Source organism: Rhodopseudomonas palustris HaA2 (genome assembly GCF_000013365.1).
Classification (GTDB): Bacteria; Pseudomonadota; Alphaproteobacteria; order Rhizobiales; family Xanthobacteraceae; genus Rhodopseudomonas; species Rhodopseudomonas palustris_J.
The window spans coordinates 4,678,020-4,789,875 of sequence record NC_007778.1 but is presented as its reverse complement, the minus strand read 5'-3'; the positions used below and the strand labels follow the sequence as shown (position 1 = coordinate 4,789,875).

General features: G+C 65.8%; 110 protein-coding genes and 1 tRNA gene (1 of these 111 running past the window's edge). 66 read left to right on the top strand and 45 right to left on the bottom strand.

What is annotated here, in order from left to right:
- The 6 genes from RPB_RS21225 to RPB_RS21200 all read left to right on the top strand — a co-directional run.
- Positions 1-1,064, top strand: the 3' portion of a protein-coding gene (locus RPB_RS21225; RefSeq protein WP_011443091.1) for an ABC transporter ATP-binding protein. It extends 16 nt beyond the left edge of the window; 1,064 of the gene's 1,080 nt are visible here — the last part of the coding sequence; its start codon lies off the left edge, out of view; it ends in the stop codon at positions 1,062-1,064.
- Positions 1,065-1,076: 12 nt separating this feature from the next.
- Positions 1,077-2,180, top strand: coding sequence for an ABC transporter ATP-binding protein (locus RPB_RS21220; RefSeq protein ID WP_011443090.1), 1,104 nt, complete (start codon positions 1,077-1,079; stop codon positions 2,178-2,180).
- Complete coding sequence (locus RPB_RS21215; protein ID WP_011443089.1) at positions 2,180-3,082, top strand: carbohydrate ABC transporter permease; 903 nt, start codon at positions 2,180-2,182, stop codon at positions 3,080-3,082. Before RPB_RS21220 ends, RPB_RS21215 begins: the two co-directional genes overlap by 1 nt.
- Positions 3,082-3,888: a carbohydrate ABC transporter permease gene (locus RPB_RS21210; protein WP_011443088.1), complete on the top strand. Its 807-nt coding sequence runs from the start codon at positions 3,082-3,084 to the stop codon at positions 3,886-3,888. The genes RPB_RS21215 and RPB_RS21210 overlap by 1 nt, the downstream gene beginning before the upstream one ends.
- 125 nt (positions 3,889-4,013) lie before the next feature.
- Entirely contained in the window at positions 4,014-4,340 is a 327-nt protein-coding gene (locus RPB_RS21205; RefSeq protein WP_011443087.1) for a DUF2160 domain-containing protein, read from the top strand.
- A 122-nt stretch (positions 4,341-4,462) separates the two neighbouring features.
- On the top strand, positions 4,463-6,208 hold the full coding sequence (locus RPB_RS21200; RefSeq protein ID WP_041798946.1) for an ABC transporter substrate-binding protein: 1,746 nt from the start codon (positions 4,463-4,465) through the stop codon (positions 6,206-6,208).
- A 307-nt stretch (positions 6,209-6,515) separates the two neighbouring features.
- Here RPB_RS21200 and RPB_RS21195 read toward each other — a convergent pair whose 3' ends face one another.
- From RPB_RS21195 to RPB_RS21150, 11 genes are all read right to left on the bottom strand, one after another.
- Complete coding sequence (locus tag RPB_RS21195) at positions 6,516-7,616, bottom strand: alkene reductase (RefSeq protein ID WP_041798945.1); 1,101 nt, start codon at positions 7,614-7,616, stop codon at positions 6,516-6,518.
- Positions 7,617-7,842: 226 nt separating this feature from the next.
- Positions 7,843-8,148: a hypothetical protein gene (locus tag RPB_RS21190; RefSeq protein ID WP_011443084.1), complete on the bottom strand. Its 306-nt coding sequence runs from the start codon at positions 8,146-8,148 to the stop codon at positions 7,843-7,845.
- 327 nt (positions 8,149-8,475) lie between these two features.
- On the bottom strand, positions 8,476-9,543 hold the full coding sequence (locus RPB_RS21185) for a branched-chain amino acid ABC transporter permease (RefSeq protein WP_011443083.1): 1,068 nt from the start codon (positions 9,541-9,543) through the stop codon (positions 8,476-8,478).
- A gap of 10 nt (positions 9,544-9,553) precedes the next feature.
- The gene (locus RPB_RS21180) at positions 9,554-10,573 is read right to left on the bottom strand and encodes a branched-chain amino acid ABC transporter permease (RefSeq protein WP_011443082.1); all 1,020 of its coding nucleotides are present in this window, start codon (positions 10,571-10,573) and stop codon (positions 9,554-9,556) included.
- A 121-nt stretch (positions 10,574-10,694) separates the two neighbouring features.
- Positions 10,695-11,417: an ABC transporter ATP-binding protein gene (locus RPB_RS21175; RefSeq protein WP_011443081.1), complete on the bottom strand. Its 723-nt coding sequence runs from the start codon at positions 11,415-11,417 to the stop codon at positions 10,695-10,697.
- Between the two features lie 181 nt (positions 11,418-11,598).
- Positions 11,599-12,363 carry an ABC transporter ATP-binding protein gene (locus RPB_RS21170; RefSeq protein ID WP_011443080.1) on the bottom strand — a complete coding sequence of 255 codons (765 nt, stop codon included), beginning with the start codon at positions 12,361-12,363 and terminating at the stop codon, positions 11,599-11,601.
- A gap of 143 nt (positions 12,364-12,506) precedes the next feature.
- On the bottom strand, positions 12,507-13,694 hold the full coding sequence (locus RPB_RS21165; protein ID WP_041798943.1) for an ABC transporter substrate-binding protein: 1,188 nt from the start codon (positions 13,692-13,694) through the stop codon (positions 12,507-12,509).
- Between the two features lie 94 nt (positions 13,695-13,788).
- Positions 13,789-15,135, bottom strand: coding sequence for a lytic murein transglycosylase (locus tag RPB_RS21160; protein WP_049824764.1), 1,347 nt, complete (start codon positions 15,133-15,135; stop codon positions 13,789-13,791).
- A gap of 128 nt (positions 15,136-15,263) precedes the next feature.
- Positions 15,264-15,449 carry a type II toxin-antitoxin system YafQ family toxin gene (locus tag RPB_RS25120; protein ID WP_433993741.1) on the bottom strand — a complete coding sequence of 62 codons (186 nt, stop codon included), beginning with the start codon at positions 15,447-15,449 and terminating at the stop codon, positions 15,264-15,266.
- Positions 15,450-15,545: 96 nt separating this feature from the next.
- Positions 15,546-15,926 (bottom strand): type II toxin-antitoxin system RelB/DinJ family antitoxin, encoded by a 381-nt coding sequence (locus tag RPB_RS21155; RefSeq protein WP_245258274.1) that lies wholly within the window; start codon positions 15,924-15,926, stop codon positions 15,546-15,548.
- Positions 15,927-15,948: 22 nt separating this feature from the next.
- The gene (locus tag RPB_RS21150) at positions 15,949-17,394 is read right to left on the bottom strand and encodes a helix-turn-helix domain-containing protein (RefSeq protein WP_011443076.1); all 1,446 of its coding nucleotides are present in this window, start codon (positions 17,392-17,394) and stop codon (positions 15,949-15,951) included.
- A 202-nt stretch (positions 17,395-17,596) separates the two neighbouring features.
- Here RPB_RS21150 and RPB_RS21145 point away from each other — a divergent pair, with 202 nt between their 5' ends.
- The 3 genes from RPB_RS21145 to RPB_RS21135 all read left to right on the top strand — a co-directional run bounded on the left by RPB_RS21145 (position 17,597) and on the right by RPB_RS21135 (position 20,296).
- The gene (locus RPB_RS21145; RefSeq protein ID WP_011443075.1) at positions 17,597-19,234 is read left to right on the top strand and encodes an isocitrate lyase; all 1,638 of its coding nucleotides are present in this window, start codon (positions 17,597-17,599) and stop codon (positions 19,232-19,234) included.
- A 23-nt stretch (positions 19,235-19,257) separates the two neighbouring features.
- Complete coding sequence (locus RPB_RS21140) at positions 19,258-19,467, top strand: DUF4170 domain-containing protein (protein ID WP_011443074.1); 210 nt, start codon at positions 19,258-19,260, stop codon at positions 19,465-19,467.
- Positions 19,468-19,729: 262 nt separating this feature from the next.
- A complete protein-coding gene (locus tag RPB_RS21135) occupies positions 19,730-20,296 on the top strand; it encodes a hypothetical protein (RefSeq protein ID WP_041798393.1) in 567 nt (188 codons plus the stop codon).
- A 137-nt stretch (positions 20,297-20,433) separates the two neighbouring features.
- On the opposite strand, the gene RPB_RS21130 is transcribed toward RPB_RS21135, so the two are convergent.
- Positions 20,434-21,315 carry a metallophosphoesterase family protein gene (locus RPB_RS21130; RefSeq protein WP_085978169.1) on the bottom strand — a complete coding sequence of 294 codons (882 nt, stop codon included), beginning with the start codon at positions 21,313-21,315 and terminating at the stop codon, positions 20,434-20,436.
- Positions 21,316-21,444: 129 nt separating this feature from the next.
- Between RPB_RS21130 and RPB_RS21125 the strand changes: the two genes are divergently transcribed.
- From RPB_RS21125 to RPB_RS21115, 3 genes are all read left to right on the top strand, one after another.
- Positions 21,445-21,933: an NUDIX domain-containing protein gene (locus RPB_RS21125; protein WP_011443071.1), complete on the top strand. Its 489-nt coding sequence runs from the start codon at positions 21,445-21,447 to the stop codon at positions 21,931-21,933.
- 118 nt (positions 21,934-22,051) lie between these two features.
- Entirely contained in the window at positions 22,052-23,740 is a 1,689-nt protein-coding gene (locus RPB_RS21120; RefSeq protein WP_011443070.1) for a mechanosensitive ion channel family protein, read from the top strand.
- A gap of 65 nt (positions 23,741-23,805) precedes the next feature.
- Entirely contained in the window at positions 23,806-24,324 is a 519-nt protein-coding gene (locus tag RPB_RS21115; protein ID WP_011443069.1) for a GNAT family N-acetyltransferase, read from the top strand.
- Between the two features lie 135 nt (positions 24,325-24,459).
- Here RPB_RS21115 and RPB_RS21110 read toward each other — a convergent pair whose 3' ends face one another.
- The 4 genes from RPB_RS21110 to RPB_RS21095 all read right to left on the bottom strand — a co-directional run bounded on the left by RPB_RS21110 (position 24,460) and on the right by RPB_RS21095 (position 28,332).
- Positions 24,460-26,814 (bottom strand): TonB-dependent receptor domain-containing protein, encoded by a 2,355-nt coding sequence (locus tag RPB_RS21110; RefSeq protein ID WP_011443068.1) that lies wholly within the window; start codon positions 26,812-26,814, stop codon positions 24,460-24,462.
- 127 nt (positions 26,815-26,941) lie between these two features.
- On the bottom strand, positions 26,942-27,322 hold the full coding sequence (locus RPB_RS21105; RefSeq protein ID WP_011443067.1) for a hypothetical protein: 381 nt from the start codon (positions 27,320-27,322) through the stop codon (positions 26,942-26,944).
- Between the two features lie 167 nt (positions 27,323-27,489).
- Positions 27,490-28,029 (bottom strand): DUF3617 domain-containing protein, encoded by a 540-nt coding sequence (locus tag RPB_RS21100; RefSeq protein WP_011443066.1) that lies wholly within the window; start codon positions 28,027-28,029, stop codon positions 27,490-27,492.
- 12 nt (positions 28,030-28,041) lie between these two features.
- Complete coding sequence (locus RPB_RS21095) at positions 28,042-28,332, bottom strand: hypothetical protein (RefSeq protein ID WP_011443065.1); 291 nt, start codon at positions 28,330-28,332, stop codon at positions 28,042-28,044.
- A 165-nt stretch (positions 28,333-28,497) separates the two neighbouring features.
- Here RPB_RS21095 and RPB_RS21090 point away from each other — a divergent pair, with 165 nt between their 5' ends.
- From RPB_RS21090 to RPB_RS21075, 4 genes are all read left to right on the top strand, one after another.
- Positions 28,498-28,989, top strand: a complete 492-nt coding sequence (locus tag RPB_RS21090; RefSeq protein WP_011443064.1) for a hypothetical protein — start codon at positions 28,498-28,500, stop codon at positions 28,987-28,989.
- A 116-nt stretch (positions 28,990-29,105) separates the two neighbouring features.
- Positions 29,106-29,801, top strand: coding sequence for a ribonuclease T2 family protein (locus tag RPB_RS21085; protein ID WP_011443063.1), 696 nt, complete (start codon positions 29,106-29,108; stop codon positions 29,799-29,801).
- 144 nt (positions 29,802-29,945) lie between these two features.
- Positions 29,946-30,914: a bifunctional riboflavin kinase/FAD synthetase gene (locus RPB_RS21080; RefSeq protein ID WP_011443062.1), complete on the top strand. Its 969-nt coding sequence runs from the start codon at positions 29,946-29,948 to the stop codon at positions 30,912-30,914.
- Positions 30,911-31,471, top strand: coding sequence for a sugar O-acetyltransferase (locus RPB_RS21075; protein WP_011443061.1), 561 nt, complete (start codon positions 30,911-30,913; stop codon positions 31,469-31,471). Before RPB_RS21080 ends, RPB_RS21075 begins: the two co-directional genes overlap by 4 nt.
- Positions 31,472-31,482: 11 nt before the next feature.
- Here the strand turns inward: RPB_RS21075 and RPB_RS21070 are convergent, their stop codons facing one another.
- Entirely contained in the window at positions 31,483-31,929 is a 447-nt protein-coding gene (locus RPB_RS21070; protein WP_011443060.1) for an RES family NAD+ phosphorylase, read from the bottom strand.
- A gap of 9 nt (positions 31,930-31,938) precedes the next feature.
- A complete protein-coding gene (locus RPB_RS21065; RefSeq protein WP_011443059.1) occupies positions 31,939-32,268 on the bottom strand; it encodes an MbcA/ParS/Xre antitoxin family protein in 330 nt (109 codons plus the stop codon).
- Between the two features lie 157 nt (positions 32,269-32,425).
- On the opposite strand from RPB_RS21065, the gene ileS reads away from it, so the two are divergent.
- The 7 genes from ileS to mutL all read left to right on the top strand — a co-directional run bounded on the left by ileS (position 32,426) and on the right by mutL (position 42,535).
- Positions 32,426-35,590 (top strand): isoleucine--tRNA ligase, encoded by a 3,165-nt coding sequence (ileS, locus tag RPB_RS21060; protein WP_011443058.1) that lies wholly within the window; start codon positions 32,426-32,428, stop codon positions 35,588-35,590.
- 136 nt (positions 35,591-35,726) lie between these two features.
- Positions 35,727-36,224 (top strand): signal peptidase II, encoded by a 498-nt coding sequence (gene lspA, locus RPB_RS21055; protein WP_011443057.1) that lies wholly within the window; start codon positions 35,727-35,729, stop codon positions 36,222-36,224.
- 90 nt (positions 36,225-36,314) lie between these two features.
- On the top strand, positions 36,315-37,040 hold the full coding sequence (locus RPB_RS21050) for a hypothetical protein (protein WP_011443056.1): 726 nt from the start codon (positions 36,315-36,317) through the stop codon (positions 37,038-37,040).
- Between the two features lie 131 nt (positions 37,041-37,171).
- Positions 37,172-38,557 (top strand): M16 family metallopeptidase, encoded by a 1,386-nt coding sequence (locus RPB_RS21045; RefSeq protein ID WP_041798392.1) that lies wholly within the window; start codon positions 37,172-37,174, stop codon positions 38,555-38,557.
- Between the two features lie 2 nt (positions 38,558-38,559).
- Entirely contained in the window at positions 38,560-39,942 is a 1,383-nt protein-coding gene (locus tag RPB_RS21040; RefSeq protein ID WP_041798391.1) for a M16 family metallopeptidase, read from the top strand.
- Between the two features lie 137 nt (positions 39,943-40,079).
- Entirely contained in the window at positions 40,080-40,499 is a 420-nt protein-coding gene (gene arfB, locus RPB_RS21035) for an alternative ribosome rescue aminoacyl-tRNA hydrolase ArfB (protein WP_011443053.1), read from the top strand.
- A 242-nt stretch (positions 40,500-40,741) separates the two neighbouring features.
- Positions 40,742-42,535: a DNA mismatch repair endonuclease MutL gene (gene mutL / locus RPB_RS21030; protein ID WP_011443052.1), complete on the top strand. Its 1,794-nt coding sequence runs from the start codon at positions 40,742-40,744 to the stop codon at positions 42,533-42,535.
- Between the two features lie 181 nt (positions 42,536-42,716).
- Here mutL and RPB_RS21025 read toward each other — a convergent pair whose 3' ends face one another.
- The gene (locus tag RPB_RS21025; RefSeq protein WP_011443051.1) at positions 42,717-43,832 is read right to left on the bottom strand and encodes a branched-chain amino acid aminotransferase; all 1,116 of its coding nucleotides are present in this window, start codon (positions 43,830-43,832) and stop codon (positions 42,717-42,719) included.
- Positions 43,833-44,112: 280 nt separating this feature from the next.
- Here RPB_RS21025 and RPB_RS21020 point away from each other — a divergent pair, with 280 nt between their 5' ends.
- From RPB_RS21020 to RPB_RS21010, 3 genes are read left to right on the top strand one after another with little or no spacing between them, the layout of a single operon-like run.
- Complete coding sequence (locus RPB_RS21020) at positions 44,113-44,673, top strand: MarR family winged helix-turn-helix transcriptional regulator (RefSeq protein WP_011443050.1); 561 nt, start codon at positions 44,113-44,115, stop codon at positions 44,671-44,673.
- Complete coding sequence (locus RPB_RS21015; RefSeq protein ID WP_011443049.1) at positions 44,670-45,395, top strand: response regulator; 726 nt, start codon at positions 44,670-44,672, stop codon at positions 45,393-45,395. The genes RPB_RS21020 and RPB_RS21015 overlap by 4 nt, the downstream gene beginning before the upstream one ends.
- Positions 45,396-45,401: 6 nt before the next feature.
- Positions 45,402-46,790, top strand: coding sequence for an ATP-binding protein (locus RPB_RS21010; protein ID WP_011443048.1), 1,389 nt, complete (start codon positions 45,402-45,404; stop codon positions 46,788-46,790).
- A 151-nt stretch (positions 46,791-46,941) separates the two neighbouring features.
- Here the strand turns inward: RPB_RS21010 and proC are convergent, their stop codons facing one another.
- Together proC and RPB_RS21000 are read right to left on the bottom strand one after the other, a co-directional pair.
- A complete protein-coding gene (gene proC / locus RPB_RS21005; protein ID WP_011443047.1) occupies positions 46,942-47,787 on the bottom strand; it encodes a pyrroline-5-carboxylate reductase in 846 nt (281 codons plus the stop codon).
- A gap of 210 nt (positions 47,788-47,997) precedes the next feature.
- Positions 47,998-48,498 (bottom strand): YbjN domain-containing protein, encoded by a 501-nt coding sequence (locus tag RPB_RS21000; RefSeq protein ID WP_011443046.1) that lies wholly within the window; start codon positions 48,496-48,498, stop codon positions 47,998-48,000.
- Between the two features lie 353 nt (positions 48,499-48,851).
- On the opposite strand from RPB_RS21000, the gene RPB_RS20995 reads away from it, so the two are divergent.
- A complete protein-coding gene (locus tag RPB_RS20995) occupies positions 48,852-49,385 on the top strand; it encodes a 6,7-dimethyl-8-ribityllumazine synthase (RefSeq protein WP_011443045.1) in 534 nt (177 codons plus the stop codon).
- Between the two features lie 180 nt (positions 49,386-49,565).
- Here RPB_RS20995 and RPB_RS20990 read toward each other — a convergent pair whose 3' ends face one another.
- The 6 genes from RPB_RS20990 to RPB_RS20965 form a co-directional block, all read right to left on the bottom strand.
- Positions 49,566-50,519 (bottom strand): ribose-phosphate pyrophosphokinase, encoded by a 954-nt coding sequence (locus RPB_RS20990; RefSeq protein WP_011443044.1) that lies wholly within the window; start codon positions 50,517-50,519, stop codon positions 49,566-49,568.
- Positions 50,520-50,675: 156 nt separating this feature from the next.
- The gene (locus RPB_RS20985) at positions 50,676-51,272 is read right to left on the bottom strand and encodes a hypothetical protein (protein WP_011443043.1); all 597 of its coding nucleotides are present in this window, start codon (positions 51,270-51,272) and stop codon (positions 50,676-50,678) included.
- Positions 51,273-51,482: 210 nt separating this feature from the next.
- Positions 51,483-52,286 carry a peptidoglycan editing factor PgeF gene (pgeF, locus tag RPB_RS20980; protein ID WP_011443042.1) on the bottom strand — a complete coding sequence of 268 codons (804 nt, stop codon included), beginning with the start codon at positions 52,284-52,286 and terminating at the stop codon, positions 51,483-51,485.
- On the bottom strand, positions 52,283-53,353 hold the full coding sequence (locus RPB_RS20975) for a class I SAM-dependent methyltransferase (RefSeq protein ID WP_085978207.1): 1,071 nt from the start codon (positions 53,351-53,353) through the stop codon (positions 52,283-52,285). The genes pgeF and RPB_RS20975 overlap by 4 nt, the downstream gene beginning before the upstream one ends.
- Positions 53,354-53,409: 56 nt before the next feature.
- Positions 53,410-54,273, bottom strand: a complete 864-nt coding sequence (gene lgt / locus RPB_RS20970; RefSeq protein ID WP_011443040.1) for a prolipoprotein diacylglyceryl transferase — start codon at positions 54,271-54,273, stop codon at positions 53,410-53,412.
- Positions 54,274-54,284: 11 nt separating this feature from the next.
- Entirely contained in the window at positions 54,285-55,025 is a 741-nt protein-coding gene (locus RPB_RS20965) for a dienelactone hydrolase family protein (RefSeq protein ID WP_011443039.1), read from the bottom strand.
- Positions 55,026-55,227: 202 nt separating this feature from the next.
- Here RPB_RS20965 and RPB_RS20960 point away from each other — a divergent pair, with 202 nt between their 5' ends.
- The 4 genes from RPB_RS20960 to ychF all read left to right on the top strand — a co-directional run bounded on the left by RPB_RS20960 (position 55,228) and on the right by ychF (position 58,410).
- The gene (locus RPB_RS20960) at positions 55,228-55,506 is read left to right on the top strand and encodes an accessory factor UbiK family protein (RefSeq protein WP_011443038.1); all 279 of its coding nucleotides are present in this window, start codon (positions 55,228-55,230) and stop codon (positions 55,504-55,506) included.
- A gap of 332 nt (positions 55,507-55,838) precedes the next feature.
- The gene (locus tag RPB_RS20955) at positions 55,839-56,561 is read left to right on the top strand and encodes a 50S ribosomal protein L25/general stress protein Ctc (RefSeq protein WP_011443037.1); all 723 of its coding nucleotides are present in this window, start codon (positions 55,839-55,841) and stop codon (positions 56,559-56,561) included.
- An 18-nt stretch (positions 56,562-56,579) separates the two neighbouring features.
- Positions 56,580-57,203 (top strand): aminoacyl-tRNA hydrolase, encoded by a 624-nt coding sequence (gene pth, locus RPB_RS20950; protein WP_011443036.1) that lies wholly within the window; start codon positions 56,580-56,582, stop codon positions 57,201-57,203.
- A gap of 109 nt (positions 57,204-57,312) precedes the next feature.
- On the top strand, positions 57,313-58,410 hold the full coding sequence (ychF, locus tag RPB_RS20945) for a redox-regulated ATPase YchF (RefSeq protein WP_011443035.1): 1,098 nt from the start codon (positions 57,313-57,315) through the stop codon (positions 58,408-58,410).
- Between the two features lie 169 nt (positions 58,411-58,579).
- Here ychF and RPB_RS20940 read toward each other — a convergent pair whose 3' ends face one another.
- Positions 58,580-58,873 (bottom strand): DUF4282 domain-containing protein, encoded by a 294-nt coding sequence (locus tag RPB_RS20940; protein WP_011443034.1) that lies wholly within the window; start codon positions 58,871-58,873, stop codon positions 58,580-58,582.
- A gap of 82 nt (positions 58,874-58,955) precedes the next feature.
- Between RPB_RS20940 and RPB_RS20935 the strand changes: the two genes are divergently transcribed.
- From RPB_RS20935 to RPB_RS24965, 3 genes are all read left to right on the top strand, one after another.
- On the top strand, positions 58,956-59,426 hold the full coding sequence (locus RPB_RS20935; RefSeq protein WP_011443033.1) for a MaoC family dehydratase: 471 nt from the start codon (positions 58,956-58,958) through the stop codon (positions 59,424-59,426).
- 22 nt (positions 59,427-59,448) lie between these two features.
- Positions 59,449-59,931: a MaoC family dehydratase gene (locus RPB_RS20930; protein WP_011443032.1), complete on the top strand. Its 483-nt coding sequence runs from the start codon at positions 59,449-59,451 to the stop codon at positions 59,929-59,931.
- Between the two features lie 145 nt (positions 59,932-60,076).
- Entirely contained in the window at positions 60,077-60,226 is a 150-nt protein-coding gene (locus RPB_RS24965) for a hypothetical protein (protein WP_011443031.1), read from the top strand.
- Positions 60,227-60,366: 140 nt separating this feature from the next.
- Here the strand turns inward: RPB_RS24965 and RPB_RS20920 are convergent, their stop codons facing one another.
- The 3 genes from RPB_RS20920 to RPB_RS20910 all read right to left on the bottom strand — a co-directional run bounded on the left by RPB_RS20920 (position 60,367) and on the right by RPB_RS20910 (position 62,253).
- Positions 60,367-60,810 (bottom strand): hypothetical protein, encoded by a 444-nt coding sequence (locus tag RPB_RS20920; RefSeq protein ID WP_011443030.1) that lies wholly within the window; start codon positions 60,808-60,810, stop codon positions 60,367-60,369.
- A 180-nt stretch (positions 60,811-60,990) separates the two neighbouring features.
- A complete protein-coding gene (locus RPB_RS20915) occupies positions 60,991-61,422 on the bottom strand; it encodes a nuclear transport factor 2 family protein (protein WP_011443029.1) in 432 nt (143 codons plus the stop codon).
- A gap of 435 nt (positions 61,423-61,857) precedes the next feature.
- Positions 61,858-62,253 carry a hypothetical protein gene (locus RPB_RS20910; protein WP_011443028.1) on the bottom strand — a complete coding sequence of 132 codons (396 nt, stop codon included), beginning with the start codon at positions 62,251-62,253 and terminating at the stop codon, positions 61,858-61,860.
- Positions 62,254-62,413: 160 nt separating this feature from the next.
- Here RPB_RS20910 and RPB_RS20905 point away from each other — a divergent pair, with 160 nt between their 5' ends.
- Both RPB_RS20905 and RPB_RS20900 read left to right on the top strand, forming a co-directional pair.
- Complete coding sequence (locus RPB_RS20905) at positions 62,414-63,667, top strand: acetyl-CoA C-acetyltransferase (RefSeq protein ID WP_011443027.1); 1,254 nt, start codon at positions 62,414-62,416, stop codon at positions 63,665-63,667.
- Positions 63,668-63,954: 287 nt separating this feature from the next.
- Positions 63,955-64,275 (top strand): (2Fe-2S) ferredoxin domain-containing protein, encoded by a 321-nt coding sequence (locus RPB_RS20900; RefSeq protein WP_041798390.1) that lies wholly within the window; start codon positions 63,955-63,957, stop codon positions 64,273-64,275.
- A 14-nt stretch (positions 64,276-64,289) separates the two neighbouring features.
- Here the strand turns inward: RPB_RS20900 and RPB_RS20895 are convergent, their stop codons facing one another.
- From RPB_RS20895 to uvrB, 4 genes are all read right to left on the bottom strand, one after another.
- Complete coding sequence (locus RPB_RS20895; RefSeq protein ID WP_245258272.1) at positions 64,290-64,511, bottom strand: transcriptional regulator; 222 nt, start codon at positions 64,509-64,511, stop codon at positions 64,290-64,292.
- 67 nt (positions 64,512-64,578) lie between these two features.
- Positions 64,579-64,944, bottom strand: a complete 366-nt coding sequence (locus tag RPB_RS20890) for a HigA family addiction module antitoxin (RefSeq protein ID WP_245258271.1) — start codon at positions 64,942-64,944, stop codon at positions 64,579-64,581.
- Entirely contained in the window at positions 64,896-65,174 is a 279-nt protein-coding gene (locus RPB_RS20885) for a type II toxin-antitoxin system RelE/ParE family toxin (RefSeq protein ID WP_011443023.1), read from the bottom strand. Before RPB_RS20885 ends, RPB_RS20890 begins: the two co-directional genes overlap by 49 nt.
- Before the next feature lie 57 nt (positions 65,175-65,231).
- Positions 65,232-68,222 carry an excinuclease ABC subunit UvrB gene (gene uvrB / locus RPB_RS20880; protein WP_080507813.1) on the bottom strand — a complete coding sequence of 997 codons (2,991 nt, stop codon included), beginning with the start codon at positions 68,220-68,222 and terminating at the stop codon, positions 65,232-65,234.
- Between the two features lie 200 nt (positions 68,223-68,422).
- On the opposite strand from uvrB, the gene RPB_RS20875 reads away from it, so the two are divergent.
- The 3 genes from RPB_RS20875 to RPB_RS20865 all read left to right on the top strand — a co-directional run bounded on the left by RPB_RS20875 (position 68,423) and on the right by RPB_RS20865 (position 71,948).
- Positions 68,423-70,414 (top strand): alkyl/aryl-sulfatase, encoded by a 1,992-nt coding sequence (locus RPB_RS20875; RefSeq protein ID WP_011443021.1) that lies wholly within the window; start codon positions 68,423-68,425, stop codon positions 70,412-70,414.
- 129 nt (positions 70,415-70,543) lie between these two features.
- Positions 70,544-71,251: a glutathione binding-like protein gene (locus RPB_RS20870; protein WP_011443020.1), complete on the top strand. Its 708-nt coding sequence runs from the start codon at positions 70,544-70,546 to the stop codon at positions 71,249-71,251.
- A gap of 1 nt (position 71,252) precedes the next feature.
- The gene (locus RPB_RS20865; RefSeq protein ID WP_011443019.1) at positions 71,253-71,948 is read left to right on the top strand and encodes a glutathione S-transferase family protein; all 696 of its coding nucleotides are present in this window, start codon (positions 71,253-71,255) and stop codon (positions 71,946-71,948) included.
- A gap of 219 nt (positions 71,949-72,167) precedes the next feature.
- Here the strand turns inward: RPB_RS20865 and carA are convergent, their stop codons facing one another.
- Complete coding sequence (gene carA / locus RPB_RS20860; protein ID WP_011443018.1) at positions 72,168-73,361, bottom strand: glutamine-hydrolyzing carbamoyl-phosphate synthase small subunit; 1,194 nt, start codon at positions 73,359-73,361, stop codon at positions 72,168-72,170.
- 149 nt (positions 73,362-73,510) lie between these two features.
- Here carA and RPB_RS20855 point away from each other — a divergent pair, with 149 nt between their 5' ends.
- Both RPB_RS20855 and RPB_RS20850 read left to right on the top strand, forming a co-directional pair.
- Entirely contained in the window at positions 73,511-74,212 is a 702-nt protein-coding gene (locus RPB_RS20855) for an alpha/beta fold hydrolase (RefSeq protein ID WP_011443017.1), read from the top strand.
- A gap of 173 nt (positions 74,213-74,385) precedes the next feature.
- A complete protein-coding gene (locus RPB_RS20850; protein WP_011443016.1) occupies positions 74,386-74,841 on the top strand; it encodes a GatB/YqeY domain-containing protein in 456 nt (151 codons plus the stop codon).
- On the opposite strand, the gene RPB_RS20845 is transcribed toward RPB_RS20850, so the two are convergent.
- Positions 74,838-76,298: a hypothetical protein gene (locus RPB_RS20845; RefSeq protein ID WP_041798389.1), complete on the bottom strand. Its 1,461-nt coding sequence runs from the start codon at positions 76,296-76,298 to the stop codon at positions 74,838-74,840. The two genes, RPB_RS20850 and RPB_RS20845, sit on opposite strands and share 4 nt — an antisense overlap.
- A gap of 51 nt (positions 76,299-76,349) precedes the next feature.
- Positions 76,350-76,511 (bottom strand): hypothetical protein, encoded by a 162-nt coding sequence (locus RPB_RS24740; protein WP_157038877.1) that lies wholly within the window; start codon positions 76,509-76,511, stop codon positions 76,350-76,352.
- Positions 76,512-76,821: 310 nt separating this feature from the next.
- On the opposite strand from RPB_RS24740, the gene RPB_RS20840 reads away from it, so the two are divergent.
- A complete protein-coding gene (locus RPB_RS20840) occupies positions 76,822-77,670 on the top strand; it encodes a DUF2189 domain-containing protein (RefSeq protein ID WP_011443014.1) in 849 nt (282 codons plus the stop codon).
- 112 nt (positions 77,671-77,782) lie between these two features.
- Positions 77,783-78,400, top strand: a complete 618-nt coding sequence (locus RPB_RS20835) for a LysE family translocator (RefSeq protein ID WP_011443013.1) — start codon at positions 77,783-77,785, stop codon at positions 78,398-78,400.
- Between the two features lie 159 nt (positions 78,401-78,559).
- Here the strand turns inward: RPB_RS20835 and RPB_RS20830 are convergent, their stop codons facing one another.
- Positions 78,560-79,360 (bottom strand): N-formylglutamate amidohydrolase, encoded by an 801-nt coding sequence (locus tag RPB_RS20830; RefSeq protein WP_041798388.1) that lies wholly within the window; start codon positions 79,358-79,360, stop codon positions 78,560-78,562.
- Positions 79,361-79,448: 88 nt separating this feature from the next.
- On the opposite strand from RPB_RS20830, the gene RPB_RS20825 reads away from it, so the two are divergent.
- Positions 79,449-80,363, top strand: coding sequence for a transglutaminase family protein (locus tag RPB_RS20825; RefSeq protein ID WP_011443011.1), 915 nt, complete (start codon positions 79,449-79,451; stop codon positions 80,361-80,363).
- Positions 80,364-80,373: 10 nt separating this feature from the next.
- On the top strand, positions 80,374-80,772 hold the full coding sequence (locus RPB_RS20820; RefSeq protein ID WP_011443010.1) for a gamma-glutamylcyclotransferase family protein: 399 nt from the start codon (positions 80,374-80,376) through the stop codon (positions 80,770-80,772).
- 192 nt (positions 80,773-80,964) lie between these two features.
- Here RPB_RS20820 and RPB_RS20815 read toward each other — a convergent pair whose 3' ends face one another.
- Complete coding sequence (locus RPB_RS20815) at positions 80,965-81,177, bottom strand: hypothetical protein (RefSeq protein ID WP_245258269.1); 213 nt, start codon at positions 81,175-81,177, stop codon at positions 80,965-80,967.
- 656 nt (positions 81,178-81,833) lie between these two features.
- Between RPB_RS20815 and dnaG the strand changes: the two genes are divergently transcribed.
- From dnaG to RPB_RS20780, 9 genes are all read left to right on the top strand, one after another.
- Complete coding sequence (gene dnaG, locus RPB_RS20810; RefSeq protein ID WP_011443008.1) at positions 81,834-83,885, top strand: DNA primase; 2,052 nt, start codon at positions 81,834-81,836, stop codon at positions 83,883-83,885.
- Positions 83,886-84,153: 268 nt separating this feature from the next.
- Complete coding sequence (gene rpoD / locus RPB_RS20805) at positions 84,154-86,298, top strand: RNA polymerase sigma factor RpoD (RefSeq protein ID WP_011443007.1); 2,145 nt, start codon at positions 84,154-84,156, stop codon at positions 86,296-86,298.
- Between the two features lie 112 nt (positions 86,299-86,410).
- Positions 86,411-86,644, top strand: coding sequence for a DUF1902 domain-containing protein (locus tag RPB_RS20800; protein WP_245258268.1), 234 nt, complete (start codon positions 86,411-86,413; stop codon positions 86,642-86,644).
- Positions 86,644-86,841 carry a type II toxin-antitoxin system HicA family toxin gene (locus tag RPB_RS20795; protein ID WP_011443005.1) on the top strand — a complete coding sequence of 66 codons (198 nt, stop codon included), beginning with the start codon at positions 86,644-86,646 and terminating at the stop codon, positions 86,839-86,841. Before RPB_RS20800 ends, RPB_RS20795 begins: the two co-directional genes overlap by 1 nt.
- Before the next feature lie 1,440 nt (positions 86,842-88,281).
- Positions 88,282-89,349 (top strand): adenylate/guanylate cyclase domain-containing protein, encoded by a 1,068-nt coding sequence (locus RPB_RS24305; protein ID WP_011443004.1) that lies wholly within the window; start codon positions 88,282-88,284, stop codon positions 89,347-89,349.
- 76 nt (positions 89,350-89,425) lie between these two features.
- Positions 89,426-89,878 carry an NUDIX hydrolase gene (locus RPB_RS24300; protein ID WP_198135134.1) on the top strand — a complete coding sequence of 151 codons (453 nt, stop codon included), beginning with the start codon at positions 89,426-89,428 and terminating at the stop codon, positions 89,876-89,878.
- Positions 89,879-90,768: 890 nt separating this feature from the next.
- Positions 90,769-91,773 (top strand): sensor histidine kinase, encoded by a 1,005-nt coding sequence (locus RPB_RS20790; protein ID WP_245258267.1) that lies wholly within the window; start codon positions 90,769-90,771, stop codon positions 91,771-91,773.
- A gap of 175 nt (positions 91,774-91,948) precedes the next feature.
- Positions 91,949-93,712 carry a sensor domain-containing diguanylate cyclase gene (locus RPB_RS20785; RefSeq protein WP_041798387.1) on the top strand — a complete coding sequence of 588 codons (1,764 nt, stop codon included), beginning with the start codon at positions 91,949-91,951 and terminating at the stop codon, positions 93,710-93,712.
- A 163-nt stretch (positions 93,713-93,875) separates the two neighbouring features.
- Positions 93,876-94,244, top strand: coding sequence for a hypothetical protein (locus RPB_RS20780; RefSeq protein WP_011443000.1), 369 nt, complete (start codon positions 93,876-93,878; stop codon positions 94,242-94,244).
- 36 nt (positions 94,245-94,280) lie between these two features.
- On the opposite strand, the gene RPB_RS20775 is transcribed toward RPB_RS20780, so the two are convergent.
- Positions 94,281-95,408, bottom strand: a complete 1,128-nt coding sequence (locus RPB_RS20775; protein ID WP_011442999.1) for a beta-ketoacyl-ACP synthase III — start codon at positions 95,406-95,408, stop codon at positions 94,281-94,283.
- Positions 95,409-95,738: 330 nt separating this feature from the next.
- On the opposite strand from RPB_RS20775, the gene RPB_RS20770 reads away from it, so the two are divergent.
- Both RPB_RS20770 and RPB_RS20765 read left to right on the top strand, forming a co-directional pair.
- Positions 95,739-96,104 carry a cupin domain-containing protein gene (locus RPB_RS20770; protein ID WP_011442998.1) on the top strand — a complete coding sequence of 122 codons (366 nt, stop codon included), beginning with the start codon at positions 95,739-95,741 and terminating at the stop codon, positions 96,102-96,104.
- 783 nt (positions 96,105-96,887) lie between these two features.
- Positions 96,888-97,451, top strand: a complete 564-nt coding sequence (locus RPB_RS20765) for a type 1 glutamine amidotransferase domain-containing protein (RefSeq protein ID WP_011442997.1) — start codon at positions 96,888-96,890, stop codon at positions 97,449-97,451.
- Positions 97,452-97,549: 98 nt separating this feature from the next.
- Here the strand turns inward: RPB_RS20765 and RPB_RS20760 are convergent, their stop codons facing one another.
- On the bottom strand, positions 97,550-97,915 hold the full coding sequence (locus RPB_RS20760; RefSeq protein ID WP_011442996.1) for a hypothetical protein: 366 nt from the start codon (positions 97,913-97,915) through the stop codon (positions 97,550-97,552).
- Between the two features lie 207 nt (positions 97,916-98,122).
- On the opposite strand from RPB_RS20760, the gene RPB_RS20755 reads away from it, so the two are divergent.
- Positions 98,123-98,941, top strand: a complete 819-nt coding sequence (locus RPB_RS20755) for a lytic murein transglycosylase (RefSeq protein ID WP_011442995.1) — start codon at positions 98,123-98,125, stop codon at positions 98,939-98,941.
- 51 nt (positions 98,942-98,992) lie between these two features.
- Here RPB_RS20755 and RPB_RS20750 read toward each other — a convergent pair whose 3' ends face one another.
- Both RPB_RS20750 and RPB_RS20745 read right to left on the bottom strand, forming a co-directional pair.
- A complete protein-coding gene (locus RPB_RS20750; protein ID WP_011442994.1) occupies positions 98,993-99,694 on the bottom strand; it encodes a flagellar hook assembly protein FlgD in 702 nt (233 codons plus the stop codon).
- A gap of 12 nt (positions 99,695-99,706) precedes the next feature.
- Positions 99,707-101,284: a flagellar hook-length control protein FliK gene (locus RPB_RS20745; RefSeq protein ID WP_011442993.1), complete on the bottom strand. Its 1,578-nt coding sequence runs from the start codon at positions 101,282-101,284 to the stop codon at positions 99,707-99,709.
- A gap of 327 nt (positions 101,285-101,611) precedes the next feature.
- Here RPB_RS20745 and mnmA point away from each other — a divergent pair, with 327 nt between their 5' ends.
- From mnmA to RPB_RS20725, 4 genes are all read left to right on the top strand, one after another.
- Positions 101,612-102,808: a tRNA 2-thiouridine(34) synthase MnmA gene (gene mnmA, locus RPB_RS20740; RefSeq protein ID WP_080507886.1), complete on the top strand. Its 1,197-nt coding sequence runs from the start codon at positions 101,612-101,614 to the stop codon at positions 102,806-102,808.
- Positions 102,809-102,825: 17 nt separating this feature from the next.
- Positions 102,826-103,464, top strand: coding sequence for a class I SAM-dependent methyltransferase (locus tag RPB_RS20735; protein ID WP_011442991.1), 639 nt, complete (start codon positions 102,826-102,828; stop codon positions 103,462-103,464).
- Positions 103,465-103,504: 40 nt separating this feature from the next.
- Positions 103,505-103,849 (top strand): hypothetical protein, encoded by a 345-nt coding sequence (locus RPB_RS20730; RefSeq protein ID WP_011442990.1) that lies wholly within the window; start codon positions 103,505-103,507, stop codon positions 103,847-103,849.
- 114 nt (positions 103,850-103,963) lie between these two features.
- Positions 103,964-104,040: transfer RNA gene (locus RPB_RS20725), tRNA-Met, on the top strand.
- Positions 104,041-104,541: 501 nt separating this feature from the next.
- Here RPB_RS20725 and RPB_RS23895 read toward each other — a convergent pair.
- Entirely contained in the window at positions 104,542-104,802 is a 261-nt protein-coding gene (locus RPB_RS23895; RefSeq protein WP_049824712.1) for a hypothetical protein, read from the bottom strand.
- Between the two features lie 176 nt (positions 104,803-104,978).
- Here RPB_RS23895 and RPB_RS20715 point away from each other — a divergent pair, with 176 nt between their 5' ends.
- The 5 genes from RPB_RS20715 (at position 104,979) to RPB_RS23890 (ending at position 111,856) form a co-directional block, all read left to right on the top strand.
- Complete coding sequence (locus RPB_RS20715) at positions 104,979-105,362, top strand: Hpt domain-containing protein (protein WP_011442989.1); 384 nt, start codon at positions 104,979-104,981, stop codon at positions 105,360-105,362.
- Between the two features lie 5 nt (positions 105,363-105,367).
- The gene (locus RPB_RS20710; RefSeq protein ID WP_011442988.1) at positions 105,368-107,479 is read left to right on the top strand and encodes a cellulose biosynthesis cyclic di-GMP-binding regulatory protein BcsB; all 2,112 of its coding nucleotides are present in this window, start codon (positions 105,368-105,370) and stop codon (positions 107,477-107,479) included.
- A 7-nt stretch (positions 107,480-107,486) separates the two neighbouring features.
- Positions 107,487-109,367 carry a glycosyltransferase family 2 protein gene (locus RPB_RS20705; RefSeq protein ID WP_011442987.1) on the top strand — a complete coding sequence of 627 codons (1,881 nt, stop codon included), beginning with the start codon at positions 107,487-107,489 and terminating at the stop codon, positions 109,365-109,367.
- Between the two features lie 47 nt (positions 109,368-109,414).
- A complete protein-coding gene (locus RPB_RS20700; protein WP_157038874.1) occupies positions 109,415-110,830 on the top strand; it encodes a hypothetical protein in 1,416 nt (471 codons plus the stop codon).
- A 63-nt stretch (positions 110,831-110,893) separates the two neighbouring features.
- Complete coding sequence (locus tag RPB_RS23890) at positions 110,894-111,856, top strand: response regulator (protein WP_011442985.1); 963 nt, start codon at positions 110,894-110,896, stop codon at positions 111,854-111,856.

The window sequence follows — 111,856 nt, the reverse complement described above, 5'->3', positions numbered from 1 at the left end:
ACAACGTCACCCGGACGATCGACGGGCTGCCGGCGATCTGCGACGTGTCGCTGACGCTGGAGCGCGGCACGCTGAGCGTGCTGCTCGGACCGACGCTGTCCGGCAAGACCTCGATCATGCGGCTGCTCGCCGGCCTCGACAAGCCGAATTCCGGTCGCGTCCTGGTCGACGGCCGGGACGTCACCGGGGCCGACGTACGCAAGCGCTCGGTGGCGATGGTCTATCAGCAGTTCATCAACTACCCGTCGCTGACGGTGTACGAGAACATCGCCTCGCCGCTGCGGGTGCAGCGCAAACCGCGCGCCGAGATCGAGCAGCGCGTGCAGGAGGCGGCGCAGCTGCTCAAGCTCGAGCCGTATCTGAAGCGCACGCCCTTGCAGCTCTCCGGTGGTCAGCAGCAGCGCACCGCGATCGCCCGGGCGCTGGTCAAGGGCGCGGATCTGGTGCTGCTCGACGAACCGCTGGCCAATCTCGACTACAAGCTGCGCGAGGAACTGCGCACCGAACTCCCGCGGATCTTCGAAGCCTCCGGCGCGATCTTCGTCTATGCCACCACCGAGCCGTCCGAGGCGCTGCTGCTCGGCGGCCGCACCATCTGCATGTGGGAGGGCCGGGTGCTGCAGACCGGGCCGACACCGCAGGTCTATCGTCGGCCCGACACGCTACGCGTCGCGCAGGTGTTTTCCGATCCGCCGCTCAACATCGTCGGCGCCGAGAAGAAGAGCGGCACCGTGCATTATGCGGGAGGCGTCACCGCGCCCGCGACCGGCGTCTTCGAAGGCCTCGGCGATGGCGTCTATCGGGTCGGTTTCCGCGCTCACCAGATCGCGGTGGCGCGCGGCGACGCCGACCGCCACGGCTTTCAGACGACGGTCGCGGTGACGGAAATCACCGGCTCGGAGAGCTTCGTGCATCTGCGGCGCGGCGACGACAATTGGGTCGCGGTGCTGCACGGCGTCCACGAATTCGAGCCCGGCCAGACGCTCGACGCGGTGCTCGATCCTGCCAATCTGTTCGTGTTCGACGCGGCCGACCGCCTCGTCGCCGCGCCGAAGCCGATGTGACGGAGAGGGCCGATGGCGCGCATTGACCTCGTGGACCTGGCTCACTCCTACCTCGTCGGCGACGATCTGCCGCCGGCTGCCTATGCGCTGAAGCCGGTATCGATGACCTGGCGGCAGGGCGGCGCCTATGCACTCCTCGGCCCCTCCGGCTGCGGCAAGACCACGCTGCTCAATCTGATTTCCGGCATCGTGACGCCGTCGCGCGGCAAGATCCTGTTCGACGGCACCGACGTCACGCGGCTGTCGACCCGCGAGCGCAACATCGCGCAGGTGTTCCAGTTTCCGGTGATCTACGACACCATGACGGTGCGGGAGAATTTGGCGTTTCCGCTGAAGAATCGCGGCGTGCCGAAGCCTGAGATCGACAGGCGCGTCGCCGAGATCGCCGATCTGCTCGACCTCACGCCGAATCTGGGGCGCAAGGCGACGCGGCTGACCGCCGACGCCAAGCAGAAGATCTCACTCGGCCGCGGCCTGGTCCGCTCCGACGTCGCCGCGATCCTGTTCGACGAACCGCTCACGGTGATCGATCCGCATCTGAAGTGGGAGTTGCGCTCCAAGCTGAAGGCGCTGCATCGCGCGCTGGATCTCACGATGATCTACGTCACCCACGACCAGACCGAAGCGCTGACCTTCGCCGACACCGTCGTCGTCATGCATGACGGCCGTGTGGTGCAAAGCGGCACGCCGGAGGAACTGTTCGAGAAGCCGGCGCACACCTTCGTCGGTTACTTCATCGGCTCGCCCGGCATGAACATCGTGCCGGCGCAGATCCGCGGCCGCGAGGCGCTGATCGACGGCCATGCGATCACACTCGCCCGCGGCTACGACAATCTGCCATCCGGGGCCAAGATCGAGATCGGGGTGCGGCCGGAATTCGTGCACCTCACCGCGAAGGCGCCGGGGTTTTTGTCCGGCCGCATCGAGCGGATCGACGACCTCGGCCGCATCCGTTTCGCCTGGGTGCGGGTCGGCGGCGTCCGCTTCGCCGCGCGGGTCCCGGACGGATTCTCCGCCGACGGCGACGAGGTCGGTCTGATGATCGAACCGTCGCGCGTCCACGTCTATGCCGACAGCGAGATCGTCGAAGGAAGCGCGCTGGAGCAGGTCGCCTGATGGAGAAGATCGTCAACCAGAAGGCCTGGTTCCTGGTGCTGCCGGTGTTCGCCATCGTCGCGTTCTCGGCGATCCTGCCGCTGATGACGGTGGTGAACTATTCGGTGCAGGACACCTTCGGCAACAACCAGTTCTTCTGGAACGGCGTCGGCTGGTTCAAGGAACTGCTCGATCCCTCGACCGATCTCGGCGGCCGGTTCTTCGCCTCGCTGGGGCGCAATCTGGCGTTCTCGGCGATCATCCTCGCCATCGAAGTCCCGCTCGGAATCGTGGTCGCGCTGGCGATGCCGCGCCACGGCTGGTCGGTCGCGTTCTGCCTGGTGATCATGGCGTTGCCGCTGTTGATCCCGTGGAACGTGGTCGGCACCATCTGGCAAATCTTCGGCCGGCCCGACATCGGCCTGATGGGCTACACGCTGAACAGCCTCGGCATCAATTACAACTACGTCTCCAACGAATTCGACGCCTGGGCCACGGTGGTGGTGATGGACGTCTGGCACTGGACCAGCCTGGTGGCGCTGCTTTGCTATGCCGGCCTGAAGTCGATCCCGGACGCCTATTATCAGGCGGCGCAGATCGACGGCGCGTCGCGCTGGGCGGTGTTCAAGGCGATCCAGCTGCCGAAGATGCACCGGGTGCTGCTGATCGCCGTGCTGCTGCGGTTCATGGACAGCTTCATGATCTACACCGAACCCTTCGTCGTCACCGGCGGCGGGCCGGGCAATTCCACGACCTTCATCTCGATCGAGCTGGTCAAGATCGCGCTCGGCCAGTTCGACCTCGGCAAAGCCGCGGCGCTGTCGATCGTCTACAATCTGATCATCATCATCGTGTGCTGGGTGTTCTACACCGTGATGACCAACGCCGGCGCCGAGCGCCGGCAGACCCCCGGGAGCGCCTGATGCACTCGATCCCCGGTCGCCGCATCGTGATGGCGTGCTATCTGATCTTCCTGATGCTGCCGATCTACTGGCTCGTCAACATGAGCTTCAAGACCAACGGCGAGATCGTCTCGACGATGACGCTGTGGCCGCACCAGCCGACGCTGGAGAACTACCGGACGATCTTCACCGATCCGAGCTGGTATTCGGGCTATATCAACTCGCTGCAATACGTCGTCATCAACACCGTGCTGTCGATCTCGTTCGCGCTGCCGGCGGCCTACGCGTTCTCGCGCTACCGCTTCCTCGGCGACAAGCATTTGTTCTTCTGGCTACTGTCCAACCGGATGGCGCCGGCCGCGGTCTACGCGCTGCCGTTCTTCAACCTGTATTCGGCGATCAATCTGTTCGATACGCCATGGGCGGTGGCGCTGGCGCATTGCCTGTTCAACGTGCCGCTGGCGGTGTGGATCCTCGAGGGCTTCGTCTCCGGCGTGCCGCGCGAGATCGACGAGACCGCGTTCCTCGACGGCTATTCGTTCCCGCGCTTCTTCGTCAAGATACTGATGCCGCTGATCGCCAGCGGCATCGGCGTCGCGGCGTTCTTCTGCTTCATGTTCTCGTGGGTCGAACTGCTGCTGGCGCGGACGCTGACTTCGGTCAACGCCAAGCCGATTTCCGCGGTGATGACCCGCACCGTCTCGGCCGCCGGCATGGACTGGGGCCTGCTCGCCGCCGCCGGCGTCCTGACCATCATCCCGGGCGCGCTGGTGATCTGGTTCGTCCGCAACTACATCGCGCGCGGCTTCGCGCTCGGTCGGGTGTGAGGATTTGAAATGATAGACCGACGCCGTCATTGCGAGGAGCGAAGCGACGACGCAATCCAGCTCCGTGCACTGCGCCCTGGATTGCTTCGCTTCGCTCGCAATGACGAAGTTTGCGGGGGCTGACCATGGATCACTTCGCATGGATGGCGTGGACCTGGCCGACCGCGATCTTCTTCGTCGCGCTCGCCGGCACGCTCGGCACCATGACCTGGCTGGCGCTCGCCTATCCCGAGGTCGAGCGGGTCGGCGTGCTGAGGATTCCGACGACGCGTGGCGACCGGCTGTTCGTGTCGCTGATCCTCGCCGCCGTGATCCATCTGGTCTGGATCGCGGTGGTCGGGAGCGACCCGCTGCTGACGCTGCCGCTCGGAGAGGGAATCGAAGTGTCGAGCCTGTGGCTCGGCACGTTGTTGTCGCTGCTCGTCGCCGTCGCGGTGTTCCGCACGGTGTGAGCGGTGCAACGAGAAGCAGATCCGGGATCAACCCGGAGCTCGAGAAACGTCGTTCAACGGAGGAAGCAAGGATGCATAGTTTCGGAAATCGGACTCTCTCCAGCCGCTTGCGGCTGATGACGATGGCGAGCGCCGCGGCATTGGTCGCCGCGTCGATGACGCTGGCGGCGCCGGCATGGGCCGCCGACGATGCGGTGCTGAAGAAGTGGATCGACGAGGAGTTTCAGCCCTCGACGCTGTCGAAGGACGACCAGCTCAAGGAACTGCAATGGTTCGCCAAGGCGGCCGAGCCGTTCAAGGGCATGGACATCAACGTCGTCTCCGAGACCATCACCACCCACGAATACGAGGCGAAGACGCTCGCGAAGGCGTTCTCGGAGATCACCGGCATCAAGCTCAAGCATGATCTGATCCAGGAAGGCGACGTGGTCGAGAAGCTGCAGACCCAGATGCAGTCCGGCAAGAACGTCTATGACGGCTGGATCAACGACAGCGACCTGATCGGCACGCATTTCCGCTACGGCCAGACCATCGCGCTGTCCGACTACATGACCGGCGAGGGCAAGGACGTCACCGATCCGATGCTCGATATCGATGACTTCATCGGCAAGTCGTTCACCACCGCGCCCGACAAGAAGATGTACCAGTTGCCCGACCAGCAGTTCGCCAATCTGTACTGGTTCCGCTACGACTGGTTCACCAATCCGGACTACAAGGCGAAGTTCAAGGCGAAATACGGCTACGAGCTCGGCGTCCCGGTCAACTGGTCGGCCTACGAGGATATCGCCGAGTTCTTCACCAACGACATCAAGGAGATCAACGGCGTCAAGGTCTATGGTCACATGGACTACGGCAAGAAGGATCCCTCGCTCGGCTGGCGCTTCACCGACGCCTGGCTGTCGATGGCCGGCAACGGCGACAAGGGCTTGCCGAACGGTCTGCCGGTCGACGAATGGGGCATCCGCATGGAAGGCTGCCGTCCGGTCGGCTCCTCGATGGAGCGCGGCGGCGACACCAACGGTCCCGCGGCGGTGTACTCCATCGTGAAGTATCTCGACTGGATGAAGAAGTATGCGCCGCCGCAGGCGCAGGGCATGACCTTCTCGGAGTCGGGGCCGGTGCCGGCGCAGGGCAACGTCGCCCAGCAGATGTTCTGGTACACCGCCTTCACCGCCGACATGGTGAAGCCCGGCCTGCCGGTGGTGAACGCCGACGGCACGCCGAAATGGCGGATGGCCCCCTCGCCGAAGGGCGCCTATTGGAAAGACGGCATGAAGCTCGGCTATCAGGACGTCGGCTCCGGCACGCTCTTGAAGTCGACGCCGCCGGATCGCCGCAAGGCGGCCTGGCTGTATCTGCAGTTCATCACCTCGAAGACGGTGAGCCTGAAGAAGAGCCATGTCGGTCTCACCTTCATCCGCGAGAGCGATATCTGGGACAAATCGTTCACCGAGCGCGCGCCCAAGCTCGGTGGCCTGATCGAGTTCTATCGCTCGCCGGCCCGCGTGCAGTGGTCGCCGACCGGCAACAACATCCCGGACTATCCGAAGCTGGCGCAATTGTGGTGGCAGAACATCGGCGATGCATCGTCCGGTGCGAAGACGCCGCAGGCCGCCATGGATTCGCTGGCGGCCGCGCAGGACTCGGTGCTCGAGCGGCTCGAGCGGTCGAAGGTGCAGGGTGATTGCGGTCCGAAGCTGAACAAGAAAGAGACCGCCGAGTACTGGTACGAGAAGTCCGCCAAGGACGGCAACATCGCTCCGCAGCGCAAGCTGGCGAACGAGAAGCCGAAGGGTGAGACCGTCGATTACGACACCCTGATCAAGTCCTGGCCCGCCTCGCCGCCGAAGCGCGCGGAGGCGAAGTAAGCGCTCGCTTCGGTTTGGCGTTCGCTCTCCCCAACGTCATGCCCGGCCTTGGGCCGGGCATCCACGAGCTGCAGAGCTCGACGCACCAAGAACGTGGATGGCCGGGACGATCCCGGCCATGACGGGGAAATGAGCGAGAACAAACAAAAGGCCGGGAGCGATCCCGGCCTTTCTTTATCAGTAAGGCCTCTCCGCGAGTCACTCCGGGACGCTCGCGAAGCGAGCGAACCCGGAATCTCTCCGCACCAATTTCTGGATTCCGGGTTCGCGAACTGCGCTCGCGCCCCGGAATGACGGTGGGGGTGGCTTACTGCGCCGCTTGCGCCGATTCCAGCGTCGGGTAGTCGGTGTAGCCCTTGGCGCCGCCGCCGTAGAACGTCGACTTGTCCGGCTCGTTGAGCGGCGCGCCGCTCTTCAGGCGTTCGACGAGGTCGGGGTTGGAGATGAACGGCTTGCCGAAGGCGATCAGGTCGGCCGCATTGGCGTCGAGCTGCTTGTCGGCGAGCGTAAGATCATAGGCATTGTTGCCGATGTAGGCGCCGCTGAAGCGCTTGCGCAGGGACGCGTAGTCGAACGGCGCGACGTCGCGCGGGCCGCCGGTCGCGCCCTCGATGACGTGGATATAGACCAGCTTCAGCTTGTCGAGTTCGTCGACGATGTAGTCGAACAATGCCTGCGGATTGGAGTCCGACACATCATTGGCCGGCGTCACCGGCGAAATCCGGATGCCGGTGCGCTCCGGCCCGATCTCCTTGGCGACGGCCGCCGCTACTTCGAGCATCAGCCTGGCGCGGTTCTCGATCGATCCGCCATAAGAATCGGTGCGCTTGTTGCTGCTGTCGCGGGCGAACTGGTCGAGCAGATAGCCGTTGGCGCCGTGGATCTCGACGCCGTCGAAGCCGGCCTTGATCGCATTGGCCGCGCCCTGGCGGAAGTCGTCGATGATGCCGGGAATTTCGCCGAGCTCGAGCGCGCGCGGCTCGGAGACATCGGCGAATTTGCCACCGACGAAGGTTTTGGTGGCGGCCTTGATGGCTGACGGCGCCACCGGGGCGCCGTGGTTCGGCTGCAGATCGACATGCGAGATGCGGCCGACGTGCCAGAGTTGAATGAAGATCTTGCCGCCGCGCTTGTGCACCTCGTCGGTGACCTTCTTCCAGGCTGTGACCTGCGCGTCGGAATAGATGCCGGGTGTGTCCTGATAGCCCTGGCCCTGCTGCGAGACCTGACTCGCTTCGGTGATCAACAGCCCGGCGCTGGCGCGCTGGCCGTAATATTCCGCCGCCAGCGGACTGGGGACGAGCCCATCGGGAATCGCGCGATTGCGGGTGAGCGGCGCCATCGCGATGCGGTTGGACAGCGTGATCGGGCCGAGCTGATAGGGTTCGAACAGTTTGGAATTTGTCATCTTGCCGTTCCGGAACATTGCGGATGCAAAGAACGTGGGGCGTTCCGGGGCAAACACAATGGCACCGCACAAAATAGATGCGGCTGCATGAAATTTGCAGGGCAATTCCGAAACTGGGCGTTTGAATCAGAAAGAATCTGCTGAAAATTGCCCAGCGGGAGGCGGTTTTGACCCCCCGCGGGGCGTCCGTTCAAAGAGCGGACGCGGTCGCCGCGCGAGCGCGGTCCTAAGCGGTCAGCGCCGGCCGCTGGCGACGGAAAAACCAGAACGCCAGCGGCGCCACGAACAACGTGCCGAAGGCGGGCAGCGCCGCGGCGCGCAGGATCTCGCTCGCCCCGAGGGCTTCGCCGCCGATGCCGAATTTGGCGAGTACAATGGCGAGGACCAGCGTGATGATCGGTGCGACCACCATGGTGGCGGCGCCTGCGGCCTGCGACACCAGTCTGCCGGCCGGAGCGGCGGTTGCGAGCACGCGTGCCACCACAATGGCGGCGGCGAAAGCCAGTGCTGTGAGCACGATGAGCAGTGTCATTTCCAACTTCCTGTTTGGTCGGGTGTCCTCCCCAAGGGGACAGAGGCCCGAGGTCGATTGAAGGAGGCCCTTCGAACGGCAACAGGATACTATTTTGCACTGCACAGACGTTGATCTAGCGCATATCAAAATGGGGCAGTTCGCCGCGGCGGGCGTCTCTTTAGAGGTATCATGGGACGAAATCGGCATTTTGACACCAGATGGTGGTGTCAGGATCTGGGCGCGCGCGTGATCTTCCCCCTGCGCAGGCGCATAGCGCTGGACGGCGCGGGTCGAGAACCATCCAAACCATCGTGCAGGCGCGGCGGCCTCCGACTTCCGTCGAATTCAGTCGGCCGGCTTCGGTGCGCCGCGCAGTCGGCCGACAACGCCGGTCGGGAAGAAATACACACTGGCGACGAACAGCAGCCCCAGCCACAGCAGCCAGCGATCCGGGTGCAGCAGACCCGGCAGCAGCGGCAGGCCGGCGTCGGCGGCGGCGGTCGAGGCGGCGCCCATCAGCGCCTGCAGATAGTTCTGTGCCAGGATGAAGATCGTGGCGCCGATGATGGCGCCGTAGATCGTGCCCATGCCGCCGATCACCACCATCAGCAGAATGTCGAGCATGATCGAAAAGCTGAGCGAGGTGTCCGGCCCGGCGTAGCGCAGCCACATCGCGTTGAGGATGCCGGCGCAGGCGGCGACGAGCGCGGCCAGCACATTGGCGTAAGTGAGGTGGAAGACGGTGCGATAGCCCAGCGCTTCGGCGCGGAAGCGGTTCTCGCGGACCGCCTGCAGCACCCGGCCGAACGGCGAATTCACCACCCGCAGCAGCCCCAGGATCATCGCCGCGCAGCCGACGAGGATGATGTAATAGGTCAGGATCCGGCCGTTGATCCGGACGCCGAACAGATCCTGGATGAACACCGTGCCCGGCCGCAGCAATTCGGGCAGGCTGAAGCTGCGGCCGTCCTCGCCGCCGGTCAGCCACGACAATTGCGAGGCCAGCACCAGAAAGGCGGAGGCGACCGCGAGCGTGATCATCGCAAAGAAGATCGCCTCGACCCGTAGCGAGAACAGCCCGATGCCGAGCGCGAGCAGCGCCGCCAGCGGCAGGCCGATCACGATGCCGGTCGCGACCGCCCCCCAGTTCGGGCCCATCGTGTACAGCGCGATCGCCATCGCATAGCTGCCGATGCCGTAGAACATCGTGTGCGCGAACGACACCGTGCCGGTATAGCCGAGCAGCAGATCATAGGACGCCACCAAGGCTGCGAAGATGCAGATCTTGGCGGCGACGTTGAGCGGCTTGGCGCCGGGAAACACGAACGGGGTGATCGCCAGCATCGCGATGATCGCGATCAGGATCAGCGCCAGCACCCGGCTGCGCGGCGGATCGCCGGAGAGAAGCATCATCGCCTAACCCTCATCGGCTCGTCACCGCATAGAGCCCGCGCGGCCGCCACATCAGGATCGCGACCATCAGCAGGATGTTGGAGACCAGCGCCAGCTTCGGCACCAGGAAGCCGCCGTAATTGGCGACCATCGCCACCAGCAGCGCGCCGATGAAACAACCGCCGACCGAGCCGAGCCCGCCGATGATCACGACGATGAAAATCAGCACGGTGAGGTCGTTGCCCATCGAGGCGTGGACCTGCTCGCGATACAGCGCCCACATGATGCCGCCGAATCCGGCGAGCGCCGAGCCGACCATGAACACGCCGAGGAACAGCCGCTTGATGTGATAGCCGAGCGCCTCGACCATCTCGCGATTCTCGACGCCGGCGCGGATCAGCAGCCCGATCTTGGTACGGTTGAGCACGAGCTGGATCGCGACGAACACCGCGATCCCGACCAGCAGCACCAGCAGGCGATATTTGGCGATCGCGATGTCGCCGATGATGAACGAGCCGCGCAGTGCCGTCGGCAGCGGCAGCGGGATGATCTGCGGCCCCCACAGCGCATACAGCGCCTGCTCCGCGACGATGAGCCCGCCGGTGGTCATCAGGATCTGCTTCAGGTGCTGGCCGTAGACCGGCAGGATCAGCACGCGCTCGACGACCAGGCCGAGCGCGCCCGACACCGCCATTGCGGCCAGCGCCGCCGGCGCCAGCACCGCCAGATTCACCAGCAGCGAATCCGCCTGTGACATCCCGGCGAGCGGCAGCAGCACCAGCGTCGCCACATAGGCGCCGACCGCAATGAAGGCACCGTGGCCGAAATTCAGCACGTCCATCAGCCCGAACACCAGCGTCAGGCCGGACGCCATGATGAAGATCATCATCCCCATCGCGAGCGACGCGACCGTCAGCGTCACCCAGGATGAGAACGAGCCGACCAGCGGCAGCATCAGCAGCGCCAGGATCAGCGGCAGTAGCACCGGTACGAGATCGCGCTTGGGCTTGGGCAGGGCGTCGGAGGGGGCGGGGATGGGGACATCGGTCATGTCAGTCACGATTCGTCATTGCGAGGAGGCGAAGCCGACGAAGCAATCCAGGGGCCCCGTGCACTGCGCTGGATTGCTTCGCCTTCGGCTCGCAATGACGGGGAGAGGGCCGTTGTGTGACTCACTGATGCGCCTCCAGGCTGAGGCCGAGCAGGCGCTCCTGCAGCGGAATGTCGGCGGCGAGATCGGCCATCGCGCCGCGATGCACGATGGTGCCGTTGTCCATCACCAGCACCGTGTCGCCGATCTGCTGCGCGACGTGAAAATTCTGTTCGACGAGAAGAATGGTGGCGCCGGAGCGCTTGATCTCTGCGAAGCATTCGATCAGCGATCCGATGATCGCCGGCGCCAGACCCTTGGTCGGCTCGTCGATCAACAAGAGTTTGCGCGGCTCGACGATGGCGCGGGCGATCGACAGCATCTGCTTCTGTCCGCCCGACAGCGAGCCGGCGCGCGACAGCCAGAATTTCCGCAGTGCCGGGAAGAAGCCGAAGATCCAGTCGAGCCGCTTGTCGTCGAGCTCGCCGTCGCGCGCGGCAAGGATCAGGTTCTCCTTCACCGAGAGATCGGAGAACACCGCCATAGATTCGGGCACGTAGCCGAGGCCGAGCCGGGCGATGTCCGGCGTCGCCATCGCTTCGATGCGCCTGCCCGCGAAGGCGATCTCGCCTTTCGAGGCCGGCCACAGCGCCATGATGGTGCGCAGCGTCGTCGTCTTGCCGGCGCCGTTGCGCCCGAGCAGCATCGTGGTCTTGCCCTCGGGCACCGTGAAGTCGACGCCCTGCAGAATGTGATAGCGCCCGATATTGGTGTGCACGCCTTCGAGCGTGAGCAGGTCGGTCATTCTCCCCTCTCCCGCTTGCGGGAGAGGGGCTGGGGGTGAGGGAGCCCCAGGCACAGTGCTCGCGTCGCCCTCACCCCAACCCTCTCCCGCAAGCGGGAGAGGGGGCGCGCTGGCGCAAGAGGAGAGGGTGCTACCAACATGGGGGCGATCGGCATCTGCATCATTCCATCCTACACTCCGCTCATGCGGCGCTCTTTCCCGGGGCGATGCCGAGATAGGCTTCCTGCACGATCGGCGAGGCGATCACCTCGGCGGGCTTGCCGTCGGCGACGAGGCGGCCGTTGTGCAGCACGATGATGCGGTCGGCGAGCGAGCGCACCACGTCCATCTTGTGCTCAACCAGCAGGATGAGCTTGCTCGTATCGGTCTTCAGCCGCGCAATCAGATCGAGCACCACCGGCACCTCGTCGACGCTCATGCCGGCGGTCGGCTCGTCGAACATGTAGACCTTCGGCTCCAGCGCCATCATCAGCGCGACTTCGAGCTTGCGCTGGTCGCCGTGCGACAGCGCGGTGGCGGCGACGCTGCGGCGGCTGCCCAGCGCGACGCTGTCGAGGATGGCGTCGGCGCGGTCGATCAGGTCGCGCCGCGTCCGCCACGGCCGCAACATGTCGTAATGCGTGCCGCTGCGGGCCTGCACTGCGAGGCGCACGTTCTCCTCGACGCTGAGATTGGGAAACAGGTTGGTGAGCTGGAACGCGCGGCCGAGCCCGGCGCGGGTGCGCAGCGGCGCGGTCATCCGCGTGATGTCCGCGCCGTCGAACAGGATGCGGCCCTCGCTCGGCCGCAACTGTCCGGAGATCAGGTTGAAATAGGTGGTCTTGCCGGCGCCGTTCGGCCCGACAATGGCGGTCAGCTCCCCCGGCCGAAACGCACAGCTCACCGCATCGACGGCGACATGGCCGCCGAAGCGAATGGTGAGGGACTGGGTTTCGAGGGTGGTCATGGGTGAGCGGCTTGATCCGGCACAACGTCAGAGTTCGTCATTCCGGGGCGCGAGCGGAGCTCGCGAACCCGGAATCTCGACGTGACAATCTCGGGATTCCGGGTTCGCGCTTCGCGCGCCCCGGAATGACTCCCTTGTGGCTATCACCGCTTGTTCTTGATCGGGATATTCATGTCCTCGATCTTCAGTTCGCGCACCGGCTCGAGCACGGCCCAGGCGACGTTCGGGTCGACCTTGACCTTGAAGTGATACATGCTCTGCAGCGCCTGGTGATCTTCCTTGCGGAACATCATCTTGCCCTTCGGCGTGTCGAACTCCATGCCTTCCATCGCCGCGATCAGCTTCTCGGTGTCGGTCGACTTCGCCTTCTGCACGGCGGTGACCACCGCCATCGCGGCCGAGAAGCCGCCCGCGGTGAAGAAGTCCGGCGGTGCGTTGAAGCGCTTCTGATGCTCGGTCACCAGCCAGTCGTTGATCGGGTTCTTGGGGATGTCGTAATAGTAATAGGTCGCGCCTTCCATGCCGGGCAGGCGCTTGTAGGCGGCGAGCGCCGGCAGGATGTTGCCGCCGGTCGACAGCTCGATGCCGTAGCGCTTCGGGTCCATGTCCTGCAGCTTGGTCAGCGGATCGCCGCCGCCGGCCCAGATCACCCAGATGATCTTCTTGCCGGGCTTGTCCTTCAGCGTGTCGAACAGTCGTTGGCCGACCGCGGTGAAGTCGGTGGTGGTGGTCGGGACGTATTCCTCGGCGGCGAGCGTCGCGCCGGTCTTGGCCAGCGCCTCCTTGAAGGCGGCGACGCCGTCGCGGCCGAACGCGTAGTCCTGTGCCAGCGTGGCGATGGTGACGCCCGGCTTGCCGATCGCGACCGCGTTGGAGATCGCATCTTGCGACGAGTTGCGGCCGGTGCGGAAGATGTAGCGATTCCACTTCTCGCCGGTAATCTGATCGGCTACCGCCGGCTCGACGATCAGGATCTTCTTGTTTTCCTCGGCGACCGGCAGGTCGGCGAGTGCTGCGGCCGACGACGAGGTGCCGATCGCGATGTCGACGCCGTCGTCCTGGTACGCTTCCGCAAGTGCCGCCTTGGAGAGGTCGGGCTTGCTCTGGTCGTCCTTGGTGATCACCTTGATCTTGCGGCCGTCGAGCGTCATCGTGCCCTTGGTCGCGTATTCGAGCCCCATCATCAGGCCGGTTTCGGTCTGCTTGGCGTAGGCCTCCAGCGGACCGGTCTTGCCGTAGATCAGCGCGATCTTGAGATCGTCGGCGCGAGCGGCGACCGATGCGGTCAGCGCCGGGACGGCGGCAGCGACGAATGCTGCAGCTGCAACAATGGAAAGATGACGCACGTTCTTCCTCCGGGTTTTGTTGCGCCGGACCCTAGAGCAAGTCGGGGGAAGTTGGAACGTCGCCGCAGATGAAATTTCGCTACGGCTGCCGCGCCGGTGGATTGCGGGGGCGCCGTTCGGCCGGCGCTGCGTCGGGTCTCGCGACCGGCCGGAACGGCGGTTCGGTGGAAGCGGACGGCGCGGGGGTAACCGTTCCGCCCATCTTCGTCAGCAGTTCGGCGGTCGGCCAGGAATCCGCCGGCAGGCCGTATTTGATCTGCATCGCCTTCACCGCGCTGCGGCTCTGCTGGCCGAGGATGCCGTCGATCTTGCCGACGTCGAAGCCGGCGCGCGTCAGCAACTGTTGCAATTGCTTCATCTCGTTGAACGACAATTGCGCGATCTGCACGGTCGGCTTGCGCATCGGCGGCGCGCCGGCGATCCGTGTGGCCAGATAGCCGGCGGTGGTCGAATAGATCAGCGAATTATTCCATTCGGTATAGGCGGCGAAATTCGCGTAGGCCAGAAACGCCGGGCCGTGGCGGCCCATCGGCAGCAGTAGCGACGCCTGTAGCGTGTCGCCCGGCAGCGGCCGTCCGTCGGCGAAAGTCACGCCCCATTGCGCCCATTGCGCGCGCGGATGCTTGATGAGCAGGTCGGCCTGATCCCAGGGAAGGTTGGCCGGCACCTGCACTTCCTGCAGCCAGGGCTCGCCGCGCCGCCATTTCAGCCCGGCCGCGATGTAATGCGCGGTCGAGCCGATGACGTCGGCGGGGCTGCGCAGCATGTCGCGGTGGCCGTCGCCGTCATAGTCGACTGCGTAGTCGTAATAGTGCCGCGGCAAAAACTGCGTCTGGCCGAGCTCGCCGGCCCAGGAGCCGATCATTTCGGCGGGCGCCAGATCGCCGCGGTCGACGATCTTCAGCGCCGCGATGGTCTCCTGCTGAAACTTTTCGGAGCGGCGGCAATCATAGGCCAGCGACACCAGCGAGCGCAGCGTCGAGAGGTTGCCCTGGACCGCGCCGAAATCGCTCTCCAGCGCCCAGAATGCGGCGATCACCGCCGGCGGCACGCCGTATTCCTTCTCGGCGCGCGCGAAGGCCTGCGCGTGCTGCTTGATCATCTGCTGGCCCTTGACGCGCCGGCCCTCCGACGCCATCCGCCCGGCGAACACCGTGAAGATCTGCCCGAACACCCGCTGCCCGCGGTCGCGATTGACGATGCCCTGGTCGTAGACGAGATACGGCGAAGCCTGCGCGATCGCCCGCTGCGACACCCCGGCCGCGACCGCCTGCTGTTTCAGCCCGGCGAGAAACTGATCGAAGCTCTGCCCGCCATGGCAGGACGCGCCGCGCTGGGCGAGAGCGGGGGAGGCGGACAGGGCAGTTGCCAGTGCTGCCAACACGGCGCCGCGCCAGTTGCTCGCCAGTCGTTGCACCAAGTTCATCCGCCGCATGGCCACCCCATCAAACGTCATCGCCGGGCTCGACCCGGCGATCCATCAAATCAGACGACGAGTCTTGTTGGGATGGGTTGCCGGGTCAAGCCCGGCATGGCGATCGGGCAACGCCGCGATCATTCATCGAACAGATCGGAGTGGGTGCCGGTCCTCGCGAGCAGCACCTCTTCCGGTGTCAGTCGATAGATCAAAAGCCAATCCGGTCCGATGTGGCATTCAAGGTAGCCGGTCCAAGGGCCTTTCAGCGCGTGCGGACGGCATACTGGCGGAAGCGGCGCTCCCGACGACAGGGCGTCGACAATTCTATCGAGCCTTGCGGTGACTTAGCCTCGTCGATTGATCCGTTTCAGGTCCCGCTTGAACGCTGTGGAGAGCCGAAGGGATCGCACGGCGCCGGCTCATGATTTCCGAGGCTTGGGCCCGAGAATGTCGGCGAACAGCGAGGCGGCATCGCCATCGTGCCGGGTCCCGCCACCACGGTCCAACTCGCGCATCGCACGGATGGTTTCCTTGTTCGGTACCTTCACCGGAAACGGCATGCCTTTGTGAGCGACGACTTGCTTAAGGAATATCGTCACCGCATAGGTGGTCGAGAGTCCGAGCTTGTCGAGGACCGCTTCGGCGCTCTTCTTGAGCTTCGGCTCGACCCGGGCGTTGATATAGCTGCTCTTGACGGCCTTGCGTGCAGCCGTCTTCGCGGTCAGCCGGGCCGGCTGCCCGGTCGTTGCTCGAGACGGAGATTTGGCACGGGGTTTTGTAGGCATCAGGCTTTGTAACACATTTGGGTTACATCTGCCACCCTCACAACTCCCTTGCATTGCTGAACGCAAAGCTCGACGCCCGCCGCGTGTTCTCGTCCAGGATCAGCGTCCGGGTGATCGGCGGCTCGGCGCGCTGGCTGCAGTTTTCGCGTTCGCAGAGGCGGCAGTTGACGCCGATCGGCGTGCCTTCGGCTTTCTCCAGGTCCATGCCGGCGGCGTAGGTCAGCTTCGACGCGTGGCGGATTTCGCAGCCGAGCCCGATGGCGAAGCGCGGCTGCGGCTGCGGGTGCGGCGCCACCGGCCGGCGCACCATCTGGGCGATCGAGAAATAGCGGCTGCCGTCGGGCAGTTCGATCACCTGTTTCAGCAGCCGGTCTGGCGTATCGAAGGTCGAGTGCACGTTCCACAACGGGCAGGTTCCGCCGAATTTCGAGAACGGGAAGGTGCCGGAGGAGAACCGCTTGGAGACGTTGCCGGCGTTGTCGACCCGCAGCAGGAAGAACGGCACGCCGCGCGCGGTCGGCCGTTGCAGCGTGGTGAGGCGATGGCAGACCTGCTCGAAGCCGGCGTTGAAGCGCTGCGCCAGCACGTTGACATCGTAGCTGAGCTGTTCGGCGGCGGCATGGAAAGCGGCGTAGGGCATCATCAGCGCGGCGGCGAAGTAATTGCCGAGCGTGATCCGGTAGAGTCGCCGCGCCGGCTCGTCGAGGGCGCCGGCGCGGTTGACGATGCCGTCGATCACGCTGCCATATTCGGTGAGGCCGGTCTGGAACGCGGCCTGGAAGGCGCGGCCCTGCGAGTCGACCAGTTCGGAGATCAGCAATTGCCGGCGGTGGCGGTCGAACCGGCGCAGCGTCTCGCGCATCACGTCGACCGGCATGATCCGGGTGGTGATCGAATGCCGCTCGCGCAGCCGGTCGGCGAGCGCGCCATAGACCTCCTGCGAGCCGACATTCAGTTCGTCGCGCACCGCCTCGGCGGCCTGCTCGAGCTCCGGGAAATAGTTGCGGTTGGCCTCGATCAGGTCGCGGACGCGCTCGATCGGGTTGGCCTCGAACCTGGTGCCCTCGTCGCGATCGGCCATCTGCGCCGCGACCAGCGTCTCGCCGCGCCGCGCTTCGGTGTAGGCGGCGTACAATCGCTGCAGCGAGTGGGTGACGCCGGGGCACAGCTCGGCGAGGTCGCGCAGTTCCTGCTTCGGCAGGTCGATCTGGCGGAACAGCGGGTCGGAGAAGATCTCGTTGAGTTCGGCGAAAAAACGGTCCTCGTCGGCGGTCGCGAGGTCACGCAGATCGAGATCGTAGGTCTCCGCCAGCCTGAGCAGAATCTGGGCGGTCACGGGGCGCTGGTTCCGTTCGATCAGATTGATATAGCTCGGCGAAATCCCGAGCCCTTCGGCAATCTGGGTCTGCGACAGGCCGAGTTGCTGCCGGATTCGCCGGAACCGGGGGCCGACGAACAGTTTTTTCCCGGATTCACCCGCCATGTTCGCTCCCGGCGTCTTGTGACAAAATTGACAAAATTACATTTGTGACATGTAGGAAAGTTACATGACATCACCATTCGGTCGCAAGAGGTCTAGCCGTTTTTCCTCGACTAGCGTTTAGCTCTCAGCACGTTTCGCAACGCACTGTCACGAATGTCGATGGTGTCGTTGCGGCATAATTCGTACCGAAGGGATCAACAGCATGAATTTCCAGCCGCGTGGGATCAGCGATCTGGCCGCCCAGAAGCCCGCCTCCTATCAGAGCCAAATCGAGGCGGCCGAAGCGCTCCTCAAGGACCAGCCCACCTGGAACGGCGTCAAGGCCGAAGCTGTGGCCCGGATGCGCCTGCAGAACCGTTTCAAGACCGGCCTCGACGTCGCGCGCTACACCGCCGCGCTGATGCGCGCCGACATGGCAGCCTATGACGCCGACAGCACCAAATATACCCAGTCGCTCGGCTGCTGGCACGGCTTCATCGCGCAGCAGAAGCTGATTTCGGTGAAGAAGCATTTCAACACCACCGATCGCACCTACCTGTATCTGTCCGGCTGGATGATCGCGGCGCTGCGCTCCGAATTCGGCCCGCTGCCCGACCAGTCGATGCACGAGAAGACCTCGGTGCCGGCGCTGATCGAAGAGCTCTACACCTTCCTGCGTCAGGCCGACGCCCGTGAGCTCAACACGATTTTCCGCGACCTCGACGCCGCCCGCAAGGCCGGCGACAAGGCCAAGGAAACCGCGCTGATCGAAAAGATCGACAATTTCCAGACCCACGTCGTGCCGGTGATCGCCGACATCGACGCCGGCTTCGGCAATGCCGAGGCGACCTATCTGCTCGCCAAGAAGATGATCGAGGCCGGCGCCTGCGCGCTGCAGATCGAGAACCAGGTGTCCGACGAAAAGCAGTGCGGCCATCAGGACGGCAAGGTGACGGTGCCGCACGAGGTCTTCCTGGCGAAGATCCGCGCCTGCCGCCACGCCTTCCTCGAACTCGGCGTCGAAGATGGCATCATCGTCACCCGCACCGATTCGCTCGGCGCAGGCCTGACCCAGCAGATCGCCGTCAGCCATGCGCCCGGCGACATCGGCGACCAGTACAACAGCTTCCTGGATTGCGAAGAGGTCGACGTGACGTCGGTCGGTAATGGCGACGTCATCATCAGCCGCGAGGGCAAGCTGCTGCGCCCGAAGCGTCTGCCCAGCAACCTGTACCAGTTCCGCGAAGGCACCGGTGCGGATCGCTGCGTGCTCGACTGCATCACCTCGCTGCAGAACGGCGCCGACCTGCTGTGGATCGAGACCGAGAAGCCGAACATCGCGCAGATCGCCTCGATGGTCGATCGGATCCGCGAAGTGATCCCGAACGCCAAGCTGGCCTACAACAACTCGCCGTCGTTCAACTGGACCCTCAACTTCCGTTGGCAGGTCTACGACGAGATGAAGGCGGCCGGTAAGGACGTCAGCCAGTACAATCGGGCCGAGCTGATGAAGGCGGAATACGACGAGACGCCGCTGGCGAAGGAAGCCGACGAGAAGATCCGGACCTTCCAGGCCGATTCGGCCAAGCGCGCCGGCATCTTCCATCATCTGATCACATTGCCGACCTATCACACGGCAGCGTTGTCGACCGACAATCTCGCCAAGGAATATTTTGGCGAACAGGGCATGCTGGGGTATGTCAAGAACGTGCAGCGCCAGGAAATCCGTCAGGGGATCGCCTGCGTCAAGCACCAGGACATGGCCGGCTCGAACATCGGCGACGACCACAAGGAATACTTCGCCGGCGAGGCCGCTTTGAAGGCCGGCGGCGCCCACAACACGATGAACCAGTTCGGCTAACGACAACAACAGGAGCGACGACGATGTCGAACGGCAGCAATTTCTGGGTGATTGGCGGCGAGTTCGGTTCGATGAACTTCCACAAGCTCGTTGAAGGTTCGGCCCAGGTTCAGGGTCCGTTCAAGACGCGCAAGGAGGCCGAAGAGGCCTGGAAGGTCGTCTCCGAGGAAAACCGGCATCGCGCAGGCGTGCGGTTCTCCATCGTCGAAGAGCCGAACCGCGCGACGGCCTGATCACGATCAGGGCCTGACCACAATCAGAAGACGTCCAAGGACTTTGGCGGTCTCACCGGGGCAACCCGGCGGGGCCGCCATCGTCGTTTTGGGCGGCGTCTTGTTGCGGGGACCGTCCAGGTCATCGGCGATTGCCGCCAATCCGCACGCGCGAGCTCCGCGCCGCGATGGAACCATCGATGCAAATCCTTGAGGGAGCGTGCCCTTTCCGCTGCCGAGGGTTACTGATAGGTTAATTTCGGGCAGTTGGGCCGGATGGCAGATGGCGGACGCGCAGAACAGAAATGCCGGGGCGGAACAGGTGCGGCCGATGCGGCTGCGCGACGCTCTGCGCCAGGCGCGGATCGAGGCCGCCGATCGCACCGGCGTGGTGGTCGATCTGCGCGACGCCGAGATCGCCCGGCTGGAAATCCTCAACGAGGCGCTCGACCCGCTGTTCGCGGAAATCCCCGACGGCGTCGATCTGTTCGATCGCGGCCTCAGCCAGGGCGACACGCCGCGGCTGTGGATCGACGTCGTCGCCCATGTGATGATGGGGCGTGACAAGCGGATCTACCGCTTCGTCCAGGACACCCGGTTCGGCCGCATCGTACTGGCGGAATCGCACGAGGCCGCGAAGATCGTCGACGCGATCACCGACTACGTCGCTCGCCGGCTGATCGAGCGTGAACACGCGCTGACGGCCGCGACGCCGCTGCCCGCACCCCCGGCGCCGGTATCTGTCGACAAGCCGCGCCGTAGCGGCTTCGGGATCTTCGTGCTCGGCTTCGTCGCCGGCGCGCTGGCGCTGTTCGCGCTGGCCCTGTTCGCGGCGCTGCGGAATATGTGAAAGGCGCACCTCTAAGAATGCCAACCTCTCCCCGTCATTGCGAGGAGCGAAGCGACGAAGCAATCCAGGAGCGCTTCTCCCGGCGCTGCTGGATTGCTTCGCTTCGCTCGCAATGACGGCGAAGGGCTTGTGCGGAGCTACAACAGTCGCGCGTCCTGCAGGTCGGTGATCGTCTCGGTGTCGCCGAACCCGCGAATCCGATGTTCGCAACGCCAGCCGTCATTGGCCTCGCTGATCGCGAATAGATTATACGCGGCCGACGGGCGGTGGTGATCGTTGAAGGCCGACGCCGACGGCACCCCGACCACCGGGATCGGCCCCCTCGGCGTGTCGATCCGGATGGTGGCGTGGACGTGGTCGTGGCCGTGCAGCACCAGATCGACCGGATGCCGCTGCAGCAGCGCGATCAGTTCGGCCGAATCCGTCAGGCGCTTGTGGCGCGAGCGTGATCGCAGCGGGTGATGAATCAGCAGCACGCGAAACGCTCGCTCGGAGTCCAGCCGCTGCAGCAGGGTCTCGAGTCGCGCGCGCTGCGCGTCGCCGAGCCAGCCGGTCGCCATGAACGGCGCGGTCGGCACTGCGGTCGAGACGCCGATGATGGCGACAGCGTCGCGGCGGCGCAGATAGGGAAAGCCCGCCGCGCCGTCATCGCCGCGGATGTAGTCCGCGAACGTCTCGGCGATCAGCGGCGCGGTGGCGGCCACATAGGCGTCGTGATTGCCGGGCACCAGGCTGACGCGATCCGGCGGGCCGACGCTGTCCAGCCATTGCCGTGCCGGCGGGAATTCCTCGGCGAGTGCGATGTTGACCAGATCGCCGGTCACCGCGATGTGGTCGGGCCGCTGCGCCTGCAGGTCGGCGACCAGGGCGTCGAGGATGTCGCGGCGGTGGATGTTGTGGCGGTTGCGGGTCCAGTTCAGATAGCCGAGCAGCCGCTTGCTCGCGAGGTCGGCCAGCCGCGGCTTCGGCAGCGGCGGCAGATGCGGATCGGACAGATGCGCCAGAGTGAAAGTCATCACGCGGTCCTCCGCGGTCCGGCCGTCCGCGAACCCGTCGCGAAATCCCGCCTGTCAAAATCCGCCCGGTTTTGGCAAGCTCGCCGCACCGGCGCAAGCCTCTGCTGCGTCCGATTCGAGGATGACCCGCCGTTGCCGGCCCTGCAGACTTTGCGCGTGACTCTCGAGCCGGTGCTGCGGCGGGTGTTTCATCTGTACTGGCGGTTCGCCCGCGGCATGACGCTCGGCGCCCGCGGCGTCGTGCTCGACGAGCAGGGGCGCGTCTTTCTGATTCAGCACTCTTACGTCGGCGGCTGGCATCTGCCGGGCGGCGGCGTCGAGGTCGGCGAAACCTTCCTCGACGCGCTCCGCCGCGAACTGATGGAGGAAGGCCGGATTGAACTGACCGGCGATCCGGAGTTGCACGGGATTTTTCTCAACAGCCATGTCTCGCCGCGCGATCACGTCGCCGTCTATGTGGTGCGGCAGTTCCGACAGGACAGGCCGCCCGAGCCCAATCGCGAGATCGTCGCCTCCGGCTTCTTCGACGTTGCCGAACTGCCGCCGGATACCACCCGCGGCACACGGTTGCGTATTGCCGAGGTGCTGGACCGCGAACCGCGGCGCCCGACCTGGCGATAAAGGCCGTTTCGCCCCCGTAAACGCCGCGCCATCACATCAATGGCTCATTTCTCTGGTCAAACTACGGCCTCACCGACACGATTTGGAAGGACTGGTTTTGGCGGCACGTGCGATGGCGATGTTTCGATCGCTGCTTCTTGTTTGGGCAATATTGGGAACGAGCGTCGCGTTTGCGCAGATCCCGGCACCGAACGGGAACGGCAACGGCAGTCCTCCCGCCAAGGCGGAGGAGAAGCCCGCCGATCCGCTCGGCCGCGATACGCCGGCCGGTATGGTCACCGGCTTTATCGATGCCGCCGCCGAGCAGAATTATGACAAGGCCGCGCAATATCTCGATCTCAGCCAGGAGAAGGGCGCCTGGGGGCCGAGCGTCGCGCAGCAGCTGCAGCGCATTCTCGACCAGGGCGGCTACGTGTTTTCGCGGTTGCGGCTGAGTGCGGATGCCGCCGGTGACCAGGACGACGGACTTGCGCCGGATCAGGACAAGTTCGGTGCCGTGCGCACCGATCACGGCAGCGTCGATCTGATCGCGCAGCGGGTCGACGGCAAGGACGGCGTCAAGATTTGGCTGGTGTCGGCGCGGACGGTCGGTGAGCTGCCGGCGCTGTCGCGCACGGTGACGTCGAGCCTGGTCGACAGGATCCTGCCCTATGCGCTCCGCGACGAATACCGGCTCGCCGGCGTTCCGGCGGGCCACTGGCTGGCCGTCATCGTGCTCGCGGTGCTGACATTTTCGATCGTGTGGGCGATCACCGCCGCGATCCTCTGGGTGGTCTTCCGCTTTCGCGGCCCGGAGTCCCGCATCAGTCGCGTGCTGAGCGCCTCGGCGCTGCCGATCCGGCTGTTCTTCACCGCGATGTTGCTGCGCATCGCGCTGGTGCTGACCGGCGTGGCGATCGTCGCGCGCCAGCACATGTCCGGCGCCACCGAACTGCTCGGCTGGATCGCGCTGTCCTGGATCGTCTGGCGGGTGGTCGACGCGCTGGCCGAATTCGCCATCGCCCGGATGACGCTGCGCGGCCGGCTGTCGATGCTGTCGGCGGTGACCTTCATCCGGCGCAGCGTCAAGTTCGCGCTGATCGCTTTCGCGGCGATCGCCGGGCTCAACGCGCTGGGCTACAATGTCACCGCGGGTCTCGCCGCTCTGGGCATCGGCGGTATCGCGATCGCGCTCGGCGCGCAGAAGACCATCGAACATCTGGTCGGCAGCCTGACTCTGGTGACCGATCAGCCGATGCGGGTGGGCGATTTCTGCAAATTCGGCGAGACGATGGGCACGATCGAGGACATCGGCATGCGCTCGACCCGGATTCGGACCCTCGACCGCACCCTGGTCACCGTGCCGAACGGCGCGCTGGCCGCGGTGCAGATCGAGAACTTCAGCCGCCGGGACAAGTTCTGGTACCACCCGATTCTGGACCTGCGCTACGAGACCACGCCGGACCAGATGCGCGGCCTGATCGCGGCGATCCGCGAGATGCTGCTGGAGCATCCGAAGGTCGACAACGACCCGGCGCGGGTGCGGCTGCTCGGCTTCGGGTCGAATTCGCTGCGGGTCGAAATCTTCGCCTACATCCACGCCGTGAGCATGGATGAGTTCCTGGAAGTGCAGGAAGATCTGACTCTGAGGCTGATGGAATTGGTCGAGGCGGCGGGGACCGGCTTCGCCTTCGCGTCGCAGACCGTCTATTTCGCGCGGGACAAAGCTCCGTCGTCGGGCCGCTCGCCGGCTCTCGCGCCGGCGGACCACCCGGACGGCGATAGCGCCGCGTCGCAGCATCGCGCGGGCGCCGCTGCTCGCACCTGAGGCGCCTGGCGGTTGCAGCCGGGCGGTGGACCGCGCCCGGCTGCGATGCTATTGCGGCGTCCGCCATGACCGATCTGTCCCTGACCATCCTTCCCGAAAGCCCGAACCACGCCCAGCTGATCGAGCGGCTGCACGAGCGCACCTTCGGGCCGGGCCGCTTTGTTCTCAGCGCCTACCGGCTCCGCGAGCACATCGACCATATCAATGCGCTGTCGTTCACCGCCTGGATCGGGACGCTGCTGGTCGGGTCGGTGCGGCAATTGCCGATCCTGGTCGGCGATACCCCGGCGCTGCTGCTCGGCCCGCTGACGGTGGAGCCGCCGTTCCGCGCGCGCGGCGTCGGCCGTGCGCTGCTCGACCGCGCGCTGGCGGACGCCCGGGAACAGGGCCACAAGCTGATTCTGCTGGTCGGTGACGAGCCGTATTACAGCCGGGTCGGGTTCAAGAAGATTCCGAAGGGGCGGGTGACGATGCCCGGCCCGGTCGACGCCCACCGGCTGCTGGTGATGGAACTGGCCGACGGCGCGTTCGACGGCGTCAGCGGTCCGATCCGCCCGGACTGGAGCAAGGCGCGGACCGCTTAGCGACCTATCGCGAGTCATTCCGGGGCGTCGCGTAGCGACGAACCCGGAATCTCGATTTGATGATGGGGTTGTTCAACAATCTCTGGATTCCGGGTTCGCGAGCTTTCGTTCGCGCCCCGGAATGACTGCAGCGAATCAGAACTTCAGATTCGCGAACGCGCGCACGCCGATACCGGGCATCAGCACGTTGTCCTTGCTGTAGGACACCGAGTTGCGGATGTCCTCGTTGAGCAGATTGTTGCCGACCAGGCCGACCAGCATTTCCTGTGCGCCCCAGACGTTGGGGTTGAGCTTGGTGCGGTAGCTGATCTCGGCCTTCAGCAGATTGTAGCCGGGCGTCGTCGTCTCGGCGATGTCGGCGACGTTGTTCTGCGCGAAGGCGTGCAGCAGGTTGACCCGCATCAGCCAGTTGGCGTCGCGCCAGAACAGGCCGCCGCCGAGGCGCACCGGGGGAATCCGCGGCACGTTGGTGCCGTCGGCGAAGGTGGCGCGTACCACGTCGACCTGGTTCTCGATGCCCCAGGTGCCGCCGTAGAACTGCGCGACGTCGAGCTGGCTCTGGAATTCACCGCCCTTGAAGGTGGCGTCGCGCTGCGAATAGATCGCCTGGTTCAGTTCGAGGCCAGTGCCGACGATACACGCGCCGTCCTCGCACGTGTTGCCGGTCAGCCGGCGATAGATGAAGCCGCTGAACTGGGTGTAGTAGCCGGTGATCTCGAACCGGAACGGGCCGTCCGCCCGGCGCAGGCCGACTTCGACCGACTTCGCCGTCTCCATCTTCAGATTGGGATTGCCGATGTCGAAGGTCGCGGTGGCGTCGTGGCCGCCGCGCGAGAACAATTCGGCGGGCTTCGGGGCGCGCTCGACATATTGCCCGGTGATGCTGGCCGACAGGCCCCATGGCAGCGCCTGGATCAGGCCGAGGCTGAAGCTCTTCGGCGTGAAGGACAGGTTGCGCGAGGTGGCGGCGCCGATCGCATTGGGATCGGTGTTGAGGTCGAAGATCTCCGGCACCGAGGAGGGTGATGATCCCGACAGTTCGACGTGCTCGATCCGGCCGGCGACCTGCGCCTTGGTGGTATTGGTGAACTGCAGTTCGTTGAAGACGTAGCCGGCGACCTTGGTGTTCTTGTTGGGATCGAACAGTCCGTTCAGCGGGCTGGTCGGATCGTCGGGGCTGGGCGCAGTCAGTTCCTGATGGCTGGCCTGGACGCCGACCGCCGTGGTCACCGCCGCGAAGCCGGCGTTGAACGGCGTCAGCTGAACTTCGAGCCGGCCTTCCTGCTCGCGGTTGGTGAAGGTCTGACGCACACCGCCGCTGGTCGGGTCGGCGGCATCGGCGAGGCCGATCTCGTTGTGCTTGTAGTCGGTGGCGCCGACCCAGAACCGGATCGCGTCGATCGCGGCGGCGTCGGGACGATACTCGCCCTTGGCGTTGAACTTGGTCTGCTTGGCGTCGATCTTTGTGCCCAGTTCCACTCCCTCGGGGCCGGGGATGTGGTAGATCGAGTTGTTCTGCGTGACCGACGCACCGATGAAGCCGCCGTGGAACAGATACGAGCCGCCGATCGACGCCCCGCTCGCCTGCGAGGCCGAGTTGGTCTGGCGCCCGTTGAACGGAATGCCGGCATCGGCATACGGGTAGCTCGGTACGTTGTAGTCGCGGGTGTTGCGGCCGTAGACGTCGGCATGGACCGCGACATTGTTGCCGGCGGCGTCCAGCAGCACGGCGCCTTCGACGCCGCGATCGACCGAACTCACGGCGCTGCGGACCTCGGCGTTCATGCAGCCGGCCGAGCCGCCGAGCGCCGCGGGCGCGTTCACCGGCAGGCCGTAGCTCTGGAACGGTTGCGCGCAGGGCGGCAACGCGTCGGGAATCCGGTTGTTGGTGGCGCTGACCACGCCGCCGATCGCGGTCGAGCCGTAGCGCAGCGTCGCCGGGCCGCGGATCACCTCGACCTGGTTGGTCGCGAGCGGGTCGATCGGCACGAAATGGTCTTCGCCGAGATCGGAGGCGCCGTTGCTGCCGATGCCGTTCTCGATGATGTTGACGCGATTGACGTCGAGACCGCGGATGATCGGCCGGCTGGCGCCGCCCGGTGCGTAGCTCGAGCCGGTGATGCCCGGCTTGTTGTTCAGCAGATCGCCGAGCGTGCCGCCGCCATTGCGCCGGATCTCCTCGTTCGGCACCACGGTGACGGTGGCGAACTGGTCGGTGACGATCGGCAGCGTACCGGGCAGCGCCGGAGCCGGCTGGGCGACGACGGGCTGCGTTTCGGCCGGAGCGGCTCCGCGCTGCCGCGCGGGCGCGGCCACGCGGGTCGCGGGGCGGGCCGGCGGGGTGGTGTGGCGGCGCACGATCGGGCTCGGCGCGGTGACGGTCACCTCGGGCAGGGTGGTTTGCGCGAAGGCCTGTGGGGCAGGCAGACTTTCGAAGGCGACGACGGCAGCGCTTCCGAGCAGGAGCGCGCGTTTGAACGGGAGTGACATGGTCTGATCCTGACTGACCGGCTCGGCGCTTCAGCACCGGAACCCGGACTCTGCGCTTGGCAGATCGAAACGAATTGGTCTGCGGGCCCTGTCGAAACGGGGCTGCGCATGGCTCGATCGGATTCAGTCAGGCAGCAGGAGGCGCGCGCGGCTGGAAGCCGCCGGGCTGCGGGCTCGGATCGGCGGCGGCTACGGCGGCAATGCGGTAGTGGAGCGGTGCGGCACGCCGCGGCGGCAAGGCGGGCGGCGCCGCGTCGAGCGCGGTCTGTGCCATCGAGACGACGGCGCAGATCGCGCAGAGATCGGCTGCGGCGTTGTGATGGTGATCGGTGTCGGGTGCGTCCGGGCCAATGGCCGACGCGGCCCTTTCGATCGCTTGCGCGGGGACGTCGAGGGCGTGGACGTGGCCGAACGACAGGGCAAATTGCAGAGCCAGCGCGATCAGCGCCAGCCGTGCTCCCCACCCGATCTTCGCCCGTACCCAGCCCATGCCACCCAGCCCCGACATCGAGGGGCATGCCCCTGCCACCCGACGTTACAATGTAACATCGCGACAAGAGCGACGGCTGTCAACGGAGGCTGGGACAATCGTCGCCAAGTGTTGCATTTGCGCAAGCGTCGCACGGATCGAGCCGTTCGACCGGACCCATGCCCGGCCGATGCACAGGCCGGCCGCTACTTCGGCGGTTTCGGCATCAGCGCCTTGAGCTTCTCGATGTCGGCGATGTTCATCTTGATGCCGCCGGGCATCACGATGTCGCCGGGCCTCTGGCCGCTCTTGCAGGGGCCGAGCCATTTCGCATCCAGCGTCATGGTGGCGTCCTTGGGCACGCCGGGCAGCGGCTTGTCGTTGTGCGAGGTCACCTTGACCGTATAGGCCGAGTTGAAATCGCCGGTGATCTCGGACCGCGACGTGGTGGTCATGCCGGCGATGCTGCACACCGCGTCGGTGACGTAGCCGGTGGCGGTCTTCTGGGTGTCCTGCTTGGAGCAGACCTCGTTGGACAACGGCTGGAACGACGAGACCATCTTCTTGTCGGTGGTCTCGTCGGTGCAGTGCTGCATGGCGACGTCGTCGCCCGCTGCGCCTGCCCGGCCCATCTTCAGCTCCCACAATCCCGCCTTGCGGATCGGCAGCTCGATGGCAAGCGCGGCTGTCGCCGAGGCAAGCAGCAACGGCAACGCGCAGAGCCCGAATGCAACCGACCGCTTCATCGGGATCGCCGCTCAGTAGGCGACGCGCAGCGGCCGCTGGTCGGCGCCATACGGCACCCAGCGGCACGCAAACGAGATGTAGCCGCCATAATTGGCCTGCACCCCGAGCAGCTTCACCACCTTGCCGTAGCGCGCGCAATGGTCGATCGCGATGGCGCGGACGTCGGCGTGGCCGACCAGATTGTAGGAGATGATCCCGCCGGTATCATTGCCCTTGACGATCGGCACGGTGTCGGCGCGGGCGGCGGTGCCGGACAGAACGGCACAGAGAGCGGCAAGGCCCGCGGCCTTCAGCATTCGCATCGGAATCTCCTTCGTGGCTCTTGTGATTCTAGAGCGTTGCGACCGCGATGGAAAGAACGCACGGACATTCGCGCGCCGGGATGTGCGCAGGTGTGGCTGCGCTGCACTTGACCTCCGCATGGCTTCGCGGCACCGTCCGCACCAGAAAAATCCGGTGGATCGTCCATGCGCCTTGTTTCGACATCGAAGTTTCCGGCCCTGAGATTGACGGCCCTCCGTTTCCCAGTGGCGGCGGCGCTGGCGCTGCTCGGCATGCTGGCGCTCGCGCCGGCGGCGCAGGCCGCCAATCCGCTGGAGATGAACTTCTGGCTGTCCGGCCCACGTTACGACGGCAATCTGCCGGCCTGCGAGGCGGGGCTGACCTCGGTGACCTATCAGTTCGGCGAGAAGGAAGGCACCTTCTGGAATTCGGCGCTGCGGATCACCGGCTATACGCAGCTGCGCGAAGTCGCGTTCCGTCCCTGGCAGAGCGACAACATTCCGCGGCGCTATTGCGCGGCCGAAGCGCATCTGAACGACGGCAAGGTCCGCCCGGTGTATTTCTCGATCATCGAGGACGGCGGTCTCGCGGGCTTCACCGACGGTGTCGAATTCTGCGTCGTCGGGCTCGATCGCAACTGGGCGTTCAATCCGGCATGCAAGGCGGCCAAGCCCTGATCCCGCGGGGCGGCGGCGCCCCTGTTTTGGCGCCAGCGCCTTCCACCATTTGCGTTCTTGAAACGTTCCCGATCGCTCGCTAGGCTTTGCTATTCACGGCAGCGGGGCCCTTGATCATGCGCAATCCTATCGTTCGCCGGCGGGCATGGCTCGCCGCTTTGGCCGCTTGCGCTGTCGCATGTCTCGGCACCGCAGCGCCTGCCCAGGATCGGCGCCAGAACGCCCCCGGCGAGTTCGATTTTTACGTGCTGGCGCTGTCGTGGTCGCCGTCTTATTGCGAGCAGGCGTCCGAGCGCGGCAATGCCGGGCGCTCGCAGCAGATCCAGTGCGGCGGCCGGCCGTTCTCCTTCGTGGTGCACGGGCTGTGGCCGCAATACGAGCGCGGCTTTCCGGAATATTGCCAGCGCCCGTCGCCGCGGCTCGACCGGCGGATCATGAATTCCATGCTCGACCTGATGCCGGCGCCGGGGCTGATCTACAACGAATGGGACAAGCACGGCACCTGCGCCGGCACACCGGCGCGCGATTACTTCGAGAACATCCGCCGGGCGCGCGCGGCGGTGCGGATTCCGCCGGATTTCATCGACGCCAAGGAACCCCGGACAGTGACCCCCGCCGAGGTCGAGGAGGCCTTCATCAAGGTCAATCCCGGCTTGAGCGAGTCGGCGATCGCCGTGATCTGCGACCGCACCCGGTTGACCGAGGTCCGGATCTGCATGAGCAAGGATCTGCAGTTCCGCGCCTGCGCGGAGGTCGACCGCCGCGCCTGCCGTCGCGACCGTCTCGAGGTGCCGCCGGTGCGCGGCGGCTGAGGCGCCGCGCATGGCGAAGCCCGGGCGGGGCCGGCACCGGTCGGCCCTCGCAGCCGGCGCCAGCCTGGCGCGCGCTGTCTTGACTTCACGCGCAGCTCCGCGTCACGGTCATGCTCCCACCTTGAAGAAACGAACGAATCCGACATGACTGGCTTTGCCGTGATCCGCGACGACACCCCTGCGTCCGCCATCCCCAGGGGGGCGGTGGTGGCGATGGGCAATTTCGACGGCGTGCATCTCGGCCATCGGGCCGTGATCGGCGCCTGCCTCGACATGGCGCGGGTCCGCCGCGCCCCGGCGCTGGCGGTGACGTTCGAGCCGCATCCGCGCAAATTCTTCAGCCCCGATACGCCGCAATTCCGGCTCACCGACGAACCCGCCAAGCTGCGGCTCTTGGCCGGCGCCGGGCTCGACGGCGCCGTGGTGCTGCGCTTCGACGCCGCCCGCGCCGCCACCACGGCACACGACTTCATCCACCATGAGCTGATCGGCCGGCTCGGCGTCCAGGGCATCGCGGTCGGCTACGATTTCCATTTCGGCAAGGGCCGCGGCGGCTCACCGGCGATGCTGGTCGGCGAGGCGCCGGCGCTCGGCATCGAGGTCGACGTCCAGCCGCATATCGATTTCGGCGATCATCCGGTGTCGTCCAGCGCGATCCGCAAGGCGCTGGAAGACAGCCACATCGCCGCCGCCACGCAGATGCTGGGCGCGCCGTGGTTCGTCACCGGCGAGGTGATCCATGGCGAGAAGCGCGGTCGCGATCTCGGCTATCCCACCGCCAATATCCGGCTCGATCCGCAATGCGGCCTCAAGCACGGCATCTATGCGGTGCGGGTCGGCCGCGGCGGCAAACACTATGACGCGGTGGCGAATTTCGGCCGCCGCCCGACCTTCGACAACGGCGCGCCGCTGTTGGAGATCTTCCTGTTCGATTTCAACGAGCAGCTCTATGGCGAGACGCTCGACGTCGCCTTCATCGCCTTCATCCGCGACGAGGAGAAGTTCGAGAGCATCGAGGCGCTGGTCCGGCAGATGGACGACGACAGCGCCCGCGCCCGCGCCGCGCTCGCCGCCGACCATGGCGCATTTCCGAAACTCGGGACGATCGGGTGACCCGGACCGAGAAGGAGAAGATGCTGGCGGGCGAGCTGTACCGCCCCGGCAGCCCCGAGCTCGCCGCCGACGAGGCCGTCAACAAGGCCTGGATCGTGCGCTACAACGCCGCCGGCGCGCTGCCGGCGGTCGAGCGGCATGCGCTTCTGTCGGAGCATTTCGGCCATGTCGGCAAGGGCGCCGTCGTCCGCCCGCCGTTCTTCTGCGACTGCGGCTACAACATCCGGCTCGGCGACGGCGTGTTTCTGAATTTCAACTGCGTCATCCTCGACATCATGCCGGTGTCGATCGGCGACCGCACCCAGATCGGCCCGGCGGTGCAGATCTACGCCGCCGACCACCCCCGCGACGCTGCCACCCGCCGCGACGGCCTCGAATTCGGTCGGCCGGTGACGATCGGCGCCGACGTCTGGATCGGCGGCGGTTCGATCATCCTGCCGGGCATAACGATCGGCGACGGCGCCGTGATCGGCGCCGGCAGCGTCGTCACCCGCGACGTCGCCCCGGGGGCGACAGTGGGTGGCAACCCGGCCAGGCCGCTCGGGCGGCGGGACTGAGAAGGCTGGGGTCAGGTCGCCAACAGGCGGGGATCGAACGGCGCCTTGATGATCTCCGCCACGGTGACGGCAGATGCGTCGTGATGCGCAGGGTTGAGCAGATAGTTTCGCGCATGGGGGACGATGACCGACGGCACGCGCAGCAAGGCGCTGGTGTCGCGATCGAGCCATCGGTCTCCGATCTGGCGGGTCAGGCCGATCCGTGTCCGCCACGCCGAAGGTAGAGTACCCTCGTCGACGGTCTCGACGGCGATCGCGTCGGGGACGGCTATTCGCAACAATTGAAAGCTGGACGGTAGCAGGTCGCGGTCCAAATGGACCAGCATTTCCAGAAGGGCGGCAGCCGGGTGATCCGCCAGATAGACGATCCGGCGGCCCTGCGAGTGCCAACGTCCGTTCGCTCGGAGGCCGCCGATGCCTGAAAGATCAGCGTAATTGGAAATTCGCCAGAGCTCCATCGGCGGCGCTCAAGCGAAGATCCCATGGTCGATCTGTTCGAGTGTCTCGCGAACGACCGCGGCTCCGAGGTCATCGTGCAGAAGGTCGGCGGGGCGTTGCCCGCTCAGTGATGTGTTAGGCCTGTTGAGCCAGCCTTCTGCTCTTGCGGGATCGCCGAAAACCCGCTCGGCCAGGGCGCGAATATCGAGTTGTCGAACGAAACCGGCGGGCGATTCAGGCAGGCCGGGGATTCCCATGCCCATCGCCTTTCGGACGAGGGCGTCGAGTCCCGCGCTATCGCCTTCACGACGAAGCTGTTTCAGCTCTTCGTACATCTCGGCCAGCGGCTTGGTGGTCATGAAATCCCTCCACGCCTCAATAGATTAGTCTTTTGGCGTGGTTCTGCAACCGGCGCCTTGCGCGGCGACCCTCGATCGGCCCAAGCCGGTGAAGATTTAGCCCTCCGCCGGTTCGATCGGGTTTCCCCGGCCGGCCAAAACCGCTATTCACGCCGCCATGACCGAAAAGCCCGCGAAATCCGACGCCGCCCAGAGCGGTACCGACTATTCCAAGACCCTGTACCTGCCGCAGACGGAGTTTCCGATGCGCGCCGGGCTGCCGGCCCGCGAGCCGGAATTGCTCAAGCGCTGGGAGGAGATCGACCTCTACGGCAAGTTGCGCGAGAGCGCGCGCGGCCGTGCCAAATTCGTGCTACACGACGGCCCGCCTTACGCCAACGGCAACATCCATATCGGCCATGCGCTGAACAAGATCCTCAAGGACGTCGTCACCAAGAGCCAGCAGATGCTCGGGTTCGACTCCAACTACGTGCCGGGCTGGGACTGCCACGGCCTGCCGATCGAATGGAAGATCGAGGAGGAGAATTACCGCTCCAAGGGCAAGCCGAAGCCGAACTTCAAGGATTCGACCGCGATGGTCGCGTTCCGCAAGGAATGCCGCGCCTACGCGCAGAAGTGGCTCGACGTGCAGCGCGCGGAATTCAAGCGCCTCGGCATCGTCGGCGACTGGGATCATCCCTACGCCACGATGGACTACTTCGCCGAGGCCCAGATCGCCCGCGAACTGATGAAATTCGCCGCCAACGGCACACTGTATCGCGGCTCCAAGCCGGTGATGTGGAGCGTGGTGGAGAAGACCGCGCTGGCCGAGGCTGAGGTCGAGTACGAGGACCACACCAGCGATACGGTGTGGGTGAAGTTTTCGGTAGTCGCGACAGGTAGGCCAGCTGAACGTTACTCTCGGCTTTCTCCCAATATGACTAGCGACGGAGAGGGGGGGCTCACTGCTAAGCGCGGAGGTCAAGAGGCTGAATCGATCAAGAAGTCCATCGGCGAGAGCCTCGGTGCTTGGGATAACCTTACTGAGCGCCTTGAGACTGGTGAAGGCTTCTCGGTTGTCATCTGGACAACCACGCCGTGGACGCTGCCGGGCAACCGCGCAATCAGCTTCTCGTCCAAAATCGGCTATGGCCTGTACAAGGTCACCGATGCGCCGGCTGACAACTGGGCTAAGACGGGCGACCTGCTTGTCCTCGCCGATGCCTTAGCCGAAAGCGTCTTCAAGCAGTCGCGCGTGGTCGCTTTCGAGAAGGTAGCGGCCGTGCCTGCCGACGTTCTTGAGGCGATGCAATGTGCACATCCGCTACGCGGCCTCGCCGGCGGCTATGAGTTCACTGTCCCGCTGCTCGACGGCGACCACGTCACCGACGACACTGGCACCGGCTTCGTTCACACCGCGCCGGGCCATGGCCGCGAGGATTTCGATATCTGGATGCACAATGCCCGGGCACTCGAAGCGCGCGGCATCGCCTCGACGATTCCCTACACCGTCGACGAGAACGGCGCGCTGACCGATCACGCGCCCGGCTTCACCGGCAAGCGGGTGATCAACGACAAGGGCGAGAAGGGCGACGCCAACGAGGCGGTGATCCAGGCCCTGATCGCGCGCGGCATGCTGCTGGCGCGCGGCAAGCTCAAGCATCAATATCCGCATTCGTGGCGCTCGAAGAAGCCGGTGATCTTCCGCAACACGCCGCAATGGTTCATCGCGATGGACAAGGACATCGCGGATAGCGGCGACGCGAAGCAAGGCGATACGCTGCGCGCCCGCGCGCTGCAGGCGATCTCGGTCACGCAGTGGGTGCCGCCCGCCGGGCAGAACCGCATCACCGGCATGATTTCAGGCCGGCCCGACTGGGTGATCTCGCGGCAGCGCGCCTGGGGCGTGCCGATTGCGGTGTTCGTGCGCGAGACCGGCGACGGCTCTGCCGAGATCCTGGTCGACGACGCCGTCAATGCCCGCATCGCCGAGGCGTTCGAGGCCGAAGGCGCCGACGCCTGGTACGAGGAGGGCGCCCGCGAGCGCTTTCTGGGCTCCCGCGCCAACGAGGAGTGGCAGAAGGTCGACGACATCTGCGACGTCTGGTTCGACTCCGGCTCCACCCACGCCTTCGTGCTGGAAGATCCGGTGCACTTCCCCGGCCTCGCCGGCATCCGCCGCAAGGTCGACGGCGGCGCCGACACCGTGATGTATCTCGAAGGCTCCGACCAGCATCGTGGCTGGTTTCATTCGTCGCTGCTGGAGAGTTGCGGCACCCGCGGCCGCGCGCCCTACGATGTCGTGCTGACGCACGGCTTCACGCTCGACGAGCAGGGCCGCAAGATGTCGAAATCGCTCGGCAACACCACCGATCCGGCCAAGGTGATCGCGTCGTCGGGCGCCGACATCCTGCGGCTGTGGGTGTGCGCCACCGACTATGCCGACGACCAGCGCATCGGCCCCGAGATCCTCAAGAACGTGGTCGAGACCTATCGCAAGCTGCGCAATTCGATCCGCTGGATGCTCGGCACGCTGCATCACTACAAGCGCGACGAGGCGGTGGCGTTCGCCGACATGCCGGAGCTGGAGCGGCTGATGCTGCATCAGCTCGCCGAGCAGAGCGCCATCGTGCGCGCCGCCTATGCGGAGTTCGACTACAAGACCGTGGTCGCCTCGCTCGCCGCCTTCATGAACACCGAATTGTCGGCATTCTATTTCGACATCCGCAAGGACACGCTGTATTGCGATCCGCCGTCGTCGCTGGCCCGCAAGGCGGCGCTGACGGCGATCGACATCATCTGCGACGCGATCCTGAAATGGCTGGCGCCGGTCTTGTCCTTCACCACCGACGAAGCCTGGAGCCTTTATCGGCCGGGCGCTGAGCCGAGCGTGCATCTGACGCTGTTCCCGCTCGACCTCGGCACCTATCGCAACGACGAACTGGCGAAGAAGTGGGAGACCATCCGCAGCGTCCGCCGCGTCGTCACCGGCGCGCTGGAGCTGGAGCGCGCCGCCAAGCGGATCGGCTCGTCGCTGGAAGCCTCGCCGGTGATCTACCTCGCCGACCGGCCGCTGCTGGCGACGGTGTTCGACACCGACCTCGCCGAGATCTGCATCACCTCGAACTACGAGATCCGCGAAGGCGACGCGCCGGAGGGTGCGTTCCGGTTGGACAACGTCACCGGCGTCGCGGTGGTGGTCGAGCGCGCGCAGGGCACCAAATGCGCCCGCTCCTGGAAGATCCTGTCCTCCGTCGGCAGCGACCCCGACTATCCCGACGTCTCCCCCCGCGACGCCAAGGCGCTGCGCGAGTGGAAGGCGTTGGGCGTGGCGGCGTCTTGAGCGCGATGCGGTCCACCTCACGTCCGTCATGGCCGGGCTCGTCCCCGCCATCCACGGCCGCGGGCACGGTGCTCGTTTCGTGGATGCCCGGGTCAAGCCCGGGCATGACGGTGGTGTGCGTGGAGAGCGTGTGCTCATGACCTCGCCCGTCCGCCTCGGTATCCTCGCCGCGATCATCGCGCTGGTGCTCGATCAGGCCTCGAAGCTGTGGCTGCTCTACGTGTTCGATCTCGGCCGCAAGGGCCTGGTCAGCGTGACGCCGTTCTTCGATCTGGTGCTCGCCTGGAACACCGGCATCTCCTACGGCTGGTTTTCGGACCAGGGGCCGGTCGGGCAGGCGATCATGCTGGCCTTCAAGGCGGTGGCGATCGTGGCGCTGGCGATCTGGATGGCGCGCTCGACCACGAAGGTTGCGACCATCGGTCTCGGCCTGATCATCGGCGGCGCGATCGGCAACGCGATCGATCGGCTGGCCTATGGCGCGGTGGTCGATTTCGCCCTGTTCCACGCCGCAATCGCCGGAAAAACCTATAGCTGGTATGTGTTTAACCTTGCCGATACGGCGATCGTTGTCGGGGTGGCGTTGTTGCTGTATGACTCCTTCTTCGGGGCACCCGCCGCAAAAGCGCCCTGATCCCGGCCGATACGGGCAGCGCGGCGAGGGCCGGCCGGGGTTCGTTTGCGGCCGGCGGCCAATCCACAGGACGTGAACAGGATCAACGCCATGCGCCAGATCGCCACCACCTTCTGGATGCTGCAGAAGTCGCCCACGACGATGCTGCGCGCCACCCGTCTGGCTGCGGTCGCGCTCGGGATCGGTCTGGTGATGACCGGCGGCATGGCGCGCGCCGAAGACGGCGACAACGAAGAACTGACCTTCGAAGAGAAGATCATCAAGGGGCTGATGGGCGGCATCGGCGCCACCAATATGGAAAATTCCGGCATCAACTATCGCGAGCGCTCGCCGCTGGTGGTGCCGCGCCAACTCGATCTGCCGCCGCCGGAAGTCGTCGCCAAGGACGTCAACGCGCCGCCGAACTGGCCGAAGGATCCGGATGTCCAGGCGCGCAAGGAAGCCCGCTCCGCCGCCCGCCAGAGCAAGCCGACGCCGATGGAAGCGGCCCGGCAATTGACGCCGTCGGAACTGAATGCCGTCCGTGCCGATGCCGGCAAGGGGACGAACAACGATCCGGTGACGCCCGGCACCCAGCAGAACAACCCGATCCTGAGCCCGTCGCAACTCGGCTTTACCGGCAGCTTCAGCAGCCTGTTCGGCGGCAACAAAACGGAAACTGCGCCGTTCACCGGCGAGCCGACCCGCGAGACGCTGACGCAGCCGCCGGCCGGCTACCAGACTCCGTCGCCGAACTTCGCCTACGGCACCGGCCCGAAAGAGGCGCTCGGCAACAAGCGGATCGACATCATGTCGGGCAAAGAAGTCAGCAATTGATCCGGGGCCGGTTCGCCCGCCCCCCTGCCGGATTGCTTCGATCTTCCGCCGAGCCGCGCCTTCGAACGGCGCGCCTGTAATGCCTGATGCCGGCCCGATCCGATCTCTCCTACCGGGATGATTGCCTCGACATGACCGTATCCGCCTCTCGTCCACGCGCCGCGCTCGCCATCCTCGCGACGGCGCTGATGCTCGCAGGCCCGGCCGCCGCCCAAACCGCCCCCGCCAATCCACCCGCGACCTTCACGCTCGCCAACGGCCTCGACGTTGTGGTGATTCCGGATCGTCGCACCCCGGTGGTGACGCAGATGATCTGGTACAAGGTCGGCTCCGCCGACGAGACGCCGGGCAAATCCGGACTCGCGCATTTTCTCGAACATCTGATGTTCAAGGGCACAGCCAAGCATCCGGCCGGCGAGTTCTCGCAGACCGTGCTGAAGGTCGGCGGCAACGAGAACGCGTTCACCTCGCTCGACTACACCGGCTACTATCAGCGCGTGCCGCGCGATCAACTCGACAAGATGATGGCGTTCGAGGCCGACCGCATGACCGGCCTGGTGCTGAAGGACGAGAACGTGCTGCCGGAGCGCGACGTCGTGCTCGAGGAATACAACATGCGCGTCGCCAATAATCCCGACGCGCGGCTGACCGAACAGATCATGGCGGCGCTGTATCTCAATCACCCCTATGGCCGCCCTGTGATCGGCTGGCTGCAGGAGATCCAGAAGCTCGACCGCGAGGACGCGCTGGCGTTCTATCGCCGCTTCTACGCGCCCAACAACGCCACGCTGGTGATCGCCGGCGACGTCGATGCCGAGGCGATCCGGCCGGCGATCGAGCGCACCTACGGCGCGGTGCCGGCGCAGCCGGCGATTGCGCCGCAGCGGGTGCGGCCGCAGGAGCCGGCGCCGGCCGGGCCGCGCACCGTGACGCTGGCCGATCCGCGGGTCGAGCAGCCGAGCGTGCGGCGCTATTATCTGGTGCCGTCGGCCCACACCGCGGCGAAGGGCGACAGCCCCGCGCTCGAAGTGCTGGCGCAATTGCTCGGCGGCGGCAGCAACTCCTATCTCTATCGCGCGCTGGTGATCGACCGGCCGCTCGCGATCAATGTCGGCGCCAACTATCAGGGCACCGCGCTCGACGACACCCACTTCATCGTCGCGGCGACACCGAAGCCGGGCGTCGAATTCTCCGAGATCGAGAAGGCGATCGACAATGTGATCGCCGACATCGTGCGCAATCCTGTTCGGTCCGAGGATCTCGAGCGGGTGAAGACGCAGCTGATCGCCCAGTCGATCTACGCGCAGGACAACCAGACCACGCTGGCGCGCTGGTACGGCGCGGCGCTGACCGCCGGTCTCACCGTGCAGGACATCCAGAGCTGGCCGCAGCGGATCCGCGCCGTCACCTCGGATCAGGTCCGCGCCGTGGCGCAGCAATTCCTCGACCGCAACCGCTCGGTGACCGGCTATCTGGTCAAGGGCACGCTGCCAAAGCCCGAGGAGAAACGCTCGTGACCATGGCCGTCCCCTCGCTCAAACGCCTGGTGCTCGCAGGCGCCATTGCCCTCGCTGCCGCGCTGCCGGCGACGCCCGGCTTCGCCGCGGCGAAGATCCAGAATCTGGTGACGCCCGGCGGCATCCAGGCCTGGTTCGTGCAGGACGCCACCGTGCCGCTGATTTCGATGGAGTATTCCTTCGGCGGCGGCGCCAGTCAGGACCCGGCCGACAAGCCCGGCGTCGGCCATATGGTCGCCAATCTGCTCGACGAAGGCTCGGGCGACATGGATTCGGCGACGTTCCACGAACGGCTCGACCGCCGCGCCATCGAACTGTCCTTTGCCGTCACCCGCGACACTTTCCGCGGTTCGCTGCGGATGCTGACGGAAAACCGCGACGAAGCCTTCGGCTTGCTGCGCAGCTCGCTCACCGCGCCGCGGTTCGAGGCCAAGGACGTCGAGCGGATCCGCGCGCAACTGATCTCGACGCTGCGCCGCCAGTCGCTCGACCCGAACACCATGGCGACCCGCAAGTTTCTCGAAGTCGCGTTCGGCGATCATCCCTATGGCCGGCCCTCGACCGGCACGCTGGAGAGCCTGCCGAAAGTCACCATCGACGACATGAAGGCCTACACCGGCCGCGTGCTGGCGAAGGACACGCTGAAGATCGCCGTGGTCGGCGACGTCGATGCCGCGACGCTGGCGAAACTGCTCGACGACACCTTCGGCAACCTGCCGGCCAAGGCGCAGCTCACGCCGGTGGCCGACATCGTCGCCACCAAGCCGCCACAGCGCAGCTTCGTGCCGCTCGACGTGCCGCAGACCGTGGTGATGTTCGGCGGCCCCGGCCTCAAGCGACACGACCCGGATTTCATGGCCGGCTATGTGGTCAACCACATTCTCGGCGGTGGCTCGCTGTCGTCCCGGCTGTATCGCGAGGTCCGCGAGAAGCGCGGTCTGGCTTATTCGATCTACGTCTCGATGCTGTGGATGCAGCATTCGGCGCTGTTCACCGGCGCCACCGGCACCCGCGCCGACCGCGCGACGCAGTCCATCGAGGCGATCGACACCGAGATCAAGCGCATCGCCGACGAGGGCCCGACCCAGCAGGAGCTCGACGAGGCGAAATCGTATCTCAATGGCTCGCAGATGCTGTCGCTCGACACCTCGGCGAAGCTCGCCCAGGCGCTGCTGCAATATCAGAACGACGGGCTGCCGATCGACTACATCGACAAGCGCAGCGACGTGATCAACGCGGTGACGCTCGACGACGCCAGGCGTGCCGCGAAGCGGCTGTGGTCGGGCGGCCTGCTGACCGTCGTCGTCGGCCGCACCCCGCAGGCCGCCGCCGGTCCCGCCGCAGTCAAACCCGCCGGCACCCCGCCGCCGCCGCGGGCGAACTGACCAGCGGCACCGTCATCCTGAGGAGCGCGCCGATTGGCGCGCGTCTCGAAGGATGTGCTACAGAGCCGGTCATCCTTCGAGGCTCGCTGCGCTCGCACCTCAGGATGACGTTTTCCCTGTGGCCGAGCGGGTGCCCCATGCTGCGGATCAGCCGCAATCTTGCGATCGACGACGACGACATCGAGATCAGCTTCGTGCGCGCGTCCGGCCCCGGCGGCCAGAACGTCAACAAGCTGTCGACCGCCGCCCAGCTCCGCTTCGACACGACCAAAATCGCGCTGCCGGAGGACGCCGCGCTGCGGCTGATCAATCTGGCCGGCCAGCGCATGACCAAGGAGGGCGTCATCGTCATCCACGCCCAGCGCTTCCGCACCCAGGAGCGCAACAAGGCGGATGCGATCGACCGGCTGCTCGAATTGCTCCGCGCCGCGATGGTGCGGCCGATCCCGCGCCGCGCGACCCGCCCGACGCTCGGCTCCAAGAAGCGCCGCCTCGAAGGCAAGAAGCACCGCGGCGACATCAAAGCCGGCCGCAGCGGCAAGAGCTTCGACGATTGATGCGCTCGGCTCGGCCATCCCACTTGGGCTCCGTCATCCTGAGGTGCGAGCGAAGCGAGCCTCGAAGGATGGGCCGCAAGGGCCTCGCCCGTTGCCGCATCCTTCGAGGCTCGCCGAAGGCGGCGCGCTCCTCAGGATGACGGCGGTTCCGTTGCGGAAGGCGGGGATGGAATGCTGGGCAACGCCTGCTTTTCCAGCCTTGGTCGCCTAGTATCGTTGCCTCCGATCAACCGAGTCGCCTTATGCCCGTCCGCCAGCTTCCCGAAACCATCGTCAACCGCATCGCCGCCGGCGAGGTGGTGGAGCGGCCGGCGAGCGTGGTGAAGGAGCTGGTCGAAAACGCGATCGATGCCGGCGCCAGCCGCATCGACATCTTCTCGGATGGCGGCGGCCGGCGAAAGATCGTGATCGCCGACGACGGCAGCGGGATGACGCGGGCCGATCTCGCGCTCGCGGTCGATCGCCACGCCACCTCCAAGCTCGACGACGAGGACCTCTTACAGATCCGCACGCTCGGCTTTCGCGGCGAGGCGCTGCCCTCGATCGGCGCGGTGGCGCGGCTGACGATCACCACGCGCCATGCCGGCGAGCCGCATGCCTGGACGCTCGGCGTCGAGGGCGGTGACAAATCGCCGATTGCTCCCGCGGCGCTGTCGCAAGGCACCCGGGTCGAGGTCGCTGATCTGTTCTTCGCCACCCCGGCGCGGCTGAAGTTTCTCAAGACCGATCGCACCGAGGCCGAGGCGATCCGCGACGTGGTGCGGCGGCTGGCGATGGCGCGGCCGGACATCGCCTTCACGCTGGCCGGCGAAGAGCGCGCACCGGTGACCTGGGCGGCGGCGCTGCCCGGCGCGCCGGGGCAATTGATCCGGCTCGGCGACATTCTCGGCGCGGACTTTCGCGCCAATGCCATCGAGGTCCGCTCGGAACGCGAAGGCGTCGCGGTCGAGGGCTTCGCCGCGTCGCCGGCGCTGACCCGCGCCAATGCGCTCGGGCAATATCTGTTCGTCAACGGCCGGCCGGTGCGCGACAAGCTGATCCTCGGCGCTGTGCGCGCGGCCTATTCGGATTACTTGCCGCGCGATCGCCATCCGGTGGTGGCGCTGTTCGTCACGCTGGAGTCGCGCGAGGTCGACGCCAATGTGCATCCGGCCAAGACCGAGGTGCGCTTCCGCAATGCCGGCCTGGTGCGTGCGCTGATCGTCCACGCGCTGAAAGAAGGGCTGGCGCGCGAGGGCCGCCGCACCGCCGCCAACAGCGCCGGCAGCGTGATCTCGACCTTCCGTCCCGCCTCGATGCCGGCTGCGAATTGGGACTGGCGTGCCTCGCCGTCTTATCCGGTCGGCGGCTCCGCGATCGATGCGCCGTCTTTTGCCGAGCGCCCGCAGGCCGCGTTCGATGTCGGCGGGCCGAGCGCCGACATCCGCACGCACGAGGTCGCGCCGGATCTGCTCGACCGCCCGCTCGGCGCGGCGCGGACGCAGATCCACGAGACCTACATCGTGTCGCAGACCCGCGACGGGCTGATCGTTGTGGACCAGCACGCCGCCCACGAGCGCATCGTCTACGAGCGCTTGAAGGCGTCGCTCGCCGCCAACGGCGTGCAGCGCCAGATCCTGCTGATCCCGGATATCGTTGAGATGGACGAGGCGACCGTCGAACGCCTGGTGGCGCGCGCCGACGAGCTGGCGCAATTCGGCCTCGTCGTCGAGAGCTTTGGCCCCGGCGCGGTCGCGGTGCGCGAGACGCCGTCGCTGCTCGGCAAGACCGATGCGGCGTCGCTGCTGCGCGATCTCGCCGAGCATATGGCCGAATGGGACGAGGCGCTGCCGCTGGAGCGCCGCCTGATGCACGTCGCCGCGACGATGGCCTGCCACGGCTCGGTGCGGGCCGGGCGCGTGCTCAAGCCCGAAGAGATGAACGCGCTGCTGCGCGAAATGGAAGCGACGCCGAATTCCGGCCAATGCAATCACGGCCGCCCGACCTATGTCGAACTGACGTTGACCGATATCGAGAAGCTGTTCGGGCGAAGGTAGTTGGTAGCGGAGCGCTGGGGCCTCCGTTCGCTCTCCACACATTCTGCGTCATCCTGAGGTGCGCGCCGTCTTCGGCGCGCCTCGAAGGATGGACACGCGTACTGAGCGTCCGCATCCTTCGAGGCTCGCCCTTGCGGGCGAGCACCTCAGGATGACGATTCAGAAGCAAAGCGGCAAAGGCTTACGCCACGTCCCTGATCCAGCCGTGCTTGTCCTCGGCGCGGCCGTATTGGATGTCGACGAGCTGCTTGCGCAGGCCCATCGCCACCTCGCCGGCGACGCCGCCGTTGATGGTGAAGTCGCCGCTCGCCGAGCGCACGGTGCCGATCGGCGAGATCACCGCCGCGGTGCCGCAGGCGAACGCCTCTTTCAGCTTGCCGCTGGCCGCATCGGCGCGCCATTGCTCGATCGTGTAGGCTTCCTCGCGCACGGTGCGGCCGGCCTGCCGCGCCAGCGCGATGATCGAATCGCGGGTGATGCCGGGCAGGATGGTGCCGAGCGGCGGCGTCGACAGCGAGCCGTCGTCGAACACGAAGAACACGTTCATGCCGCCGAGTTCCTCGATATAGCGGCGCTCGATCGCGTCGAGGAACACCACCTGATCGCAGCCATGCGCGATCGCCTCGGCCTGGGCGCGCAGCGACGCCGCGTAGTTGCCGCCGCATTTGACGCTGCCGGTGCCGCCGATCGCGGCGCGGGTGTAGTTCTCCGACACCCAGATCGACACCGGCGCGGGGCCGCCCTTGAAGTAGGAGCCGACCGGCGAGGCGATCACCGCGAAGATGTATTCGGCCGACGGCTTGACGCCGAGGAACACCTCGCTGGCGATCATGAACGGCCGCAGATACAGGCTGCCGTCGCCGCCCGGGATCCACGCGCGGTCGATCCGGACCAGCTGTTCGATCGCCTCGATGAACACCGGCTCGGGAAGCTGCGCCATCGCCATGCGGTCGGCGGAATCGCGGAAGCGCCGCGCATTGGCGTCGGGGCGGAACAGGTTCACGCCGCCATCGGCACGCTTGTAGGCCTTCAGCCCCTCGAAGATCTCCTGCGCGTAGTGCAGCACGGCGGTCGCCGGATCGAGCGGGAAATTGGCGCGGGACTCGACGCGCGCGCCGTACCAGCCCTTGGCCTGATCGTAGCGGACGATCGCCATGTGGTCGGTGAAGACGCGGCCGAAGCCCGGGTCCGCGAGCTTCGCGGTCCGCTCGGTCTCCGACACTGGATGCGCCGACGGCTGAATGTCGAAATTCAGCCAGACCGAGCCGTCGACCTTGTTGTCGAACGAGAGTCCCATGGACGTGATCTCCTGGATCGGCGCGCCTGCCGGTGGCCGTCATTGTGCGCGCCCGGCTGTCGCCGGCCGCTGGATGGTGCTGCGCCCCGGCCGCGTGCCGGGATGATGTTTTGGCGGTTTCTGCGAACTCCGCTATGTTCGGCCAAGCCGTCCGACATTCGCATGCACGCCGTCCCGCCGCATCTGGTTATCGGACTTCGCGTGGAAAGGTCGCAAGCGGAATAGTCGAATATTTCGTCTTGGTTGGCCGTTTTGTAACATAAGACCCAGATATGTCAACATGGCTGACATAAATTTCAACGACGACCTGCACGGCGACGGCGCGGCGATCGCGCTGCCGCGCCCGGCGGATTCGTCGGTCGCGGCGCCGCGCTGGGACATCATCGAGCTGCTGTTCTTCGCCTATCGCGACTTCGTCGGCGATGCCGACCACGTGCTGGAGGCATTCGGGTTCGGCCGCGCGCATCACCGGGTGGTGCATTTCGTCTGCCGCTATCCCGGGCTGACGGTCGCGGATCTGCTCGACGTGCTGCGCATCACCAAGCAGTCGCTGGGGCGAGTGCTGAAGCAATTGCTCGACGAGGGCTATATCGTGCAGAAGGCCGGCGACAACGACCGCCGTCAGCGCCTTCTTTTCGCCACCGCAAAGGGCGAGGCGCTGGTGGTGAAACTCGCCGGCCTGCAGACCGACCGGATTGCACGCGCGCTGCGCGGCTTCAGCCCGGGCGAAGCCGAGGCCGTGCGCAAGTTCCTGCGCGCCATGATCGATTGCGATGATCCGGACAAGGTGCTCCAGACCATTCTGCAGTCAGACGGCGCCGTCGCGAAGGATGTCACGTGATCCAATTAGCAACCCTGGCGAAGAAGCCGGTCCGCCCCGCCGACGATGCGCCGCATCTTCTGCTGGTCGACGACGACCGGCGCATCCGCGATCTGTTGTCGCGCTTCCTCGCCAGTGAAGGCTATCGCGTCACCACCGCGCAGAGCGGGCGTGATGCGCGTGCCAAGCTCGCCGGGCTGAATTTCGATCTGTTGATCCTCGACGTGATGATGCCGGGCGAGACCGGATTCGATCTGGCGCGTTTCATCCGCACCGAGTCGGACGTGCCGATCGTGATGCTGACCGCGCGCCACGAGGCCGAAGCGCGCATCGAGGGGTTGCAGCTCGGCGCCGATGACTACGTCGCCAAGCCGTTCGAGCCGCGCGAATTGCTGCTGCGGATCTGCAACATCCTCAAGCGGACCTCGCCGGCGCCGGCGAGCAAGGCCGAGACCATCGCGTTCGGGCCTTACGTGTTTCACATCGACCGCGGCGAACTGCGCCAGGGCGACGAGACGATCCATCTCACCGACCGCGAGCGCGACATGCTGCGTGTGCTGGCCGCTGCTCCAGGGGAGACCGTGCCGCGCGGCGAGCTCACCGGCGGCGGCGGCAACGCCAACGAGCGCGCGGTCGACGTGCAGATCAACCGCCTGCGCCGCAAGATCGAACGCGACCCGGCCAATCCGCTGTTCCTCCAGGCCGTCCGCGGCATCGGCTATCGCCTGGTCGCGGCGCCGTAGCCAGCGATGAGCACGCTCGCCACCGGCCTGACGCTGATCCGCTCCGCCAGGCGGCGGGTGTCGGCCGCCAATGGCTGGATGGGGCAGCGCTTCAACGACTTCATGCCGAAGGGGCTGTACGCCCGCGCGCTGTTGATCATGATCGTGCCGATGGTGCTGCTGCAATCGGTGATCGCCTTCGTGTTCATGGAGCGGCACTGGAACACGGTGACGCAGCGGCTGTCGGCGGCGGTGGTGCAGGACATCGCGGCGCTGATCGACGTCTACAAGAGCTACCCGCAGGACAAGGACAACGCCGCGCTGCGCCGGATCGCGCAGAACCGGCTCGGTCTGGTGGTGGATTTCCTCGGCCCGAACGAGATGCCGCCGCCGGGCAGCAAGCCGTTCTTCTCGCTGCTCGATCAGTCGATCAGCAAGCAGATCAGCAAGCAGATCGCGCGGCCGTTCTGGATCGACACCGTCGGCCGCTCCAATCTGGTCGAAATCCGCATCCAGCTCGACGATGCGGTGATGCGGGTGTTCGCGCTGCGCAGCGCCGCCTACGCGTCGAATTCGGAAATCTTCCTGTTGTGGATGGTCGGCACCTCGGCGGTGCTGCTGGTCGTCGCGGTGCTGTTCCTGCGCAACCAGATCCGGCCGATTCTGCGGCTCGCCGACGCCGCCGAGAGCTTCGGCAAGGGCCGCGACGCGCCGAACTTCAAGCCGCGTGGCGCCCGCGAGGTGCGGCGGGCGGCCTACGCCTTCATCGAGATGAAGACCCGCGTCGAGCGCTCGATCGAGCAGCGCACCGCGATGCTGGCCGGCGTGTCTCACGATCTGCGCACCATCCTGACCCGGTTCAAGCTCGAACTCGAACTGATCGGCGACGCGCCGGAGACCGACGGCATGCGCAAGGACGTCGACGAGATGTCGGCGATGCTCGAGGCCTATCTCGCCTTCGCCCGTGGCGACAGCGGCGAGCGGGCGCAGCCGACCGACATGGCGGCGGCGCTCGAGGAACTACGCAGCGACGCCGAGCGTCACGGCCACCGCGCCACTGTGGCGTTCTCCGGCCAGCCGGTGGTGACGGTCAAGCCGGCGTCGTTCAAGCGCTGCCTCGCCAATCTGGTGTCGAACGCGGCGCGCCACGCCGACGCCATCGCCATCACCGGCCAGCGCGATCACCGCTATCTCACGGTGATGATCGACGACGACGGTCCCGGCATTCCGATGGCGATGCGCGAGGAAGTGTTCAAGCCGTTCTTGCGGCTCGACGACGCCCGCAACCAGGACGAAGGCGGCACCGGCCTCGGCCTTGCGATCGCCCGCGACATCGCCCGCTCGCATGGCGGCGACATCACGCTGGGCGACAGCCCGATGGGCGGCTTGCGCGCGACGGTGCGGGTGCCGGTGTAGGACGAAGCGATTCTGCACACACTGTCGTCATCACCCGCGCATGCGGGTGATCCAGTATTCCAGAGCGCACACGTCTATAACGACCACTCTGGAATACTGGGTCGCCCGGTCGAGCCGGGCGATGACGTCGGTGTGTGTGGAAGCGTCGCGATTACTTCGCCAATTCCCGCGATCGCTTCGCCGCCGCCGCCACCGCGCGGGTCAGCAGCGGGCGGAAGCCGTCGTCGGCCATCAGCACGGCGAGTGCGGCGGCGGTGGTGCCGCCGGGGGAGGTGACGTTTTGGCGCAGCGTCGCGGAATCCAGCTCGGAGCGATGCAGCAGTTCGCCGGAGCCCGCGACGGTGGCGCGCGCCAGCGTCGTCGCGAGCGCTTCCGGCAGGCCGGCCTCGACGCCGGCGCGGGCCAGTTCCTCGGCGAGCAGGAAGACGTAGGCCGGGCCCGAGCCCGACACCGCGGTGACGGCGTCGATCAAGCTCTCGTCCTCGACCCATTCGACCGCGCCGGTGGCGCGCAGCAGCGCGTCCGCAGTGGCGCGCTGTTGGGGCGTGACGTCATCGGCGGCGACCGCCACCGTGATGCCGCGGCCGATTGCCGCCGGCGTGTTCGGCATCGCGCGGACGACGTGACCGCCGATCTGCGCGGCGAGGGCGGCGATCGGCGTGCCGGCCATCACCGACACCACCAGAGTCGAGGGGCCGGCATAGCTGCGCAACGCGGGAGCGGCGCCGGCGAAGGTCTGCGGCTTCACCGCGACCAGCATCGTCGCCACCGCGCCGACATCGGACGCCGCGGCGTTGATGCGAACGCCGCGCGCGGTCAGCGCGCGGATCTCGTCGGAGGGCTGCGGGTCGATCACCACCACCTCGCCGCCGTCGAGCCCTTGCGCAAGCCAGCCGGTGAGCAGCGCGCCGCCCATCTTGCCGGCGCCGGCGAGCACGAGATTGCCGCCGAGCTGCTGCAGGGCGGGTGACTTCGGAGTGTTGGCCATGGCGAGCATCCATCGCGCGCCGCGACGGCGGCGCGTTCTCGCAGGCGTTTTATGGGAACAACGAGGGCGTCACAAGTGCCAGGGCTGAGGCCGCCCGGATCAGTTCGTCATTGCGAGGAGCAAAGCGACGAAGCAATCCAGCACTCCCTTGCTCTGCGCTCTGGATTGCTTCGCTTCGCTCGCAATGACGAAGGGGAAATGATGCTCGCGAGAGCGTTCTTACGCTTCGCCTTCGGTGTCGAACATCGCGGCGCTCATCGCTTCCGCCGCGGTCTTGCCGGCCCACACGGTGAACTGCATCGCCGGATAGTAGCGCTCGCAGGCGCTGATCGAACTGATCAGCATGGTCTCGCATTGCGCGCTGGTCGCCGATAGTCCGCCGGGCAGCACCAGCGCCTGGCGAAACATGATCGTGCCGGTATGCGTCCACAGATCGAAATGACCGACCCAGAGCTGTTCGTTGATCGCCGCGATCAGCCGCTGGGTCTCGTTGCGCCGCGCCGAGGGCACCTTCATGTCGAAGGCGCAGGCCAGATGCAGCGCTTCGATCTCGCTCATCCAGGTGAAGGACAGCGTGTAGTCGGTCCACTGACCCTTCGCCGCGATGGTGATTTCGTCTTCGCCGGATCGTTCGAACACCAGATCGTTCGACGCGGCGATGTCTTCGACCGCCTCGAGCGGGTTGTTTCTGGAATCGAAGACGCCTTCGAGGATGGCCATGCCGTCTCGACCTTCACGTTGAATGTGCCTGATACGCATGTGGCAGGCCGATACGCGCCTGTGCCCGGTGGATCGTTGCAAATGCGTGATCCGGACGAACCGAGGTTGCAGAACTGAAATGATGTGATTTGCCGAATCCGTGCAATCCCGAGGGTGACCCATCCACAGCCAAACCGCGGCCCGTCCACAGTTCGATCACATCAGCGAAGAACAAAACGGAATCGGATTCGCGTGGTCCGAGTCCGGCGGTTGGATTTCACCTGTCGCGAGTCCGGCGGCGTGCCGTCGACCTTTGATTCGGTGCCGCGCGCTGGTAGCCTGAGGCTCGTTCCAGAACTCAGGCGAGTGCCCCGATGACCGACACCATGACCGATCCCACCGACGCGCCGCCGCCTGCGCTCGCCGCGGAATATCCGCGGTTCGCCCGGCCGCAGCGCGTCGCCTTCGTGCAGTCGTCCTGGCATCACGACGTCGTGGCCGAATGCTGGGAGGCGTTCGCGCGCGAGATCGTCGCGCGCGGCGTCGAGGCGTCGCAGGTCGATCTGTTCGAGGTGCCGGGGTCGTTCGAAATTCCGCTGCATGTGCAGACGCTGGCCAAGACGCGGCGCTACACCGCGATCGTCGCCGCCGGTCTCGTCGTCGACGGCGGCCTCACCGGCTTCGTCGCCGAGACGGTGATCAAGGCGCTGATGGACGTGCAACTCCGCACCGAGGTGCCGGTGTTTTCGGCGGTGGCGACGCCGCAATCCTTCGAAAGCGGCGCCGAGCAGGTCGCGTTCTTCAAGCAGCACTTCGCCGCCAAGGGGGCCGAAGTCGCCCACGCCTGCGCCGACACGCTGCTCAGCCTCGAACGGCTCAGGGGGCAGGTGGCGGCGGGGATCGTGTGAGAGATTGTGCCGCTGCCGTTGCGCAGCGCGCGTAAGTCTCGATCGGAAACGCTCTCTCGTTCGTCATTCCGGGGCGCGAGCGCAGCTCGCGAACCCGGAATCCAGAGGTGCCCTGAACGTCTGGATTCCGGGTTCACGCGCTGCGCGCGTGCCCCGGAATGACGGTGTGGGGGTGAGTTATCAGTCGAACAGGCTCGACACCGACTCTTCGGAGGCGGTGCGGCCGATCGCTTCGGCGATCAGCGAGGCGATCGACAGGGTGCGGATGTTGGCGCTGTTGCACACCGCGTTGGTCGGCTGGATCGAGTCGGTGATCACCAGCTCTTTCAGCTTCGAGGAATTGATGCGGGCGCAGGCGCCGCCGGACAGCACGCCGTGGGTGATGTAGGCGTAGACGTCCTTGGCGCCGTTGGCGAGCAGCGCGTCGGCGGCGTTCACCAGCGTGCCGCCGGAATCGACGATGTCGTCGATCAGGATGCAGGTATAGCCCTCGACTTCGCCGATCACGTTCATCACTTCGGATTCGCCGGCGCGCTCGCGGCGCTTGTCGATGATCGCCAGCGGCGCGTTGATGCGCTTGGCGAGACCGCGGGCGCGGACCACGCCGCCGACGTCGGGCGACACCACTGCGACTTTCGACAGGTCGAAGCGCTCCTTGATGTCGCGCACCATCACCGGCGAGGCGAACAGGTTATCGGTCGGGATATCGAAGAAGCCCTGGATCTGGCCGGCGTGCAGATCGAGCGTCATCACCCGATCCGTCCCCGCATGGGTGATCAGATTGGCGACCAGCTTGGCCGAGATCGGCGTTCGTCCACCGGCCTTGCGGTCCTGGCGGGCGTAGCCGAAATACGGGATCACCGCGGTGATCCGGCGCGCCGAGGCGCGGCGCAGCGCGTCGGTGATGATCAAGAGTTCCATCAGATGGTCGTTGGTCGGAAACGACGTCGACTGGATGATGTAGACATCCGAGCCGCGGACGTTCTCCTGGATCTCGACGAACACCTCGTTGTCGGCGAAGCGGCGGACGCTGGCTTTGGTGAGCGGCATCTTCAGCCAGTCGGCAATGCCGCGCGCCAGCTCGGGATTGGAATTGCCGGCGACAAGCTTGACGGAGCCGTTTTTCCACGACATCGACGCGTTTCCCCTCGCCGCGGTGGACACAACGTTCAGCATATCGGTTGACTCACGAAAACGGGCGCTTTTGCGAGCGAGGTGATATCAGCCGGTGGCGTGCGATGGCAACCCGTCGCGGGCGGTTTTCCGATGCGGATTCGACATAGGTAGCGGTCAGCGCGCGGCGAAGCTCAGCGAACTCGCAGGCGGCTCGTCGCTCGCCGGGGCGTCGGCGATCGCCGGTCCGCGCGCCGCCGGAGCACGTGGCGCGGAGTCGGCAGGTAAGGTTCCGTTCACCAAGCCGCTCAGCCCGGTGAAGCCGGCCTGGGCGATCCGGCGCAGCACGGTGTCGTCGGCCTGGTCCCAGGCATCGCGGCCGGGCCGGCCGGTCGCTTCCTCGCCGGACAGCCGCAGCGCGCGCTGCTGGTTGCGGTCGTAGACGTCCCACACCCAGGCGATGTTGGTGCGGTTGCCGCGCACCTGCGCGGACAAATAGCTGCGCACCCGATAGGCGGCGCCGCCTTCGCGCGACACGATCGGGATGTTGCGCAGCTTGGATTCGCTGTCGAGCACCGACACCATGCGGTCGAACACGGGCGGCGGCGGGCCGTCGATCGATTCGAACGCCACGGTCGATCCGCCGCTTGCCGAAGCCATCGGGCCGGAGCCGCCGCCTTCGGTGACGCAGCCGCTCACTCCGCCCATCAGCCCCAGCAGCAGGACGGCGCGCGCGAGGCGCAAAGCGGGCTGGCGGAGCGGGCGAACGATCATTGCGGGTTCCGTCGGAAGGCGCGGCGCAAGGGCCAAAGGACGGACGAAGCGATATCGTTAAAATCCGTTAAGGTCTAGGGTGGGGCGGTGCCCAGGTTAACCATTCACAACCCGGCGCCGTTCAAAATCTATGAAATTTTTCAGTAATTTGGACTGAGATCGGTGGTCGGGCCGCGGGTCTGTTCGTAAACGAGTTTGGTTAATCGCCGTTCACTTTTGCGGCCGCAGGGCCGCCGCGTCCTGCGCCGACGGCTCCAGCACGATGGCGTGGATCTGGCGGCCGTAATCGGGCTCGCTGCGGTGGACCGAGCGGCGGTAGCTGAAGAAGTTCTCGTCCGGATAGGTGTCGATACCGGTGTCGTCGATCGCCGCCACGCCGGCATTCTCCAGCCGCATCCGGATAAAACCGCCGAGGTCGAACATCGCGTGTCCAGGCCGCGCCGCGGGGATGAAGAACCGGACGTAATCGGCGTCGGCCGCGGCGAAGCGCGCGACGAATTCGTCGCCGACCTCGTAGCTCGGCTGGCGGATCAGAGGACCGATCGCCGCAATGACGCGGCCGCGCGCGGCGCCGAGCCCTTCCATGGAATCGAGCGTGGCTTCCAGCACGCCGGTCAGCGCGCCCTTCCAGCCGGCATGGGCGGCGCCGATCACCCGCGCGGTCGGGTCGGCGAACAGCACCGGCCCGCAATCGGCCGCGGTGACGCCGAGCGCCAGCCCCGGCGTGGCGGTGACCATCGCATCGGCCTTGGGCCGCGCGGCGTTGTCCCACGGCGCCTGCGCCACCGCGACGTCGGGCGAATGCACCTGATACACGGTGAGGAAGCGCTCCGGCGGCACCCCCATCGTCTGCGCCATCCGCCGCCGGTTCTCGGCGACATGCGCAGGATCGTCGTTCGAGCCGATGCCGCCATTGAGGCCGGCATAGATGCCCTGCGACACGCCGCCGGCGCGGCTGAAGAAGGCGTGGCGCAGGCCGGGCACGGCGGCGAGCCGCTGCGAGGCGATCGTCATGCCTTTTGTCCCTCCGCGGCGCGTTCGGCGTCGTCGCTCAGCGCCACCAGCGAGGTGATGCTCGGATCCGAAACGCCGATCACCTTGAACATCGCGCCCATCCCGCCGCGGCCTTCGCCGGTCAGTCGCTTCAGCGCGCCGGCGATGTCCTCGGAGACTTGCGCGCTCGCTTTGGCCATCAGCGACAGCGCGCGGGTCTCGATCCCCAGCCGCTTGAGGAATTCGCCCTGCGTCACCGGGCCGTGGATGCGGGCGCCGATCGTCTCGGCGGCGCGGCCGAGCGCCTGGAAATCGACATGGGCGGTGAGGTCGGCGCCGCCGGGATGCTGCAGTGGGTCGGCGAAAGAGTGGCGCGCGATCGCCTGGAAGGTGTCGCCGACGTCGCTGCGGACATGGCCGTAGTCGATGATCAGCGCCGCCCCGCCTTGGTCGCGCAGCCGCGCGGCGATCGCCATGATCTCGTTGTCCGGACGCCATTCGAACACCGTGCCGGCCGGGGCCATCTGCACCAGCGGCGGCAGCAGCACCTCGAAGCGCGGAATCGGATCGTCGGCGACGCCGAACACCAGGTCGCCGCTGGCGCTGATCTCGATCACGCGCTCGTGCCAGCCGCCGTCGCGCTTCACCGCCTGGTGGATCGGCAGCACGTCGAAATATTCATTGGCGAGCACCACCGCCGGGCCTTCCGGCACCTCGGCGAAATCCTCGTGCCAGTGCACGTTGCGGATGCCGGCCAGCGTCGCCTGTTGCTTGGCGCGCAGCACCGGATTGATCTCGACCAGATGCACGCTGAGCGACTGATACAGCGGCGGCAGCACCCGCAGCGCCCGCAGCGCGTCGGCGATCATGGTGCCGCGGCCGGGACCGATCTCGATCAGCCGCAGCACGCCCGGTTCGCCGACAGCCTTCCACACCGACGCGGTCCACAGCCCGATCAGTTCGCCGAACATCTGGCTGATCTCGGGCGAGGTGGTGAAATCGCCCTCGCGGCCGAGCGGATCGCGCGACACGTAGTAGCCGTATTCGGGGTGGGCGAGGCAGAGCTCCATATAGCGCCACACCGGCATCGGGCCGGCGGTCTCGATCAGCCGCTTGATCTCGGCAAGCAACGGCGAGTCGTCGTTCACTTCACCGCCTCGCCGGGTTTTGCGCCGGCGGGCTGCGGCGGCGTGCTCGCGCGACGGCGCGCCGCCAACATCACGACGATGCCGGCGATCACCATCGGCACCGACAGCAGCATGCCCATGGTCATGCCGCCCCACCGGAAGCCGAGCTGCGGATCGGGCTCGCGGAAGAACTCGCCGGTGATGCGGCCGAGCCCGTAGAAGGTGAGGAACGCGCCGATGATCAGGCCCGGCCGCTTCAACGCGCCGGCGCGGATCATCAGCGCCAGGATCAGGAACAGCGCCAGGCCCTCGAGCCCGGCCTCATAGAGCTGGCTCGGATGCCGCGGCAGCGGACCGGCATTGGGGAACACCATCGCCCACGGCACGGTGGAATCCGCCGGGCGCCCCCACAACTCACCGTTGATGAAATTGGCGATCCTGCCGAGAAAAAGCCCGATCGGCCCGACCGCACAGGTGATGTCGCCGAGCGAGGCGACCGAGATATTGCGCTTCCAGCCGAACAGGAACACCGCGACCACGCAGCCCATGAAGCCGCCGTGAAACGACATCCCGCCCTTCCACAGCACGAAGATTTCGGACGGATTCGCGATGAAGAAATCGAGATTGTAGAACAGCACGTAGCCGGTGCGGCCGCCGAGAATGATGCCGATCGTCACCCACAGGATGAAGTCGTCGAACTGGACGGGCGTGATCGGCGCCGGCCCGCCCCACAGCCGCTCACGCTGCAGCAGCATCCGGGCATACAGCCAGCCGAGCAGGATGCCGGCGATATAGGCCAGCGCATACCAGCGGATTTCGAACGGGCCGACAGCGACGGCGACCGGATCGAACACGGGGAAGGCGATGGCGAAAAATGGCATTGTCGGTTCGCTTAACCCTGAAGCCTGCGCCGGTACAACGCCAGAAGTCGTTCCCAATGCCGTTCGGCGGCTTCGCGGTTGTAGACCGGCCGCTGCGGAAAAGCGAAGGCGTGCTGGGTGCCGGGATAGATTTCCACCTCGGCGTCGACGCCGTCGGCGGCGAGCGACTCGCGCAGCGTTGCGATCATCTCCGGCGGCGCCCAGCGGTCGGTCTCGGCGCAGGCGAAATACAGTTCGCCGCTCGCCTTCCGCGCGGTGCGGTGCGGGCTGTCGGCGGCGTCGGTCACCAGATGGGTGCCGTAGATCGACGCCGCGGCCTTGACCCGGTCGGGGAAGTGCGTGGCGGCGCTGATCGCGTAACGTCCGCTCATGCAATAGCCGACCGCGCCGGCCGGGCCCTTGCTGGCGGCGGGCTGCATCGCGGAGAAATCGAGCAGCGCCTTGGCGTCCTGCATCACCATCGCGATGCTGAGCGAGCCCATCAATTCGTACATCCGCTTGCGTTCGGGGGCTTCGTCGTCGGCCGGGATCGGGCCGAGTTCGAACACGTCGGATCGGTAATACAGGCTCGGCAGCATCACATAATAGCCGCAGGTTCCGAGCCGCCGTGCCATGTCGCGCAGTTCCTCGCGGATGCCGGGCGCGTCCATGAACAGCAGCACCACCGGATGCGGGCCGTTGCGTTCGGGATGGGTGATGAAGGTGCTGACGCGGCCGTCGAGGGTCGGGATCTCGATCTGCTGCTCGATCATGCGGACGACCGGTCCTCTCGAATGGGGCCTTGCGATGCCGACGGGAACATCGCAAGGAATGCCGGCGCTGACAAGGCGGCGGAGACGCCGTCGCGGGCGCCTTGAAGTGCGCCGCCGCCATCGCCATTGTTTCGTCCAGGCTGGTTTCGGCCGGCAAGCGTTTCGACTGCAACCTCGCGCCAAGCGACCCGGAGTTCTCGACATGACCCAGACCAGCAACCGGATTTTCGACGAGATCGGCCGTCTGATGAACGACGCCGCCGGCGCGGCGCAGGGCGTCAAGCGCGAGGTCGATTCCGTGGTGCGCAGCCAGGCCGAAAAGATCCTGCGCGACCTCGACATCGTCAAGCGCGAGGAGTTCGAGGCGGTCAAGGACATGGCTCGGCTCGCCCGCGAGGAGAACGAAGCCCTCAAGGCGCGGATCGCGGCGCTCGAAGCCAAGCTCGGCGGCGGCTCCGAGCCCCCGACCGCGGTGGCGTGAGCGGGCGCTGCCTGATTCACGGCCCGAGGGGGCAAGGCGCCCCCAGCGTGCACAATCGTCATGCCCGGGCTTGACCCGGGCATCCATCAAACTTCGCGAAGCGGATGGATTGCCGGGCCTTCGCCACGCCGAAGGGGCTTCGGCCCCGCAGGCGGGTCAAGCCCGGCAATGACGACCGATGGGTGCGATAGACCTCGATTTCCTTGTCATTTGCGGCCTTTGCGGCTAGAAACCCGGCACGACCGCGGCCCCCGCACCCCTGGAGGCTTGCCGCGGCGTTCGCATGGGCCGCGTTGCGGCCTTTAACTTTTTACAGATCAAGGACTTAAACGATGGCGACCGTCATGGAATTCAAGGCGACCGCACGTCCGAAGAGCGGCAAGGGGGCCGCCCGGGCAGAGCGTCGCGCCGGCCGAGTGCCCGGAGTGATCTACGGAGACAACAAGCCCCCGCTGCCGATCTCGGTCGAGGACAAGGACCTGCGCCTGCGCATTCAGGCCGGCCGCTTCCTCACCACGATCTTCGACGTCGTCCTCGACGGCCAGAAGCACCGGGTGATCCCGCGCGACTATCATCTCGACCCGGTCAAGGATTTCCCGGTCCATGTCGACTTCCTGCGGCTCGGCGAAGGTGCGACCATCCGCATCAGCGTGCCGCTGCATCTGAAGGGCCTCGAATCCGCCCCGGGCGTGAAGCGCGGCGGCACCTTCAACATCGTCACCCACACCGTCGACCTCGAGGCTCCGGCCGACGCGATCCCGCAGTTCATCGAGGCCGACGTCTCGACGCTGGATATCGGCGTGTCGCTGCATCTGTCGGACATCGCGCTGCCCAAGGGCGTCAAGTCGGTGTCGCGCGAGGACGTCACGCTGGTCACCATCGTGCCGCCGTCGGGCTTCAACGAAGAAGCTGCTGCGCCCGGCGCGGCGCCTGCGGCTGCGGCCGCGGCTCCTGCCGCCAAGGCTGGTGCCGCCAAGGCTCCGGCGGCTGCGGCTCCCGCCGCCAAGGCCGGCGCGGCCAAGGCTCCGGCGGCTCCGGCGGCCAAGAAGAAGTAATCCGCGGGACGCCGCGGCATGCGCTTGTTTGTCGGGCTGGGCAATCCGGGTACGAAGTATCAGGACAACCGGCACAACATCGGGTTCATGGTCATCGACGAGATCGCACGGCGTCATGGCTTCTCGCCATGGCGCCGTCGCTTTCAGGGCGAGACATCGGACGGCGCGCTCGACGGCGAGCGGATCACGCTGTTGAAGCCGCTCACCTACATGAACGAGTCCGGCCGCGCCGTGCAGGAAGCCGCGAGCTTCTACAAGATCGGGCAGGGTGAGGTCGCGGTGTTTCACGACGAGATCGAACTGCCGCCGGCGAAGGTCCGGGTCAAGGTCGGCGGCGGCATCGCCGGACACAACGGCCTGCGCTCGATCTCGGCGCATATCGGCAACGACTATCTGCGGGTGCGGCTCGGCGTCGGTCACCCCGGCGTGAAGGAAATGGTTCACGGCCACGTGCTCGGTGATTTCGCCAAGAGCGAGCGGCCCTGGGTCGCGGCGCTATGCGAGATCGCCGCCGACAATGCCGGCCTGATCGCCAAGGGCAAGGACGCCAGCTTCGCCAACAAGGTGCATCTGGCGATGCAGGCCAAGGGATTTTTGGACGAAGACAAGAAGAAGTCTGGCGACAACAAGGTCGCCAAGTAACACGCTGTCATGGCCGGGCTCGTCCCGGCCATCCACGTCTGGGCGATGCTGCAAGACGTGGATGCCCGGCACAAGGCCGGCATGACGAAGCTCCGAGACAGAGGGCGATATGGGATTCAAATGCGGGATCGTCGGGCTGCCGAATGTCGGCAAGTCGACGCTGTTCAATGCGCTGACCGAGACCGCGGCGGCGCAGGCGGCCAACTATCCGTTCTGCACCATCGAGCCGAATGTCGGCGAGGTCGCGGTCCCGGATCCGCGGCTCGACAAGCTTGCCGAGGTCGGCAAGTCGCAGCAGATCATTCCGACGCGGCTGACCTTCGTCGACATCGCCGGTCTGGTGAAGGGCGCTTCCAAGGGTGAAGGCCTCGGCAATCAGTTCCTCGCCACCATCCGCGAGGTCGACGCGATCGCTCATGTGGTGCGCTGTTTCGAGGACGGTGACATCACCCATGTCGAGGGAAGGGTCGCGCCGATCGCCGACATCGACACGATCGAGACCGAGCTGATGCTCGCCGATCTCGACAGCCTCGAGAAGCGCGTCGACAACCTCACCAAGAAGGCCAAGGGCGGCGACAAGGATTCCAAGGAACAGCTCGAACTGGTCACCCGCGCGCTGACGCTGCTGCGCGAGGGGCGGCCGGCGCGCTTCCTCGAACGCAAGCCGGAGGAAGAGCGCGCGTTCCGGATGCTCGGGCTGTTGACCTCGAAGCCGGTTCTGTACGTCTGCAACGTCGAGGAAGGCTCCGCCGCCGAGGGCAATGCATTCTCGCAAGCGGTGATGGCGCGCGCCAAGGACGAAGGCGCGGTCGCGGTGGTGATTTCCGCCAAGATCGAATCCGAAATCGCGACGCTGTCGAAAGAAGAGCGCGTCGATTTCCTCGATACGCTGGGGCTGCACGAGGCCGGGCTCGACCGGCTGATCCGCGCCGGCTACGAGCTCTTGCACCTCATCACCTATTTCACCGTCGGCCCCAAGGAAGCCCGCGCCTGGACCATCACCAAAGGCACCAAGGCGCCGCAGGCGGCGGCCGTGATCCATACCGATTTCGAGAAGGGCTTCATCCGCGCCGAAACCATCGCCTATGACGACTACACCACGCTCGGCGGCGAAGCCGGCGCCCGCGATGGCGGCAAGCTGCGGCTGGAAGGCAAGGAATACGTCGTCGCCGACGGCGACGTGATGCATTTCCGATTCAATACGTGAGGTTTGGCGAGGGCCGTCACCCTGAGGCGCTCGCCGTCTTCGGCGAGCCTCGAAGGGGGACAGCACAGCGGACCTCGCCCATCCTTCGAGGCCCGCGCATCCGCGATGCGGGGCGTCTTCTGTGCATGTGACGCGCGGGCGCCTCAGGATGACGCCGTGCGCTCTGGTCCTACCTGAATCCCTGCTGATCGCGGATCGCGCCGAGATGTTCGTTGATGCGGAACACGATCAGGATGAATTCGGCGATGATGCGGGTGAACACGATGCCGACCAGGATCGAGGCGAGGCTCGACAGCACCAGGATGAAGCCGCCGAACGGCGATACCGCCATCGCCGCGAGGCCGGAGAAAACGCCCGAAATTCCGAACAGCACCGTCAGCGCGATCACCAGCCAGTAGAACGGCTTGATGATCGTCGGCGTGATGAAACGGTCCCATTGGAACAGGTCCCGAAAATTGAACATTACGATCTCCCCAGCAGTCCGGATGGTGACTTGTGATTGCCGCCAATAACGGCCACAATCAGGCCTCCCGCCAGCAAATGCCATGACCCTCCTCAGCTTCGAAGATTTCCCCCCCGGCCACTTCGGCCGTTTCGGTCCTCGTCGCGTCACGCGCGAGGAGATCGTCGCGTTCGCCGCCGAGTTCGATCCGCAGCCGATGCATCTCGACGAACGCGCCGCCGCGGCGTCGATGCTGCAGGGGCTGTCCGGTTCGGGCTGGCATCTGTCGTCGCTGATGATGCGCATGATGTACGACGGCTTCATCAAGGACACCGCCTCGCTCGGCTCGCCCGGCGTCAACGAGATGCGCTGGATGGCGCCGCTGCGCCCCGGCGACGATCTCACGATCGAGGTCGACGTGATCGAGGCGCGGGTGTCGAACAGCCGGCCCGAGACCGGCATCGTCACGTTCAAGTGCCACGTCCGCAACGGCAAGGGCCAGATGCTGTGCGAGATGGTGTCGCCGATCATCATCCGGCGCCGCGTAGCGGTCGCCGCGACCGAAGCCAGCTAGCGCGAAGAGTCGAGACCACCCGATGCGTTTTCTCGAAGACCTCCAGGTCGGCCAGCGCCGCGAGATCGGCACCTACGCGTTCACGGCCGAAAACATCGTCGCCTTCGCGAAGCAGTTCGATCCGCAGCCGTTTCATCTCGACGAGGAGGCCGGCCGTCGATCGCTGTTCGGCGGGCTCGCGGCGTCCGGCTGGCACATCGCCTCGGCCTGCATGCGGCTGTTGGTGCTGGAGCGCCAGCAGGAGGCGGCCGCGGAGGCCGCGCGCGGCGAGCCGGTCGCGGTGTGGGGGCCGTCGCCGGGCTTTCGCGATCTGCGCTGGCTCAAGCCGGTGCTCGCCGGCGACACCGTCACCTACGCCAATGTGGTCGAATCGGTGCGGCCGTCCGATTCGCGGCCCGGGTGGGGAATCATCCAGGCCCGCAACTCCGGCACCAATCAGCGCGACGAATTGGTGTTCTCGTTCCTCGCCACGGCCTTCGTGCCGCGGCGGCCGGCGGGCGAGTGAGGCGCGCGCGCAACAGCCGTCGGCATTTTAACCGAATGCGAGACTTTTCGGGGAGACGGGCCCGGAACGGCCGCGTTATTAACACGTTGTGAACCCTGCACGGGCATTGCTCGACAGACCGGCAGGGCAAGGGGACTAGAAGACGATGGCGGACCAAGTAGGACTCAAGTGGGTGGGCTTCATTTTCGCCACCATCACTCTGGCCGTGATTGTCACCACCGGCATGGTGGTGAAGGGCTATGCCGACGGCGCCTATTCGTTCGACGCGCCGACCGTTTCGACCTCGAGCCGCTGAGCCGGCAGGTCGTCTGAGCGCGCATCGCGCCGCTCGTTAACGCTTCCTTCACCTCGTCCATCACCCACGAAAAATGCAGCCACCTCGCGATGGCTGCATTCGATTCGGTGTGTCGTCGTTCGGCGCGGGCGCGCGCGGCGTCAGCCGTTGCGCAGGTTCTCGGCCGAGCGCTTCCACTGCGAGACGTTGTCGGCGATCATGCGGGTCGATTTCATCGCCTGCTGGCTGAGCTGGGCATAGCCCGAGATCTCGCGCTGGACACGCTGGCCTTCGGCGTGGAGCAGATCGCGCAGCGCTTCCAGTTCGCCGATCAGGTTCTCGATCTCGGCGAGCGAGGTGCCGGCGACGCGCTGGATCAGCGAATTGACGTTGGACACGGTGGCCTCCGCGCTGGCGTCGAGCGACGGAGCGGTCGACGGCGACGCCATGGCGTCGGTGCCGCTCGGCGTGCCCGGCGACGGCCGGCGCAGATAGGCGATGTCGTTGCGAACGAAATCGCGGATACCGGCTTCGACTTCGGAAACCGCGGCGAGATTTTCGTCGGTCTCGGGCGTGTCGAGTTTCTCGGATGGAATGGCATTCATCGGCTGTTCCCCTGGGTGAGCGTCGAGCAGCGCGGTGTGTCCCCCGCACGCCATTTGCGCAGCTATCAGTGCAGCGCATTTTGACCGCATCGCGGCCAATCTGCGGCGGCCACCCGGTGTTTCCACGAATTCGCTAACCAAGTCCTAACAGTCGCACGCCGGATCGTTGGGGGAGGGGGCTCAGGCGATCCGCGGCAGGTCGATCGGATGGCCGATCGCCTGTTCGACCAGGTCGAACGTGTCGATCAGAATCCGCATGCTGACCAGTTTGCCGGCCCTGAACTGCGCGAACTGCGCCATCCGCAGGCTGATCGGCTTGTTGGTATCGAGCGCGGTCAGCGAGTAGCGGACCATCGACGCGGAGGTGTCGACGCCGAGCATGATCGCCTCGCGATCGTAGCGATGGATGCGGATGTTGTCGGCGATCTGCTGGCAGACCTCGATCACCGCGGCCTTGCCGTGGCGCGCGCCGAAGAACGGGAACATGTCGATCGGGCCATAGATCGCCCAATCGACGTCCTCGTCGATGATGTTCGCCAGGTCATCAAGACGGCGCTCGTTGAGCGCGCGATGCAAAGCGCGCGAGAAACGCCAGAGGCTGTGCTCTGTCATGAGACGGTCCGGGTTCGTGGAAACTGGAGTTACATTCAGCCAGCAGCACCAGGCGACATCGCGTGCCGCCGCACCCTTTGCTGTGCTAATACGAACGAATTAGGACCATTTGATTAAATTTGCAACTACTTTTTGTGCAATGCACAAAAGTAGCGTGACCCCGGGTTCCGCCTGAAACGACGGCAGAACCTGCCTCGCCGGCTCGGATCCATGTTGTTCGTGTACAAATGATTGGGGTTTCGCCCCGGTTTGCGCCATCGCGGGCGCCGGAGCCCGCGGAACCAGCTTGGTGAGCGGCGTCCGCTCACCAAGAGTTGACTGCAGATTGCCGTCCGGCAGACCGTGCCGTCTGCGTTGCGTCCCGTTGCTACGGACAGGCCGCCGGCCGGCAGGCACGTCGCCGCAGGCCGCGCGCGTGCATCCGTGTCGAACTACTCAGGCCTTCGTTTTGCCCGCCTTCTTCTTCGCAGGCGCCTTGCCTTGCTTCGGCCGGGCGGTGGTCGCGGCGCTGGAATCTTTCGCCGCCTTGTTCGCGGCCGCCTTGGTCTCCGCCGCCGACGAAGCCGCCGCGGTGTCGGACGCCTTCCGCATCGCGCGCGCGTAGGAGTCCGCCGCGTTGTCGGCGGCGACCTGCAGCCGCTTCGCCGCGGCGAGGCCTTGCTCCATCGCGGCCTTGGCGAGGGACTTGGCGCGCGCCTTGCCGCCGGCGTCCTTGGCCTTGGCGGCGAGCCCGAGATAATGATCGCGCCGCGCTTTCGCCGCGCCCGTCAGGGTCTTGTTCTGCTGCTTCGCAAGCTGCCGGATGATGCCATCCAGATCGGCGTCGGCCATTCCTATCGTCCCCCAGATCAACGAACATTCGTTGCGGCGGAATATGCGTGGCCGCGCGGCGAATGGCAATTCGAGGCGCGTGCGCAGCGGGCTTGACTTCGCACCCGGCTCGGACAATCTCGCCGCCAATCAATCTCAAGAACCCTGGGAGAACAAGAAAATGGCCGAAGCCTACATCATCGACGCCGTCCGCACCCCCCGCGGCATCGGCAAAGTCGGCAAGGGCAAACTGGCGGAGATGCATCCGCAACACCTTGCCGCCGCCGTGCTCAAGGCCATTGCCGAGCGCAACCAGCTCAACACCGCCGAAGTCGACGATATCATCTGGTCGACCTCCACCCAGCGCGGTAAGCAGGGCGGCGACCTCGGCCGCATGGCGGCGCTCGATGCGGGCTACGACATCAAGGCCTCCGGCACCACGCTCGACCGTTTCTGCGGCGGCGGCATCACCGCGGTGAATTTCGCCGCGGCCCAGATCATGAGCGGCATGGAAGACGTGGTGATCGCCGGCGGCACCGAGATGATGTCGCTGACCGCATCGATGGCCGCCGAGGACATGGCCGCCGGCAAGCCGCCACTCGGCATGGGCTCGGGCAATGCCCGCCTCGCTCAGGTGCACCCGCAATCGCATCAGGGCATCTGCGGCGACGCGATCGCCACGATGGAAGGCATCAGCCGCGAGGCGCTCGACGCGCTCGGGCTGGAGAGCCAGCGCCGCGCCGCGATCGCCATCAAGGAAGGCCGCTTCGACAAGAGCATCATCCCGGTCAAGGACGACGACGGCAACGTCGTGCTGGCGAAGGACGAATATCCGCGCCCCGAAACCACCGCCGAAGGCCTCGCCGCGCTGAAGCCGGCCTTCACCGCGATCGCCGACTATCCGCTCGACGACAAGGGCACCACCTATCGCAAGCTGATCAACCAGAAGTATCCGGACGTCGACATCAAGCACGTCCACCACGCCGGCAATTCCTCGGGCGTGGTCGACGGCGCCGCCGCGGTGCTGCTGACCTCGAAGGCCTATGCCGACGCCCACGGCCTCAAGCCGCGCGCCAAGATCGTGGCGATGGCCAATATCGGCGACGACCCGACGCTGATGCTGAACGCGCCGGTGCCGGCGGCCAAGAAGGTGCTGGCCAAGGCCGGACTCACCAAGGACGATATCGACCTCTGGGAGATCAACGAAGCCTTCGCCGTGGTCACCGAGAAATTCATCCGCGACCTCGACCTCGACCGTGACAAGGTCAACGTCAATGGCGGCTCGATCGCCCTCGGCCACCCGATCGGCGCCACCGGCGCGATCCTGATCGGCACCGTGCTCGACGAACTGGAGCGCCGCGGCCTGAAGCGCGGCCTCGTCACGATGTGCGCCGCCGGCGGCATGGCCCCGGCGATCATCATCGAGCGGGTGTGAGGCGAGGGGCGGCTTCGCACGGCGCGGCGGCATTGCGTGGTCCGCGCGGCGTTGACGAACTGAACTGACTGAAAAGGGCGGCGCCGCACGCGCTGCCCTTTTTGCTTGCCCCGAATTGTTTGCCCCGAACTTCGCCACGTCGTCATGGCCGGGCTCGCCCCGGCCATCCACGTCTTTCCTGCGGCCTCGTGGATGCCCGGCACAAGGCCGGGCATGACGGCAAGAGACGCAAGGAACTCGCGGGTTTCAATGGGGTCGACCATCCAACGCGTCGCGATCGTCCCTATATGACGATCATGCCCGCCAAATCTTCCCCCACCATCCTCCGTGCCAAACGTCCGCCGCCGGTGCTGATCTGCGGCAAATGCCTCTCGCGGATCAAGGACGGCAAGAAGCTGAAGCAGGCGCTGAAATCGGAACTCAAGCAGCACGCCGCCGTGCACGGCGGCAAGCGCGCCAAGCTCGTCATCACCGGCTGCCTCGGCATCTGTCCAAAGCGCGCGGTGGTCACGGCGAGTGCTGCGACGCTGGGGCGAGGGGAGTATGTGCTGGTCGAAGAGCGTAAGGAGGTGGAGGAGGCGGTGACAGCATTGATGAATCAGAGCTGAGCTGCGCCGAAAAGTCACAAATTGACGCCGCCCTCAATGTCCTCGTCAGGATCGAACACCATGCCTTCCGTCAGTTCAGTTATGCGCTTCAACGTCTCTGCTGGGATGGTCTTGAGCTGCGCCGGCGCGCGCCTCACCGTTGCGAGCGCCTTGTCGATCAAAGCGGGATCTTCGGAAGCAAAAGCCTCGTCGAGATAGGCGGAGATCATCTCCGGACTCTCGAGATAGTCGGCCACGTCGAGCGGCGTCGTGCTCACCATGTTCAATCCTCCAACTCCCGGGCCAGTCGCTTCCGCAGCCCGTCTACTCCGCGGCGAGCACGCGGACGCGCGGCTCGATCGCGGGCCAGTCTGCGGCGCGGGCGCGGCGCAGATCGTAGGAGGCCTGCAGGTTCATCCACAGTTCTGGCGTCGTGCCGAAATACTTCGCCAGCCGCAGGGCGACGGAAGCGGTGATCGCAGAGCGGCCGTGCACGATGTCGTTGACCCGGGCCGGGTTGATGTCGATATCGCGTGCCAGCCTATTTTGGCTGATGCCGTTCGGACGCATGAATTCCTCGATCAGAATCTCGCCGGGAGGGATCGGGGGGAGCTGCTTTGGTGTGGCCATCCTGACCGCCTCTAGTGATAGTCCAAAATCTCGACCATCTCTGCGCCGTCGTCGCGCCATTCGAAGCAGATCCGCCATTGATCGTTGATGCGGATCGAGTATTGACCGCGGCGATCCCCTTTCAGGGCTTCGAGTCTGTTGCCGGGAGGCTGGCGCAGATCATCCAGCTTCGCGGCACCATCCAGCAGGAGCAATTTGCGCCGGGCCTGCCGCTCGATGGCACGAAAGCGCGGCACGTCCTCGTCGGCAAACAACCGCGCGGTCGCCTGGTTCCGGAACGAGCGGATCATCGCGGAAGGGTATTCTCCCGAAGGGAATAGCGCAAGGGGAATGCCCTGGGCGCCGTCCTACCTCTTCTTCCACCCGCCCCGATGCCCCGGCGCGCCGCCACTGCTCCGCGGCGCCGGGCCGAATTCCGGGCCGGACTCGCGTGAATTCTTCGGCTGGAAGATCTTGCTCTCCGTCCCCGGGCCCATCTCGTCGAGCGTCGGCTTGCGCGGCTTGGCGCGTTGCACTTTCTTGACTTCGTGCCAGCCGGCGATGCCCATTTCGTCGAGGTCGGGCTTGTGCACCTTGCTGCGCGGGGTGTTGTTGCCGCCGCGTTCGGTCGAGAGTTTCGGCAGATTGGCCGAAGCGCCGAACTGTTTGTCGCCCTTGTAGCTGCCGGCCTTCGCCGCGACGCCGCGCTGCTTCACCGTGGGATCGTCGCTCACCGCCAGTTCGGTCGCGCGCAGGCGTTTGACTTCGTCGCGCAGTCGCGCGGCTTCCTCGAAGTTCAGGTCGGCCGCGGCCTCGCGCATCCGCGTTTCGAGGTCGGCCAGCACCGCGCCGAAATTGTGCCCGATCACCGCCGCGTCGTCGGTGAAGCCCGAGCCCTTGCCATCGCCGATCTCGACCAGCACGTGGTCGCGCTCGTACACCGAGCCCAGGATGTCGCCGATCGACTTCTTGATGCTCTCCGGCGTGATGCCGTGCGCGGTGTTGTATTCGATCTGCTTCTCGCGGCGGCGGCCGGTCTCGTCCATCGCGCGCTGCATCGAACCGGTGACGTGATCGGCGTAGAGGATCACCTTGCCGTCGACGTTGCGCGCGGCGCGGCCGATGGTCTGGATCAGCGAGGTCTCGCTGCGCAGGAATCCCTCTTTGTCCGCGTCGAGGATCGCCACCAGCGCGCATTCCGGAATGTCGAGGCCTTCGCGCAGCAGATTGATGCCGACCAGCGCGTCGAACGCGCCGAGCCGCAGGTCGCGGATGATCTCGATGCGCTCGATGGTGTCGATGTCCGAATGCATGTAGCGCACACGAATGCCCTGCTCGTGCAGGAACTCGGTGAGGTCCTCGGCCATCCGCTTGGTCAGCACGGTGATCAGCGAGCGATAGCCGGCATTGGCGGTGGCGCGGACTTCGCCGACGAGATCGTCCACTTGCGTGCGCGCCGGGCGGATGTCGACCGGCGGGTCGATCAGCCCGGTCGGGCGGATGACTTGTTCGACGAACACGCCGCCGCTCTCGTTCAGCTCCCACGCCGCCGGCGTCGCCGACACGGCCACGCTCTGCGGCCGCATCATGTCCCATTCCTCGAAGCGCAGCGGCCGGTTGTCCATGCAGGACGGCAGCCGGAAGCCGTATTCGGCCAGCGTCGCCTTGCGCCGGAAGTCGCCTTTGAACATGCCGCCGATCTGCGGCACGGTGACGTGGCTCTCGTCGGCGAACACCAGCGCGTTGTCGGGCACGTATTCGAACAGCGTCGGCGGCGGCTCGCCGGGGCGGCGGCCGGTGAGGTAGCGTGAGTAGTTCTCGATGCCGGCGCAGCTGCCGGTCGCTTCCATCATCTCGATGTCGAAGGTGGTGCGCTGCTCCAGCCGCTGCGCCTCCAAGAGGCGTCCCTGCGCGTGCAATTGGTCGAGCCGCCATTTCAGTTCGGACTTGATCGACTTGATCGCCTGGATCAGCGTCGGCCGCGGCGTCACATAGTGCGAATTGGCGTAGATCTTGACGAATTCCAGCTCGTCCTGCTTGTGGCCGGTGAGCGGGTCGAACTCCTCGATGGCTTCGACCTCGTCGCCGAACATCTTCACCCGCCAGGCGCGATCCTCGTAGTGCGCCGGGAAAATGTCGATCACATCACCGCGCACGCGAAACGTGCCGCGGGTGAAGTCGGCCTGCGTCCGCTTGTATTGCAGCGCGACCAGATCGGCGATCAGCGCGCGCTGGTCGATCCGCTCGCCCTTCTTCAGCGCGAAGGTCATCGCCGTGTAGGTCTCGACCGAGCCGATACCGTAGATGCACGACACCGACGCCACGATGATGACGTCGTCGCGCTCCAGCAGCGCACGGGTCGCCGAATGCCGCATCCGGTCGATCTGCTCGTTGATCGAGGAGTCCTTCTCGATATAGGTGTCGGTGCGCGGGACGTAGGCTTCCGGCTGGTAGTAGTCGTAATACGAGACGAAGTACTCGACGGCGTTGTCGGGGAAGAAGCTCTTGAACTCGCCGTAGAGCTGCGCCGCCAGCGTCTTGTTCGGCGCCAGGATGATCGCCGGGCGCTGCGTCGCCTCGATCACCTTGGCCATGGTGTAGGTCTTGCCCGAGCCGGTGACGCCGAGCAGCACCTGGGTCCGATCGTTGCGCGCGATGCCTTCGACCAGTTCCTTGATGGCGGTCGGCTGGTCGCCCTTCGGCTCGTAGTCCGACTTGATGACGAAGCGCACGCCGCCTTCGGATTTCTCCGGCCGCGGCGGCCGGTGCGGCACCCACAGCTTGACGTTGCCGTCGTCGCCCTTGAATTCCGGCCGGCCGTCGCGGATCAGCGCCTCCAGCGCCTCGGCGGTGGCCTGCACGCCGAGTGCTTCCATCTTGTTGCGCGGCGGCCGCGCCATCGCGGCCGCGTCGTCCTCCTCGGTCGGCAGCCCGAGCTGCCGCGCCAGTTCCGGATCCAGCGTCGGGATGGTGGCGGCGGTGCCGTAGGTCGCTTGCGGGGCTTCGTCGAAGCCGCCGCGACGCGCGCCCGGCGGCTGCGGCGCGGGTTGCAATGGCGTCGGCCGCGGCGCGGCTTCGTCGCCGACTGTTTTCGCCGTCGAGGCCCGGCCGCGATGCACCGCGGCCTCGCCGCCGGTGCGGCGGTCGCGCGAATTGTCCGGCGGCGGCTGCAGGCCGGTGCCCGAGCCCATGCCGGCATCTCCGCGATTGATCGCGGGATTGAGCAACTCGGCCAGCGCCGGCCCGATCGGTTGCACGTCGGGGCGGTGCGCCTTGGAGTTCGGCGGCTTGGATTTCGGCGCCTTGGATGTCGGCGCTTTCGATGTGGGCTTCGCGGATTGGTCGGGGGTCTTCGCCATGCCGGCAATATGGGGCGGAGCACGGGCCGAATAAAGGGTTCGCGACCGCGGTTTCATCCGCATGACGGAATGCCGCGCCGCCCGGCAAAATTTATCTCGTCCGAGCTTTGGACGGGGGAGAAGTTTTTATCTCGACGGCTGCGATTGCGATGGCCATGGCCGATGGAACCGGGCCATCATCCCGCGCAGGGAGGACACGCATGACATCATTTCGTCTGGCTACCACATTGCCGGCGGTTGTGGCCGCTTGGGCGCTGCTGACGGGCCTCGCGCAGGCGCAATCCGGCGAGGCCACGCCGGCCACCCGTGCCGCCAACGAGGCGTTCGCCAAGAGCTTGCCGCTCGCCGACCGCGCCGATTTCGACGATGCGCGGCGCGGCTTCATCGGCAGCGTTTCCGATGGGCTGATTGCCGGCGAAGCCGGCGCGCCCAATGTGTGGAATTTGAAGCCGTATGATTTTCTCAACGCCGACCGGCCTTCGGCCACGGTCAATCCCAGCCTGTGGCGGCAGGCGCAGCTCAATCTCGCCAATGGCCTGTTCAAGGTCTCCGAGCGGGTCTATCAGGTGCGCGGCCTCGACATCGCCAACATCACCATCGTCGAGGGTGACACCGGGCTGATCGTCACCGATGCGACGCTGACGGTGCAGACGGCGAAGGCCGCGCTCGAGCTGTACTACCAGCATCGCCCCCGCAAGCCGGTGCTGGCGCTGATCTACACCCACAGCCACGCCGACCATTTCGGCGGCGCGCGCGGATTGATCAGCATCGAAGACGCCGCCTCCGGCAAGGTCAAGGTGATCGCGCCGGACGGCTTCATGGAACACGCGGTCGCGGAGAACATCATCGCCGGCAACGCGATGAGCCGCCGTGCCCAGTTCCAGTTCGGCACGCCGCTGCCGGTCGGCGACCGGGCGCAGGTCGATGTCGGTCTCGGCAAGGCGCTGGCGAAAGGTTCGATCTCGCTGATCGCGCCGAACGATCTGATCAAGCAGCCCTATGAGAGTCGCAGCATCGACGGCGTCGAGATCGAATTCCATCTGGTGCCGGGGTCGGAAGCGCCGGCCGAGATGATCTCGTACTATCCGCAGTTCAAGATGCTGAACATGGCGGAGGACGCCACACACACCATGCACAACCTTTACACGCTGCGCGGCGCCGAAATCCGCGACGGGCGGTTGTGGTCGAAATATATCGGTGAGGCGATCGACCGCTACGGCGACAAGACCGAGATCGTGGTGGCGCAGCATCACTGGCCGATGTGGGGCAAGGATCGCATCGTCGGCTATCTGAAGAAGCAGCGCGATCTCTACAAATTCATCCACGACCAGAGCGTGCGGCTGCTCAATCACGGCCTGACCTCCACCGAGATCGCCGACAAGCTCAAACTGCCGCCGTCTCTCGCCGGCGACTTCGCCGCGCGCGGCTATTACGGCACGCTCAGCCACAATGCCAAGGCGGTGTATCAGTTCTATCTCGGCTGGTACGACGCCAATCCGGCCGACCTCGATCCGCTGCCGCGCGCCGAGGAGGCGAAGAAGGAGATCGCCTATATGGGCGGCGCCGAAGCCGTGCTGAAGCGGGCGCGCGACGACTATGACGCCGGCCAGTATCGCTGGGTCGCGTCGGTCGCGAGCAAGCTGGTGTTCGCCGATCCCGCCAACAAGGAGGCGCGCGCGCTCGGCGCCGACGCGCTGGAGCAGCTCGGCTATCAGGCGGAGGCCGCGACCTGGCGCAACGCCTATCTGCTCGGCGCTCAGGAGCTGCGCGGCGGCGTGCAGAAGAATTCGACCGGCTCCACCGCCAATGCGGATCTGCTGAAAGGCGTCAGCATCGATCTGGCGTTCGACTTTCTCGGCGTCCGGCTCAACGCCCCCAAGGCCGAAGGCAAGCATATCGTGGTGAACTGGACCTTCACCGAGCCGAAGGCGACCTATGTGATGAACCTGGAGAACTCCGCGCTCACCCACGTCGCCGGCAAGCTGTCCGACAACGCCGATGTCAGCGTCACGCTGAGCCGCGCCACATTCGACGCGATCTCGTTGAAGCAGCGCAGTTTTCTCGGCGCAATCGCCACCGGCGATCTGTGGATCACCGGCAATCCGCTGAAGCTGCGGGAGCTGTTTGCGCTGTTCGACGATTTTTCGCCGGACTTCGAGGTGGTGGAGCCGAAGAAGGCCAGCGTCGACTAGCCCGAGCCGGTGCCGTCGGCGTTTCCGCGGGCGCGCCGGCGCCGCAGATATTGACTTTGGCCGGCAGTTGGCCAAAGTCCATGCATTCGCATCCAGTTTGGATGCCGCATCAGCCCGCGGGAAACGCCGATGATCGATCTGTATTACTGGACCACGCCGAACGGCCACAAGATCACGATGTTCCTGGAAGAAGCGGGGCTGCCGTACGGCATCGTCCCGGTGAATATCGGCAAGGGCGATCAGTTCAAGCCGGACTTCCTCGCGATCGCGCCGAACAACCGGATGCCGGCGATCGTCGATCATCAGCCGGCCGGCGGCGGCACGCCGCTGTCGGTGTTCGAATCCGGTGCGATCCTGCTGTATCTCGCCGACAAGACCGGGCAGTTTCTCTCAAAGGATCTGTACGCCCGCAACGACGCGCTGCAATGGCTGTTCTGGCAGATGGGCGGGCTCGGGCCGATGGCCGGGCAGAACCACCATTTCAACAACTACGCGCCCGAGAAAATCCCCTACGCCATCAACCGCTACGTCAACGAGACCAACCGGCTCTACGGCGTGCTCAACAAGCGCCTCGCCGACCGCGACTTCCTCGCCGGCGAGTATTCGATTGCGGATATGGCGAGCTATCCGTGGATCGTGCCGCACAAGAACCAGAGCCAGAATATCGACGACTTCCCGCATCTGAAGCGCTGGCTGGAGGCGATCGCCGCGCGCCCGGCCACGGTGCGCGCCTACGCCAAGGCCAAGGAGATCAACCCCGATTTCGGCCAGCCGACGATCCGCACCGAGGAAGAGAAGAAACTGCTGTTCGGCCAGACCGCGGCGGTGGTGAAGTAATATGACCCTCAAACTCTTCGAACTGGTCGGCACCGACGCGGCGCGGCCGTTTTCGCCGTTCTGCTGGCGGATCCGGATGGCGCTGGCGCACAAGGGGCTCGCCGCCGAGACCATTCCATGGCGCTTCACCGAGAAATCGGCGATCACGCCGTATAGTTCCGAGAAGGTGCCGGTGCTGCTCGACGGCGACACGGCCGTGTGCGACTCCTGGGCGATCGCGACCTATCTCGAAGACGCCTATCCCGACCGGCCGTCGTTGTTCGGCGGCGACGGCGGCCGGGCGATGGCGCGGATGATCAACGCCTGGGGCGACGTCACCCTGGTCGCCGGCCTGGCGCCGCTGATCGTCGCCGATATCGTCAAGCTGCTGGGGCCCGACGACACCGCGTATTTCCGCAAGAGCCGCGAGGCGCGCTTCGGCAGGACGCTGGAGGAGGTCGCGAGCACGCGCGACAGCGCGGTCGAAGGTTTCCGCAAGTCGCTCGACCCGCTGCGACTGACTTTGAAGGCGCAGCCCTTCCTCGGCGGCGCGGCGCCGAACTACGCGGATTACATCGCGTTCGGCGGCTTCCAATGGGCCCGCGCCGTCAGTGACTTCGCGCTGCTGAAGCCCGACGATCCGGTCCACGCCTGGCGCGGGAAACTGCTCGACGCCTTTGGCGGCATGGCGCGAAACTCGGGTGGCTATCCGGTGTGAGCATCGGACGGTGACGCCGCATAGCCGGCGCCGCAGTGGCACAAGCGGCCGTTGAGCCAGCACCACGTCATCCTGAGGTGCGAGCGCAGCGAGCCTCGAAGGATGGGCCGCGAAACACGCGCGCGGCAATTCCTGCCTCCGCATCCTTCGAGGCGCGCAAGGGCGCGCACCTCAGGATGACGACGCTGTAGGCGCTAGCCCATCAGCCCAGGAACCGTCTTACGCCGCGCTCTTCTTCGCCCGCATCAGGTCCGAGAACCGGCGGAACAGATAATGCGAGTCGCGCGGGCCCGGCGAGGCTTCCGGGTGGTACTGCACCGAGAACACCGGCCGGTCGGACAGCGCGATGCCGCAATTGCTGTCGTCGAACAGCGACACGTGGGTCTGCTGCACATTGGCCGGCAGCGTGGTCTTGTCGACCGCGAAGCCGTGGTTCATCGAGGTGATCTCGACCTTGCCGGTGGTGAGATCCTTGACCGGATGATTGGCGCCGTGGTGGCCCTGATGCATCTTCACGGTCTTGCCGCCGAGCGCGAGGCCGAGCATCTGGTGGCCGAGACAAATGCCGAAGGTCGGCACGCCGGAACTGATCACCTGCTGGATCACCGGCACCGCGTATTTGCCGGTTGCCGCCGGGTCGCCCGGGCCGTTCGACAGGAACACGCCGTCCGGCTTCAGCGCCAGGATGTCGTCGGCCGAGGTGGTCGCCGGCACCACCGTGACCTTGCAGCCTTCGCCGGCGAGCAGCCGCAGGATGTTGCGCTTGACGCCGTAGTCGATCGCCACGACGTGGAATTCCGGATTGTCCTGCCGGCCGAAGCCTTCGCCCCAGGCCCACGGCGTCTCGTCCCAGCTGAAGCGCTGCGCCGAGGTCACCATCGGCACCAGGTCCATGCCTTCGAGGCCGGGCCATTCGCGGGCTTCTTCCTTCAGCGCGTGCAAGTCGAACTTGCCGTCCGGCGCATGGGCGATCACCGCATTCGGCATGCCCTTGTCGCGGATCAGCGCGGTCAGGGCGCGGGTGTCGATGCCCGACAGGCCGATGATGCCGCGCGCTTTCAGCCAGCCGTCGAGATGCCGCGACGAGCGATAGTTCGACGGGTCGGTGATGGCGTCGCGCAGGATCACGCCGCGCGCGCCCGGCGTCGCCGCCATGTTCACCGTCTCGATATCCTCGTCGTTGGTGCCGACATTGCCGATATGCGGGAAGGTGAAGGTGATGAGCTGGCCGGCATAGGACGGGTCGGTGAGGATCTCCTCATAGCCGGTCATCGCGGTGTTGAAGCAGACCTCGCCGACGGCGTGGCCCTCCGCGCCGAGGCCGAAGCCCTCGAACACGGTGCCATCGGCGAGCACGAGCAGCGCGGTCGGTTTGTGGTCCGGCCAGGCGGGATTGGATGCTGAATTGGTCATGAGCGCATTACATAGTCCGAGGCTTTGCTGACGTCAAAGCGCCGGGAAGGGCATTTCGTTCGGTTTTCGACGAGATTTGACAGGGATGTTGCCCTGTCTAGGCTCCCGCCCGGGCGCGCGGGACGGATTCGTGCGCCGAGGGAGGTTTCATGGACACTTCGTTGCCGATCCTGTTGATCCCGGGGCTGGGCGGCTCGCCGCGGATCTACGCCCCGGTGCTGCCGTCGCTGTGGACATTCGGCCCGGTGACGGTCGCCAACCACATTCGCGATGACAGCATGGCGGCGATCGCCGGGCGAATTCTGGCCGAAGCTCCGCCGCGCTTCGCGCTCGCCGGACATTCGATGGGCGGCTACATCGCCTTCGAGATCCTGCGCCAGGCGCCCGAGCGGGTGGCGAGGCTGGCGCTGATCAATACCCAGGCGCGTCCGGACAGCGACGAGGCCAAGGAGCGCCGCACCCGGCAGATCGCGCAGGCCGAAGCCGGCCAGCTTCATGCGGTGCTCGACGTCCTTTATCCTGGCTTCGTGCATCCGTCGCGCTGTGAAGACGCCAGGCTGCAGCGCGTCATCCACGACATGGGCGACGATGTCGGTGCAGACGGCTTCGTCCGCCAGCAGCGCGCGATCATCGCCCGCGCCGACTCCCGGCCGACGTTGGCGACCATCCGCTGCCCGACGCTGGTGATCTCCGGCGACACCGACAACACCATTCCCAACAGCCTGTCGCAGGAGATGGCCGAGGGCATCGCCGGCGCCAAGCTGGAGATCATCCCGGACTGCGGCCACCTCCCGCAGATCGAGCAGCCGCAGGCGACCGCGGCGGCGCTGGCCGGCTGGCTGCGGAACTGAGTTGTTTCGGCCGGCCGAACCGCCTACATCAGGCGCAACAGACGCCGTTTCCTCGTCATTGCGAGGAGCGCAGCGACGAAGCAATCCAGGGGCGCGGTGCACGCCGCCCCTGGATTGCTTCGCTTCGCTCGCAATGACGTTGAAGTCGAGGACGACATCTCAAGGAGCCGACCATGCTGCGCGACGACATCAACAACGCCGTCAAGGACGCGATGCGGGCCAAGGACGAACGCAAGCTCTCGACGTTGCGGATGATGAATTCGACCATCAAGAACGCCGACATCGAGGCGCGCGGGCAAGGCAAGCCGCCGCTCAGCGACGGTGATCTGCTCGGCGTGTTCCAGAAGATGATCAAGCAGCGTCAGGAATCGGTCGAGCTCTACGACAAGGGCGGCCGCGCCGAACTCGCCGATCAGGAACGCGCCGAGATCGCGGTGATCCAGGCCTATCTGCCGCAGCAGATGTCCGAGGACGACGTCAAGGCCGCGATCGCCGCGACGATTTCGGAGACTGGCGCCGCCGGCATCAAGGACATGGGCAAGGTGATCGCCGCGCTGAAGGCAAAATATGCCGGCCAGATGGATTTCGGCAAGGCCAGCGGCCTGGTGAAGGCGGCGCTGACCGGTTAATTTCGGACGGACACCAATCCGATCACCCTGTCGCTGTCGCCGTCGTTGCGCCGAACCTTGAGAATCTGTTCTTCTCGATAATATTGGTAGCAGGCCCTGGCGCCGGACGTCGTGGTCATGCAAAGCCGGCCATCGGCCATCAGCTGATACGTTCCGGTTTGCTGCCCTCGGTCGTTGCGGCCCTCGAACGAACCGTCGGGTCGGTACACGATGTCCGTCTTGTTGGCGTGATTGATCTTCTTTCCGATGATCTGGCGACGAACTTCCTCGGACGAAAGAGCGGCTGGAGTAGGCCGGGTGGCGGGCGGAGCTCTATCGAAAAGCTGGTTGATGCGCTCTCGTGCGGCATCGGCTTGTTCTTCGTCGAGGACGAGTGGACCCGCGCGGCGAATGTCCGTCTCCAGGCTCGAGACGGTGCGGGATTTTCCCCCGTACAGTTCGGGATAAGCTTCGCGAAGTCGCGCTTCACCGCAGACTCCCTCGATGAACTTCTTGCGCTCGGGTATCTTGAATCCGCTTTGAAGCCAATCGACCGGCCGCATCATGCTGCGGAAGGAGTAGTAGTAGTCGGAGGTGAAGCAGATATCCGGCCCGATCGCGACGAAATCCGCCTTGTATATGTCCAGGCAGGCGACATTCTCGGGCAACACCAGCACTTCCAGTGCCTTGTAACGCGGCACCGGCATTTCGGCCTGTTTGTACAGTCGCACCGCGCGAATGTCGCACATCGCCATTGTTTGCAGGAAGTCTTGCTCGTTGAAATTCTTGCCGAGGTTCTGCAGTTCCTTGCGCGGGTCTGCGCTGGTTTCACGCTTGAGAGTGGCGACGCCCTTGTTCAGCTTGTCGACGCCTTCCGCGGTGTCTCGCGTATTGCTTTCGATCCGGGAAAGCCGCGCCAGCAAGGCATTCTGAATTTGCGATGCCCCGGGGACGATCTCGGCGACGACGCCCTGTGCGTCGGCCCCCTTGATGAAATGCTGCATTCCCCACAGGCCGAAACTGAAAACAAATAGTACGCTGCACAAGAATGCTCCGCTCTGCAGCAGGGCGCGCGAGCCTTGAAAGAGTCGCGAGCCGGCGAAGAGGACCAACCCTGCCACGGCGGAGCCGAGGAGAATGGGCAGCGTGAGCTCGATGATGGGTTTGATGAAATCGGAAGCCAACGATATTATGCCGGCGATCGCTCCGAATTTCAGCTTCGCTCTCGTCGAGAGTTGGCGGACCGGGTCGAGAAGGTCGTCGAGTTTCGTGCGGTGCGTCCGATATCGCGCCTCCGCGGCAGCAATGGCTTGATCGAGGTCGTACAGATAGCCGAGATGATCCGGGTGTCCGGGGTCGTCCTTGAACGCTGCGTCCAACGCCGAGCGAACCTGCTCATAGGCGATTGCCCGTTCGCCAGCCTTTGACGCGTCGATGCCTGAGAGATATTTTTGGATCAAGGAGTTGAAGTCGGGCATGTCCAAGTTCGCGCTATTACCAAGGAATGCTATCGGCCTTCTTACACAGCATCAACAGGTTTCCCCGCCTTGCCCTTCGAGTGCCGCGTGGAGTTGAATGCCGGGCGCCTGCTTGCGCCCTCGATGCCCCGTCACAGGCTTGGCGCTGCGGTCGACCGTGCGCAGTGACGGCGTCAGTGGCGCCATCGCCGCGGCGATCGGCGCCAGCGTCATGGCCACGTCGATATGGCGCGCAGCGCGCCCGCCTGGGTCTGGACCATCTGGTCGATCACCGCCATTGCCGGGCCGAAGAGTTGGCGACCGCCGTTCCGATATGGCGAACGCGCCGAGGGCCGACGCCGAAGTAATCGCTGCATTGCACCTCGATTATGTTGCGACGCGACGAAGGCGCCACGCGGCTGCGTTGCGCGCAGGCGTGATCGGTTCCATGCATGATCATCATTGACGGAGGCCGCGACTGCGCGCCTAATCCCTGCAACTAACAACAACGAACATCCCAACCGTTGACCAGGGAGGAGCGACCATGTCGATCTCCGGTAAGGTTGATCCCGTCGTGCGGCGCGTGACGTTCGCCGACATCGCGGATGCGTTCGGCCAGGGCCTGCGCGATTTCCAGGCGGCGCCGCTGATCGGCCTCGCCTTCGGCGCGTTCTACGCCGCCGGCGGCGTGCTGATCCTGCTGTGTCTCACCGCACTGCACATGGTGTATCTGGCCTATCCGCTCGCCGCCGGCTTCGCGCTGATCGGGCCGTTCGTGGCGCTCGGCCTGTACGAGGTCAGCCGCCAGCGCGAGGCGGGCAAGCGGCCGTCGCCGATGCAGATCGTCGGGCTGATCCGCAGTCGCGGCGAGCTCGGCTGGATGGCGTTCGTCACGCTGTTCCTGTTCGTGATCTGGATGTACCAGGTCCGGCTGCTGATCGCGCTGTTCCTCGGCGTCAGCGCCTCGTTCGGCAGCCTGCAGGAGTTCATCTCGGTGGTGTTGACGACCAATGAGGGGCTGGTGTTCCTCGCGGTCGGTAATTGCGTCGGCGCGGCGCTGGCGCTGGTGCTGTTCTCGCTCACCGTGGTGTCGTTTCCGCTGCTGCTCGACCGCGACGTCGATTTCGTCACCGCGATGCTGACCAGCGTCCGCGCCGTGGTGATGAGCCCGGGGCCGATGATCGCCTGGGCCGCCACCATCGTGCTGCTGCTAGCGATCTCGGCGCTGCCGTATTTCCTCGGCCTGATCGTGACGCTGCCGATCCTCGGCCACACCACCTGGCACCTGTATCGGAAGATCGTGGCCCCGGTCGCCGCCGAGCTGCCGGAAGCGATGCCCGAGGCGGCCGCCGACAACGTGATGGCGCTGCCGCGGACCGCGGCGCACGGCTGACGCCGCCGGTCGCTCGGCGTGTCGCGCGCCGGCGGGATGATGCCCGACCGGCTCGCGCCGCCGCCGCGCGGCTGCTATCATTCGCGACCTTTGATCGCGAATGGGAAGGCCGATGTCGCTGCAGCTGTATCTCACCTATGTCTCCGCCTGCATCGTGCTGGCGCTGCTGCCGGGGCCGGTGGTGACGCTGGTGATCGCCAACGGCCTGCGCCACGGCACCCGCGCGGCGCTCGCCAACATCGTCGGCGCGCAGCTCGGGCTGGGCCTCGTCATCGCGCTGGTCGCGGCGGGGCTGACCACGCTGATGGCGACGATGGGCTATTGGTTCGACTGGCTGCGCTTCCTCGGCGCCGCCTATCTGGTGTGGCTCGGCATCGGCCTGATCCGCCATCCGGTCCAGGGCGTGGCGACCGACGCGCCGCCACCGCCGCCGCGCGGCGGCTTCTTCCTGCAGGGCGTGGTGGTGCTGCTCGCCAATCCCAAGGTGCTGGTGTTCTTCGGCGCGTTCATCCCGCAATTCGTCGACATGCAGCGCGATCACGTCCCGCAGGTGGCGCTGCTGGGGGCGACCTTCATGGCGATCGTCGCCGTCACCGACGCGGCCTACGCGTTGCTGGCGGGCCGGGCGCGCACGATGTTCTCGGCGCGCCGCACCCGGCTGCTGTCGCGGATTTCCGGTGGCTTCATGATCGGCGGCGGCGTTTGGCTCGCGCTCAGCCGGGCGAAGTGAGGCGCCTTGTTCGGCAACACGCGCGGACGTCATCCTGAGGAGCGAGCGCAGCGAGCCTCGAAGGATGTCGGAGACGGGCACCGTGTCTCATCCTTCGAGGTCCAACGTGCCGCGCACGAGCGCGGCTCGTTGGACACCTCAGGATGACGCCCAGCAGGGCTACGGCGACAGCGCCTGCCGCGCCCGCAGCTTTTCTTCGATCGCGGTCAGCACCCGCGTCAGCCGCTCGGCCCATTCGGCCTGGCCGGTCTCGTCGATGATCTGGTCCTGGCGGATCTCGATGCCGGAATTGATCAGGCCGCGCGCTTCGCCGTGCACCGGGATCGCGTAGTCGGTGGCGTCGCTCACCGCATAAGGCTGGTTGTCGCCGACGACGAGGCCGTCCTCGCGGCGCAGCTCGGCGAGCAGCAGCGGCGGCAACGTCCTGTCGTGCTGATACAGCGTGCCGATGTGCCAGGGCCGCGCCATGCCGTGATACACCGGCGTGAACGAATGCAGCGCCAGCAGGATGGTCGGCCGTCCCGCGGCGAGGCGTGCGTCGATCGCCGCTTCGATCCGTGTGTGGTACGGATCGAAGATCAGCCGCCGGCGCTCTTCGGCCTGTTCGCGCGTCAGCCCGTCATTGCCGGGAATGGTGGTGATTTCGCTGACCAGCGGGATCGAGCTCTCGGCGCTCGGCGGCCGGTTGCAGTCGATCACCAGCCGCGAATAGCGCTGCGCGATCAGATGCGCGCCGAGCGCGTCGGACAATCGCTCGGCGACGCCGGCGATGCCGACATCCCAGGCGATGTGGCGGGTGAGTTCGGTGTCGGGCAGGCCGAGATCGCCGAGCTGCGGCGGGATCTTGCGTCCGTAATGGTCGCAAATCAGCAGAAACGGCGATCCTCCCGCCGGATTCCGCTCGATCACCGGAACCTCTTCGGGCTCGAGGCGTAAGGATTGATCACGCGCGCCGTTCATCTGTGAAGTGCCCATCAAATCAGCAGTCCGCCCCGAACCTTGCTGGTATCGTCTCGGCGCCGCAAAGTCGAGAACCAGATCGCTGCCCATGCCCTTGCTGACCATCACTCACCGCACCGAATATCACTATGCCCATCCGGTCGGCTTCGGCGAACACCGGGTGATGCTGCGGCCGCGCGATGGCCACGACCTGCGGATGCTGCAGGGCGCGCTGCTGATCACGCCGCAGCCGGCGTCGCTGCGCTGGATCCACGACGTGTTCGGCAACAGCGTCGCAATCGCGACCTTCGACCAGCGCGCGACCACGCTGACGTTCGATTCCACCGCCACCGTCGAGCACCATCCCAGCGATGAATTCGCATTGACCCCTGAAGATCGCGCGTTCTTCTACCCGTTCCTGTACGACGAGGAGGAATTTCCCGATCTCGAACCGTTCATTCGTCCGCAATACGGCGATCCGGACGGAGAGCTCTCGGCCTGGGCGCTCAGCTTTCTCGATGCCCAGGGCTCGACCCCGACCTTCAAGATTCTGAGCGGCCTCACCCACGGCATCCGCGGCGCGTTCAGCTATCGCAAGCGCCATGCCCACGGCACCCAGCATCCGCTCGACACGTTGCAGACCGGCTCCGGCACCTGCCGCGATTTCGCGCTGCTGATGATCGAGGCGCTGCGCCGGCTCGGCATCGCCGCGCGTTTCGTCTCCGGCTATCTGTTCGTGCATGGCGACCGCGCGCACGGCTATGTCGGCGGCGGCTCGACCCACGCCTGGGTGCAGGTCTATCTGCCGAGCGCCGGCTGGATCGAGTTCGATCCGACCAACGGCATCATCGGCAGTCGCGATCTGGTGCGGGTGGCGGTGGCGCGCGATCCGATTCAGGCGGTGCCGCTGCACGGCAGCTATTTCGGCGGCGCCGACGCATTCCTGCGGATGGACGTCAGCATCAACGTCGTCTCGGCCGGCGACGATACGCCCCACGACGCGACTGCCGCGGCGCATGGCTGAGGCGGATTCGATGCTCGACCGGCTGTTCGTCTACGGCACGCTGATGCGCGGCTTCGACAATCCGATGGCGCGCCTGCTGTCGGCCGGCGCGGAGTGCCTCGGCGCGGCGACCATCCCCGGCCGGCTGGTCCGGATCCGGCACTATCCGGGCCTGGTCGCGGCGCGCGATCCCGCCGATATCGTTTACGGCGAAGTGTTCCGGATGCGGCAGCCGCAAGAGTTACTGGTGCAGCTCGACGACTACGAGAGTTGCACTGAGGACTATCCCGAACCGAGGGAGTACCGGCGAGAGGTCGCGCGCGTCACGCTGGCGGACGGCACGGTGGTCGATGCGTTCGTCTACATCTACAATTGGGACGTGGCGGCGCTGCCGCACATCGTCTCGGGGCGCTTTCAGCCGGGGGATTGAAGCCGGCTGAAGCTGCGTCGGCGGACTTAGAGCCGTTCTGATCCGACCGCCGCCGTCATCCTGAGGTGCCTACTGGGCCGCGCTATGCGCGGCGCGGCGGGCCTCGAAGGATGGGCCGCAGGTGCCTTTCGCCGCATCCTTCGATGCGCGCTACGCGCGCACCTCAGGATGACGACTCTGCATTTGAGCGCTCTAGCGGTTCAGATGCAATTCGATATGCGCGTTGCCCGCGAGCGGCAGCAGCGTCAGCCAGTCCGGATTGCCGGGCTCGGTCAGGCAGAAGCTCGGAAAGTCGTAGACGTCGACCGCGGCGGTCGCGATGTCGAGCGCGTTGCCGCATTCGTCGCATTTCCAGGAGTGGATCGCGTAGATGCCGTCGACGGTCTCAACGCCGAGCGACGTCATTTCCGCTTTGCAACAGGTACAATTTGCCATGGCTCTGGCTCCTTATTGGTCGACCGCGCCCGGTTCCGTTGCCGGAAACGGCGCAAGTGAGCCCTGGACCTTGGTGAAACGCTCTCCCCCGACTCCCGCGCATCGCGCGTGGGTGCGGCACTTCAATCCCGCTTATGCGGTGCAGCAATGAGGCAGATCAAACCTACCGCAGTTGCGAATTGATGCTGATATAGCGTAGAATTCTTATGCTGCAATGCGGAATATTGCGGGAATTTGACAGCGTGTGAGGATGACTCATCTCCCGCATCGGTAGCATCTTCGCGAAGTTCGAGCTCGGGACCGAGGGCCGCTGACCCAGGCAAGTGCGTGTCGTCCCGGCGCCCTCTTCACCCTCCCCTGGAGGGGGAGGGTCGCTCGCGCAGCGAGCGGGGTGGGGTGGCGATGAGTTCAACCTCCGCGCCTGCGGCTCACCCCACCCCGTCCCGCATCCCGCTCTGCGGGCTGCGGGCCGACCCTCCCCCTCCAGGGGAGGGTGGACAGGCGCGGGACCGGTCTGCGCCTGTGGAAAGCCGGTATAAGCCAATCGAACTTCGGCATTGCCGGGGCGAGACCTATATCCCTAATCGGTTGGCGCCATCGCGCCCGACCCAGAGTCTCCGCACCCCATGCGCTTCACGCCGCAATTTCTCGACGAGTTGAAAGCCCGGCTGCTGGTGTCGGAGGTGGTCGGCCGCCGGGTCAAGCTGAAGAAGGCCGGGCGGGAGTGGAAGGGGCTTTCGCCCTTTCAACAAGAGAAGACGCCGTCGTTCTTCGTCAATGACGAGAAGCAGGCCTGGTTCGACTTCTCCTCCGGCAAGAACGGCTCGATCTTCGACTTCATCATGCAGACCGACGGGGTGGATTTCCCCGAAGCGGTCGAGCGGCTCGCCGCGATGGCGGGCCTCGCCTTGCCGGCCGCGACGCCCGACGCCGCGCGCCAGGAGCAGCGCCGCCGCTCGCTGTACGACGTCATGGAAATGGCGGCGGTGTATTTCTCCGAGAATCTCGCCTCGCGCGCCGGCGCCCGGGCCCGCGGCTATCTCGCCGATCGCGGCATCCTGCCGTCGACCCAGGTCAAATTCCGCATCGGCTATGCCTCGCCGGATCGCTTCGCGCTCAAGGAGCATCTCGGCAAGCACGGCGTGTCGGTCGACGACATGGTCGAGGCCGGGCTGTTGTCGGCCGGCGACGACATCCCGGTGCCGTTCGACAAGTTTCGCGACCGGGTGATGTTTCCGATCACCGACATCCGCGGCCGGGTGATCGCCTTCGGCGGTCGCGCGCTGGAGAAGGACGTCGCGGCGAAGTATCTGAACTCGCCGGAAACCCCGCTGTTTCACAAGGGCGACAACCTCTACAACCTCGCCACCGCGCGCAAGGCGGCGCATGACGCGGCCGGCAAGTCGACGCCGACCGGCGCCGCGTCGGTGATCGTGGTCGAGGGCTATATCGACGTCATCGCCATGGTCACGGCGGGCTTCGCAGCCACCGTCGCGCCGCTCGGCACCGCGCTGACCGAGAACCAGCTTCAGCTGCTGTGGAAGATGGCGGACGAGCCGATCCTGTGTTTCGACGGCGACCGCGCCGGCCAGAAGGCGGCATATCGCGCCGCCGATCTGGCGCTGCCGCATCTCAAGCCCGGCAAGAGCCTGCGCTTCGCCCTCTTGCCCGAGGGCCAGGATCCCGACGATCTCGCCCGCGCCGGCGGGCGGCTAGCGATCGAGGAGGTGATCGGCGCGGCGCGGCCGCTGGCCGACCTGCTGTGGTCGCGCGAGGCCGAAGGCGGCAGTTTCGCCACGCCGGAGCGGCGCGCGGCGCTGGAGGCGCGGATCAACGAGCTCGCCAACGGCATCCGCGACGAGGTGGTGCGGCGCTACTATCGGAAGGACTGGGCCGAGCGGCTGCGCGCGGCCTTCGCGCCGCAGGGTGGCTTCGGCGGAGGGTTCGGCGGAGGCTTCCGGGCCGGCGGCGGCGCGCGCGGTGGTGCTGATTCGGGGCGCCGGTTTCAGCCGCGCGGGAGTTTTCCACAGGGCGGCGGCCGTTATGCACCGTTCGGCCGGCAGACCGGCCTCAGTTCGCCGCCGCAGGGGCGCGGGCCGTATCAGGTCGCAAGCCCCGATCTGGCGTCGAGCCCGATCATGCGCGGGCAGCGCAGCGCGCTGTCGCGCCGCGAGGCGCTGATCCTGCAATCGCTGCTCAACCACCCCTGGCTGCTGCACGATCATCTCGAAGAAGTCGCGGCGCTGGAATTCGCCCATCCGGAGGCGCACCGGCTGCGCGCGGCGATCATCGCCGCCTTCGCGGCCGACCATCATCACGGCGACGATCCGGCCGGACAGTCCGAGAAACTTCGCGCCGATCTCGCGAAGGCCGGTTTATCCGAGCAATTGCAACGGCTTGAACGCGCGATCACGACCCACGCGGTGTGGGGCGCGGGGCCGGACGCGGCGCCCGAGGACGTTCTTTCGACGTGGCAGCAACTCGTTGCCTTGCATCGACAATCTCACTCCTTACTTAGGGAGCTGAAGGATGCCGAGCTGGCTTTGGGTGAAGACGGCAGCGAGGCCAACGTCGCCTGGTTGAGGGACGTCAAGGCGCGGCTCTCGGAAGTGGAAGGGACTGAGGCGCTGATCGAGGGGTTCGGCCAGTCATCGGGCCGGTTCCATCGGAGCGTGTGACCGGGTTCGAGGCGGTCGGGTGACGGCGGGTGCCGTGAAAAGACTCGCCAAACCCGCACATTGGCTGCAAAAACAGGGTTAGTAAGGGCTTAACGGCATTCCGGTAGAAGGCCTCGGGCACCATTTTTGGGAAACCAGCAAGCGGGATCGTGTCGGGTGGCGCAGGCGAGCGCCGCCCTTTGCGTGTCTCACCCGGCAAGGCGAATTTTAAGGCGAGTTTTTGACGGCGCGGCGACGCGATCGTCATGCGCGCGTTCAGGAGCAGTGAATGGCCAGCAAGGCGAAGACGGTTCAGTTGAAAGACAAGGAAAAGGACGACAAGGCCGACGCGCCGGAGAAGGACTCCGCCGACGCTCCCTCGCCGTTGCTCGACCTGTCGGACGCGGCCGTCAAGAAGATGATCAAGCAGGCCAAGAAGCGCGGCTTCGTGACCTTCGATCAGCTCAACGAAGTGCTGCCGTCCGACACCACGTCGCCGGAGCAGATCGAGGACATCATGTCGATGCTCTCCGACATGGGCATCAACGTGTCCGAGGCGGAAGAGAGCGACAGCGAGGACGAGGACGCCAAGGACGAGGCCGAGGAAGAGCCCGATAACGACCTCGTCGAGGTCACCCAGAAGGCCGTCACCGAGACCAAGAAGTCCGAGCCCGGCGAGCGCACCGACGATCCCGTCCGGATGTATCTGCGCGAGATGGGCACCGTCGAGCTGCTGTCGCGCGAGGGCGAAATCGCCATCGCCAAGCGGATCGAGGCCGGCCGCGAGGCGATGATCGCCGGACTCTGCGAAAGCCCGCTGACCTTCCAGGCGATCATCATCTGGCGCGACGAGCTCAACGAAGGCAAGATCTTCCTTCGCGACATCATCGATCTCGAAGCCACCTATGCGGGCCCCGACGCCAAGGCCAACATGAACCCTGCGATGGCCGAGGGCGCCGGCGAGGAAGCCAGCGCCGAAGGCGAGGCCGACGCCGGAGCGCCCGCGCATGTCGCGCCGCCCGCCGCGCCGCCGACGGCGACGCCGTTCCGTCCCGCGCAGCAGCGCTCGGCGCCCGCCGCGGCCCCGGCCGCCGGCGAGGGCGGCGGTGAAGGCGCCGCCGAAGGCGACATGGACGACGACGAGTTCGAGAACCAGATGTCGCTCGCCGCCATCGAGGCCGAACTCAAGCCGAAGGTGGTCGAGACCTTCGACAAGATCGCCGACAACTACAAGAAGCTGCGCAAGCTGCAAGAGCAGGACATCGCCAACCAGCTCGAAAGCGCGTCGCAGGGGCCGTCGCTGTCGCCCTCGCAGGAGCGCAAATACAAGAAGCTCAAGGACGAAATCATCGTCGAGGTGAAGTCGCTGCGGCTCAATCAGGCGCGTATCGACTCACTGGTCGAGCAGCTCTACGACATCAACAAGAAGCTGGTGTCGTTCGAAGGCCGGCTGCTGCGCCTCGGCGACAGCCACGGCGTGGCGCGCGAGGACTTCCTGCGCAACTATCAGGGCTCCGAGCTCGATCCGCGCTGGCTCAACCGCGTCTCGAAACTCTCCGCCAAGGGCTGGAAGAACTTCGTCCATTTCGAGAAGGACCGGATCCGCGAGCTGCGCCAGGAAATCCAGTCGATGGCCGCGCTCACCGGGCTCGAGATCGGCGAATTCCGCAAGATCGTGCATTCGGTGCAGAAGGGCGAGCGCGAAGCCCGCCAGGCCAAGAAGGAAATGGTCGAGGCCAACCTGCGTCTGGTGATCTCGATTGCCAAGAAATACACCAACCGCGGCCTGCAGTTCCTCGATCTCATTCAGGAAGGCAATATCGGCCTGATGAAGGCGGTCGACAAATTCGAATATCGCCGCGGCTACAAATTCTCCACCTATGCGACGTGGTGGATCCGGCAGGCGATCACGCGTTCGATCGCCGACCAGGCCCGCACCATCCGCATTCCGGTGCACATGATCGAGACGATCAACAAGATCGTGCGCACCTCGCGGCAGATGCTCAACGAGATCGGCCGCGAGCCGACCCCGGAAGAGCTCGCCGAGAAGCTCGGCATGCCGCTGGAGAAGGTCCGCAAGGTCCTCAAGATCGCCAAGGAGCCGCTGTCGCTCGAAACCCCGGTGGGTGACGAAGAGGACAGCCATCTCGGCGACTTCATCGAGGACAAGAACGCGGTGCTGCCGATCGACGCCGCGATCCAGTCGAACCTGCGCGAAACCACGACGCGCGTGCTCGCCTCGCTCACCCCGCGCGAAGAACGCGTGCTGCGCATGCGCTTCGGCATCGGCATGAACACCGACCACACGCTGGAAGAAGTCGGCCAGCAGTTCTCGGTCACCCGCGAACGCATCCGCCAGATCGAAGCCAAGGCGCTGCGCAAGTTGAAGCATCCGAGCCGGTCAAGGAAGCTGCGGAGCTTCTTGGACAACTGAGACGATCAACCAGCGTCGTCATTGCCGGGCTTGACCCGGCAATCCATCACTCTTCAGGATGGATGCCCGGATCGAGTCCGGGCCTGCCGCCGGCAAGCGAGACGAGGCGATGATGTCGAAACCGGTCATCTTCACCGTGTCTGCGATCTGGGACGCCGACGCGGGCGTGTGGAGCGGGCATTGCGACGAGATTCCGGCCGCGGCCGATGCACCGACGCTCGACGAATTGCTCGCCAAGATGGAAGCCATGACGCTGGATCTGTTGCCGGATAATCATCCCGGCGTCGATCCGGCGGCGGTGTTCTTGCAGATCACCGCCTTGCGCGAAGCGCTATCGGCGGCCTGATGGCGCCGCAGTTCGACCGCGAACTGAGAGAGCTGCTGCGCGCCGCCGGCTGCGCGATGGTCCGGCAAGGCAAGGGAAGCCACGAGATCTGGCACAGCCCCATCACCGGTCGCAATTTCGCCGTGCCGATCGGCATCCCGAGCCGTCACACCGCGAATGCCATCCTGCGCCAGGCCGGGCTGCCCAAGGCGTTTTGAGCGGCGGCTTCGAGTCGAAGCTTTCGAGCCCTGGTGCCCGGATGAGCGAAGCGACATCCGGGATCACGCCGCCGCCTATCGCTGCGCTCATGCGGGCTACGCTCGTGCGAGCCTCACCCTCCCCTGGAGGGGGAGGGTCGCTCGCGGAGCGAGCGGGGTGGGGTGGCGAAGCGTTCATCCGCAGTGCCCGCGGACCCCCACCCCCGACCCCGGATCAAGTCCGGGGCAGGCTCCCTCCCCGCAAGGGGGAGGGGAGACGGAGCGCAGCGCGCTCCCTCTCCCGCTTGCGGGAGAGGGTTGGGGTGAGGGCGACACGGGCGCTGCGCGTCGTGCGTAGCCCGGATGAGCGAAGCGACATCCGGGGCTGCGCTTGCTGATGCCATCAGCCTTGGTGATCCGGAGATCTCACGACCCAGACCGCCTCATGGTGAGGAGGCGCGCAGCGCCGTCTCGAACCATGCGCCGCAGCCCCCCGTGGCCTCACCCTTCGAGACGCCCCGGCTCCGCCCTGCGGGCTTCGCCGGACTGCTCGGGATGAGGAGGCAGCGCCAAATCCAGGGTCGTTGCTATTCGGCGGAGAACCGTAGGGTGGGTTAGGCGCAGCCGTAACCCACCACTTCGATCGCGGCAGATGACGCCTTCGGTGATCCGCCCTACGGGCTGACTGTCATGGCCGGGCTCGACCCGGCCATCCATCCAAAAGCGGCGGGCCAAGGCCCGCCGCTTTTGCGTTTCGCGACCTGCAAAACAGCGCTGGTCGCAGCCCGTAGCCCGGATGAGCGAAGCGACATCCGGGACCACGCCCCCGCATATCGCTGCGCTCATGCGGGCTACGCTTGCGTCACCTCCAGGAGTAGCAGTCTGTGATCCGGATGAACGCCACAAAATCCGGGAGAGATCTCGGCGAGCACCCGGATTGTCTGTTCGTCGAATCAGGGTAGCATTCTCAGTACCGTTCCCGGTCGCTTCACTTTGAATGCGCGGGCTTGTGCGTTTCCAAGCCGGGCAGGTGTTCGCTGCCCGTCAAAGAGGAGTCGTTGGTCATGCGAAAGCACGGCAACGGACCCAAAGACGTATTCTTTCGTTCGTACTCGCGTTGGCGAGCCGGTAAGCGGCAATCGGTGTCATCTGGCCGCCGCTCAAACCGCCTAACTCTCAGTCTTCGCAAATCGAAAGATCAGTTGGACTTTGGGTTCTAACCTATCAGCCCCGGGCTGAGAGGAGACCGGGAACGGCGCTTTTCCGCAGAATGTTCAGGGCCGTAAGGTGGGTTAGGCGAAGCCGTAACCCAACATTCCGATCGCGGCGGATTACGCCTTCGGCTCATCTGCCCTACGGGCTCTGCTAGTGTCAACGCTGCCCGGCCAAAATTGACCTTTTAACGGCTTGACCTTCCCGAGTGCGCAATCACAATTAGTGATTGTAGTTGGGGGGTGATTCATGCAGTGGCGCACCGCAAATATTCTTTTCGCAGACGTTAAGGGTTATAGCGCTCTCAAAGATACGCAAATGAAGGTATTTGTCGAAGTTGTGCTAAGTAATATCGCGCGTAGGCTACAAGAGATTCCGATAAAATATAAGAATACTTGGGGAGATGGAATAGTAATAATTTGTGACAAAATAGAAGATGTGTGTGAGGCGGCTCTTCATTTGAAGGATCTATTTCAGGGTTTCAATTGGCGCCGGCATGATTTGCCAAAACTTGATATCAGGATTTCAATTCATCATGGGGAGTATCTGGAGGGGTCTGACCCGTTCACCGAACGTCCCACATTTTGTGGCCGAAGTGTGGTGACGGCGGCTCGAATCGAGCCAGTCACTCCGCCAGGCAAAATATGGATGACGGCTCAAGCTGCCAGTATGCTGAAGCAGCACATGAGCGGGGATGACGCGCCATATTTTGCGATTGATCACGTCGGCGAAATTCAACTCCCAAAGAAGTACGGAGTCATCGAAATAGCAACGTTACGTCGAACCGCCGAGCCACCGCTGTGCGATCAAGATCTCAAGGAGATACGGGAGGCGGAGCGTGTGCGACTTGAACTTGGGGGTGTGGTAGATCGGGATAGTGATATCCGAGAATTGGTGAGCAGAGACCAGATCAGATCGTATGCAGTTGTCATAGGAGTTGTCGTGCATCGCGGCGAAGTTCTGCTGGTAAAAAGGAATGATCGAAGCGAAGGATTGGAATGGATGTTTCCTTCGGGAAAGAAATGGCCCAATCAAGATGAAGTTTCAGTAATTGAAAAGGAGGTAATGGAGGAGGCGGGAATCACCTGTGGCGTGATTGCGAAAATCGCTCACGTCGAAAAGCACCCCACTACTGGGTTCAAATGCAGCTACTTTCATATGGAGCCTGGGGATGATGTCGAAATCGTGAACGGCGATCCGTTGGAAAACGATGATGTCCAATGGGTGCCAATTTCTGACGGGTTAGCCAAGATTGGATCTGCCATAAATCCCGATGTTGCTAGATTCCTGGCAGGATTCAGGGTTGATTCCGCCTGATTTGGAGCCAAGGATGACACAGCTAATGTTGTGTCTGCCCCCGGGGTCTGCCATAAAGCCTCGGTCGGAGAAGACGATGGCTGTACGTGGATCGTTTCACGAAAAACGTGAGGTTGCCGTGGCGATAGTTGTTAGGCGCCACGAGGGAAACACTTCTGTATTGATGGTCCGCAGAGCGGACCCAAATGAAAATTGCCCTAGGTGGGTTTTCCCTGGAGGAAAAATCGATGCGGGAGAAAGCGCTGGAGCAGCCGCAAAACGAGAGCTAAAAGAAGAGACTGGGATCGATGTATCGAGGCCCGATATTATCGGATGTCGAATTCATCCTGTTTCCGGTCTGAAGATTCACTATATTAGTTTTCAATATAAGCGCGGTCTGCCGCGAATCCGAGAACCGAAGAAGCTTGATCAGATTGACTGGGTTAGTGTCGATTCCCTCGGCTCTGTGGTCGGCCATTCTCTGTTTGCTCCGGTTGAGGCTTTTTTGCAGAATAGTGATAGGTCCGCTCAGGCGGATTTTGGCGTGTGATCAATCGGACGGTCACTGTAGTTGGCTAGTCGCGTCCGGGTGAACGGCTTGCGCACCCTATCATCTTTGGCGAGATAGTCTGCTTCGCTCAACTCGCCCTACGGCGACTTTACAATCTTCCCATCCCTGCATATATTCCTATCCATCCCGCTCCAATACCGAGGGGCGGCTCGCGATCGTCACTAGTCGCGGGGCGGGGTGCGGTGGACGCGGCAGCGTCGGCGCGGAGGAAGGCGGTTGGGGGCCGCGGGGCAGCAAGTCCGCTGGGCTTGGCCTCGGGGTCTATGGAGCCGCCGGACTTCAGGCGCATGACGACGACGCTGTGCGATGCGGGCCGGGGCGGAGATGCGCCCCATCTGCATCGCCGTTGCGCGCCGGCCCAAATCGTGTGGTCCCGACGCCCGTCGCTGGCGTCAAGGGACGGAGCGCCTGCGCGCCGACCGGCCGCAGGAAACACAGGCGGGGACGCTCGCGTCCGCGCCGCTCAGTCCCGACGGTGACGAACCAGGCGCATCAACGCCACCGGGGAGAGCACGAAGCAAGCCGGAAGCCTCACCGCGTGCGGAACGCCGGACGTGTCGGTGCTTTCGTGGTGACTAACTCATGCGCTTTTTGCCTTGCGCATGAGGCTGCGGACGCATCGCGCGTCCGGCGTTCCGCGCGCCCTCGTTTTTTGGCGCGGCGAAGGGGCAGGCGGCCCATTCGCATAAAGACCACCGGCGCCCCCGCGCCGTCCAAACAACAGGGGCGATGCCGCATGTCCGCGTCGGCGCGCGCGCCGAATGGCCGCAAGCGGGCGCGGCGGCCGCTCCCCGTCTGTCCTTTTGCCGCCGCTTCCGTCATAACATCGGCTCATCGTGCCGAACCCCGCGGAGCCCGCACTGCATCGCTTGAAAGTCTGGGACATCATCCACGCCACACGGCGGCTGCGGTCGCTGGGCTGGATCGGCGACCTCGTCGGCGTCGGCGCGGCCGCGGCGGCGCTGGCGCTGCGCTTCGCCTTCGATGCGGCGCTGCCGGCCGGGTTCCCCTATCTCACCTTCTTCCCCGCGGTGGTGCTGACTGCGTTCTTCTTCGGGCTGCGCCCCGGCATCGTCTGCGCGGTGCTGAGCGGCCTGGCGTCATGGTACTTCTTCATGCCGCCGTTCTACACGTTCGAGCTGACGTCGCAGACCGCGATCGCGCTGGTGTTCTACGTCTTCATCGTCGCGGTCGACATCGCGCTGATCCACATCATGCATCTGGCCGCCGCAAGGCTGCGCGCCGACGCCGAGGAGACCGCGCGGCTGTACGAGCGGCAGCGCACGATGTTCCAGGAGCTGCAGCACCGCGTCGCCAACAACATGCAGTTCGTCTCGGCGATGCTGCGGCTGTACGCTAAGCGCGCCGGCCAGGATCCCGCCGCGATGCTGACCGCGCTCGACGACGCCCGCGTCCGCCTCGACACCATGTCGCGGCTGCATCGCCATCTCTACGATCCGGTCAACGTCACCCGCCCGGTCGGGGAGTTCTTCCAGGAGCTGTGCGCCAACCTCGCCGAGGCCGCCGGCGCCAAAGACGTTCGCTTCAGCATCGACATGCCGCCGGTGCAGTTCGATCTCGACCAATTGACACCGCTGTCGCTGATCGCGGTCGAGGTGATCACCAACGCGCTGAAACACGCCTTCCCCGACGGTCGCGGCAGCATCGCGCTGCGTCTCGTGCAGCACGGCGACCACATCGTCTTCACCATCGCGGATGACGGCAAAGGGATGGCGGCGAACCCCAATCCCGAGCAGAGCAAGAGTCTCGGCCTGAAGATCGTCCACAGCCTCGCCACCCAGCTCGGCGGCAGCATCGTCTACGAGGTCGGGCCGGGCACCACCGCGCGCGTGGAATTCGACCGCGCCGCGTGACGCCGCCGCAGCACGACAACGGCGCGCGGCGCGGCTCCGCCGCGCGCTCGTGCGCGAGAGCGTAAACCATTAGTGATGCATTCAGCTTTTGGTCGTAAGCGATGGTCTCGGCGCAGCCGCGTTCGGCGGTCGCTCGGAACGACGGCCTGTTTCGGCGGAGATGACACGAAACACGATGCGCGCTCTCTGGAATCAGATCGCCACCAGTCTCAAGACGAAATTTCTGGTCGTGACGATCTGCGTGTTCGGCCTGGTCGCCCTGCCGGCCTATGCGGCGTTCGAATTCCTCACCCGCAAGACCGTGGTCGCGCTCGGCACGCTGTTCGCCGAGAAGCAGGTGCTGTTCGATCGCTACCGCGGCCTCGAGGCGCTGATCCGCGAGGTCTCGTTGGCCGAGACGGTCGCCCGCTCGCCGGCGGTGCGCGCCTGGGCCCGCGACGAGGCCGACCCCGACAAGACGGTGCGCGGGCTGGCCGAACTCGAGCACTACCGGCTGTCGTTTCACGACAAGAGCTATTTCTTCGTCGTGCACGAGTCGGGCAATTACTACTTCAACGATGCCGACAACAATTACAACGGCAACCAGCTCCGCTATCAGGTCAAGCGCGACAATTCGCGCGACGGCTGGTACTTCAAGACGATCGCGGCCGGTCAGGCCTGCCAGCTCAACGTCGACCGCGACGACAATCTCGCCGTCACCAAAGTCTGGATCAATTGCGTCATCACCGATCAGGGCCGGATTCTCGGCGTGATCGGCACCGGCGTCGACCTCAGCGAATTCATCCGCGAGGTGGTGGCGTTGCCGCAGACCGGCATCACCAGCATGTTCGTCGATCGCGCCGGCGCCATCCAGGCGCACCGCGATCCGGGGATGGTCGATTTCCACAGCCTCACCAAGGACACCAAGACCAAGAAGACGATCTTCCAGCAGGTCGACAAGCCGGCCGAGGCCGGCGAACTCGCCGCCATGATGGCGCGCGTCTCCGCCGGCTCCAGGATGGTCGAATCGCGCTTCATGAACATCGGCGGGCGCGAATTCCTGGTCGGTGTCGGCTATCTCGATCGGCTCGGCTGGTTCAACGTGACGTTGATGGACATCGACGCCATCATCGATCGCCGGCTGTTCACGCCGATCGCGCTGCTGCTGGTGTTCATGATGACCGCGGCGGTCGCGCTCGTCACCATCCTGTTCCGGCGCGTCGTGCTGGATCGGCTGGCGATCGTCGAGGCGGCCGCGCGACGGGTCGAAGACGGCGATTTCGACAATATCGTGGTCGATCGCGGCAGCGACGAGATCGGCCGGCTGTCGCGGACGTTGTCCGGCATGGCGCATGCGGTGCGCGACCACACCCGCATTCTCGAGGATCTGGTCGACGAGCGAACCGAGAAGCTGCGGCGTCTCGCCAATATCGATCTCTTGACCGAGATCCCCAACCGGCGCGGTTTCACCCAGGTGTTCGAGCAGTGGCTGGCCAGGTCGCCTCTGGTGCCGCGGTCGGCCGGGCTGCTGCTGATCGATCTGGATGACTTCAAGGACGTCAACGACGCGTTCGGCCATCTGGCCGGCGATCGCCTGCTGTGCGAGACCGCGCGGCGGCTGGCGCCGCTCCTCACCGACAGGGACATCTGCGCCCGCTGGGGCGGCGACGAGTTCGTCGTGCTGGTCGAGGATTGCGACCAGGACGGCCTGCGGGCGCTGTGCGCCCGCATGGTCGCCGCGATGAACGCCACGCCGATCCGCTCCGACGATGGTCAGGACATTGCGCTGACGGTCAGCATCGGCGGCTGTCGGGTGGTTTCGGGCAGTTCGATCGACGCCGCCTTCGCGGAGGCCGATGCAGCGCTCTACGCCGCCAAGCGCGCCGGTCGCAACCGGTTCGTGCTGTTCGACGCCGACGCCGGATCGGCGCTCGACGCGGTGGTGACGGCCAAGGCCTGAGCGGCCGGGCGGCGGGCGCCGCATCGCGTCCCATCTGCACGGCGCGGCTTCGGCGGCCGCGCGTCCGTCTCAAACCGGACGGCGGCGCGCGCGGAATCGCGTTATCATCGCCGCATTCGCGTCGCCCCGTCCTTTCACCGTCCGCATTTTGAGGAGCTTCCCCATGGCCCAGATGCTCGCGCCTCTCTCGATCAGTGACACCGACATGCCGGTTGCCTCGGGCGGCATCGGGCCGTGGTCCGGCGGGGTGGCGCAGGCGATCAATCCGTGGCGCTTCATCACCACGCTGATGGGCAATCAGTTCAGCATCTTCAGCATCAATCTCGGCCGCTCCACCGCGCCGCAGATCGAGGCCAAGATCCTCGACGAGGTCGGCTCCTATGGCCGCCAGATCGGCCGGATCGGCGAGGCGCTGGAAGTGCTGGTGAAGGAATTCCCGCGCGAGGGGCTGAGCGAGCAGGCCGCCGCCGCGCTGGAGGATTTCTCCGCGCAGATGCGCGAGATCAGGAAGATCAAATCGGCGCGCGCGTGAGTTCCGGTAGCGGTCCGCCGCGCGCGCCGGCGCTGCTCAGCGCTTCTGCACGAACACCGTGCCGGCCGAATATCCGGCGCCGAACGAGCAGATCAGGCCGAGGTCGCCTTGCGCCAGATCGTCCGAGGCGGTGTGGAAGGCGATGATCGAGCCGGCCGACGAGGTGTTGGCGTAGCTGTCGAGGATGATGACGTTCTCTTCGCGCGTCGGATCGCGGCCCAGCACCTTGCGGCCGATGATCTCGTTCATGTTGATGTTGGCTTGGTGCAGCCACATCCGCTTCAGCGCGTGCGGATCGATGCCGAGTTCGGCGGCGTGGTCGATGATCATGTCGGAGACCATCGGCACCACTTCCTTGAACACCTTGCGGCCCTGCTGCACGAACAGCTTGTCGGTGAGGTCGCGGCCTTCCGGCCAGGCGCGGTTGAGGAATCCGGAATTGTTGCGGATGTTGTTGGAGAACTGCGTCTTCAGCCTTGTGCCGAGGATCGCCCAGCCGGCCCGTTCACCATCTTGCGCTTCGTCGGCGCGCTCGACGATCACCGCGGTGGCGACGTCGCCGAAAATGAAGTGACTGTCGCGGTCGCGGAAATTGAGATGCCCGGAGCAGATCTCGGGATTGACCATCAGCACCGCGTCGGCCGAGCCGGTGGCGACGAAATCCGCCGCGGTCTTGATGCCGAAGGTCGCGGACGAGCAGGCCACGTTCATGTCGAAGGCGAAGCCGCCGAGGCCGAGCGCGTCCTGCACCTCGACCGCCATTGCGGGGTAGGCGCGCTGCATGTTGGAGCAGGCGCACAGCACCGCGCCGATCCGCTCGCGCGGCTTGCCCCAGCGCGCCAGCGCCTCGTCGGCGGCCTTCACGGCGATCTCGGCCAGCACCGAGACCTGTTCGTTCGGCCGCTCCGGGATCACCGGCCGCATCAGCTCCGGATCGAGGATGCCGGCTTTCGCCACCACGTAGCGCGACTTGATGCCGGACGCCTTCTCGATGAATTCCGGCGACGACGGCAGCAGCGGCTCGATCTGCCCGGCGGCGATCGCCGCCTGGTTGGCTGCGTTGAAGTTCGCCACATAGGTGTTGAACGCCTGCACCAGCTCGACATTCGAAATACTGTCGGGCGGGGTGTAGAGGCCGGTCGCGGCAATGACGGCAGGGCGCACGGAAAGCTCCGGTCGGATTGGCTGAGTGAGGACCGCCGGCCGTTGGCGATCCGCCGCGCCCCGCGGTATCCCACGCCGATTGCCCGGCGTCGGCTTTGACGTCGGACAAACAGCGCGAGGCGGTCGTCTCGTCCCTTGGTCGGGAGCGCCGGCCGCCGCTGCGGGGCGCGTCGGCAGGCGGCCGGCGCGGGCGGATGGGGTATGAAACGGCCGGCCGCGAAACACAAGCAGATTGCCTGCCAAACAGGCGCTAAAATGCGCTGCACTGCGGGGGCAGGCGCAGGCCGCCCGCCCCGGCCACGTGTCGCCGCCAGCTTCAGGATATTGCCCATGCAAACCGGCCATCTGCTCACACCGCTGCCGCCCGCCGGTCCGGACGAAGCGCTCGATACCCTGCTCGCACGCGGCGGCGTCCGCATCGAGCGCATCGTCTCGTTCGGCCAGGCGAGCCCCGAGGGCTTCTGGTACGACCAGGCCGAGGACGAATTCGTCGTGCTGCTGTCCGGCGCCGCGACGCTGCGCTTCGACGACGGCCGCGAGGTGCAACTCACGCCGGGCGTCTGGGTCGACATTCCCGCCCATTGCCGCCACCGCGTCGAAGCGACCGCGGCGGGCGAGCCGACAGTGTGGCTGGCGGTGTTCTGGCCGGCGGAAGCGGGCGAGGCAGAAGCGGATCAAACCGACAGGACGACATGAGAGCTGTCGCGTCGTTCGGCTCACGCCGCGCCTCTTGACAACATTCCTATTAAGATTATAGTCCGCATCGTCCTGTCCGTGAGGGGCGCTTCGCGAGGCGTCGTACAAGCGGGACAGATCGGCGGGCTGGGAAACCAGCCCGGAACGATGGTTCGATGGAGCTGACGCTGGTCAGCGAAGTCGGACGGACGCGGCGTCCTGCGCGTTGCGGCTCGCACCCGCACGTCCGGGAGGCAGAGGTCACCGTCCGCCGCTACTACGAGCGGCTGCCGCTTTCGTGGCTGGACGGGCGCAGCAAGGCCGGGGAGATCCCGCTCCGCTGTGCTCCCGGAAGAACGGTCCCGAAGCCCAAAACCGCCGCGGTGGGCGCGCCGACGAGGCGTTGCGCGATGACTTCGCAAGTCATCGCGAAAACTCACCACCTTCGCGCCGACCGGCGCGCCCCCACCCCTCGCTGTGACAGCGACGGGTGCACAACTCGGGCTCAGCGAGCCGCGAGAACGAAGAGCCGTGGCTGTTGGACAGGTGAAGATGCCGGCGCGTGCGGGTTCTCAACTTGCACTCCGTCATCCTGAGGCGCGAGCGCAGCGAGCCTCGAAGGATGAGCCGCAAGCTCGGCCCTCGTGTCCGCATCCTTCGAGGCTCGCCTTATCGGGCGAGCACCCCGGATCAAGTCCGGGGCAGGCTCTCAGGATGACGGCGCTGATGCGTCCGGAACGATCACACGCGCTGTCGATTAGCGGAGCAGGCGGGGCGCAACGAAAACGGATACGGAGATCCCTCATGGCAGGCCAACTCGACGGCAAGCGCGTGCTCATTCTCGCCACCCACGGCTTCGAACAATCGGAACTCGAAGTGCCGCGCGATCGGCTGAAGGCGGCGGGTGCGCAGGTCGACATCGTGTCGCCGGAGCAGGGCGAGATCAAGGGCTGGGACGGCAAGGATTGGGGCCGGCCGGTCAAGGTCGACAAGGCGCTCGGCTCGGCCAAGGCCGACGATTACGACGCGATCGTGCTGCCGGGCGGACAGATCAATCCGGACTTGCTGCGCGTGAATGCCGATGCGCTGAAGCTGATCAAGTCGTTCTTCGATGCCGGCAAGACGGTGGCCGCGGTCTGCCATGCGCCGTGGCTCTTGATCGACACCGGCATCGCCAAGGGCCGCAAGATGACCTCCTACAATTCGATCAAACAGGACGTGATCAATGCTGGCGCCAAGTGGGAAGACTCCGCCGTCGTCACCGACAACGGCGTGATCACGTCGCGCAACCCGGGCGATCTCGAAGCGTTCTCGGCCAAGATCATCGAAGAGATCCGCGAAGGTAAGCATCAGCGCCGCGCGGCGTGAGATCGAGCGGCGGGTGAGGTCAATTCGCTGATATCAAGTCGCGCGGATATCAAATCTCGATGGCCGGGCGCGTCCCGGCCATTCGAGCGTTGGGGTCTTCAGAACCGCAACTCGCTCTGCCGCCGCGCCGGCCGCATCGAACGTTCGGCGCGCACCGGAATCGGCTCGGCGCCGGGGATCAGTTCGATCGGGATGCGTCGGCCGCCGCGGTCGCCGCCGCGCAGATCGGTGCCCATCGCCATGATCGCCGAACCCATCGCCGCGCTGCCGAAGGTGATCACGAAGCCGAACATCAGCAGCCCGAGCGCGGTGCCGGGCGAACTGTCTGCGAAGATCAGTTCGCGCAAATGCCCCGGATTGACCCACAGCAGGCCGCCCAGCAGCAGCGCCGCGAGGCAGACGCCGGCGGCCAGATTGATCGCCAGCAGCCGGAACAGCGGTTGCCGCAGAAGCGCGCGGGGCATGTTGCGGTCCTCTCGTGACGGGCTGTCGAAACCGTGGTCGGCGCGGCCGTCGTTCATCCGCCGATCATCTCTGATACCGTCCAATATGGCGCGCCGAGGGCCGCCTCGCAACCGCAAGGCAGAAATGCTAGATTCGCCGCATTGTTCTCGCAATACGCATCGCCGCCGCTCGCCTCAGCCCCCGTCGATTTGGAGAAATGGTTTAAAATGTCCAAGCTGCGTCTTGCCCTTCTGAGCTGCGCCATTGGCTGCGCGCTCCTCGCCGCCGCACCGGCCCAGGCCGCGCGCTGCGGTGGCGATTTCAACGCCTTCATCGCCAGCATGTCGGCCGAGGCGGCGCAGGCGGGAGTTTCGCGCGATGTGATTTCCGAGGCGCTGGGCGGCGTCACCCCGGACCCCGCGGTGCTGGCGTTCGATCGCCGCCAGCGCGGCACCTTCAACAAGACCTTCGAGCAATACGTCGCGACCCGCGTCGGCGCCGGCCGGATCAAGTCGGGGCGGGCGATGCTGCAGCGGCACGCCTCGCTGCTGTCCCGGATCGAGCGCCAGTTCGGCGTGCCGCCGCAGATCCTGGTGGCGATCTGGGGGCTGGAGTCGGATTTCGGCAAGGGCGACATCGGCAAGCTGCCGGTGTTCCGGGTGCTGGCGACGATGGCGCATGATTGCCGTCGCACCGAGCTGTTTCAGGGCGAATTGCTGGCGGCGCTGAAGATCGTGCAGCGCGGCGATCTGACGATGCGCGACATGGTCGGCGCCTATGCGGGCGAGCTCGGCCAGACGCAATTTTTGCCGTCGTCCTACATCAAATACGGCGTCGATTTCGACGGCAACGGCCATGTCGATCTGCGCCACAGCGTGCCCGACGTGCTGGCCTCGACTGCCAACCTGCTGAAGACAGCGGGCTGGCGCGCCGGCGGCTCCTACGAAGAAGGCACGCCGAATTTCGAGGCGATGCGCGAATGGAATCGCGCGCTGGTGTATCGCAAGACCATCGCGTATTTCGCCGATCAGCTGATCGGGCAGTAACGCGATCTCGCCCGAAGACACCGCGTCGCATCGAGCCGCGCGCAGCGGGCGTCACGTCGTCGTGCCGGTGCTCGGTTTCACCACGCGCTTGATCTGGTCGAGGGTGAAGGTCTGCAGGCCGATCGTCAACATCGGTGGCGATTGGGTCAGGTCGACGGAATCGATGGTGCCCTGGATCTGGGTGGAGACGGCCGCCGGCTGGCCGGCGGCGTCGGTCGCGACCACCGACAGCGTGTAGTCGCCCTCCGGCCACTGCGTCCCGTCATTGCCGCGGCCGTCCCAGGTGAAGCCCTGGTTGGCGCCGGCGTTGAGCGTGAATTTGCCGGAATACACCGTCTGCCCGGTCGAGCTCTGGACCGACACCTGCGCCGTCACCGGCTTGTCGGTGGACAGCGTCCAACCCGCGGTCTTGCCGTCGTAGTGCGATTTGCTGCCGTCGACCACGGCGGTGGCGCCGATGAAGTTCATCGCCTGCGTGGTCTGTGCGGTGGACTGCATCTTCAGGAGCGAGGACAGCGTTTCATTGGTCTTGAGCTGCTGCTCGACGCCGGCGAACTGCACCAGCTGCTGGGTGAACTGGTTGGTGTCCAGCGGCTCCAGCGGATTCTGGTTCTGCAATTGTGTCGTCAGCAGCGTCAGGAAGGTCTGGAAATTGTCGGCGATGCCGGTGGTCGAGCTCGACGTCGCGGTCGCGGTGTAGTTGGCGTTGGGAGCCGAATACGGCGTCGTCGCGGTGGTGGCTGCGGCTGACATGGTGATGACTCCTCAGATCCGGATATCGACGCCGCTGCTCGCACCGAGCATCCGGCCGTAGCTGCGACCGGCGGCGACCGCGGTCGGCAGCTCTTCCTCGCTGATCACCAGCCGCTGCGCGTGCCGGCCGTTGTCCTGCTGTTGGCCCTGCTGCTGACCCGACGAGGATTGATCGCGCAGGCTGAATTGCAGGCCGCTGTCGCCGGTTCTCAGCCCGGCATTGTCGAGCGCGCGCTGCAGCTGGTTCTGATCCTGCCGCAGCATCGCCAGCGTCTCGGGCTTCTCGACGGTGAGATGCGAGGTCACGTTGCCGCTGCGGTCGACCTCGATGCGGACGTCGATGCGGCCGAGTTCGGCGGGATCGAGCCGGATATCGAACCGGCTGGCGCCACTGGTCGCCCGTGCGGCGATGGTGACGGCGAGGTCCTGCATCGCCACCGGCGCATTGGTCGCGAGCGCGGCGGTGAGCTGCGACGACGCGGCCGTCTGCTGGGTCACGGTGGAGGCCTGCAGCGGCTGCGCGGTCGGCACCTGCGTTTGCGGCTGTGAAGCGGCGTCGGTCAGCGACGGCGTCGGCGCATCGGCGTGGTGATGCACGGCCGCCTTCGGTTGCGCGTTCGTCTGGTCGACGGCGGCGGCGGTCGTCTCGGGGGTCTTCGCCGCATCGCCGGATGTCGCCTGCGGTTGCGCCGTTCCGGTCTGGGCCTGGCCAGGCGTCGAGGCGTCGGTCGCAGCGGTGACGGCGTTGGTCTTGGCCGTGGCGGCGGAATCGTCGGACTGGGCCGCGGGCTTGGTGCCGGCCTTGGCGGCATTGGGCTGCGCCGCCAGCGCCGCGAGCTTCGGATCGAGCACGGCCGTCCCAGCGGCGGTCGCGGTCGCGGTCTCGGCCGCGGCGTCGGGAGCCGCGGTTTCGGTCGGCTGACCGGTCGCGGCGAGATCGTCGACCGCGGCCTTGGCCTTCTGCGCCGCGGCGGCGACGAGCGCGAGCGGTCCGCCGGCGACGGTTGTGGCGGCATCGGCGGTCGTTCCGGTCACTGCTGCAGCCGCATCGGTCGCGGTGTCGACCGTGGCGGTCGCCACGGCGACAGGCGCCGCGATCAGCTGGGGCGTCGTTGCGGTCGTGGCAACCATCGGGCTCTGATCCGGGGAAGCGGCCGCGTCGGCGCCGTCCTTGCCGTCGCCGTCCTTGCCGTCACCGGCCGCTTTGGCGTCTTTGCTCCCGTCGGTCTTGGTCTTGGTGGTCGATGTCGAGGTCGCAGCCGCATCGCCTCGCGCCGCGTCGTCGCGCGCCGAAGGAGTGTTGCTGCTGCCGGAATCCGACGCCCGCCGGCTGTCGTCGTTGCGATCGTTGGTCCGGCTCTGGTCGGTGGTGTCGTTTCGACGGGTGCCGGCGCTGCGGTCGTCGCTCGAACTGCCGGACGCACGGGTATCGAGCGTCGGCGCCGGTTGGCTGCTGGCGGTGTTCGCCGCGATATTGCTGTCGACCAGCGAGGAGAAGCTGTCGGTCGGGGACGTTCGGTCCTGGCGCGTGGTCGCGCGCTGGGCCGAGGCCTGCGCGGTCGAGACGATTTCCGAGGGGGCATTCAACACGGGCGCGTTCTCACACTGATCCACGCCCTTCTGAGCAAGGACCGGGCCACCCCCGAAAAGCTGAAATTATTCAGACATCGCAACGATATAGATTCTACGGCCGAAAGCCGGGCGGGGTTCTGGCCGCGCCGTTTCTGCCGGTCCCGGCAAGAATTGCCCCAACCTGTCCGCAAAACCGGGGCCGCCGCATTGCGCCACCGAAGGCCGGACTATATTAAAGGCTGGCATTGACGACGGTTTGCGGAATCTGGCTTCACCGCTTCCCGAACAGGCGGAAGGATTGGTCGCGACGGCCCCGCCCCGCGACCGCAGCGTATGACTGACACCATGCTCAACAGCTTGGATCTGGCGGGACGCCCGCAGGACACCCGCGTCGTGGTGGCGATGTCGGGCGGCGTCGATTCCTCGGCGACCGCCGCGCTGCTGAAGTCGCAGGGCTACGACGTCGTCGGCATCACGCTGCAGCTCTACGATCACGGCGCCGCCACCCATCGCAAGGGCGCCTGCTGCGCCGGCCAGGACATCCACGACGCCCGCGACGTCGCCGAGCGGATCGGGATTCCGCATTACGTGCTCGACTATGAAAGCCGCTTCCGCGAGTCGGTGATCGATAGCTTCGCCGACAGCTACGCGCTCGGCGAAACCCCGGTGCCGTGCATCGAGTGCAACCGTTCGGTCAAGTTCCGCGACCTGCTGGCCACCGCGCGCGAGCTCGGGGCCTCGGCGCTCGCCACCGGCCACTACGTCTCGTCGCGCCGTCTCGCCGACGGATCGCGCGCGCTGATCTGCGCCGCCGATCGCGACCGCGATCAGAGTTACTTCCTGTTCGCGACGACCCGCGAGCAGCTCGATTTCCTGCGCTTCCCGCTCGGCGACATGACCAAGCCGCAGACCCGCGATCTGGCGCGGCAGTTCGGCCTCTCGGTCGCCGACAAGCACGACAGCCAGGACATCTGCTTCGTGCCGACCGGCCGCTATACCGACGTGGTCGAGCGGCTGAAGCCGAACGCGATGGAGCCCGGCGAGATCGTCGATCTCAACGGCCGTGTGCTCGGCAGCCACCCGGGCATCGTGCATTTCACCGTCGGCCAGCGCCGCGGCCTCGGCATCGCCTCGCGGGCGCCGCTGTATGTGCTGCGGCTCGACGCGGCGCGTCGGCGTGTGGTGGTCGGTCCGCGCGAGGCGCTGCGGATGGAGCGCATCGTGCTGCGCGACGTCAACTGGATCGGCGACGGTGCGCTCGATCGGGCGGTCGGCGACGGGCTGGAATTGTTCGTGCGGGTGCGCTCGACCCGCGCGCCGCAGCCGGCATGGCTGCGCGCCGTCAAGGGCGGCTACGAGGTCGAACTGGTCGCCGGCGAAGAGGGCGTGTCGCCCGGCCAGGCCTGCGTGTTCTACGACGCGGCGGAAGGCCAGGCCCGCGTGCTCGGCGGCGGCTTCATCAAGAGCGCCGCGCCGCGATCGATCGCGGAGCCGGCGCACGACGACGCGGCATCGCCGGCGCTGGCCGCGATGCGCGGATAGGGATTTCGGGGCGGGGCATGGCAAACGATATCGACCGCGCGGGCGTCGCCAAGGCGTATGCGCGCTGGGCGCCGATCTACGACATGGTGTTCGGCAAAGTGTTCGACAGCGGCCGGCAATCGACCATCGCGGTGGCGGATGCGATCGGTGGCCGCGTGCTCGACGTCGGCGTCGGCACCGGACTGTCGCTGTCGGATTATTCGCCGAGCACCAAGCTGTGCGGCGTCGACATTTCCGAGCCGATGCTGCGCCGGGCGCACGAGCGCGTCCGCACGCTGAACCTCACCAATGTCGAGACGCTCGCGGTGATGGACGCCAAGAATCTGGCGTTCCCGGATAACTTCTTCGATGCGGTCGTGGCGCAATACGTCATCACCGCCGTCCCCGACCCGGAAGCGACGCTCGACGATTTCATTCGCGTGCTGAAGCCCGGCGGCGAACTGATTCTCGTCAACCACATCGGCGCCGAGAGCGGTCCGCGCAAGCTGTTCGAACTGGCGTTCGCGCCGCTGGCGCGCCGGCTCGGCTGGCGCCCCGAATTCCCGTGGGCGCGGCTGGTGAACTGGGCCGCGCGGCACGGCGGCGTGGAACTGGCCGAACGGCGGCCGATGCCCCCGATGGGTCATTTCTCGCTGATCCGTTATCGCAAGCTCTGAGCAAAGCCGGAACTGCGCGCCGCTCCTCACGTTGACGGGCATGACCAGACAGATCATGCTCGCTTTCGGTTGTGTGTTGATGGTTGCGGCTCCCGCGCTGGCGCAGGCACCGCCGAAATCGCCGTCGGCGACGGTCAACCCCACGGCGAATGGCTGCCCTCCGGGTGCGGCCAGGGTGCATCCGCCGGGCACCGCGCCGCCCGGGGCGACGACCGGCCAGACCCAGGAGCCGCTCACCGACAAGCTCGCCCGCTCCGACGGCGTTCTCTGCCCCCCTGCCGGGGTCGACCCGGACATTCGAGCGCCCACGCCCGACACCGGCACGATGCGCGTGATCCCGCCTCCAGGCTCCCCCGGTGGTGACCAGAGCGTGCAGCCGAAATAGCGTCCCGACCAATTCGCCCGATCGCCCGCCATTGCTTGACACGGCGGCGCACGACTTCTTATATGCCGCGCGTTCGCACGGCCGCAGCTTCAGCTGCCGATGCGCGGACGCCGTGGCGGGGTAGCTCAGCTGGTTAGAGCACGGGAATCATAATCCTGGGGTCGGGGGTTCGAGTCCCTCTCCCGCTACCATGTTTCCCCGTAAATCCTTGAAATGACAGACCTTGGCCGATTGAGGCTGCGCCAGAGGGATGTATCATCGATACTTCGGAGAAGGTCTTTCCGTCGTCGCCGCGGTCCGCATCTTCCTCGGGAGCCATGGTCAATGGTCGAGCGCACATATGCGCCGACTCGTTCGGCAGTTTTCAGCGGGCCCAGACCGTTTTGGTCGTTGGATTGCTGATATCGAATTATCGCCTCTCGGTCTCGGCTTTGGACACAGCGAGCGGCCACGCGACGTGGTGTGGACTCCGCAGGCTCTTCGCAATGGCTGCTTGGGGCAGCATCGCGGCTTCAGCGTACACCGGTCGCAATCGTGCTGGCGGGCTGTATAAGCACCGTGGCAGCGCACGTGCGGTTGGAAGGGCTTTCGGCCAGGGTAGCGATAGACGCCGCTTTCACGCTCGTAAGTGAGGTCTTCGCGCGAGAGGGCCGTCTGTTCGAGCCGATTTGTCGAACGCCGTGACGAGCGGCTCAATCCCTCGGTCGTAGAGCAGCCAGCCGATCATTTCGGTCGAAACCGTAACCGCTGTCACCGAGAAGCAGGTTTGGATACAGGCCAAAACGCTCAAGGGACCGCTCGATCATGCGCTTGGCGGCCGCCATGCCGGCCTGCCTGATCGCAGTCGCGACATCGACGATGATCGCATTGTCAGCGTCGATCAGATAGTTCGTCGGATAAGCAAACAATGCCTGGCCACCGTGGCCACCCGTCCAGCGGGCCGGAGATCTCATCTTCTTTTCGCCGCTGCCGGCGGCCCAAAGTCATCTATGTAATAAGATAAGTGATTTCACCTACGTATACTATAGGAACGACGTTATTTACAGAATAGTACGTAGGTAAGAAGTATAAAATACCTACATTTCAATATATTCAAGTCTTATTAAGTGAAGCGTGCGATCCATGCGTCATGGCAAGCTCGCAAGCGCAATCGGCCCAGGATGCGGAATTCGCGCGGCGATTGGCCAGGATCCGCGCTCGCTTCATTACCAAGCTCGACGACACGATCAGGTCCATCGACGGCACCGCCAAATCGATGCCGTGCGCCCTGACGGATTCGGCGGCGGCTGTCGCGCGGGCCTACCGACAAATTCACGATGTCTGCGGCATCGCATCGACTGTCGGCCTGACCGAGGCTGGCTTGTCGGCGCGCGCGCTCGACAGCCTTCTGATTGATCCGTTTCGCGCGCAGCGCGGGTTGACCGATGACGAACTCGCGCAGTTGAAGGACGGCCTCACTGCGCTCTGGACCGCCGCGCTTGCCGACATTTCATATGAGACAGTTCAGGAGTGAGTAGCTTGATACGATCCTCTGTACGCGTTCTGCTCGCCGCAGCTCTGACGACGACCGTCCTCTCCTCGGCGCATTCCGAGCCGAAGCCGATTCTCCCCAATCGCCCGACGGCGGTGCGCGCGCAATCGGTGCCCGGCAATATCGTGGCGGCCGTGCCGGGCGCGCGCACCCCTTTGCCCGATCCGCAACTCCTGAAGTCGGTTTCGGTCGGAGTGCTGTTTGCCAATGTCGGCTATCCCAACGGCTTCCGGTTCTCCAATCTGGGCGGCCGCCGCGACGTCTACATTCCGGTGCCGCAGGGCATCGAACTAAGCCCCGCCGCTCTTGTCCTGGTCTTCGACGACGTCAGCGCCCATGAGGCACGCCGCAGTCTGGAAATTCTGGTGAACGATCGCTCGGTGTCGGCGGTCGCGCTCGACGGCAAGAGCAGTGGCCGCACCGTCCATGTGCCTCTGCTCGGCGTCGCGGCGCGCGACGGGTTTCTCAAACTGTCGTTTCTGTATTCCGGCGCAGCAACGCAGGATCGCTGCATCGACGTGCGTTATGTCGGCGACAGCCTGACGATGCGCCCGGAATCCGCGGTGGAGTTCGAGATCGGCGTGAGCGGCGCGCCGAGTATCGCCGCGACCGCGGCGCTGATGCCGCAGAATGTCGCCATCCTGCTGTCGAGTCCACGTCCGCCGTCGGCGGATGTCGCGGCCGCCTTGACGCTGGCGCGCTCGCTCAGCGCCAACGGCCGACAGATCAGTTTCTATCACGGCGTCGAAAGCTTGCCGCCGCTGGTGAAATCCGACGACCCCCATCAATGGATCCGCGGTCTGATCGTGGTTGGCAGTCTTGACCGTATGGTGGGACACATCGACCCGCCGCGGCCGAGCGTGGCGAGCGCTGCGGGAACAGCCCCGATCGATAATACGCTCGCCGCCGGCAGGATTGGCGGCATTCCGATGTTGATGTTGACCGACGCCGCTTCCGCGCGCGCCGGCCGCTTGATCGGGAATCCTTCTCTCGCAGCCTTGCGCGACACGCCATCCGCCTCGGTCGGCCACGCAACGTCGCCGAACGGTTCGACCGAACGCGTCAATTTCGACGAACTGGGCCTGGTGCCGGCGAAGGCGGAGGTGTTCGGCCGTGCCGATCTCGCCGTCACCGTCGCCAACCGCATGCTGCCGGGCGGCACGCGGCCATCCCGGATCCTGCTCGATGTGATGGTGGCGCCGGATGGTGCCGGCGAAAAGGCCGTCGTGAGTGCGTTCGTCAATGAGCGGCTGATCTCGAGTTCGGTCGCCGCAATCGGCGAGCCGACCCGGCTCGATCTGGCGCTCCCCGAGGGGCTGGTCGGCGCGGCCGCGAACATCCGCGTGGTTGTCCAGCGTCGCAGCGCGCAGGGCGATTGCAGGTTCGAACCGCAAGGCTATCCGGCGGAGATTCTCGGTTCGAGTTCGGTGATTCTCTCACCGACTGGAGCGGCCGCCCAGGATTTTTCCGACCTTTCGACGTTCTGGGCAAATGGTGTCGAAGTGCTGGTGCCGTCCGCGACCGCGGTCAAGCCGCTCTCCGTCATCCCAATGCTGGCGGATGTCGTGAACGGGCTGTCGCGCGAAGCGGCACCGATCACCGTGCGATACGTCGATGCCGGCGCTACGCCAACGCCGACAGCGTCGTTTATCGCGGTCAGCAATCTGGCGCCGGCCGGCGCCGAGCAACGGGTTCGCTTCGATCGCGGCAGGGTGGCGATCGTCGACCGATCCGGCCGAACGCGTCTTGATATCGGTGGATTCGCCAGCGGCGCGGTGGCGCAAATCGTGACCGCCGGGGCGTTTCCGGGACTTTGGATCAAACCTCTCTCAGCCGACAGCGCGCTCCCCGTCGCGCCCGCCATCGACCTCGATCGCGGCGACGTGGCGTTTCTCGACAAAACCGGCGTTGCTTTGGCGATGTCGACCGAGCGCGACACCTTGCTGCGGGTGTCTTATCCCGATCAGCGATCCTGGCTGAATTCGTTCTCACGCTTCCGATCGTGGATCATCGGCGGGGTCTGGGTTCTCGTCACGCTCGGCCTGTTGTTCATTCTGCAACGCGTATACCGGCGCCGCGCCCTGACCACGGACAAGTGAGGGACCGATGCAGCCGCTCTCGCCCTCGGATCTCGCCCTCGGCGACCTGCTCGTCGCCCGCCGCGTTCTCAATCTGCAGCAACTCGACGAGGCCGTCGGCCTCGCCGAGGCTTGGCATGTCCGGCTCGGCGACGCGATCCTGTCGCGGGCCTGGATCGAACCCGCTGTGTACTACCAGGCGGTCGCCTATCACTACGAGCTGCCGTTCGTCGATCTGATCGGCGACGCCCCGGATCCGTCGCTGCTCGCCGCCGACGAGGCGGAGCTTTACGCCCGCCGGCTGACGATGCCTTGGCGAATCCGGGATGGCCGGCTCGTGATCGCGACCGCGGAGCCTGGTCCCGGCGTTGTCCTGTTCGCACGGCGTCGCTGGGGCAACGCGATCGAATTCGTCGTCGCTTCCAAATTCGACATTGTCTGGGCGGTGCAAACCGTCTTTGCCGACGCGCTGTCGCATCGCGCCGTGTACGAGCTCGCCGAGCTCGATCCGGACATGTCGGCCCAACAGGTGTTTTCGCCGGTCCAGGTGCTGTTTGGATATGGTGTGGCGACGTGTCTGCTGGTCGGGCTGGCGCTCGCACCGATCGCGACGCTGGTCGCGGTCAATCTGATCCTGAGCCTGTTCTATCTCGGCAACTTCCTGTTCAAGGGGGTTCTGGTTTCGGTCGGGGGCGCCCGCTCGGTCGATCGCGACGAGGCCATCGCGATCGCGGCGCGTGCGCTCAGCGACGACGATCTGCCGGTGTTCACCGTGCTGGTGCCGATGTATCGCGAGCCGAAAATGCTGCCGATGCTGGCCCGCTCGTTGCGTCAGCTCGATTACCCGCTCGGCAAGCTCGACATCAAATTGGTGCTGGAGGCCGACGATCACGAAACCATCGAGGTCGCCAGCACGCTCGGACTCGAAGGCATCTTCGAAGTCATTCGAGTGCCGCCGTCGCATCCGCAGACCAAGCCGAAGGCCTGCAATTTCGCGCTGCAATTCGCCCGTGGCGAATTCCTGGTGATCTACGACGCCGAGGATCGGCCGGAGCCGGACCAACTCCGCAAGGTGGTGGCGACGTTCCGGCAGGCGCCGGCCAACACCGCGTGCCTGCAATGCCGCCTGAGTTACTTCAACGCTCGCGAAAACTGGCTGACGCGGATGTTCACGCTGGACTACGCGCTGTGGTTCGACCAGATGCTGCCGGGGCTCGAACGGCTCAACGTTCCAATTCCGCTCGGCGGCACCTCCAATCATTTCAAGATCGACGTGTTGCGCGAGCTGCACGCCTGGGATCCCTTCAACGTTACCGAAGATGCCGATCTCGGCGTTCGCCTGACTCAGAAGGGCTACCGCGTCGGCGTGGTCGATTCCACAACCTTCGAGGAGGCGAGCTGCCACGCCGGCAATTGGATCAGACAGCGCTCGCGCTGGATGAAGGGCTACATGCAGACCTTCCTGGTACACACCAGGCGTCCGCTGCACCTGCTGCGCAGTATCGGTCCGCTCGGTTTTCTCGGCTTCGTCTTCTTCATCGGGGGCACCGTACTGGCCGGACTGATCAATCCGGTGTTCTGGTTGATGTTCGCGATCTGGCTGTTCGGGCTGGCCAATGGCTTCGATCAGCTTTTTCCGGAGCCGCTGCTCTATCTCAGCCTGTTCAATCTGCTGGCCGGCAACGGCGCTTTCATCTTCCTCAACATGCTGGCGCCGATCCGAAGAGGGTGGCTGAATCTCATTCCCTACAGCCTCACGGCGTTCGGCTATTGGGTGATGATCTCGATCGCGAGCTACCGCGGCCTCTGGCAGCTGTTGCGAAATCCGTTCTACTGGGAAAAGACCGACCACGGGGTGTCGAAGCATGTCGTCCGAGAATTGGCGCTCGGACGGGAGACGACGACATGAGGCGGGCTCTCCCGATTCTGTCGATCGCGCTACTGACATTCGTCATCGTGCTCTTGATGGCGAAGCTAGCCGCGACTGCGGGGCTGGTGCCGGAGGACGCGATCACGCTGTGGTCGAACGCGATCACCGCGAGCGACAGCCAGATGCCGATCGGGCGGGTGCTGGCCGCCTATCCGACCATCCCGTTCCTCGCCACGACGGTGCTGGAGTTTGTCAGCCCGATCGGCATCTCGGCGCCGGTGTTGCTGACTGCCTGCGTGCTGGCCGCGTTGGCGAGCATCTGGCTCGTTTCCTTTCGGCGTGCCGGCCTGTCGCTGCTCGCGGCCCTGACGGCGACGTTGCTTCTCGCTTTGCATCCCGCGTTGCTCCGCGCGGCGATCGCCGGCCCCGCCGAGATCATGCTCGCTGGATTTCTCTATCTGCTGAGCCGCGCTCTCTACGATATCCGCGGTCGGAGCGCCGCACCGGAAGTGATGGCTGTCGCGTTGGCGATGCTGGGGCTGACGTTCACGCATCCGATGGGCGCCGCGCTGACTTGCGCCGCGGTGCCGTTGCTGGTGTTCGCGCTCAGGCCCGAATTGCTGGCGGGTTCGGTTCTCAACCTGATCGTCGCGCTGGTGTTTCCGACGCTGTTCTGCGTCGTGGCTTTCACCTACATGTCGTGGGTCTTTCCTGGAAGTGGGTGGAGCTTTCTGGTCGCTCCGTCTGAAGGTCTGGCGGCCTGGGCCGTCGGCTTTTCCCAATTGTTCGGCCGGGGCCTCAGCGGCTGGCTGGCACTCGACGCCGCGATCGCAGTCGCGGCGGCGCTGCTTCTGGCAGCGCCCGTCGTTCCGATTGCGATCGGCTGGATTCTGCAGCGTCGGCCGTTGGTCGGACCGGCCGTGGTGATCGTTGTGATGACGATGGCTGCGGCCGGCATCGCCGTCGCCACCGGTCTGTTCGGTGATCCGGCGGCACTGGCTGTGATGCCGCCGATTTTGGCTGCCGTGATCGTTGCGCGCGTGCCCGTGGTTCGCGACCGACTCGCCTTCGTGATCGCTTTGCTGGCGGTGGGATGGATCGGAGGCGTCGCCGGTCTGGTGATGCTGGATCCGCGGGGCGCCATCAATGTCAGCATCGCACTGGACGGCGGGCGCATCGACACGGAGCGGGCCGCCGCCATCAACCTCGGCAACGCGACGATCGGTCGGGACGGCATTCTGGTCGACACCTTCAGCGCTCCGGCCGTGGTGTTGGGCCGTGGCCGTGCAAGGGGACTGCTTTCGCCTTCCGATGATGCGTTCACCTTCGGTGTCCGCTTCTCCAAAATCGAGACGCCGTTCATCGCAGTTCCGGATCCGCTGGTGGGAGCCGGCGTGCAGGACCGCCTCAACAAGGCTTTTCCAACACTCTACTGGCGCGGCACACCCGGCTATCGCCTGGTCTACCAAAACGCGAACTGGAGACTGTTCGCGCGGGACTGATGCTGCCTGGAATCGCCGTCGCTCCGGATTGAGCCGTCATTCGACAAACAGGAGACTATCTCCATGCGAATTCTGGTTATCGACGACAGTGAAGACGGACGTGATGTGGCGGAAGCCATGTTGATTGCCGCAGGTTACGAGGACGTCCAAACATCCGATTCGGCGGCGGATGCGTATCAGATACTCGCGGTGGGCCATTCAACTGCGGCCAAAGTGTCGCCGGTAGATCTGATCCTGATGGACATCATGATGCCCGAGATCGACGGCATCGAAGCTTGCGCCCGCATTCGCGGCGAACCGCACCTGATGGATGTGCCGATCATCATGGTGACGTTGCTCGACGACGTCGACAGTCTCGCCAATGCGTTCGTGGCCGGCGCTACGGACTACATCACCAAGCCGCTCAAACGGGTCGAGCTGCACGCTCGGGTTCGTTCGGCGCTGAAGTTGAAGTCCGAACTCGATCGACGCCGCGCGCGGGAGCGGGAACTGTTGGAGTTCTTGGCGACCTTGGGCGACCGTCGGACGTCACACTGGATCGACGAAGGAACCGGACTGATCATCGGGGAGGTGGCCGAAGCCTACCTGACCGCTGAAAATCAGGGCGGCGGCGACCTGTCCGTCATTGCTCTCGGTCTCGATCGGCTGGAAGCCTTGCGCCAGATCCTGGGCGATGCGGCAGCGGCGAACATCGTGTCCCGCGTGGCCCGCTTGGTCAGAGCGGCGACAGCGACGGTCGGAGTCGTCGCCGGCGCTTATCGCAATGGCACCATCGTTCTGATCGTTCCGGAATTGCCCCGGCAGCGCGCACTCGATCTCGGCGAAGCGCTGCGTGCCGCTGTGTCCGATCTTCGTATTGCGGAACCGGAAGCGACTTGCGCCGACCACGCGACCGCGAGCGTCGCGGTCGTCACCGGACGAGTGGATAGCAGCGTCGAGAGAATTCACTTGCTGACACGCGCGATGGCGGCGGTGTCCCGCGCGGCTGCCGAAGGTGGCGATCGCATTGTGAGTGAAGCCGCCTGA

What these genes read in the sequence shown, in the direction of transcription:
- RPB_RS20905 (WP_011443027.1), top strand. Translation starts at nt 62,414, where the DNA reads ATGGCCGAAGCCTACATCATCGACGCCGTCCGCACCCCCCGCGGCATC.
- RPB_RS20975 (WP_085978207.1), bottom strand. Translation starts at nt 53,353, where the DNA reads ATGCCGGTGTGGCGCTATATGGAGCTCTGCCTCGCCCACCCCGAATAC.
- RPB_RS21215 (WP_011443089.1), top strand. Translation starts at nt 2,180, where the DNA reads ATGGAGAAGATCGTCAACCAGAAGGCCTGGTTCCTGGTGCTGCCGGTG.
- RPB_RS21180 (WP_011443082.1), bottom strand. Translation starts at nt 10,573, where the DNA reads ATGACCGATGTCCCCATCCCCGCCCCCTCCGACGCCCTGCCCAAGCCC.
- RPB_RS20835 (WP_011443013.1), top strand. Translation starts at nt 77,783, where the DNA reads ATGTCGCTGCAGCTGTATCTCACCTATGTCTCCGCCTGCATCGTGCTG.
- RPB_RS20985 (WP_011443043.1), bottom strand. Translation starts at nt 51,272, where the DNA reads ATGATCGTTCGCCCGCTCCGCCAGCCCGCTTTGCGCCTCGCGCGCGCC.
- RPB_RS24300 (WP_198135134.1), top strand. Translation starts at nt 89,426, where the DNA reads ATGGCTGTACGTGGATCGTTTCACGAAAAACGTGAGGTTGCCGTGGCG.
- RPB_RS20865 (WP_011443019.1), top strand. Translation starts at nt 71,253, where the DNA reads ATGACCCTCAAACTCTTCGAACTGGTCGGCACCGACGCGGCGCGGCCG.
- RPB_RS21175 (WP_011443081.1), bottom strand. Translation starts at nt 11,417, where the DNA reads ATGACCGACCTGCTCACGCTCGAAGGCGTGCACACCAATATCGGGCGC.
- RPB_RS21110 (WP_011443068.1), bottom strand. Translation starts at nt 26,814, where the DNA reads ATGTCACTCCCGTTCAAACGCGCGCTCCTGCTCGGAAGCGCTGCCGTC.
- RPB_RS20820 (WP_011443010.1), top strand. Translation starts at nt 80,374, where the DNA reads ATGCTCGACCGGCTGTTCGTCTACGGCACGCTGATGCGCGGCTTCGAC.
- RPB_RS20825 (WP_011443011.1), top strand. Translation starts at nt 79,449, where the DNA reads ATGCCCTTGCTGACCATCACTCACCGCACCGAATATCACTATGCCCAT.
- RPB_RS20920 (WP_011443030.1), bottom strand. Translation starts at nt 60,810, where the DNA reads ATGAATGCCATTCCATCCGAGAAACTCGACACGCCCGAGACCGACGAA.
- RPB_RS20735 (WP_011442991.1), top strand. Translation starts at nt 102,826, where the DNA reads ATGGCAAACGATATCGACCGCGCGGGCGTCGCCAAGGCGTATGCGCGC.
- RPB_RS21105 (WP_011443067.1), bottom strand. Translation starts at nt 27,322, where the DNA reads ATGTCGGGGCTGGGTGGCATGGGCTGGGTACGGGCGAAGATCGGGTGG.
- RPB_RS21120 (WP_011443070.1), top strand. Translation starts at nt 22,052, where the DNA reads ATGTTTCGATCGCTGCTTCTTGTTTGGGCAATATTGGGAACGAGCGTC.
- RPB_RS21040 (WP_041798391.1), top strand. Translation starts at nt 38,560, where the DNA reads ATGGCCGTCCCCTCGCTCAAACGCCTGGTGCTCGCAGGCGCCATTGCC.
- RPB_RS24740 (WP_157038877.1), bottom strand. Translation starts at nt 76,511, where the DNA reads ATGACGCTGGCGCCGATCGCCGCGGCGATGGCGCCACTGACGCCGTCA.
- RPB_RS21090 (WP_011443064.1), top strand. Translation starts at nt 28,498, where the DNA reads ATGCGCCTTGTTTCGACATCGAAGTTTCCGGCCCTGAGATTGACGGCC.
- RPB_RS21200 (WP_041798946.1), top strand. Translation starts at nt 4,463, where the DNA reads ATGGCGAGCGCCGCGGCATTGGTCGCCGCGTCGATGACGCTGGCGGCG.
- RPB_RS20760 (WP_011442996.1), bottom strand. Translation starts at nt 97,915, where the DNA reads ATGCCCCGCGCGCTTCTGCGGCAACCGCTGTTCCGGCTGCTGGCGATC.
- RPB_RS21045 (WP_041798392.1), top strand. Translation starts at nt 37,172, where the DNA reads ATGACCGTATCCGCCTCTCGTCCACGCGCCGCGCTCGCCATCCTCGCG.
- RPB_RS20910 (WP_011443028.1), bottom strand. Translation starts at nt 62,253, where the DNA reads ATGGCCGACGCCGATCTGGATGGCATCATCCGGCAGCTTGCGAAGCAG.
- ileS (WP_011443058.1), top strand. Translation starts at nt 32,426, where the DNA reads ATGACCGAAAAGCCCGCGAAATCCGACGCCGCCCAGAGCGGTACCGAC.
- lgt (WP_011443040.1), bottom strand. Translation starts at nt 54,273, where the DNA reads ATGCCATTTTTCGCCATCGCCTTCCCCGTGTTCGATCCGGTCGCCGTC.
- RPB_RS20840 (WP_011443014.1), top strand. Translation starts at nt 76,822, where the DNA reads ATGTCGATCTCCGGTAAGGTTGATCCCGTCGTGCGGCGCGTGACGTTC.
- RPB_RS21220 (WP_011443090.1), top strand. Translation starts at nt 1,077, where the DNA reads ATGGCGCGCATTGACCTCGTGGACCTGGCTCACTCCTACCTCGTCGGC.
- pth (WP_011443036.1), top strand. Translation starts at nt 56,580, where the DNA reads ATGCGCTTGTTTGTCGGGCTGGGCAATCCGGGTACGAAGTATCAGGAC.
- RPB_RS21000 (WP_011443046.1), bottom strand. Translation starts at nt 48,498, where the DNA reads ATGGCCATCCTCGAAGGCGTCTTCGATTCCAGAAACAACCCGCTCGAG.
- proC (WP_011443047.1), bottom strand. Translation starts at nt 47,787, where the DNA reads ATGCTCGCCATGGCCAACACTCCGAAGTCACCCGCCCTGCAGCAGCTC.
- RPB_RS20780 (WP_011443000.1), top strand. Translation starts at nt 93,876, where the DNA reads ATGGCCCAGATGCTCGCGCCTCTCTCGATCAGTGACACCGACATGCCG.
- RPB_RS21025 (WP_011443051.1), bottom strand. Translation starts at nt 43,832, where the DNA reads ATGGGACTCTCGTTCGACAACAAGGTCGACGGCTCGGTCTGGCTGAAT.
- RPB_RS21185 (WP_011443083.1), bottom strand. Translation starts at nt 9,543, where the DNA reads ATGATGCTTCTCTCCGGCGATCCGCCGCGCAGCCGGGTGCTGGCGCTG.
- mutL (WP_011443052.1), top strand. Translation starts at nt 40,742, where the DNA reads ATGCCCGTCCGCCAGCTTCCCGAAACCATCGTCAACCGCATCGCCGCC.
- RPB_RS24305 (WP_011443004.1), top strand. Translation starts at nt 88,282, where the DNA reads ATGCAGTGGCGCACCGCAAATATTCTTTTCGCAGACGTTAAGGGTTAT.
- RPB_RS20755 (WP_011442995.1), top strand. Translation starts at nt 98,123, where the DNA reads ATGTCCAAGCTGCGTCTTGCCCTTCTGAGCTGCGCCATTGGCTGCGCG.
- RPB_RS20965 (WP_011443039.1), bottom strand. Translation starts at nt 55,025, where the DNA reads ATGATCGAGCAGCAGATCGAGATCCCGACCCTCGACGGCCGCGTCAGC.
- RPB_RS21135 (WP_041798393.1), top strand. Translation starts at nt 19,730, where the DNA reads ATGGCGGACGCGCAGAACAGAAATGCCGGGGCGGAACAGGTGCGGCCG.
- rpoD (WP_011443007.1), top strand. Translation starts at nt 84,154, where the DNA reads ATGGCCAGCAAGGCGAAGACGGTTCAGTTGAAAGACAAGGAAAAGGAC.
- RPB_RS21010 (WP_011443048.1), top strand. Translation starts at nt 45,402, where the DNA reads ATGAGCACGCTCGCCACCGGCCTGACGCTGATCCGCTCCGCCAGGCGG.
- RPB_RS20705 (WP_011442987.1), top strand. Translation starts at nt 107,487, where the DNA reads ATGCAGCCGCTCTCGCCCTCGGATCTCGCCCTCGGCGACCTGCTCGTC.
- uvrB (WP_080507813.1), bottom strand. Translation starts at nt 68,222, where the DNA reads ATGGCGAAGACCCCCGACCAATCCGCGAAGCCCACATCGAAAGCGCCG.
- RPB_RS20990 (WP_011443044.1), bottom strand. Translation starts at nt 50,519, where the DNA reads ATGTCGTGGAAAAACGGCTCCGTCAAGCTTGTCGCCGGCAATTCCAAT.
- RPB_RS21145 (WP_011443075.1), top strand. Translation starts at nt 17,597, where the DNA reads ATGAATTTCCAGCCGCGTGGGATCAGCGATCTGGCCGCCCAGAAGCCC.
- arfB (WP_011443053.1), top strand. Translation starts at nt 40,080, where the DNA reads ATGCTGCGGATCAGCCGCAATCTTGCGATCGACGACGACGACATCGAG.
- RPB_RS20915 (WP_011443029.1), bottom strand. Translation starts at nt 61,422, where the DNA reads ATGACAGAGCACAGCCTCTGGCGTTTCTCGCGCGCTTTGCATCGCGCG.
- RPB_RS20845 (WP_041798389.1), bottom strand. Translation starts at nt 76,298, where the DNA reads ATGCCCGACTTCAACTCCTTGATCCAAAAATATCTCTCAGGCATCGAC.
- RPB_RS21150 (WP_011443076.1), bottom strand. Translation starts at nt 17,394, where the DNA reads ATGGCGGGTGAATCCGGGAAAAAACTGTTCGTCGGCCCCCGGTTCCGG.
- lspA (WP_011443057.1), top strand. Translation starts at nt 35,727, where the DNA reads ATGACCTCGCCCGTCCGCCTCGGTATCCTCGCCGCGATCATCGCGCTG.
- RPB_RS21020 (WP_011443050.1), top strand. Translation starts at nt 44,113, where the DNA reads ATGGCTGACATAAATTTCAACGACGACCTGCACGGCGACGGCGCGGCG.
- RPB_RS20955 (WP_011443037.1), top strand. Translation starts at nt 55,839, where the DNA reads ATGGCGACCGTCATGGAATTCAAGGCGACCGCACGTCCGAAGAGCGGC.
- RPB_RS20800 (WP_245258268.1), top strand. Translation starts at nt 86,411, where the DNA reads ATGTCGAAACCGGTCATCTTCACCGTGTCTGCGATCTGGGACGCCGAC.
- RPB_RS20815 (WP_245258269.1), bottom strand. Translation starts at nt 81,177, where the DNA reads ATGACGTCGCTCGGCGTTGAGACCGTCGACGGCATCTACGCGATCCAC.
- RPB_RS20850 (WP_011443016.1), top strand. Translation starts at nt 74,386, where the DNA reads ATGCTGCGCGACGACATCAACAACGCCGTCAAGGACGCGATGCGGGCC.
- RPB_RS20900 (WP_041798390.1), top strand. Translation starts at nt 63,955, where the DNA reads ATGACGATCATGCCCGCCAAATCTTCCCCCACCATCCTCCGTGCCAAA.
- RPB_RS21115 (WP_011443069.1), top strand. Translation starts at nt 23,806, where the DNA reads ATGACCGATCTGTCCCTGACCATCCTTCCCGAAAGCCCGAACCACGCC.
- RPB_RS20870 (WP_011443020.1), top strand. Translation starts at nt 70,544, where the DNA reads ATGATCGATCTGTATTACTGGACCACGCCGAACGGCCACAAGATCACG.
- ychF (WP_011443035.1), top strand. Translation starts at nt 57,313, where the DNA reads ATGGGATTCAAATGCGGGATCGTCGGGCTGCCGAATGTCGGCAAGTCG.
- RPB_RS21100 (WP_011443066.1), bottom strand. Translation starts at nt 28,029, where the DNA reads ATGAAGCGGTCGGTTGCATTCGGGCTCTGCGCGTTGCCGTTGCTGCTT.
- RPB_RS20715 (WP_011442989.1), top strand. Translation starts at nt 104,979, where the DNA reads ATGGCAAGCTCGCAAGCGCAATCGGCCCAGGATGCGGAATTCGCGCGG.
- RPB_RS21050 (WP_011443056.1), top strand. Translation starts at nt 36,315, where the DNA reads ATGCGCCAGATCGCCACCACCTTCTGGATGCTGCAGAAGTCGCCCACG.
- RPB_RS23890 (WP_011442985.1), top strand. Translation starts at nt 110,894, where the DNA reads ATGCGAATTCTGGTTATCGACGACAGTGAAGACGGACGTGATGTGGCG.
- RPB_RS21085 (WP_011443063.1), top strand. Translation starts at nt 29,106, where the DNA reads ATGCGCAATCCTATCGTTCGCCGGCGGGCATGGCTCGCCGCTTTGGCC.
- RPB_RS20960 (WP_011443038.1), top strand. Translation starts at nt 55,228, where the DNA reads ATGACCCAGACCAGCAACCGGATTTTCGACGAGATCGGCCGTCTGATG.
- dnaG (WP_011443008.1), top strand. Translation starts at nt 81,834, where the DNA reads ATGCGCTTCACGCCGCAATTTCTCGACGAGTTGAAAGCCCGGCTGCTG.
- RPB_RS20940 (WP_011443034.1), bottom strand. Translation starts at nt 58,873, where the DNA reads ATGTTCAATTTTCGGGACCTGTTCCAATGGGACCGTTTCATCACGCCG.
- RPB_RS21080 (WP_011443062.1), top strand. Translation starts at nt 29,946, where the DNA reads ATGACTGGCTTTGCCGTGATCCGCGACGACACCCCTGCGTCCGCCATC.
- carA (WP_011443018.1), bottom strand. Translation starts at nt 73,361, where the DNA reads ATGACCAATTCAGCATCCAATCCCGCCTGGCCGGACCACAAACCGACC.
- RPB_RS21070 (WP_011443060.1), bottom strand. Translation starts at nt 31,929, where the DNA reads ATGGAGCTCTGGCGAATTTCCAATTACGCTGATCTTTCAGGCATCGGC.
- RPB_RS21205 (WP_011443087.1), top strand. Translation starts at nt 4,014, where the DNA reads ATGGATCACTTCGCATGGATGGCGTGGACCTGGCCGACCGCGATCTTC.
- RPB_RS20935 (WP_011443033.1), top strand. Translation starts at nt 58,956, where the DNA reads ATGACCCTCCTCAGCTTCGAAGATTTCCCCCCCGGCCACTTCGGCCGT.
- RPB_RS20855 (WP_011443017.1), top strand. Translation starts at nt 73,511, where the DNA reads ATGGACACTTCGTTGCCGATCCTGTTGATCCCGGGGCTGGGCGGCTCG.
- RPB_RS20995 (WP_011443045.1), top strand. Translation starts at nt 48,852, where the DNA reads ATGACCGACACCATGACCGATCCCACCGACGCGCCGCCGCCTGCGCTC.
- RPB_RS21210 (WP_011443088.1), top strand. Translation starts at nt 3,082, where the DNA reads ATGCACTCGATCCCCGGTCGCCGCATCGTGATGGCGTGCTATCTGATC.
- RPB_RS24965 (WP_011443031.1), top strand. Translation starts at nt 60,077, where the DNA reads ATGGCGGACCAAGTAGGACTCAAGTGGGTGGGCTTCATTTTCGCCACC.
- RPB_RS21140 (WP_011443074.1), top strand. Translation starts at nt 19,258, where the DNA reads ATGTCGAACGGCAGCAATTTCTGGGTGATTGGCGGCGAGTTCGGTTCG.
- RPB_RS21065 (WP_011443059.1), bottom strand. Translation starts at nt 32,268, where the DNA reads ATGACCACCAAGCCGCTGGCCGAGATGTACGAAGAGCTGAAACAGCTT.
- RPB_RS20730 (WP_011442990.1), top strand. Translation starts at nt 103,505, where the DNA reads ATGACCAGACAGATCATGCTCGCTTTCGGTTGTGTGTTGATGGTTGCG.
- RPB_RS20885 (WP_011443023.1), bottom strand. Translation starts at nt 65,174, where the DNA reads ATGATCCGCTCGTTCCGGAACCAGGCGACCGCGCGGTTGTTTGCCGAC.
- RPB_RS20830 (WP_041798388.1), bottom strand. Translation starts at nt 79,360, where the DNA reads ATGAACGGCGCGCGTGATCAATCCTTACGCCTCGAGCCCGAAGAGGTT.
- RPB_RS21170 (WP_011443080.1), bottom strand. Translation starts at nt 12,363, where the DNA reads ATGACCACCCTCGAAACCCAGTCCCTCACCATTCGCTTCGGCGGCCAT.
- RPB_RS20750 (WP_011442994.1), bottom strand. Translation starts at nt 99,694, where the DNA reads ATGTCAGCCGCAGCCACCACCGCGACGACGCCGTATTCGGCTCCCAAC.
- RPB_RS20770 (WP_011442998.1), top strand. Translation starts at nt 95,739, where the DNA reads ATGCAAACCGGCCATCTGCTCACACCGCTGCCGCCCGCCGGTCCGGAC.
- RPB_RS21190 (WP_011443084.1), bottom strand. Translation starts at nt 8,148, where the DNA reads ATGACACTGCTCATCGTGCTCACAGCACTGGCTTTCGCCGCCGCCATT.
- RPB_RS20930 (WP_011443032.1), top strand. Translation starts at nt 59,449, where the DNA reads ATGCGTTTTCTCGAAGACCTCCAGGTCGGCCAGCGCCGCGAGATCGGC.
- RPB_RS20785 (WP_041798387.1), top strand. Translation starts at nt 91,949, where the DNA reads ATGCGCGCTCTCTGGAATCAGATCGCCACCAGTCTCAAGACGAAATTT.
- RPB_RS21195 (WP_041798945.1), bottom strand. Translation starts at nt 7,616, where the DNA reads ATGACAAATTCCAAACTGTTCGAACCCTATCAGCTCGGCCCGATCACG.
- RPB_RS20765 (WP_011442997.1), top strand. Translation starts at nt 96,888, where the DNA reads ATGGCAGGCCAACTCGACGGCAAGCGCGTGCTCATTCTCGCCACCCAC.
- RPB_RS21095 (WP_011443065.1), bottom strand. Translation starts at nt 28,332, where the DNA reads ATGCGAATGCTGAAGGCCGCGGGCCTTGCCGCTCTCTGTGCCGTTCTG.
- RPB_RS20875 (WP_011443021.1), top strand. Translation starts at nt 68,423, where the DNA reads ATGACATCATTTCGTCTGGCTACCACATTGCCGGCGGTTGTGGCCGCT.
- RPB_RS20890 (WP_245258271.1), bottom strand. Translation starts at nt 64,944, where the DNA reads ATGGCGCGACGACGGCGCAGAGATGGTCGAGATTTTGGACTATCACTA.
- RPB_RS20795 (WP_011443005.1), top strand. Translation starts at nt 86,644, where the DNA reads ATGGCGCCGCAGTTCGACCGCGAACTGAGAGAGCTGCTGCGCGCCGCC.
- RPB_RS23895 (WP_049824712.1), bottom strand. Translation starts at nt 104,802, where the DNA reads ATGAGATCTCCGGCCCGCTGGACGGGTGGCCACGGTGGCCAGGCATTG.
- pgeF (WP_011443042.1), bottom strand. Translation starts at nt 52,286, where the DNA reads ATGACGATCGCCTCGCAGCGGCTCGCCGCCGTGCCCGGCCTGCGCCAC.
- RPB_RS21160 (WP_049824764.1), bottom strand. Translation starts at nt 15,135, where the DNA reads ATGAACTTGGTGCAACGACTGGCGAGCAACTGGCGCGGCGCCGTGTTG.
- mnmA (WP_080507886.1), top strand. Translation starts at nt 101,612, where the DNA reads ATGCTCAACAGCTTGGATCTGGCGGGACGCCCGCAGGACACCCGCGTC.